A 115,343-nucleotide genomic window follows, 5' to 3' on the forward strand; every position below is an offset into this window, starting at 1 on the left:
TCGGTGAACACGGCCAGGCCGGTGTGCTTGGAGCCGGGGTCGATACCGACCTGCACGCCTGCCACGGTGGAATCGGCCACCGACCGGTCCTTGAGGCGGATGACGAACGGAGTGTGACGGGCCACGACCGCCCGCCCGGCCGCCAGCAGGCGGCGGGCACGGGCAGGGTGGCAGGGGTCAAGCGGGTGGCCGCGCCTGTCGAGGACGAACACGGCCGGGTGAACCTCACGGTTCGCTCCCTCAGGCGCCGAGGCGCCCTCGGGGTGACGCCGGTCCGGCGGTGCGGCCGAACCGATCTCCCCTCGCCCAGGTTCCATGCCGGTGCCCGGCGTCGCCGGGAGTCCGTGAGCCGTTTCGTGCCCACCCTCGGGCGTGTCTGCTCCCACGGATTCCAGAGCGGCAGGCTGAGGAAGCACCTGCCGGTGGGTCTGCTCACCTACATGAAACGTAGCCATCTGGATCACACCTCCAGTTCGTGATGGCCAGGGCTGGTCAACGCGGGGCTTGTAAAGCGCATCGCTGCACCTCAAGCCCTCTCCTTCAGGAGGGGGTCGTTGACCTGCTCAGACAGCCGGGTTCCGAATATGTCTGTGCAGCATCGCATTACTAGGCTACGGTCAGTAGTCGAACAAATTCGGTTCGTATTCAACGGTTCAGGTGAAACTGTCGGTGAAACCGAGGTGACTCCCATGCCGCAGGCCAAGGTGCTCGATCCCACCACGTCACCGGTCGCCTTCTTCGGCTTCGAACTCCGCCGATATCGCCAGGAGGCAGGTCTGTCCCAGGAAAAGCTGGCCAAGCTGATCGGATACTCGCTCGGCACGGTCTCCATGGTCGAGACCGGCCGCCGCCCGCCGACCGAGGACTTCGTCAGACGATGCGACGAGGCCCTCGGCGCCGGAGGGGCGCTCATCCGGATCAAGGAGATGATCGACAACGTCGCAGCCCAACTACCGGCCTGGTTCCGCCCCTGGGTGGAGATCGAGCAAGAAGCCGACACTCTCCGCACCTGGCAGCCGCTCGTCGTGCCAGGTCTACTCCAGACGGAAGATTACGCTCGCTCCATCCTCAATGGTTTCCCCCGCGCCTCAGCGGAGTGGGTGGAGAAAAACGTGGCCATGAGGGTAGACCGTCAGCGGATCCTGGAGAGGGATGATCCTCCTATGCTCTGGACGATCCTGGACGAAGGCATTCTGGGACGTCTTATCGGCAATAGGTCGATCATGGCCGCACAACTCGATCATCTTTTGGAGATGGCGCAGCGTCCTTGTGTCACTATCCAGGTTCTCCCCTTCAAGGCAGCGAGCACGACGGGCCTTCTAGGGGGATTCTTCATCGCGCAGTCCAAAGGACTGGTCAACACGATTTACATGGAATCAGCCGGACAAGGGCAGGTATCCGATCGGCCGGTCGACGTGGCGAACATCGTGACTGACTATGAGGCGATCAGAGCTGAAGCCCTCCCCCAGAGCATGTCACTGGAGCTAATCGGAAAGATGAGGGAGCAATGGATCAGGAACTGAACGAGGCCGTCTGGGTGAAGTCGCCGTTCTCCGGTCCCAATGGCGGTGAATGTGTGGAGGTCGCGAAGCTGTCCGGTGGCCGGGTCGGTGTCCGTGACAGTAAGGATCGGTCGGGTCCGGCGTTGGTGTTCACCCCGGCCGAGTGGGCGGCGTTCACCCGCTGGGTCCGCACCGACGACACCGTCTAGCTCCACGACGCTCCGCAACACGTCAGGCCCTCGCATCCAGATGCGGGGGCCTGCCTGTCATGTGTCTCTAGCCGGACCTGTGCGGATCAGGTGTCGAAGGCCCCGCCCGCCACGGCGCTGATCACGACGATCGCCGGCCCCAACCCGGCTCCCAGTGGCTCGCAAGGGCGGCTTCCTAGCGTCCGCCCCGTAGGAGTGATCATCGGGGACGAGCGGGGCGGGACGCGTGGACATGAGGTTGTTGCTGGGGCTCGACGGGCCGGATCTGTCCGCGTTGGCGCGGGCCGTCGTGGGCGTGTTCGGGCCGGGGCGGCCGCCCGACGCGAAGTTCTCCGTGGGCTTCGCGGACGAGGTGCCCGGTGCGGACTGGTTGGAGCGCTTCGCCGCCCGCCAGGAGAAAGGGGCGGAGAGCGCCGTCGGGTGGAACGGTGACGGCGAGCCCTTCGCCTTCAACATCGGTAACGCCATCGTGAAGGCGGGGCGTGACGGCGACTGGACCGCGGAGTCGCTGCTGGAGGTTCTGGAGGTGCTGCCCTTCGCCGTGGCCTCCATCGGAGGCGTCCATCAGTGGACCGGCAACGGCGGCTTCGCCGATCTCCACTACGGCCACGGGTGGGCGTGTGCGTTCCGGGGGAAAGGCCATGACCGCCTGCTGTCGGGGCGGTGGCTGGAGTACGGCCCGTGGCGGCTCCTCACCCGTGGGGACATCACGCTGGTGCAGTTCCACGACCTGGCCGCCGACTCCGAGACCGCGCGGCGGCAGGCCTGGCCGGGACACGAACTTCTCACGGCGGGGATCGGCTACCTGTCGCCGCCGCCCGGCGTGGCACGGCGCCACCTGCGGTCGAGGTTGCGCGGCCGGTACGACGTCGACACGCGGACCCTGCGGATCGTCGTGCGCGGTCGCGCCGTGCACGACGCCGAGATGCGCGACGCCCGCCTGGCCGTACTCGAAGGCTCCGGTGACCCGCCGATCGCCGGAGTCGCGTACGTGTTCATGGAGGAGGTGGTGGCCCGCGCGCACCTGCACAGGCTCTGGCTGCACGAGCTGGAGTGCTGGGCGATCGTCCACGGCCGTGAGGTCCGCCTTGACGAGGACTACCGGCCCGCGCGCACCCCGCCGCAATGGGCGCTGGCACTGGCCTGACGCCGTCCCGCGAGGTGTCGATCTTCCAGAAAGGTCGCCACGTAAGGGATGTGCCAAAAATGGGATGGATTGTGTATATTTTCCGTTGCTAGCTCTTGCTTGAAGGAGGATTTATCGTGGCGGCTCTTCCGCGGGTACTGTTCGACGAGGCTCACAGCGAGTCGTGGACCATCCGGCGGGACGTGGCCGAGACGATGAATCCCGGCCACCCCGACGACAGCGGCTACGTGCGCGCCGCCGAGCTGCTGCGTCGGCTGGGGCACACCGTGGACGCGCACACCGAGGGGCCGCTCACCCCGGCCCTGCTGAGCGCGCGGGACGTGCTGGTGATCGCGCACCCCGCGGACGGGCGCTGGGAGCGGACCACCGGGCTGGGCAGCCCGATCCTGCCGGTCGAGGAGCTGGACGCGATCGAGGAGTACGTCGCGGGCGGCGGCGGGCTGGTCGTGCTGGCCGAGTACGAGCAGGAGAAGTACGGCAGCAATCTCACCGAGCTGCTCGCGCGCTTCGGCGTCGGGGTCGAGCACACCCTCGTCCACGACCCGCGAAGCGCCCACAACGGCGTGGCCGCCTGGGTCATGGGCACCGCGCGAAAGGTCGACGTCGCGGGCCAGGACCTGCTGGCCGGGGTGCGGAGCGCCTGCTTCTACCGGGCCGGGGTGCTCACCGCCCCCGAGGACGCGGCGGTGCTGTTCGAGACCTCGCCCACCGCGACCCCCGCGGGCCGCCCGCTGGCGGTGGCCCTGCGGCACGGCGAGGGCCGCGTGGTGGTCGTCGCCGACTCCGACCTGTTCGGCGACGACTCGATCGGCGACCACGACCACGCCGCGCTCTGGGGCAACCTCGTCACCTGGGTCGCCCGCGTCCCCGACCCGGCCGCGACCAGGGAGTCCGAGGCCCGCGCCCTTTTCGAGGACCTGAAGCGGTCGATCGAGGAACTGCGGCCGATGCAGGCCAAGGACGGCTCGGTGGAGGGGGACCAGGCCAGGGCCGCCGAGCTGGTCGCCGAGATCGCCGGGCAGGTCGAGCGGCTCGCGCCGCGCTTCCCGCACGACGCCGACTACCTGGCAGCCGTGGTCGCCGACCTGCGCAAGTGGGCGGACCAGGGCCTGGGCGTGCCGGACTTCCTCGACTCGCTGGACGCCTTCCACCCCGACGCCCAGCGGGTGGACGGTCTGGAGCACCTCGTGCTCTTCCCGATGTACACCCAGAACGGCAGCACCTCCCGGCTCATCGAGGCCGTGTGGATCCGGACGATCTGGCCGGATTGGCTGGCCGAGCTGGAGCGGACCCGCTACGACAACCCGATGTTCGTGCCGATCGCCTTCGAGGACTTCACCTCCGGCTACGACACCAACTCCGCGGTGCTCTTCCCGGAGACCGTCGCGGTCAGGAAGACCCCGGCCCGCTTCACCTGGGGCGGCATCTTCGCCGACCGCGAGGCAGCCAGGTTCCGCGCGGTGAGCGGGGCGGCGGCGGACACGCTCAAGCTGGCGCTGCCGCCGGACGCGGCCAGGCTGATCGCCTCCCAGGAGCTGGCCCAGGACACCTTCGTGCTCTGGGACCTGATCCACGACCGCACGCACAGCCACGGCGACCTGCCGTTCGACCCGTTCATGATCAAGCAGCGGATGCCGTACTGGCTGTACTCCCTGGAGGAGCTGCGCTGTGACCTGACCGCGTTCGGCGAGGCGGTGAAGCTGGAGCAGGAGGGCGTGCCGCACGCCCGCTACGTCCAGCTCGCGGTGCTCTTCGACCGGCTGTTCCGCTTCCCGATCACCGGTGACCGGGTCCGCAACTACGACGGCCTGGGCGGGCAGCTGCTCTTCGCCTACCTACACCGCAACGACATCGTCAGGTGGACCGACAACCGGCTGAGCGTCGACTGGGACCGGCTCGCCGACGGCGTGGCCGATCTGCGAAGCGAGGTGGAGAAGCTCTACCGGGACGGCATCGACCGCTCCAAGCTGGCCCACTGGCTGGCCGCCCACCAGCTGGTCGCCGCCTACGTCGAGCCGCACCCCGCCTCGGTCTGGGCCCGGGGGGTGGAGGCCCTCCCCGTTGAGGGGTTCCCCAAGGCCGTGGTCGACGCGGTGCTGCCCGACGAGTTCCCGCTGAGCATGTTCTACGAGGCCCTGCGCCGTAAGCTCACCGATGTCATCGACTCCACGAAGGGCATCCGAGCATGATCATCCTTGTCACCGGCGCGGCCGGTCCCGCCGGTCAGGCCGTCGTCCGCAGGTTCACCGGCCAGGGGCACACGGTGATCGGCGTCGACAAGAGCGGTGCCGACGGAACCCTGGCGGTCGACCTGCTCGATTTCGACGCGGTCAAGGGGCTGGCACGGGAGGTGGCGGCCGAACACGGCCGCGTGGACGGGATCGTGCACCTGGTCGGCGGCTGGCGCGGGTCCAAGACCTTCGCCGAGACGTCGCTGGAGGACTGGGCGCTCCTGCACGACCTGCTGATCCGCACCCTGCAGCACGTCACACTCGCCTTCGAGCCGCTGCTCAAGGCCAGTGAGCGCGGCCGGTTCGCCATCGTCTCGGCCAAGACGGCCGCCCGCCCGGGCCAGGGCGACGCGGTGTACGGCACCGCCAAGGCCGCCGCCGAGGCGTGGACCCTGGCCTTCGCCGACGCGCTGAAGGACACCGCCTCCACCGCGAACATCCTGGTGGTCAAGGCGCTCGTGCACGACGGCATGCGCGCGGCCGCCCCGGAGCGGAGGTTCCCCGGCTTCACCGACGTCGACGACCTCGCCGAGGCGGTCGACAGGCTCTGGGAGACCGACGCCAACGGCACCCGGATCGACCTCACCGAGAGGTGACCCGTACCGCGGCCAGGAAGAAGTACGACGGCGCCCGGGCGCCGAGCAAGGGGAAACAGCACGTGACGGACGCCATCCGCAGGCACGACCCGCTGGTGAAGGGCTTCGCCAGCGACAACTACGCCGGGGTGCACCCGGAGATCCTCCAGGCGATCGCGCTCGCCAACGGGGGACACCAGACCGCGTACGGCGACGACGTCTACACCGAGGCGCTGCAGGAGATCTTCAAGAGGCACTTCGGTCCCACGGCCGAGGCCTGGCCGATGTTCAACGGCACCGGTGCCAACGTGGTCGCGCTCCGCTCGATGACCGCCCACTGGGAGGCGGTGGTCTGCGCGGAGTCGGCGCACATCCACACCGACGAGGGCGGCGCCCCCGAGCGGTCGGCGGGGCTCAAGCTGCTGCCGGTCGCCACCCCCGACGGCAAGCTCACGCCCGAGCTGATCGACAGGCAGGCGTGGGGCTTCGGCGACGAGCACCGGGCCCAGCCCAGGGTCGTGTCGATCACGCAGACCACCGAGCTGGGCACGCTCTACACGCCGGAGGAGATCAGGGCGATCTGCGACCACGCCCATGATCTCGGCATGGTCGTCCACCTGGACGGCGCCCGCGCCACCAACGCCGCCGCCGCGCTGGACGTGCCGCTGCGCGCGTTCACCACCGACGTGGGCGTGGACGTGCTCTCCTTCGGCGGTACCAAGGCCGGCCTGATGTTCGGCGAGGCGATCGTGGTGCTCAACCCCGACGCCGTCCGCGGCCTGCGCTACCTGCGCAAGAGCGCCATGCAGCTCGCCTCCAAGATGCGGTTCGTCTCGGCGCAGTTCGAGGCGCTGCTCGCGGGCGACCTGTGGCTGCGCAACGCCCGCAACGCCAACGCGATGGCCCGGCGGCTCGCCGAGGCGGTGCGGGACGTGCCCGGCGTGGAGATCCCGCGTCCGGTGCAGGCCAACGCGGTCTTCGCGATCCTGCCCGGGGACGTGACCGAGCGCCTGCAGAAGCGATTCCGGTTCTACACCTGGAACGAGGCCACCGGCGAGGTGCGCTGGATGACCGCGTTCGACACCACCGAGGCCGACGTGGACGCGTTCGCCGCCGCGGTGGCGCAGGAGGTGGGCACCGCCTGACCGCGGTGGTCGGGGATCCGAGGGAGCGCCTATACTCCCGGGTATGAGCAAGCACAGTCTGGGTCTGTGGCGGGCCGCTGAGAGGCGGATCCGCTAGCCAGTCCCGACTGCGCACAGAAACGGCCGCCGTTCACCGGCGGTCGTTCTCGTTCTCCCGTACGGCCGGTGCTCGGCGGTCCTCCCTTCCACAAGGAGTGACCATGACAAAGCGCGTCTTCACCGCCTTCAAACCGACCGGCCACCTCACGCTGGGCAACCTGCTGGGCGCGATCGTGCCCGCGGTACGGCTCCAGGACGAGGCCGACTGCGTCTACGCCGTCGCGGACCTGCACGCCCTGACGATCAAGCACGACCCGGAGCGGCTCCGCGCGAACACCCGCGAGGCGGCGACCCTGCTGCTCGCCTGCGGCCTTGATCGCTCTCTCCTCTACATCCAGTCCCAGGTGCCCGCGCACACCGAACTGGCCTACCTGCTGGAGAGCACCGCCCACTACGGCGAGATGCGGCGGATGATCCAGTTCAAGGAGAAGTCGGCCGCGCAGGAGGAGGTGCGGCTCTCACTGCTCACCTACCCCGCGCTGATGGCCGCCGACATCCTGCTGCACCGGGTGGACGTCGTGCCCGTGGGGGAGGACCAGCGCCAGCACGTGGAACTGACCAGGGACCTGGCCCTGCGGTTCAACCGGCTGTACGGCGAGGTCTTCACGGTGCCCGAGGCGGTGCACCCGCGGGTCGCCGCCAGGATCATGGACCTGAGCGATCCCACCTCGAAGATGGGCAAGTCGGATGGCTCGGCTGCGGGAACCGTCTATCTGCTCGACCGGCCCGACGACATCCGGCGCAAGGTCATGCGGGCGGTGACCGACTCCGGCACCGAGGTCCGCCACGACCCGGTGGGCAAGCCCGGCGTCTCCAACCTGCTCGCCCTGCTCGCCGCCTGCTCGGACCGGCCGGTCGAGTCGTTCTCCTACGGGTCGTACGGCGCGCTCAAGCGGGATGTGGCCGAGGCGGTGGTGGAGCGGCTGCGGCCCGTCCAGGAGCGCTACGCCGAGCTCTCGGCGGACCAGGCCGAGCTGTCGCGGCTCCTGTCGGACGGGGCGGCGCTGGCCACCCGGCGCACCGCCGGCCTGCTGGCCGAGGCCCGGCAGGCCATCGGCCTGCCATGAAGGCGGCCTGAAACCGGGTCTCACCTGCCGGGTTCGGCCGCGTCCCGGGGCCCGGCGGGCGGGGCTTCCCGCGCCCGGGGCGCGGTGGACCGGATCCGCCACACCGGCGGGCCGGACTCAGTTCTTCTGGCCCGTCTCGTGCTCGTACGCGGTCAACTGCTGTTCGAGGGCCTTCATCAGCTCGAAGACCTGGCTCGGAGGGATGCGGATCCGGCTGACGATCCGGGTCGGCACACTCACGAAGTGATGCCCCGAGGAGGGGTCGTTGGCCAGTTGGGGCGGCCTGGTGATCACCGCGAAGTCCAGGACGAACCCATCCTGGGTGTGCCACACGGAGGCGAAATTGGCGTACTGCCCCATTTCTACCTCGGCGGAGATGCTCACCTCCAGGCGGTTCTCCGGCTCGTCGTTCACCATTCTCTTTCCTCCGGCCAGGTTGACTCCATGTTGCCCTGGCCGGAGACCGGCCACACAGGGACGCGCCGACGCTATTAAAGGATGGAAGGCAGCCGCTGGGCGCCGCGCTGCCGCAACATGTCGGTCATCAATTCGATCTCGCCTGTCTGGCCGTCGACGATGTGCTGCGCCATGGTGGCCACCTCGTCGCGGTCGGACAGTTTCAGCAGCCCCCGGCCCATCTGCACGCCGCCCTCGTGATGGCGGATCATGAGCTGCAGGAAGAGGATCTCCTGGTCCTTGCCTGTGGCCTCCCGGAGCCTTTTGAGCTCGTCGTCGCCGGCCATACCGGGCATCGCGGCGGAGGCGCCCGGCGTTACAGAGTGGCCGCCGTGACCGGACATCCACGCCATGACCGGCCGCTCCGTCGACTGGTTCAACCCCCACTGCTGCAGCCAGCCCATGAAGATGCCGCGCTGGGCCGTCTGGGTGACGATGATGTCGTAGGCCAGCTGCCGGAGCGCCTCGTCCTCGCTCCCGTCCCTGGCGATGAAGGACATCTCGACGGCCTGGGCATGGTGGACCGACATGTCGCGGGCGAATCCCGCCTCTGGTGAGGCGTCGGTCGGGGATGCCGTCCTGCCCACGACGAACAGCAGCGTGACCGCCACGACCAGGCAGCCGAGCAGGACGCCGAGCGCCACGCCGCGCCTGGACTTCGCACTGTCTTTCACCGGAGTCTCCATTGCCTGCCCAGCGTACCCACTGCTGCGAATCGTCGCTCTATCACGTGTTATGAGCCCTTTATTCTCCACATACGCCGGTAGGGCATAGGGTGACCGGAGTTGTTTGCTGGCTGGAGGGTTGATGACCAAGGAAAAGGCGCAGGCGAGGCGGGAGCACCTTGCCCGGATGCGTGCGGAGCAGCAACGCAAGGAGCGTAGAACGGCCTTCCTGATGTGGGGTGCCGGAGGCCTCGTCATCGTTCTGCTCGTCGGGCTCGTCGCCTTCTACATGGTCAACGAGCGGGCCACGACCTCGCTGGACAGCGTTGTCAGCGCGAAGTACGTCGGCAGCCAGCACACCCAGACCAAGGTGACGTACAAGGAGAATCCGCCGCTCGGCGGCGAGCACCACCCGTCCTGGCAGAACTGCGGCATCTACGACCAGCCGATCAACAACGAGAACGCCGTCCACTCCATGGAGCACGGCGCCGTGTGGATCACCTACCGGCCCGACCTGCCCAAGGCCGAGCTGGACAGGCTCAAGGAGCTGGCGTCCAAGGACTACATGCTGCTGAGCCCGTACCCGGGGCTGCCCACCAAGGTCGTGGCCAGCTCCTGGAACAAGCAGCTCAAGCTGGACAGCGCGGAGGACCCGCGGCTGCCCAAGTTCATCACCAAGTACAAGAACGGCCCGGACACCCCCGAGCTCGGCGCGTCCTGCAGCGGAGCCGTGGGCACCACCACCGCCGAGGCGCCCATCCCGGAGACCGCGCCGTCCGCGGCGCCCGACCAGAGCGGCGCCCCGGCCACCGACGCCCCGGCCACGCACACTCCGGCACCCAGCGCCACCCCGGCGTCCTGACCGGGTCCTTGGTCCGGCTCGGTCCCCGCTAGGCCCGCAACGCCCACTCCAGGGGCACCGCCTCCAGCCCGTGAGCCTCGGCCACGGGCCGGTTGGTCAGGTGCCCCTCGTGTGTGTTCAGGCCCCGTGCCAGCGCGGGGTCGTCCCGGAGGGCTCCCCGCCAGCCCAGTTCGGCGATCGCGAGGGCGTAGGGGACCGTCACGTTGGTCAGGGCGTACGTCGAGGTGTGCGGGACCGCGCCCGGCATGTTGGCCACGCAGTAGAACACCGAGTCGTGCACCCGGTAGGTCGGATCGTCATGGGTGGTGGGCCGGGAGTCCTCGAAGCAGCCGCCCTGGTCGATGGAGATGTCCACCAGGACCGAACCGGGCCTCATCCGCGAGACCAGGTCGTTGTCGACCAGCTTGGGGGTTCTCGCGCCCGCGACCAGCACCGCGCCGATGACCAGATCCGCGTCCAGCACCGCCCGTTCGATCTCGTACGCGGTGGAGGCGACGGTCCTGCAGTGACCCCTGTAGATCATGTCCGCCTGGCGGAGCCGGTCGATGTCGCGGTCCAGCAGCAGCACCTCCGCCTGCATGCCCAGCGCGATGACCGCGGCGTTCATACCGGCGACCCCGGCACCGATCACGACCACGCCGGCCGCGTGCACCCCGGACACCCCGCCCATCAGCACGCCTCGCCCGCCGCCCTGGCGCATCAGGTGATAGGCGCCCACCTGCGGGGCGAGCCGTCCGGCCACCTCCGACATGGGGGCCAGCAGAGGCAGGGAGCCGTCCGCTTTCTGCACCGTCTCGTAGGCGATGCCGGTGATCCCCGATTCGAGCATGGCCCGGGTGCAGGCCGGCGACGCGGCCAGGTGCAGGTAGGTGAAGAGCACCTGGCCCTTGCGCATCCGGTGGTACTCCTCGGCGACGGGCTCCTTGACCTTCAGGACCAGGTCGCCCTCCGCCCACACGTCGTCCGCGGAGTCCAGGATGGTCGCGCCCGCGCGTCGGAAGTCGGCGTCGGGAATGGCGGACCCCACCCCGGCGTCCTTCTCGACGAAGACCTCGTGGCCGTGCCGGACGAGCTCATGGGCTCCGGCGGGAGTCAGGGCCACACGGTACTCGCGATTCTTGACCTCGCGGGGAACAGAGATCTTCACGGCTCCTCCAGGGTGGGCACGTGTCCTCTTCCTCACGTGCGTTCCCCGAAAGTGAGTAATCACGCGCAAGGTGGCAGGAAAGGGGCGGCGCCGGTGGCATACCGTCAGCGGTTCGCCGACGCCCGGCCGGTCGGTATCCGTCCTGACTTGCGGGGTTACCGGCTTCCGGTGCTGATCGATAGGCTCGCCGCGAACAGATGCGAGGAATACGGGGATATGACGATGGGGATGCACGCGGGGCCGGGTGGGCCGCCCGTACCGCAGGGACCTCCAGCAGGGGCTGACGAGCCCGCCGGCGCGTCATGGGGACCCTCGTCCTCCTACGACGCCTTCACGCCGCCCGAGCGTCCCGGCGCCTCAGCCGGACGCCACGCCCGCGGCCCCCGGGAACCGGGCACCGGGACTCCCGGTGAACCGAGGCCCGACGGCCCCGATCGGGGTGGTTCCGGCCCCGCCGGTTTTGGTCCCGCCGATCCAAGGTCCGGCGATCCCGGCTCCGAAGGCCCGGGGCCCGGTGGTCAGGACCCCGGTGACCCGAGGTTCGCCGGCCCAGGTCAGGGCGGGCAGGGTCAGGGCGGGCAGGGTCCGGATGCGCAGGGACAGGCTGGTCACGGGGCTGCCGGCCAGGGGCCAGGCGGCCAGGGGCCGGGTGTTCCGGGGCCGGGTGCTCCGGGAGTGGGCGTGCCCGCAGCGGGGGCCCCGGGAGCGGGCGTGCCGGCCCCCGGCGGCAGGCAGGGCGGGGGGTTGCCGCCGAGCGGGGCGCCGGGGGTGCCCCAGGCGAGCCGGGTCACGACCGCGATCCTGGTGTCCACCCTGGTCGTCGTCGTGCTGATCACCGGCGTGCTCGGCACCATCGCGGTGCTCATGACCCGCAACCCCGACATGCCGCTCGGCGCCAAGCCGCCCAGCAGGCTGGTGGTTCCCATCCACTTCGCCCCGGTGACCGAGGCGAAGGCCGGAGCCTGCACGCTTCCGGAGACCTACCCCGACGACCTCGGGCAGAACTGCTACTCGGTCGCCGCCGGGGTCACCGTGAACGCCGTGCGGAAGATCGAGGCGATCCAGGAGAAGAACGGCACCTACTCGGTCAGGATCGCTTTCGCGCCCACCTTCCGCGAGCAGATCACCGACCTGACCGAGGAGGTGGTCAAGGAGGACGACCCGGTCAGGCAGCAGATCGCGATCGTGGTGGGGGAGAAGGTGGTGGCGGCCCCCCGGGTCGCCCAGGCGATCACCGCCGACAGCCTGAGCATCGCCGGCTCCTTCACCAAGGAACAGGCGGACGCGATGGTCGTCCGGCTGCTCGGCTCAAGCGGCATCGGCACCGAGCCGACCACCGACCCCCAGCCGAACGACACCTCGGTCTTCACCCCGCCGGCCGATCCGTCCACGAACCCGCAGCCCGACCAGCCGGTGAACCCGTCGAACAACGGCGTCCCGGACACGACCGCGACGAACCCGCCGGGGACCGACGGAACAGGGACCAACGGAACAGGGACCAACGGAACAGGGACCGATGGGGCAGGGACCAACCCCGCCACCCGGAACACCTCTCCGGCCACGTCGGGCGACGGAGACCTCGACCCCAGGTACGCCACCTGCAAGGAGGCGAACGACAACGGATACGGCCCCTACCACAAGGGGATCCACCAGGAGTACGACTGGTACATCGACGGGAACAAGAACGGTATCGCCTGCGAGCTGAACGACAGGTCCTGAGCGCGACCCCGTGCGATCCGGACCGGCTCAGAAGAACAGCGTCCCGATGCCGTCGACGCCGAAGTAGATCGCGAAGATCAGGCTGACCACCCAGAGCAGCCACGGGATCCTCCCGGCCCGGCCGAGGGCCGCCTGGATGACGGTGTAGGAGATCACGCCCGCGCCCACCCCGTTGGTGATGCTGTAGGTGAACGGCATCAGCACGATCGTCAGGAACGCCGGGATCGCGATGGCCAGGTCCTCCCAGGGCACGTTCCTGACCTGGGTCATCATCAGCGCGCCCACCAGGACCAGCGCGGGCGCCGCCGCGGCGGCGGGGACGACGGTGGCGAGCGGTGTGAAGAGCAGGGTGAGCGAGAACAGGGCGCCGGTGACGACGGCCGCCAGGCCGGTCCTGGCTCCCTCCCCGACCCCGGCCGCCGACTCCACGAACACCGTGTTCGCCGAGGAGCTCGTGAGACCCCCGATCGCCGCGGACACGCCGTCCACGGTGAGGATCGCCCCCAGCCGGGGCACCCGGCCCTGCTCGTCCACCAGGCCCGCCTCGTCGCTCACCCCGATGATGGTGCCCATCGCGTCGAAGAACCCCGACAGTACGAGCGTGAACAGCACGATGGTGGCGGTCAGCGCACCGGCGCGGGCGAATCCGCCGAACAGGTCCACCTGGCCGACCAGTCCGAAGTCGGGTGCCCCGACCACCGCTTCCGGCATCCGGGGGATCACCACACCCCAGAGCTCCGGCGGGACCGTGGTGAAGGTGTTGACCACGACGGCGAGCACAGCGGTGATCACGATGCCGATCAGGATGGCGCCCTGGACCTTGCGCACGAAAAGGGCGATCACCACCAGCAGCCCCAGGCAGAACAGCGCCACCGGCCAGCCCGTCAGGCGCCCGGTGGTGCCGAGCTGGACCGGCGATCCCGTACCCCTGCCGACGAAACCCGCGTCCACCAGCCCGATCAGCGTGATGAACATCCCGATACCCACGCTGATCGCGTGTTTCAGTGCCAGCGGGATGGAGTTCATGATGAGCTGCCGCAACCCGGACACGGCCAGCAGCACGATCACCAGCCCCTCCAGCACGACCAGCCCCATCGCCTGGGCCCACGTCATGTGCGGTGCGGCCTGGTAGGCGACCACCGCGTTCAGCCCGAGTCCGGTCGCGACCCCGAGCGGCGCGTTGCCGATCACTCCCATGAGCAGCGTGCTCACCGCCGCCGCGAGGATCGTCGACGTGGTCAGCTGATGGGTCGACAGCTTGGCCCCCGTGACGTCCGTCGCCCCGCCCAGGATGATCGGGTTCAGCAGGATGACGTACGCCATCGCCATGAAGGTGGTTATCCCACCCCGGACCTCGCGGCCGACCGTCGTCCCCCTGGCCGAGAGCTCGAAGAAGCGATCCATGGTCTCCCCTCCGGAGGCGGAGGGGATGAGCGGTTCCTACCCGTTCAAAGCGATGTCATGGGGGCGAATGGGCACCCGGGGCAGCGGCAGGCCGGTCGCGGCCCGTACGGCGGCGGCCACCGCGGGGGTGGCCGAGAGGGTGGGGGGCTCGCCCGCGCCGCGCAGGCCGTAGGGGGCGTGCGGGTCCGGGTTCTCCATGATCGACACCCGCATCGGCGGCATGTCGAGGATGGTGGGGATCAGGTAGTCGGTGAACGAGGGGTTTCGCACCACCCCGTCCTGGACCTGGATCTCCTCCATGAGCGCCAGCCCCAGCCCCTGGGCGGAACCGCCGTGGATCTGGCCCTCCAGCGCCAGCGGGTTCATGATCCGGCCCACGTCCTGGACCGCGGCCAGCTCCACCACCTTGACCAGGCCGAGTTCCACGTCCACGTCCACGACCGCGCGGTGCACGCACAGCGCGAGCTGGGTGTGGGAGTCGCCCTGCCCGGTGAGGGGGTCCAGCGGGAAGGTGGGCCGGTGCCGGTACTCCCTGGTCTCCTCCACGGCCCCGGCCACCTCCAGGGCCCGTACCAGCGACGATCCGTCGGCCCGCAGCTTGTCCAGCCGCTCCCGCACGGCCTGGCAGGCCGCCCTGACCGCGCCGCCGGTGACGTAGGACTGGCGGGACGCCGACGAGGACCCGGCCGACCCGACGGAGGTGTCCGCCCGCGCGACCGTCACCGTGTCGATCTCCAGTTCGGTCCTGGCGATCTGCTCCTGGACCATCAGCAGACCCTGTCCCACCTCGGCCGCGGCCGTGTGCACCAGGACGTGCGGTTCCCCGCCGATCAGCTCCACCCGTACCCTGGCGGTCGAGTGGTCGTCGAAGCCCTCGGAGAAGCAGATGTTCTTGATACCCACGCCGTAGCCGACCCCGCGCCGCACGCCCTCGCCGTGGGTGGTCTGTGAGATGCCGCCCGGCATGTTCAGCAGGTCCGCCCCGCCCGCGTCGTCCGAGGCGTCCTCCGAGGCGGTGGGGGTGGCGGGCAGCGGCATCGCGGCGAGTTCGGCGAGCATCTCGGCCAGCGGCGCGGGTGAGTCGATCACCTGCCCGGTGGCCAGCCTCGACCCCTCGGAGACCGCGTTGCGGATCCTGACCTCGACGGGGGAGATCCCGCACGCCTCGGCCAGCCTGTCCATCTGCGACTCGTAGGCGTAGCAGGCCTGCACCGCGCCGAAACCGCGCATCGCCCCGCAGGGCGGGTTGTTGGTGTAGACGCCGTAGGCGTCGATCCACACGTTGTCCACCTCGTAGGGGCCGACCCCCAGCGAGGCCGCGTTGCCGACCACGGCCGGGGAGGTGGAGCAGTAGGCGCCGCCGTCCAGCAGGATCTCCGCTTTGACGTACAGCAGCCTGCCCTCGCGGGTGGCACCGTGCTCATAGCGCATCCGGGCCGGGTGCCGGTGGACGTGGCCGTAGAAGGACTCCTCGCGGTTGTAGACGATCTTCACGGGACGGCCCGTGCGTAGGGCCAGCATGCACGCGTGGACCTGCATGGACAGATCCTCACGGGCGCCGAACGCGCCGCCCACCCCGGCCAGCGAGAGCCGCACCTTCTCCTCGGGCAGTCCCAGGCACGGCGCGATCTGCCTCTGGTCGGCGTGCAGCCACTGGGTGGCGATGTACAGGTCCACCCCGCCGTCCTCGGCGGGCACGGCCAGCCCGGACTCCGGGCCGAGGAAGGCCTGGTCCTGCATGCCGACCTCGTACTCGCCGGTGACGACCACGGGGGCCTCGAACACCGAACCGACCCGGATCGGCTGGTGGCGCAGCACGTTGCCCCCGTCCTGGACGGCGGGGCAGGAGGCGTCGAAGGCGGCCCGGCGTGGGTCGGTGACGGCCTCGCGGACCTCGTACTCCACGACGACGGCCGCGGCCGCCCGCCTGGCGCGCTCGGGGTGGTCGGCGGCGACCAGCGCGACCGGCTCGCCCTGGTAGCGGACCTGGTCGACGGCGAGCACCGGCTGGTCCCTGTGCTCCAGTCCGTAGAACTTCTCGCCGGGCACGTCCTCGTGGGTGAGCACCGCGTACACGCCGGGCATGGCCAGCGCGGGGCCGACGTCGATCGAGCGGATCCACGCCGACGGGTGCGGACTGCGCAGGGTGACCCCCCAGATCATGTCCGCCAGATACAGGTCGGAGGAGTAGGCGAACTCGCCCGTGACCTTCAGCGTCCCGTCGGGACGCAGGACGCTCTCGCCGATGCCCAGGCTCTGCCGCGTTTCGATGCCGCTCACTCCGGTAGTACATCAGCCTGGCACGGGGCCGGACATGGCAGACACGGGGGAACGCGGGAGGCGGTCGTTAGCGACTCTTACGGTTGTGCCCGGCAGGTGCGCGTGATCGGCCCACCGGGCCGGCGGTCCTCAGAGGGCCATCATCCGGCCCGGGGAGGTGGACGGTTTCTCGCGGACGGCCCCGATGGCCGCCCGCTCCGCCGACGCCTTCCTCTCCACCTCGTCGTTCCCCGTCGCCCTGGCGGACGCGATGGAACGCCCCAGGTGGGTCACAGCCTGCTCGGTCTCGCCGAGGAGCAGCAGGGAGCGGGCCAGGCCGAGCAGCAGGTACGGTTCGGCGACGACCACCTGCGCGGCGCGCGCGCAGTCGAGGCCGGCCTCGAAGGAGGCCCTGGCCGCCGCGGCGTCCCCCAGGTCGAGGTGAACGCCGCCCAGTCTCTCGTGCACGGCCGTCTCCTGATACAGGTTGCCGTCCCTGCGGCACTTGAACAGGGCCTCGTCCAGCATGGCCAGTGCCTGCTCGAACCGGCGCAGGCCGTGGTACCCAGAACCGATCATGGTGAGCGCGTAGTGCTCACCTGACCTGTGCCCGATCGCGTCCGCGACCTCCCGCTGTTTCTCGGCGCAGCCGATGCACTTCTCGTAGCAGCCGAGTTCGAGATAGTTCATGGCGAGATTGCCCAGCGCCTTCTGCTCACCGTGCCGCTCGGAGAGCCGGCGGCACAGGATCAGGTGCTGCCGGAAGTGGTGCAGGGCCTCTTCGAGACGGCCGACCATGTTCAGCGCGAGGCCCACGAGGCTGTGCGCCCCCGCCTCCAGCCGGTGATCCTCCAGCCGCTGCCCGGCCGCGAGGGTCCGCCGGCTGATCGTGAGGAGGCGAGCGGGAAGGCCGGCGTGGTGGAGGTGCCAGAAGAGCGCGAAGACCAGGGCGACACCGAGACGCGAGGTCCGCTCCCGGGGAGCGGACATCGCCTGGAAGGCGGCGGACAGGAGATTGGCCTGTTCCCGGTTCAGCCACTCGTGGGCCTCCTGGTAGGAGCCGAGCGGAAGAGGGCCGGCACCGAGATCGACGTCCGCCGACTCCGCGCGAGGGTAGCGGGCCAGCTTCACGGCCAGCCGGGTGGTCCCGACATAGAAGCTCAGCGCCCGGTCCAGCATGGCGTCGCGATCCGTCTCCGTCTCCTCGCGGGCGACCTGCTCGCCTGCGAACAGCCGGATCAGGTCGTGCGGCCGGTACCTTCCCGGCTCGTCCTCCTCCAGCAGGTGCGCGTCGACCAGTCGTTCCATCGCGCGCTCCGCGGTGTCCGCGGGGACGTCCAGCAGGGCGCCGACGACAGGTGCCGTCACATCGGCCGTCTGCAGTACGCCGAGCGCGCGCAGCGCGCGGGCGGCCGTCCGGTCCAGGTGGTGGTCGCTGCCGGCGAGCATGTCGTGACTGACCGCGAGGCTGGACCGGACCGCGAGATCGCCCGCCGCCAGCTCTCGCAGCCGCCCCCGCTCGTCCTCCAGCCGGTTCACCAGGTCGACGACGCCCCAGCGCGGCCGGTTCGCCAGCCGGGCTCCCGCGATGCCGACGGCCAGTGGCAGGCCCCCGCAGAGGTCGATCAGGCGCGCCGTCGCCTGAACGTCCTCGGCGACCCGCTCCTCCCCGATCAGCCTCGCGAGCATCGTGGAGGACTCGGCGCGCCGCATCCTGGAGATCGGCATACGGACACAGTCGTCGAGCAGGGTGAAGCTCTCCCGGCTGGTCGTCAGGATCGTGTTGCCCATCGGCACCGACAGCAGCGGACGGATCTGTGCCAGGTCGGCGGCGTCGTCCAGCACGACGAGGATCTGGCGGCCGTCGAGTTCGCCACGCCACAGGGCGGCGGCCTCATCGAGGTCGGCGGGAATGTCGCGCGGGGACATGCCGAGATCACGCAGGAACCTGCTGATCACCTCGATCGGTTCCAGCCGCCTCATGCCGGGCGTCGCCCCGCGCAGGTTCACGTACAGCTGCCCGTCGGGGAAACGGTCGCGGACCAGGTGCGCGGCCCGGAGCGCCAGGGTCGACTTGCCGGATCCGGGTGTCCCGGTGATCGCGACGACATGCCGGGGCGGGCGGCCGTCCCAGGGAGAGAGCAGCGTTCTGAGCCGCACGAGTTCCTCCGCGCGTCCGACGAAGTCGGTGGGGTCGCGCGGCAACTGGTGGGCCACCTTCCCCCGGGCGGCGGCGCGGTGCCGCGAATGTGAGGGCTCCCGGAGCGGGGGAACCCGTTCCGGGAGCGCGGGGAGCGTCGCCGAGGGCAGATCGAGCAGGGGATCGGCACGCAGGATCAGCTCATGGCACCTGCGGAGACTCTCGTGCGGCTGGATGCCGAACTCCTCGGCCAGCAGGTGCCGGATCTCCTGGTAGACCTTCAGCGCCTCCACCTGCCGGCCGCAGCGGTAGAGCGCGACCATGTGCAGCTCGCGGAGCCTTTCGCGCAGCGGGTGCTCACAGGTCAGGGGGGCCAGCAGGGCCGCGGCCTCCTGGGGGCGCCGGAGCAGGAGCAGCAGGTCCGCGTGCAGCTCCAGCGAGGTCAGGCGTAGTTCGTTCAACCTGTGCCGCTCGAACTCGGCGAACGGGCCGGGAATCCCGCCCAGGCACGTGCCCCGCCACAGTTCCGAGGCCCTGTTCAGGGAGTGCAGGGCGGTCTCGTACGAGTCCTTCGCGTGCGACTTCCTGGCCAGGTCAAGGCAGCGCTCGAAGACCAGGGCGTCCACCTGCTCCGGCGCGAGCCGCAGCGAGTATCCGCCCGGCACGGAGACCAGCGGCCTCGAAGGTCTCCGCGGATCCCGGTCCGGGTCCAGTGCCCGTCTCAGCCTGGACACGTATGTGTAGACGCTCTGTTCCGCCGTCTTCGGCGGCCTCTCGCCCCATACTCCGTCGATCAGCCGGTCCCTGGTGACCGGCTGTCCCGCGTTGATCGCCAGGATGCAGAGGACGGCCTGCTGCCTGGGCTCTCCCAGATCGAGTTCGAGTGAACCCCTCCGGCCGGTCACCGGTCCCAGAACGTCGACACCGAGTCCCTCCGCGGCGCCGGTGGTGGTAATGGCTTCCGTCTCGTCCACCAGGCCTCCACACGCGGTTGGGCATGACACAGCGAAGTCGAGGAGAACGACCTTATCTGACAAGTTCGCGGCGCGGAGTTCCCGCTGATCGCCTAGACGATCCCTGCCTTGGCGATGCGGACCCCGGCCTGGAATCTGCTCTGCGCTCCGAACCGCTCCATCGCGGTGGCCATGTGGCGGCGTACGGTGCGGGAGGTCAGGCCGAGATGGCGGGCGATCACCTCGTCCGTCAGGCCCTCCGCGGACATCCTTAGAACGGTCCTTTCCTGGTCCGTCAGCGAGGAGAGCGGCTCCCGCTCGCGGAGGCGTGGCTCGGCCTGTGACCAGACGCGCTCGAACAGCTCTCCCAGCAACGTGACCAGCGCGGGGGCGCGCACCACCGCCATCCGGGAGGTGTGGCCGGTCATGGCGACGCGGCCGTCGACCATCAGGAATCTCTCGGAGATCAGCGGATCGACCCTCAGTTCCACCGACTCGGGGAAACCGGCCGCTCCGGACGGTGAGTCGACGACGACCCTCGTCCGCACGCCAGGTGGAATGACGGCCGAATTGAAGATGCGAGAAAACGCGACGCCGGTTCTGGGATTGGGCAGGAGAACGGCCACGCTGCGCCTCGCGGACGAGCAGAGGGCGTTGATATCGGGGCGTATCTGGTCTCTCCCCTCTGCCGAAGGAGGGGGCAGGAAAGAATGGGTCATGTGCCCCCCGCGAACTGCGCTTGACCGAACACCCGCGTGTTCCTCCCGGCAGGTGACGCCGCCCTCGGATCGGACTCCGATGGATTTCCGAGGTGATTCGCGATGCGGAAGGGGAGGCGTGTGACACGTGTGCCGGATCCGCCGTCGTACGCGCGCGAGGAAGGGGCGTCCATCGATCGTCCCTCCGTCCTGTCGTTCCGGTCCGCGATGACGAGAGAGGCGCCAGGAAAGGGATTCTCAGACCGGAGGTCCGGAGCAACAGAATCCCGGCCGGTGGTCCTCGCCGGATCTTTCTGGAATTCCCGCCCTCCGACTGTCGCAGGCGGTCCTAGAGATCATCTAGAGATGCCCGGGGGGCGGGCCGCACGGGTCCGAGCAGGAGGTCGGGATCCGGGGGGCGAGGCGAGGGCGGGCCGTCCGGTGACCTTCCTTCGGCCGGGCCGCGCTCGCGGCCTCACCCGGGGGTGCTTTTCCCCGCCTGAAGCAGACAGGCCGCTCCCTCTTCGGGGAAGCCGGCTGACCGGTTTAGGACATTGACTTGATAGCGGATTAGTTCAATGTATTTCTAGAGTAATGGCTGGTTCAAAAGCGGGGGGTCGAGAGACGCGGTCGGTGACACGGAGGCCGGTGACAAAGGGGCCGTGAGCCGACAAGTCCGCGGGCCGGTCGGCGGCATGGGCGGTCGGCTCGAATTCCGCGAGCCGACCGGCCCGCGGACCGGTCGGCGATGAAAGGCGGGCGGAAAGGCATGGCCGATGAGAGGGGGCGGGTGGGCGCCGTCGCCCCCCTCGGTTCGAGCCGTGACCTGCAATAAAATCTATACGTATGTAATGGGATCTATATGTAGGTGTTGCCTGCGGCCGGGATCCTCCGTGAAGGGTGACGCTCTTCCACGGAAGGGTTCTGGATCCCGGCTCCGCCGCTACCCGCGGGTCCCGTCTCGCGGAGCGCGCACGCCGGAGGCCTGCACGCTCACGCCGGTGCGGGCCGCACCGGCTCCGCCGGGGTGGAGTGGCTCGCCGGCTGGAAGCTCTCCACGAGGGCGGGAGGGGTTCTTTCCGTTCCCTGTCCTTACGGCGGGCTGAGCCGTCGCTCAGTCCGGGTAGCCCCAGCCCAGGTGGGACTGGGCGGCGCTCGTCTGCAAAGAATACTTACCGGTGTCCTTCAGGGGGGCAGACGAATCAGCACTCGCGGTCGTAGCATTGCCAGTGACGGCAAAAGCAGCCGTAAATAGCATGGCGAGGGCAGACAAGGCAAGACGTCGGCGCACGGGGAGACTCCTGTCGTAGGTTCTGCTGCTCAAATGATATCTTTCAAGGGGTAACGTGACTGGTCAAGACTTGGTGGGGCAGCGCATCAAAACCGTCCGCCGGCAACGTGGTTTTTCCCAGGCGCAGCTCGCCCATCCAGAACTGTCGGACAGTTACGTATCTCTCATCGAGAGTGGCAAGCGTACTCCGACCCCCGCGGTGCTGGAGCTGCTGGCCGAAAAACTCGACTGTTCCCTTACATATTTGATCAATGGTGTCACGGCCGAGCAGATGCAGGAGATCGAGCTCGCGCTCAGCTACGCGCAGCTGGCCATGGACAACGGCGAGGTCGTCGAGGCTCGCACCCGTTACGCCGAACTCCTCGCCGACAGCGGACTGGCGGGCCTGCCCCAGCTGCGGCAGGACGCCGAGTACGGCCTGGCCCTCTCGACCGAGGCCTGCGGCGATCTGGAGCAGGCGATCGTCCTGCTCAACGGGCTGCGCGAGGGTGACGAGGCGGCCCTGAGCCCCGAGCGTCACGTCGCGGTCGCGGTCGCGCTCTCGCGCTGTTACCGGGAGAGCGGGGACCTGGCCCGGGCGGTGCAGGTCCCCGAGGAGATCCTCACCGGCGCGGTCCGGCCGGCCTGGACGGACGGCCTGATGCGGTTGGGCGGCCAGCTGCTCGCGGCCTACATCGAGCGCGGCGACCTGCTCCGGGCGCGTCACTTCTCCGCCGAGATGATCGCCGCCGCCGAGCTCCTCGCCAGCCCGCAGGCGCTCACCCTGGCGCACTGGGGCGCCGCGATCGTCGCGGTCGAGAGCGGCCACGCCGACGAGGCGGTCACGCAGGCCGAGCGTGCCCTGGCCATCCAGTCCGAGTACGGTGACGCCCGAAGGCTGGCCCGGCTGCGCGGCGACTACGCCCAGGTCCTGCTGATCGTGCGGCCCATGGAGGCCGAGGCCTGGCGTGACGTGCTGTTGAAGGTGGAGAAGGAACTGGCGGAGAGCTCTGCCAGCTCGATAGACAAGATGCGCTGCGCGATGAACCTCGTCCGGGCGGAGCTGCTGCTCGCCCAGCCCGAACGGGCCGAGGAGCGCATGCGCTTCGTCTGCGATCTGCTCGACGGCATGCCGAAGGTCATGCAGGCGGAGGCCCGCCTGCTGCACGGTGAGACCCTGGCGGAGCTGGGCCTGCAGGAGCAGGCCTCGCAGGAACTGCTCGCCGGGACTGAGTGCCTGGAGCAGGCGCCGGAGACCCGCTTCACCGCCCATGCCTGGCTGACCGCGGCCCGGGTCCTGGAACGTATCGACGAGCCGGACCGGAGCGTCGACGCCTACCGGCGGGCGCTGGCCGGCGTCGGGCTGTAGGAGGGGCGGAGGACCCGCGCCGAAGCCGGATCGGACAGGGGGGTCGAGACCGCGTGGTCACGTGGGTAGCCTTGGGGTTGCCATGAAGACTTCCCCTGTCGCGGTCGCCCTCGCGCTTCTCGCCGCCCTCGTGCTCGGCACGGCCTTCGCCTCGCCGGCCTTCGCCCATGACCGGCTCAAGAGCAGTGACCCCGCCAAGGGCGCCAAGGTCGAGAGCCTGGAGGAGGTGAAGCTGACGTTCACCGCCTCGGTGCGCTTCCCGAACGTCGTCGTACGTTCCGGGGACGAGAACCACCAGGACGGCAAACCCGTCCTCGACGGCGCGGTGGTGACCCAGAAGGTCAAGGAGGATCTCCCTCCGGGTGACTACGTCATCGCGTATCGCGTCGTCTCCTCCGACGGCCACCCGATAGAGGGGGAGATCCCCTTCACCCTGCTCGGTTCCGCCTCCCCGTCGGAATCGGCGTCGCCGTCCGCCACCGCCGCCGAGTCCCCGGCGGTGGCCGAGAGCCCGGTCACCGCGGAGACCTCGGCAGAGAACGCGCCGGCCGCCGCGCTCAGCCCGGCAGCCGCGGTCGGCGACGAGGAGCCCGGCTCCTCGCAGGGCGTGCCCGGCTGGATGTGGATCGTCGTCGGCGGCGTGACCGGCATCGGCATCGGCATGTTCCTCAGCGTGCGCAACAAGAAGCGGCCATGAGCGGGCCCGCGCGCTCCGCGCAGGCGGCGCGGAGCGAGACGCCGGGGAACAGCCGGGCGGTGAGGCTCGCCCTGGCGGCCGCGGTGGCGGCCGCCGCCGCCCTGGTGATCGCGATGATCGCCGGAGGCGCCGCGACCCCGCGCATCATCCCCGGCCTGCCCGACCAGGGAACCTTCACCCGCTGGGGACTGCCGCTGGCGAAGCTGACGATGGACGCGGCGGGCGTGCTCACCGTCGGCGTGCTCCTGGCCGCCACGGTCCTGCTCCCCAACGACAAGGGTCTGCTGGGCAAACCCGCGCTCGGCTACGTCAAGGCCGCCTCCTGGGTCGCGCTCGTCTGGGCCGGGGCCGCCGCCGCCACGATGGTGTTCAGCCTCTCCGAGGCGCTCGGGCTGCCGGTGGCCGACGTGCTCGGCGGCAACGAGCTCACCAGCTTCGCCAGCCAGGTCTCCCAGGGCATCGCGCTGACCCTGGTCGTGCTCTTCTCGGTCGCGATCGCGCTCTTCGCCCGAGGGGCGATCACCGCCGGCGCGTCCGGCGGCCTGCTCGTCCTCGCCCTGGTCACCCTGCTCCCGCCCGCGCTGACCGGCCACTCCGCCTCCTCGCCCAACCATGACCTGGCCACCACCGGTGTCGCGCTGCACCTCGTCGTCCTCGCGCTCTGGGTGGGTGGCCTCGGCGTGCTCTGCGCGCACGCGCTGCGCCGGCAGCCGTACCTGGAGATCGCCGCCGCCCGCTTCTCGGCCCTGGCACTGTGGTGCTTCGTCGGGGTGGGACTGTCCGGCCTGTTCAGCGTCCTGGCCAGGCTCACCTCGGTCTCCGAGCTCTTCACCTCCGCCTACGGCCTGCTGCTGCTGGCCAAGACCGCCGCGTTCGCGCTGCTCGGCGTCGTCGGCTGGTGGCACCGCAAGCGGACCCTGCCGTCGCTCGCCGCGGGCGGCCCCGGCACCTTCGTCCGCTTCGCCACCGGTGAGATCGTCGTCATGTTCGCGGCCATCGGGCTGGCCGTCGCGCTCTCCCGCACCGCGCCGCCCCCGGCGGTGCTGCCCGTCGACAGGGCCTTCGAGGTGCTCGGCTACACCATGCCGCCGGAGATCTCGCTGGCCAACCTGGCCTCGCTGTGGTGGTTCGACCTGTTCTCCGGCACGGTCATCGCGCTGCTGGCCGGCCTCTACCTCGCCGGTGTCGTACGGCTCACCCGGCGTGGCGACTCCTGGTCCAAGGGGCGTACGGCCGCCTGGTTCACCGGTGTGCTGATCCTGCTGGTCGCCACCCAGAGCGGCGTCGCCCGCTACGCCAAGGTGCTGTTCAGCGTGCACATGGCCGAGCACATGACGCTGTCGATGATGGTGCCGATCTTCCTGGTGCTCGGCGCGCCCGTCACCCTGGCCCTGCGTGCTCTCAAGCCCGCCGCCCGCAGGGGCGACCGAGGGCCGCGCGAGTGGCTGACCACGATCCTGCACAGTAGGTACGTCCGCTTCGTCACCCATCCGGCGATCGCTACCACGATCTTCATCGTCTCCACCTACGCGTTGTACTTCACACCGCTGTTCGCCGCCGCGATGGAGGAGCACCTCGGCCACATCGTGATGACCGTGCACTTCCTGGTCAGCGGCTCCCTGTTCTTCTGGGTGATCATCGGTATCGACCCCGCTCCCTACCAGCTGCCGCACGTGGCCCGGCTCCTCCTGCTGTTCGTGACCATGCCGTTCCACGCCTTCTTCGGCATCGCGCTGATGAGCATGACCACCGTGCTGGCCTCCGACTGGTACGACCAGCTGGGCAGGACGTGGGGCGCCTCCGCCGTCGAGGACCAGCAGACCGGCGGAGCCATCGCCTGGGGGTTCGGCGAGATCCCGACGCTCGTCGTGCTCCTCGCACTGGCCTTCCAGTGGTGGCGCGCCGACGACCGCAGAGCCCGCCGGGCCGACCGCCGCGCCGACGCCGCCGCGGCCCGGACCGGCGGCAGCGGCGACGCCAAACTCGACGCCTACAATGAGTACCTGGCCAAACTCAATAAGCGCGACGGCGTGAAATAGCCGGACGGCCACGGCCTGCTATCTTCCAGCCCTCTCACCGGCACCTCCCGGTAGCCTGGTGTTTCAGGGGGCTCGTGCTCACCGCAGCGGGCGCAGCGCTTCGTCATCGCGCGCCACGCCCAGTCACATATTCGGTCGGGGGGCCGGTGGCTGCAACGTGCATCAGGAAGGTTGAGCAGTGTCCGAGGAACTGCGCGTACGTGAGGGCCGGAGTCGTAGCCTGGCCCAGGCCCTTGAGGGGCATCTCACCGAATGGTCCGAGCGCACCGGGACCACCGTCGAGATCTGGGCGCTGCCCGCCGGCGAGGTTCCGGCCGCGATCACCAAGGCCGTGATGGCCACGCTCGGGGAGGCGCTCACCAACGTCGAGCGGCACAGCGGCGCACGGGTCGTGGCCGTCGCCGTCACCCTCGGCCCCAGTGGCCTGCGCATGACGGTGAGCGACAACGGTGTCGGCTTCTTCGGGCGGGCCGAGGGCCGGGGCGTCACCGCCATGCACGCCCACTTCGACCAGGTCGGCGGCACGCTCAGCGTCAACGGCGTTCCCGGCGAGGGAACCACGGTCAGCGGAGTGGTGCCCCGCCAGGACTAGGCGGCACGAAAGGCGCGGCGCCGGGCGAGCTCCGCTAGGGCAGGGTCAGGATCTCGTGGCCGGTCTCGGTCACCAGAATGGTGTGCTCGAACTGGGCGGTCCGCTTGCGATCCTTGGTGACGGCGGTCCAGCCGTCGGGCCAGACGTCGTAGTCGATGGTGCCGAGCGTCAGCATGGGCTCGATCGTGAACGTCATGCCCGGCTCCAGCGTGACCGCCAGTGACGGGTCGTCGTAGTGCGGGACGATCAGGCCCGAGTGGAACGTGGTGCCGATGCCGTGGCCGGTGAAGTCACGGACCACGCCGTAACCGAACCGCTTGGCGTAGGCCTCGATCACGCGACCGGCCACGTTGAGCTGCCGGCCGGGAGCGATGGCCTTGATGGCCCGGTTGGTGGCCTCACGGGTGCGCTCGACCAGCAGCCGTGACTCCTCGTCGACGTCGCCGACCAGGAAGGTGGCGTCGGTGTCGCCGTGCACGCCCCCGATGAAGGCGGTGATGTCGACGTTGACGATGTCGCCGTCGCGCAGCACGGTGTCGTCGGGGATGCCGTGGCAGATCACCTCGTTGATCGAGGTGCACAGCGACTTGGGATATCCCCGGTAGCCGAGCGTGCTGGGATACGCCCCCCGCTCGCAGAGGAACTCGTGGCCGATCCGGTCGAGCTCGTCGGTGGTGACGCCGGGCGCCACGTGCCTACCGACCTCTTCGAGCGCCTGAGCCGCCAGCTTGCCCGCGATCCGCATCCGCTCGATGATCTCGGGGGTCTTGACGTCGGACTCCCCGGTCTTCGGGGACTTCTTCCCGACGTACTCCGGCCGCTGGATGTGAGAGGGAACCTTGCGGAGGGGAGAGATCCGCCCGGGCTGGAGCAGTGTCGTCATGGTTGCACAGTCTAGTTGCGCTTCCCACTGGGCAGGATTGCCGCATGACTGACCAATGGTGGTTCTGCCTGAAGCACATGGCCGTCGAACCCGACGAGGGTTGCCCGAACAAGGACCGGATGGGGCCGTACCCGACGCGCGAGGCCGCGGCCAACGCGCTGAAGACCGCGGCCGATCGGAACGAGGACTGGAAGAAGGAGGACCAGGCATGGGAGGACGACGACTGAGGACGGAGCGTGGCCGGTACGCCTAGTCGGTGACCTGCGGGCCGCTGACCCGATCCAGCAGCCTGGCCAGGCGGTCACGCAGGGTGGGGCGCCGTTCGACCTCGCCCGCGGCCATGCTCACCAGGTGCTGTGCCCCGTCGAAGGAGAACGGCGCCCGTTCGGGGACCGTCAACGCGTCGTGGGCCAGGCCGGTAAGGTCCGTGTCACCGCCGTCCAGGGCCAGGATCGTGGTGCCGGTCCTGCGGGCGTCGCTCACCCGCTCCAGCAGCGCCTCGGGGGCGCGCTCCTCGGCGACCACGAACAGGGTCTCGCCCCGCCCGGCCTGCCGGATCCGTTCCAGCCCGACCCGCAGGTGCGCGGGCGCGCCGGGGGCGGGTGCCCAGCGGACCAGCGTCGGGGAGAGCTGGGGCAGCCCGGAGAGCCTGGCCTCGTCGCTCAGGTGCGCGGTCAGGTGCCAGGGCTCCTCCTCGGGCGTGCCGACCACCAGCAGGCCGCCGACCGAGCGGGTCGCGCGCAGGGCGAGGCCCAGCTCGCGGGTCCGCTCGATCCAGCCCGTCGAAGCCAGGATCTCGCGCAGCAGTGTCACCGACCCAGCGTCCATGGGCACCATCGTGCACCAGCCCCCCCGCAATGATCCTGGGAATGCGCCCCTGAGAGGATTCGGGACAGACGTTATGGTCGATGAAGTCCGATCTTGAGGGTCGGGGATGATGAGGAGCGGTGAGTGAGCACTGATAGTCCGGACGTGGGCGGAATCTCGATCGGGATCCTGGGCGGGACCGGGGACCAGGGCAAGGGGTTGGCGCGGCGGTTCGCCCTCGCCGGGCACAGCGTGCTGATCGGCTCACGCAGCGCCGAGCGGGCGCAGGCGGCGGCGGCGAGCATCGGCGGATCGGTGCGCGGCGCCGACAACCCGACCGTGGCGGCCGAGGCCGACGTGGTGATCGTGGCCATTCCCTGGGACGGGCACCGCTCCACGCTGGAGTCCCTCCGCACCGAGCTGGCCGGAAAGATCGTCATTGACTGCGTCAACCCGCTCGGCTTCGACAAGCAGGGCGCGTACGCACTCGCGGTCGAGGAGGGCAGCGCCGCCCAGCAGGCAGCCGCGGTCCTGACCGAGAGCCGGGTCGTCGCCGCCTTCCACCATGTCTCCGCCGTCCTGCTGCTGGACCCCGAGGTCGACAAGATCGACCTGGACGTGCTCGTGCTGGGCGACGACCGCGAGGCCACCGACACCGTCCAGGCGCTGGCGGGCCGCATCCCCGGCATGCGCGGCGTGTACGGCGGCCGCCTGCGCAACGCCCACCAGGTTGAGGCGATGACCGCCAACTTCATCTCGATCAACCGCCGCTACAAGGCCCACGCCGGCCTGCGCGTCACCGACATCTAGGTCATCTGACGATTTCGGCTGCCCGGAGGTCTGTGCCGCCGGGGGGTGGGGAAGGCCGTCCGGCGCCGGTCCCGATCGGCGTTCTCGATGTTCACAGACGTCAGACCCGGCCTCCTCGGCGGTCCCGGCGGTGCCGGCCCTGTCGCGCGCCGGTGCTCGTCAGGTGGTCGCGCGCGGCCGCCTGGCGATCTCCTCGGCGAAGGAACGGCGCCGGGCATCCGGGACCGTCACGGTGCTCTTTCCGGTGCCCTGGGCCGGGGTGATCTGTGCTTTTGATGACGAACATCGCACCAGTCAGATCTGACAAACGGCCTGTTAACCGGACATTCTTATCTCATGACTGATTTTCGCCCGGAGACCCGCACCGTCCACCTTCCCCAGCCGCAGCTGAACGGCAGCCGCCCCATCGCGGTGCCGCTCTACCAGACCTCCGGCTTCGTCTTCGAGGACCCGGCCGTCTTCGCCGACGGGATGGGCCGTCCGGACGGGGCCTTCGTCTACGGGCGCCTGTCGAACCCGACGGTCCGCTCCCTGGAGGAGGCCGTCGCCGGTCTGGAGGGCGGTGTCGGGGCCGTGGCCACCGGTTCCGGAATGGGGGCCGTCAACTCGGTGCTGCTCGCGCTGCTGGAGCCCGGTGATCACCTGATCGCGCAGCAGGCGCTCTACGGCGGCACCGCCTCGATGATCAACGACCTGGAGCGGCGCTTCCGGATCTCGGTCTCCTACGTTCCCGGGGACGACCCGGCGGCGCTGCGCGCGGCCGTGCGGCCGGAGACGAAACTGGTCTACCTGGAGACCATCGCCAACCCGGTGACCCAGGTCGCCGACCTGCCGGGCATGTGCGCGGCGGCACGCGAGGCCGGAGTCGTCTCCGTGGTCGACAACACCTTCGCCTCACCGATCCTGTGCCGGCCGCTGGAGCACGGGGCCGACATCGTGGTGCACTCCACGACCAAGTACCTGAGCGGGCACACCGACGTGCTCGGCGGGATCGCCGTCTTCGCCGCGGAGGAGCTGTACCGCAGGGTGTGGGCCTTCAACGTCAAGCTGGGCGCCACCGCGGACCCGTTCGCCGCCTGGCTCACCCTGCGCGGCATCCAGACACTGCCGCTGCGGATGGAGCGCCACTGCTTCAACACCCGCGAGCTGGCCACCCGGCTGAACGACCACCCCGCGGTCTCCGTCGTGCACTGGCCGGGCCTGCCCTCGCATCCCTCGTACGGGCTGGCGGCCAAGCTCCTGCCCGACTTCGGGGGTGTCTTCTCGTTCGACCTGGTCGGTGGCCGGGCGGCGGGCGAGCGGTTCATGAGCTCGGTGCGGCTGGCCCTGCTGGCCCCCTCTCTCGGCGGTGTCGAGACGCTCATCCTGCACCCCGCGACCACCTCCCACCGCTCCCTGACGGCCGAGGAGCTCGCCCGGCACGGGATCGGTGAGGGCACCGTACGGGTGGCGGTCGGCATCGAGCACATCGAGGACCTGTGGGCCGACTTCGAGCAGGCGCTCGCCTGAAGGATCCACGGTGTCTCCTAGACTGCGGCGCGGGGCCGCCGGAAGGACGGGGCGGCCGCTTTCCGAGCCGCTTCGCGGAAAGGGGGCGCGCGTGAGCGTGTCGATCGGGGACGTGCGGCGGGCCGCCGAGCGCATCGCGGGGTACGTCCGGCGTACACCGGTGGTCGAGGTGTCGCCGGGGCTGTTCTTCAAGCTGGAGGGATTGCAGCACTCTGGGTCGTTCAAGGCGCGAGGAGGTTTCAACCGCGCCCTGTCCGGCGGGAAGATCCCCGAGGCCGGGCTGATCGCGGCGAGCGGGGGCAACCACGGCCTGGCGGTGGCGTACGTGGCGCGGAGTCTCGGCGTCCAGGCGGAGATCTTCGTGCCCACGGTGTCCAGCCCGGTGAAGGTGGCCGGGTTGCGCGCGCTGGGCGCGCGGGTGACCCAGGTCGGTGCCGTCTACGCCGACGCCTACGAGGCGTCCGTGAAGCGCGCGGCCGAGACCGGTGCCCTGGACGTGCACGCCTACGACCAGGCGGAGGTGGTCGCGGGGCAGGGCACGGTCGGCCTGGAGATCCTTGAGCAGACCGGGGGAGTCGACACGGTCCTCGTCGCGGTCGGCGGCGGCGGGCTCGTCGCCGGGATCACCGTCGCGCTCGACGGCCAGGCCCGGGTGGTCGCCGTCGAGCCCGAGCTCATCCCGACCCTGCACCGGGCGCTGGAGGCCGGCCGGCCGGTCGGGGTCGAGGTCGCGGGGGTGGGGGCCGACGCCCTGGGCGCGAGCCGGGCGGGCGAGATCGCCTGTGAGATCACGGGCACGGCGGGGATACGGAGCCTGCTGGTCTCCGAGGAGGCCATCGTCGAGGCGCGGCGCGAGATGTGGCGGGAGCACCGGATCGCCGCCGAGCACGCCGGCGCCACCGCGTACGCGGCCCTGCTGTCCGGTGCCTACACCCCGGCCGAAGGGGAGCGGGTGGCCGTGGTCGTGTGCGGTGCCAACACCGACCCCGCCACGCTCGTCTGAACGCCCCGGCGCCGCCAGGGTTTCCTGGGACGCCGGGGCTCGGAATCGTCAGCTGTAGCTGTGCTCGGGAGCGGGGAAGGCGCCGGTCGACACCTCGTCGGCGAAGCTGCGCACCGCCCGGTCCATCTCGTGGGCCAGGTCGAAGTACTTCTTGACGAACTTGGCCGGGCTCGCGGTCAGGCCCATCAGGTCCTGCCAGACGAGGACCTGCGCGTCGGTGCCGGGCCCGGCACCGATGCCGATCGTCGGGATCGACAGGGACGAGGTGACCCGCTCGGCCAGCTCGGCGGGAACACACTCCAGGACCACGGCGAACGCTCCGGCGTACTCCAGGTCCTTGGCGTCGGCCATCAGCTCGTCACCCGACTGGCCGCGGCCCTGCACCCGGTAGCCGCCGAGCGCGTTGACCGACTGGGGGGTCAGGCCCAGATGGGCCATCACCGGGATGCCCGCCGAGACCAGCGCCTCGACCTGGGGGAGCACCCGCCGCCCGCCCTCAAGCTTGATCGCGTGGGCGCCGGCCTCCTTCATGAACCGGGCGGCCGTCTCCAGGGCCTGCTGGGGAGAGGACTGGTAGGAGCCGAACGGCAGGTCGGCCACGACCATCGCGCGGGAGGAGCCGCGTACCACGGCCGCGGTCAGCGGCATGAGATCGTCCACCGACACCGGCAGCGTCGAGTCGTAGCCGTACACGACCATGGCGGCCGAGTCGCCGACGAGCAGCACGGGAATGCCGGCCTCGTCGAAGACCCTGGCGGTCATCGCGTCGTAGGCGGTGACCATCGGCCACCGCTCGCCGCGCTCCTTGGCGCCGGCGATGTCGCGCACGGTGATCCTTCGCCCGGCCTTGCCGCCGTACAGAGGGGTCGGCCGGCTGGGGAGAGAGGAAGAGGACATGGGACCTCCAGTGAAGTCTCGAGGCGCCCCTGATGGCGTCCCCGGACGGTTCCGATGATTGCACGCGTTCGGCAGGTTCAACAGACCCGGTCGGTTCGGTAATCCGACGGTGGGGGTCCGGGTGGCCTACCACACACCCGCGCGGTAAATCCGGTGGCGGACATGTCGGGGGCATACGGCACAATGCTGACGGAGGTAAGTAATCACAATGGCTGTAGAACCTTACCGCCGCCTGCTGGCACTGCCGGGCGTGCGGTCGTTGTTGCTGGTGGGGCTGCTCGCCCGCATTCCCTCGACCGCGGTCGCCATCACGCTGACGATGCATGTCGTCGACCCCGGCGGTCTCGGCCTCGGCTTCGGCGCGGCCGGTCTGGTGACCATGGCGAGCACCGTGGGCATGGCCGTCGGCTCACCTCTGGCGGGCAGGTTCGTCGACAGGCACGGCCTGCGCCCGGTGCTGGCGGTGACCACGCTCGCCCAGCTCGTCTTCTGGTCCACCGCGTGGGCGATGCCGTTCCCGGTGCTGCTCGTCGCCGCGGTGCCCGCGGGGCTTCTCGCCCTCCCGGTGTTCAGCGTGATCAGGCAGTGCCTCACGGCGCTGGTCCCGGTCGACCAGCGCAGGATGGGTTTCTCCCTCGACTCCATAATCGTGGAGCTCTCCTACATGGCCGGCCCCGCCCTGGCGATCGCGGGGGTGACCTCCCTCGGCAGCGTCCCCACCATGGTCCTCGTCGCGGCCGGTCTGGTCGGCTCGGGGACGGCGCTGATCGTGCTGAACCCGCCCATCCGCTCGGCCGAGGAACTCCGTGAGCCGGCGACGAAGGTCGCGCGCCGCCAGTGGCTCACCCCGGGCATGCTCGGACTGCTCGGCACCGTCGTCGCGGCGGCCTTCGTGCTGGCCGCCACCGAGCTGTCCCTGGTGGCGACCATGAAACAGGACGGCGACACCGCGTGGATCGGGCTGGCGATCGCCCTGTGGTGCGCCTACTCGCTGACCGGCGGCTTCGTGTACGGCATGCTGCCCCGTGGGCGCTCGCCGCTGGTCCTGATCGGAGCCATGGGGGTGCTCACCATTCCCGTCGGGCTGGTCGGCGGCGACTGGTACTGGCTGGTCCTGGCCCTGCTGCCGGCGGGCGTGCTGTGCGCTCCCGCGCTGTCCTCCTCGATCGACACCGTGAGCCGCCGGGTTCCCGCGAAGGCCCGCGGTGAGGCGATGGGGCTGCACGGCACGGCGCTACTGATCGGCAGCGCCTCCGCGGCGCCCATCGCGGGCGTGATCATCGACGGCCCCGGTCCGGGCTGGGCCTTCGCCGCCGCGGGGCTGGGCTGCGTGCTGATGGTCGGAGTCGCCCTGCCGTTCTGGCGGCACACCGAGAGCTCGGTGAAGGAGCCGCTCCCGGTCGCGGCCTGAACCCCTGCCCCGGCCGGCGTCGCCCTTGCCGGGGCCGCCCCCTGGCCAGGTCCGGCTCCCGCCCGGCCTGGCCAGGGGGCGTTGCCTGTTTGGCCACGGCAGTCTGCCTTGCCGGTTCGTCGCCAAATGTCAGCACATGTCCTGATAAATACGAAACGACACGGTTGCGTATCGAAAAAGACGGCGCTACGGTGGTGTTTCGAAACTCATACGTATCGAAAAACGGGGCCTTCGTGGAACAACAGCTTGGTCACCCGAGACGGTGGCAGATCCTGGGAGTGCTGGTCTTCAGCCTCCTGGCGGTCGTGCTCGACAACACCATCCTCAACGTCGCGCTGAAGACGATCGCCGATCCGAAGGTGGGTCTGGGAGCCAGCCAGAGCCAGCTGGAATGGGCGATCAACTCGTACACGCTCGTCTTCGCGGGCCTGCTGTTCACCTTCGGGGTGATCGGCGACCGTACCGGCCGCAGGCGCATGCTCATGGTGGGCATGGTCCTGTTCGGTCTGGCCTCGCTGGCCAGCGCCTACGCCCAGGACCCCATGCAGCTGATCGTCGCCCGGGCGTTCATGGGCATCGGCGGTGCCGCGATCATGCCGGCCACGCTGGCCATCATCTCCAACGTCTTCCCCCCGCAGGAGCGCGGCAAGGCGATCGGCGTCTGGGCCGGCGGCGTGGGGCTGGCCGTGGCGGTCGGGCCGATCACCGGCGGCCTGCTCATCGAGCACTTCTGGTGGGGGTCGGTCTTCCTGATCAACCTGCCGATCGTGCTGGTCAGCATGGTGCTGATCGGCCTGGTCGTACCCGAGTCGCGTGACCCGCGCCCGTCCAGGCTCGACCCGGTCGGCGTGATCCTCTCCGTCGTCGGTCTGGTCGCCCTCACCTACGGCATCATCCGGGGAGGCGAGCTGGCCACGGTCGCCAGCGCGGAGGTGCTCATCCCGACGATCCTCGGCATCGCCGTGCTCGGCGCCTTCGTCTGGTACGAGCGCCGCATCGACCACCCGGCCTTCGACGTCCGCTACTTCCGCGACCCGCGCTTCGCCACCGCGGTCGGCATGGTCGGCATCGTGTTCTTCGCGATGATGGGCGCGATGTTCTTCCTGGTCTTCTACCTGCAGATCGTGCTGGGCTTCAGCCCGCTGCAGGCGGGCGCCCTGATGATCCCCTTCGCCGCCGCTCAGCTGATCTTCGCCCCGCTCAGCCAGCAGATGGCCACGCGCTTCGGCGGCAGGCTGACCGCCACCGTCAGCATGGTCATCGTGGCCGGCGCGCTGGCCTCCTACTCACTGATGGACCAGCACACCCCGATCCTCCTGCTGGAGGTCGTGTTCTTCGTCCAGGGCGCGGCGATGGCCAACATCATGCCTCCGGCGACGACCGCGATCATGGAGGCGCTCCCCAGGGAGAAGGCGGGCGTCGGTTCGGCCATGAGCAACACCGTCCGCCAGGTGGCCGGCGCGCTCGGGGTCGCGCTGCTCGGCTCGCTGCTCTCGGCCACCTACCGAGACCAGATCGCCCCCGCGCTGACCGGTCTGCCCGATCAGCTCAGGCACGTCGCCGGGGAGTCGCTGACCGGAACGCTCGGCGTGGCCCAGGGGCTCGGCGGGCGGGGTGCGGCGCTGATCGAACCGGCGAAGCTGGCCTTCGTCGAGGGCATGCACATCACCGCCCTCGTCTCCGCGGCCATCGCGCTGGTGGGAGCCCTGGTGGTGCTCAGGTGGCTGCCCGGCACTCCTTCCGAGGCGCCCGTCCCGCGGGGTATCGATCGCGAGAAGGAACCGGCAGTAGTGTAGGGGTGCGATGACGACCACCGACGAGACCCAGATGGCCGATACCCGGACAGCCCAGGCTCAGACGACCCGTCCCGCGGGCCGTCCCCGCAGCGCCAGGGCGGAGAGGGCCATCATCGAGGCGACCCTGGACCTGGTCGGGGAGAGCAGCGGCCTCTCCGAACTGTCGATCGAGGGCATCGCCGCTCGCGCGGGGGTCGGCAAGACCACCATCTACCGGCGCTGGTCCAGCAAGGAGGACCTGCTCGTTGACGCGCTGGCGACCCTCAAGAGGCCGTTTCCCGCGCCGGGGGGCGTCTCGGTCCGTGAGGATCTGATCACCTACATGCGGGTCTTCCAGCAGGACGCGTGCGACACGCGCAACCGCTGCGTGATGAACATCGCGATGAACGAGGCCGAGCGGCACCCGCGCCTGGTGGAACGCATCCGTCAGGCGACCATCGAGCCGCGCAGGGCGGCGATCGCCGCCCTGCTGCGGCGCGGCATCGCCACCGGCGAGCTCCGGGCCGACCTCGACGTTCGCATCGCGATGGCGACAGTGGTCGGCGCCGTCATGTGGTATATCCGCACCGAGGGCCCGGAAGAGAACGGCGAACTCCCCGCCGACCTGGCCGAACGGATCGCCGACCAACTCCTGGCCGGCCTCGGCCCCGGCTGAGACTCACCGCGGCCCCGCCTCGCCCGGTGAGACACGGTGAGGCACGCAGAGAGACACACGGTGCCGGGCCGGACCTCCGCCCTCCCGCACGCGTTCTCCAGTCCCGCCGCGCCGGCGTCCGGCCGGTCGCGAAGGGGACACGGCCGCGGGCCGGGACCGCGGGAGGTCCCGGTCAGCCGGCGGTCTCGCGCCAGCGGTTGGTGATGGGGAGGCGGCGGTCGCGGCCGAAGTTCTTGGGAGTGATCTTGGGGCCCGGAGGATACTGGCGGCGCTTGTACTCGGCCAGGTCGACCAGGCGGATCACCCGGGCGACCAGCGCGGGATCATGTCCGGCGGCGATCAGCTCGGCCGAGCCCATGTCCCTCTCGACGTAGTCGCCCAGCAGCCGGTCCAGGACCCCGTACTCGGGAAGGGAGTCGGTGTCGCGCTGGTCGGGGCGGAGTTCCGCGCTGGGCTCCTTCTCGATCGAGTTCTCCGGGATCGGCGGCACCGCGAAGGGGTGCAGGAACTCGCCCGAGCGGCCCGCCTGGGCGTTGCGCCAGCGCGACAGCTCCCAGACCAGGGTCTTGAGCACGTCCTTGATGGGCGCGAAGCCACCCGCGGAGTCGCCGTAGAGGGTGGAGTAGCCGGTGGCCAGTTCGCTCTTGTTGCCGGTGGTGAGGACGAGGTGGCCGTGCTGGTTGGACAGGCTCATCAGGAGCATGCCGCGCACCCGGGCCTGGAGGTTCTCCGCGGCCAGGCCGGAGAGCTCGATCTCCTTCTCGAAGCCGCTGACGATGTCGGCGATCGGCACGGTGTGAGCGTTGATCCCCTGCCGGTCGACCAGTTCCTGGGCGTCGCTCAGCGAGTGGTCGGAGGAGTAGCGGGAGGGCATCAGCACCGCGTGCACCCGGTCGGGGCCGAGGGCGTCGGAGGCGATCGTGGCGGTCAGCGCCGAGTCGATGCCGCCGGACAGGCCCAGGATGACCGACTCGAAGCCGTTCTTGGCGACGTAGTCGCGGACCGCGAGGACCAGCGCCGAGTAGATCTCGGCGGTGTCGTCGAGCTGCTCGGCGAGCGTGGGGGGCTCCGGCTCGTACGGCTCCAGGGGGCGGGGCGACACCTCCAGCCGCTCCACCGTGATCACGCTGTTGTCCCCGGCGTCCACCTGGAACTCCCCGAGCCCCCCGTACCTGGCCTCGGGCAGCTCCAGGTCCGTGACCAGCAGTTCCTCGGAGAAGCGCGCCGCGCGCGCGATGAGCTCGCCGGAGGCGGAGACGACGAGCGAGTCGCCGTCGAAGACCAGCTCGTCCTGGCCGCCGACCTGGTTGACGTAGGCGAGGGCGCAACCGGCCTCGCGGGCACGCCTGGCCACCAGCGCCAGCCGTACGTCGTCCTTCTCCTTCTCGTACGGCGAGGCGTTCGGCACCACCAGCAGCCCGGCTCCGGCCTCGGCCGCCACGGCGACGGGGCCGCCCTCCTGCCAGAGGTCCTCGCAGACCGCGATCGCCACGTCGACGCCGTGCAGCCGGAAGATCGGCAGCCGGTCGCCGCGGACGAAGTAGCGGTACTCGTCGAAGACGCCGTAGTTGGGCAGGTGGTGCTTGGCGGTCTTGACGACCACCCGGCCCCGGTGGAGCAGTGCCGCCGCGTCGAGCGGGGCGCCCTTGGGCTGGCCGACCCGCGGGGCGAGATTCGCGCGGTCCACGTAGCCGGCGACGACCGGGATCTCGCCGAGTCCCGCCTCGTCCAGCCGTCGCGCGGCCTCCTCGATCGCGGAGATCGACGCCTCCACGAACGAGGTGCGCAACACCAGGTCCTCGGCGGGATAGCCGGTCAGGAACATCTCGGTGAAGACGACCAGGTGCGCGCCGCGGTCCGCGGCGCGCCGGGTCCACTCGACGAGCCTGTCGGTGTTGGCGGCCAGGTCACCGACGGCGGGATTGCTCTGGGCCAGGGCGATACGGAGTTGAGCCACACGCCCATCCTATTGGGACGTACCACGGGATCACCGTTCAGGTGATCTCTCCGGGCGCGCTTTGCCCATATCTCCTGCTATATCGGGATGAAAGGTGCGGTCCAGATCCGGGGACCGTCCGGGAAGCCGGTGAGGTGCGGCGAGAACGGCACGTTCCGGGTTCCGCCGGCCGGTTGCCCGTCGGCCGGCGTCCGATGTCGCCGTCCGGCGGGCAGCACGTGGGCCGTCAAGAGGCGTCAGTCGAGAACCCCGACCAGCCCGAGGTTCCTCGCCCCCGCCGGCTCGGTCACCCGCTGCAGCTCCTTGCCCGCGCGGGAGAGGATCACGATCGTGTTGGCGGTCGTGCCCCTGACACGGACCGCCAGGCGGCCGTCGCGCAGGTAACGCGCGCCGAGCAGCCGCCCCTTGACCGGGATGGCGACCTTCGCCCCGGTCCTGGTGTCGTAGATCGACGGGGAGAACGACAGCGGCCAGGAACCGTCACCGCCCGGGGCGTTCGCGCCGATGGCGTTGACCACCACCCTGCGGCCGTCGGGTGACAGGCTCTCCACGTGGTTGGCGAGCTTGATGCCGGGGCTGCGGCTGGAGACACGCCTTCCGGTGTCCAGGAGGTAGACGCCGTTGACGTCGCCCGCGTACCCGGCGAGAGTCCTGCCGTCGGCCGACCAGGTCAGGTGGCAGGGACCGAGGGTCTTGCCGGCGTTGACCGAGCCCTTGCCGTCGGCGCCGACCACGGCCACGGTGGTGGCCTCGGCCGTGCCCCGCACCGGGTAGGCGAGCCGCTTGCCGTCGGCGGTCCAGGCGGGGGTCAGGCAGGGACCGCCGTAGGCGGCGTTCTTGGCGATCACCTTGTCCCCGGTGGCCGACTTGACGTGCAGCCTGCTCTTGTCGTCGATCCAGGCGACTTTGCCGCCGCCGGGCGCGACCGCGAACTGGCCGGCGAAGGCCCCGCCTCCGGCGGTCAGGCGGCTCCAGCCTCCCCGGTGGGTCAGCGCCTCGACCCCGTTGCCGGTGTGGCGGAAGTAGACGGCGCCCGCCACGGGGGCCGTCCGGGGTGAGGCCACCGCGGGGGTGGCGGTGGCAGACACGGCGAGTGCGGCGCCGGCGGCCAGTGCCCAGTACTTCAAGGAGATCTCCTCGGGTCGATTCCTTAACGGAGTTAGAGTCCCGAGAGTGACAGAAGGTTTACCGGCGGTCGGCCGTGATCGGCAGCACGGCCTCCACGACCGTGCCGCCGCCGGGTGCCGCCTCGATCACGCAGGTCCCGCCCAGCTCGGCGGCGCGCTCGCGCATGGAGAGCAGTCCGACTCCCGAGCGGGGGCCGGCGGGCAGCCCGTGCCCGTCGTCCTGGACACGCACCACCAGTGACTCCCCGCGCCGCAGCGAGATGGTCGCGGAGCTGGCCCTCGCGTGCTTGCGGACGTTGGTGAGCCCCTCCTGCGCGATGCGGTAGGCGGCCACCTCGGCCGCCGCGGGCAGGTCCGACAGGTTGCCCTCGGTCTCCACGGCGACCCTCGGTGTGCCCTCCTGGGCGAGGGCCCGCACGGCCCCCGCCAGGCCCAGATCGTCGAGGGTGGGCGGCCGCAGGCCGTACACCAGTTCCCTGATCTCCTCGCTGACCGCGTCCATGCCGGCGCGCAGCTCCGCCAGGAGCCGGTCGGCGGAGTCGGGGGCGGTGCGCAGGCTGATCCTGGCCATGTTGATGACCATCGCCATGTCGGTCAGCGCGTGGCCGAGCCCGTCGTGCAGGTCCCTGCGCAGACGGCGGCGCTCCTCCTCGCGGGCGGTGAGGATACGCTCCCGGGAGTGCTGCAGGTCGGCGGTCATTCGCGCCGCGTGCACCACGTCGGCGACGTACGGCGTGGCCACCGCGATCAGGCGGTCGTTGTGCGCGGCGGCGAACCTGCGGGGGCCGGGGGAGCCCAGCAGCAGCAGCCCGACCGGCTCGCCGTGCCAGACCAGTGGTACACCGCGTGGCGCCGGGCCCAGCAGACCGACCTGTATCTGCCTGGCGCCGGGCCCGTACACCTCGACCGCGACCCCGGTGACGCTCAGCCCGTCCTTGACCGCCGCGGCGACGGCGGCGAGCGCGTTGGTCGGTTCGGTCTCGCGGACCTCCCTGGCCAGGCGCGCGGCGAACGCCCGCGGATCGCCGTGCGTGCCGTACATGAGCCGGTCCACCAGGCCTCTGAGCCTGCGCCGGAGCGGATGGAAGATCATTCCGGCGAGCAGGGCCGCGATCAGGCCGCCGATCCGGTCGTATCCCCACAGGGCCAGCCCGGCGACCGCGCCGACCGCGTAGATGACGCTGACCGCGGCGATCAACCCGGCGGCGACGAAGGCGCGGCTGACCACGGTGTCGATGCCGTAGAGCCGGTAGCGCAGCACCGAGAAGGTGATGGCCACCGGGATCAGCCCGGTCCAGAATGTGGCGGCCGGCCACCAGTCGGATCCGGCGAGCAGGCAGGCGACGTAGAAGGCGAACGCGAAGAGCGGCCAGGCGATCTGCCGGCGCAGTACGGAGCCGGCCCGCCGGAAGCGCAACACCAGGGAGACCAGCGCCAGTAACGCGAGAACCGATATCAGGAGGGCGAACGCCTGGCGCAGGGCCATGCTGTAGGGGGCCGTGGCCTCCAGCGCGAGCGGGTTGGGAATGATCCGCGGCCAGGGGTAGCTCGCCTGATCGGGTTTCGGGCGGGTGAGGTCGAGCAGCGTGGCGATCACCGCCACGACCGCGCTGATCGCCACCATCGGCCGCCAGCGCCGGGAGGGCAGCCTGCCGTCGGGGGAGTAGAGCGGGAGTGTGACCGCCAGCAGGATCCCGCCGACCTGGTGGCCGATGACCATGGGCCAGCGGAGGTAGCCGGCCATGTCCATGTCTCCCGCCGCGGCGAAGGCGAACATCACCGACTCGGAGAAGATGTCGATCGCGCACAGCAGGCCGCCCACGCACATCAGCCATGCCGTGGCCGGACGCGCGCGGTGGACCAGCAGGAAGGCGCCCACCACGGGGAACATCAGCCCCGCCATCAGCTGGGGCGTGCCGTTCGCCTCCGGGTGCCACTCGGGCGGCACGTCGAGGCGGAGCACGACCCCGCCGACGATGAGTCCCACGGAGAGGGCGGCCATCGCCACGGCGGCGAGCCGCCGTGGCGAGCGCAGCAGAGTGCCCGCGAGCGGCACGGCGGGCCCGGCGGGTACCGTGAGCGCGTCGACGGCCCGTCTGGGCACGTCGCCGACACCGTCGAGCACCCGGCCGTGCTCCCGTGCCCGCGGGTGCATCGCTATCTGCCCACGTCTCCGGGGTTGACCAGCCCGGACTCGTACGCGGTGACGACGAGCTGGGCCCGGTCGAACAGCCCGAGGTGGTCCAGCAGCTTGACCACCGACTGTGAGACCGACCGCTCGGAGACCGCGAGGGTCGCCGCGATCTGCCGGTTGGTCAGCCCTCTGGCGACCAGCTTCATCAGGTCGAGGTCCGCGTCGCCGAGACCGGCGAGGCCGGGCGGCGCGGACGGGTTGGTGCGCCCGGCGAAGGCCGCGATCAGGCGGGTGGTGACGGCGGGGTCGATCAGCGCGTCCCCGGCCTGCGCGGCTCGTATCGCGGTGATGAGCTGCTCGGGCGCCGACGTCTTGAGGACGAACCCGCTCACCCCCGCGCGCAGCGCCGCGTAGAGGTTGTCGTCCGTGCCGAAGGTGGTCATCATGACGACCTTCGGCGGTGCCTCGTCGGCCAGTATCCGCCGCGCGGCGGTCAGCCCGTCCAGCCTGGGCATCTGGATGTCCATCAGCACCAGGTCCGGAGCGGTCTCCCGGACCACGGCGATCGCCTGCTCGCCGTTCTCCGCCTCCCCGACGAGCTCGAAGCCGGGCTCGCTGTCCAGCACCACGCGCAGGCCGGTGCGGACCAGGGCCTGGTCGTCCACCACCACGATTCGCAGCCCGGGCAGCGCCCGCGCCCGCTCATCGGTGGCCGGCGGGCGTGGTGCCGCCGGTTCCGCCGGGCGCGCGGCGACCGGCTCCGCGGGCGGGTCGAGGTGAACGGCCTGGGCCAGCATGTCGGACTCCAGGCGCTGCAGGGCGGCGCCGAGGTCGAGGCCGAGCTCGTCGCGGAGCATCCCCCTGGCCCGTCGGAGCGCTCCCAGCGCGTCCCCCTGCCTGCCGTTGCGGTACAGGGCCAGCGCGAGCAGCCGCCAGGCCTCCTCTCGCAGCGGGTGCGCCGAGGCGTGCGCCTCCAGGTCGGCGACCAGGGCACCGGAGTGACCGAGGAGGAGTCCCGCGTCGGCGCGGCGTTCGACCGCGATCAGCCGCAGCTCCTCCAGCCGGCCCGCCTCGGTCACCGCCCACGGCAGGTCGGAGAACTCGGCCAGGGCCGGGCCACGCCAGAGTGCGAGGGCGGTCTCCAGCCGACTCCACACCTCGGCGGGCTCGCCACCGGCCTTGACCGCGTTCTCGAACATCCAGGAGTCCACCTGGTCCGCTGAGGCGCGCAGCGCGTAGCCCGGCGGGGCGGAGACCAGTACCTCGGCCTCCTCCCGCGGCGCGCGGCCGGGTTCCAGGGCACGCCGCAGCCGCGACACGTATCCCTGGATGGTCGACAGGGCCTGGGTCGGAGGTTCACCCGGCCACAGCTCGTCGATCAGCATGGTCACCGGGACGGCGCGGCCACCGGCTACGAGGAGCCGGGCCAGCACCGCCATCTGGCGCTGGCCGCCGAGATCGAGCAGTGCGCCGTTGTGGCGCGCCTGGAACGGTCCGAGAGCACGAAATGTCAGCATTGCAGGCGTAAGGGTAGAGCTACCTGGGCCAACGTCATAGGGCAATACTCACCATCGTTCGCAGGCTGTAAGAAATCATCGGTGGTCATATCTCCACATTCAAGTTCACCGGAAGAACGGCTTCGACCATGGTGCCCCCTTCGGGAGGTGTCGTGATCATGCATGTCCCGCCGAGTTCGGCGGCTCGCTCGCGCATCGAGGCCAGCCCGATCCCCAAGCGACGCTCCGCGGGGATGCCGACCCCGTCGTCGTGCACCCGGATGCTCAAGAAGTCCTCGCCGCGTTCCAGCGACAGCCGCACCGTCGTGGCGCCGGCGTGCTTGCGGGCGTTGGTCAGCGCCTCCTGCGCGATCCGGTAGGCGGCCACCTCGGTGGCGGCGGGCAGCCCCGACAGCTCGCCCCTGACCTCCACGGTGGCGCCGGAGCCCGCCATCTCCGCCACCGCGCCGGCCAGGCCCAGCTCGTCGAGGGTGGGCGGTCGCAGGCCGTACACCAGGTGCCTGATGTCGCTGGTGACGTTGTCCATGCCGGAGCGCAGCTCGCTGAGCATGCGCTCGGCCGTCTCGGGGGAGACGCGCAGGGAGTGCCTGGCCGCGTTGATGGACATCGCCATCCCGCTGAGCGACTGGCCGAGGCCGTCGTGCAGGTCGCGGCGGAGGCGGCGGCGTTCCTCCTCGCGGGTGGTGACGATCCGCTCCCGGGAACGCCGCAGCGCGCCGACCAGCCGGACCGCGTGGGCCGCGTCCGCCACGTACGGCGTGAGCGCGGCGATGACCCGCTCGTTGTGCGCGGCCGGCAGGCGCCTGGCACCCGGGGGGCCGATGAGCAGGCGGCCGACGGGCTCGCCGTGCCACACGAGCCGGATGTCGCGCGCCACCTCCTCCAGCGTCCCCGCCGTCGCCTCCTCGGGCCAGCCGCCGGAAAAGCGCACGCCCGTACCGGTGACGGCCAGACCGTCGCGCAGCACCTCCAGGGCGGCGGCCAGCCCGCCCGCCGGATCGGTGTGCTGCAGCCTGCGCCCGAGTTCGGCGGCCAGCGCCACCGGGTCGCCCTTGCTGCCGTAGAGCAGGCGGTCGGCGCCGCGCTGGAGCACCCGCCGTATCGGCTGGAAGAACGCCCCCGCGCAGAGCGCGGCGACCAGGCCGCCGATCCGGTCCACGTCGGACAGGAACAGGCTGGAGGCGGTGCCCACCGCCACGTACACCCCGCCGATCACGCCGACCAGGCCCGCGCCGACCAGGGCCCTGGTGACGAGCGTGTCGATCCCGTAGAGGCGGTACCGCAGCACCGAGAAGATGATCGCGAGCGGGACCAGCGGAATCGTGAACGACGCCAGCCACCACACCGGGTTGCCGAGCACCCAGGGGACGATGACCATGGCGATCGCGACCAGCGGCCACAGGATCTGCCTGCGCCCCTCCGGGCCCGATCTCCGGAACCGGGCGGCCAGCGAGACGAAGGCCAGGAGTATCACCGCGTTGGTGATCATGTACAGGAACAACGTGAAGGGGTGCGGCTCCGACCGCTCGGGCGAGGATATGAATTCCATCGCGAACGCCTCGACCGCCAGGACGGCGACCGAGCCCCAGACCAGCGGTCGCCAGCGCGGGGAGGGCAGTCTCCCGTCCGGGTAGAGCAGCGGCAGCAGCACGACCAGAAGCAGGATGGTCAGACTCCAGCTCACCCCGGCGACCGTCCAGAGCACCTTGGGTGCGGTCGTCCAGTCCCGTATCACCCCCAGCAGGGCGAGGTTCACCGTGAGGCTGTTCAGCGCGGAGAACAGTCCGCCCAGGCAGAGCAGCCAGCCGATGACCAGCCGGGGCCGCTGGAACGCCAGCAGCGCCCCAAGGATGGGGAACGCGGTGCCGGCCACGTCCTCCGGCGCGAACGGCAGCGGCGTGTAGGAGGGTGGCGGGAGCTGCGCCGTGACCCAGACGTTGACGCACACCATCGCGACGGACGCGCTGGTGATCAGCACCGCCGCTACCCGCCCCTGGACGGGCGTCACCCTTGGGATCGACAGGTTCAGCCCGCGCATGGTGGTTCAGGCCCTTCATCTGGTACTTGGAAGGACCTTAACCGGCTTGAAACGCAAACCAATCAATAAGAGATCAAAGCAGGGCGTATCTCGTACGAAGCCCCGGAGCCGGCGGGCGCTTTCACCCGGCCCGCTCCCACCCGGGCGGACTCGCCCGGGTGGGAGCGGGTGCCGGTCACGGCACGTCGTACCGGCTGGACTCCAGGAGCCATTCCAGCTGCGCTCTCGGCGCCGCGAGGAACGCGCACGCGACCTTGCTGACCTCCCTGGCCTGGCCGGTCGACAGCTCGAACCGGTCGAACAGCGCCGGCAGCCGGCGCGCGGAGATCCGCAGATCCTCGGCGCGGACGGCGATCCGGTCGTTCACCCAGGTGACGGCGGCGCCGTCGGAGAGCCCGAACGCGGTCGCGGCGACCGTCACGTAGTTGTGCACGTCGCCGTTGGCCCGCTCCTTGTGGTGCGAGGCGACGTCGTTGCACCACGCGGTGACGTCGTTACAGGCGTCCACCAGCGTCCGCCACGTCGTGCTCTCGCGCAGCCCCGCGGGTACCTCCACCCCCAGGCACGGCTCCACCAGGTCGAACAGGTAGGGGCCCGCGGTGCCCCGCCGCAGCCGCGGATACTCCGCGGGGGAGGGCACCCGGCCCGCGCACCGGTTCTCGGCCTCGGTGCGGCACGCCTCGCCCTGCGCCGCCAGCCCCGCCAGGAACCGGTGCCGCCACCGGGTGCTCATCCGCCCCGCGGTGATCTTCCAGAGGTCGGCGAAGGCGACCTCGACGGGCGAGGAGGCGTGGCCGGGAGCGCGCGCGACGAGGTCGAGCCTGGCGAAGGCGGTCTCCACGATCTCGGCCGCGCGCCCGGCGGGCTTCTCGTCCCACTCGTCGTCGAAATGGAACAGCCAGGTCAGCCATTTGGCGAACAGCAGCGCCGCCTCCACGCCGAACCCGGCGAAGGCCCGGCCCGCCATCCGCTCGAACCCGGCGCGCGGGGGAGCCTCCAGCCCGGTCTCGCGGGCCCAGCCGGCGAGTCCGGCGCCGATCAGGTCGACCGAGGGATGCATCCGGCACGGTGCGGACATCGCCGGTACGAGCTCGGCGAGGGGGAGCAGCGAAGCCGCGGCCACCCCGGAGAGGGGTGGCGGCTCCGGGCATCCCGCGGTCCCGGGGGGCGGGGCGGCGAAGGGACGCATGACAGGTGCGGGAGATGGGTGCAGGGAGTGCGACAAGGGCTGCGAGTGGGGTCGGGGAAAGGTCAGGGGATCGCCGAACGTTGGGGTGAGAGCCACTACAGCGGACCGAACAGCCAGTTGCCGGCCACGTCCGGATCGGCGCTCGTGTAGAACTGCCGGGTCGCCTCGACCAGTTCGCCCACGGACACCGCGCCGTCGCCGTCGCCGTCGAGCCGCTGGAAGGCGGCCGTCACATCCTCGCGGGAGGTGCCGAACGCGGCCATCATGACCCAGAACTCGTCCGGCCCGACGACGCCGTCGCCGTCGGGGTCGCACAGCCAGGCCACCGCCTCGGCCGCGGGCCCGAAGACCGCGTCGAACCGGTCGCCCTCGACGAACGCGGAGGTCATGCCGGCGCGGAACTCCTCCGCTGAGATCGCACGGTCGCCGTCGGCGTCGATCTCCGCGGCCAGTGTCCGCCAGATCCCCTCGAAGCCCTGCTCGAGCCTGCTGCCGGCCGGGGAGGTCGGCGACTCACCGAAGCCGACGAGGATCCGGGCTCCGAGGCCGAGAAGGTCCTCGCGCCCGATCGATCCGCTGCCGTCGACGTCCATGTGCTCGAAGGCACGGTCGAGCTTGCGGTTGAGGAGCCTGGTGCTCATCGTTTACTCCGTCGTCACTTGATGGACTCGAACTATTACCCTAAGTGACGATAGCGGGGCGTTTCCAGGAGCCACTCCAGATAAGCCCTCGGGATGGTCAAGAAAGCACATGCCACCCGCGTCACGTCCTGGGAGACGGCGAGGCCGAGATCGTGTCGTTCGGTGAGCGCCGGGATCGCGCGGGCCGCCGTCCACAACTCCTCCATCCGGGCGGCCACGCGGTCGATCACCCGCTCCTCCGCCCTCCGGTTGGAGCGTTCCAGGAACGCGCCTGGCACGCCGTCCTGTTCGGCCGCCGCCTCCGCGCACCAGGCGGTCACGTCGCCGCTCGCCTCGACGAGCGCCCGCCAGCGCGGGCTCCGCCGCACCGGGGCGGGCACCTCCACCCCGTAGCAGGGCTCCACCAGGTCCAGCGGCAGGCGGCCGAAGGCGTTCGCGGGCACGCCGGTGGCCAGTCCGGCGGTGAAGCGCTCGCGCCACGCGTCACTCATCCGGGGGGCGCAGGCTCCCCAGAGATCGGCGAAGGCCCGTGTCAGCGGTGCCGTGCCCGGCCCGCCGCCCCCGGCCACGGCGAGGACCGGGGTGAGCGCCGCGGGCTCCTCGCGCAGCCGCGCCCCCCAGGTCAGCCAGCGGGCGAGCAACGTGACCGCGCGGGTTTCGCAGCGGGCGAACGCCCGCCCGGCCAGCCAGGAGGCGGCGGGGTCCGGGGCCAGCCCGGCCACCCGGGCCCAGTCGGACGCCGCGGCCTCGACCAGGTGTATCGACGGGTGGACGGGGCAGGGCATCGTCAACGCCGCGAGGCGTTCGGTGAGCCTGACCGGTGGCGAGACCGCGTACGGTGGTTCGTGAACTTCGGTGCGCGTCATCGTTTCCCCCCGGATCGAACTTCCAGCGGCTCCGGTCGCACACTGTAAGAGGGGACGGGGCCTGTCACGCGGAGGCGCGACGCGCATCTCACTGTTCTTCCTCGTAACGTGTGCGAAACACTTAGCGGGCAAACTGATAGACCACCAGGCGTGTCGCAGCACGTCGGCAATGAAGGAGAAGCCTTGGACCGCCAGCAGGAGTTCGTTCTCCGCACCCTTGAGGAGCGCGACATCCGGTTCATCCGGCTGTGGTTCACCGATGTGCTCGGGTTCCTGAAGTCGGTGGCGATCGCCCCGGCCGAACTTGAGGGAGCCTTCGCCGAGGGCATCGGCTTCGACGGCTCGGCGATCGAGGGCTTCGCCCGGGTCTACGAGTCGGACATGCTCGCCAAGCCCGACCCGTCGACCTTCCAGATCCTTCCGTGGCGCAGCGAGACGCCGGGCGCGGCCCGGATGTTCTGCGACATCCTCATGCCGGACGGCTCGCCCTCGCACGCGGACCCGCGCTGGGTGCTCAAGCGCACCCTGTCGAAGGCCTCCGACATGGGCTTCAGTTTCTACACCCACCCGGAGATCGAGTTCTTCCTGCTGAAGAACCGGCCCGAGGGCGGTGAGCGGCCCGAGCCGATCGACGACGGCGGCTACTTCGACCACACCCCGCACAGCTCCGGCCACGACTTCCGGCGTAACGCGATCATGATGCTGGAGTCGATGGGCATCTCCGTCGAGTACAGCCACCACGAGGGCGGTCCCGGCCAGCAGGAGATCGACCTGCGCTACGCCGACGCGCTCACCACCGCCGACAACATCATGACCTTCCGCCTGGTCATGAAGGAGGTCGCGCTGGAGCAGGGCATCTGGGCGAGCTTCATGCCCAAGCCCTTCACCGAGCATCCCGGCTCCGGCATGCACACCCACATGTCGCTCTTCGAGGGCGACCGTAACGCCTTCTACGAGCCGGGCGCCGACTACCAGCTCTCCAAGATCGGCCGCTCCTTCATAGGGGGCCTGCTGGTGCACGCCGCCGAGATCACCGCGGTCTGCAACCAGTGGGTCAACTCCTACAAGCGGCTCTGGGGCGGCGCCGAGGCGATCGCCGGAGCCGGCGGCGAGGCCCCGAGCTACATCTCCTGGGGCCACAACAACCGCTCGGCCCTGGTCCGGGTGCCGATGTACAAGCCGCACAAGGGCGGCTCGACCCGCATCGAGTTCCGCTCGCTCGACTCCGCCTGCAACCCCTACCTGGCCTTCGCCGTGATCCTGGCGGCCGGTCTGAGGGGAATCGAGGAGGGGTACGAGATGCCCCCCGGCGCCGAGGACGACGTCTGGGCGCTGACCTCGGCCGAGCGCAGGGCACTGGGCATCCAGCCGCTGCCCCAGTCGCTGGACGAGGCCATCGCGGTCATGGAGCGCAGCGAACTCGTCGCCGAGACCCTCGGCGAGCACGTCTTCGACTACTTCCTGCGCAACAAGCGCGCCGAGTGGAACGAATACCGCCGCCAGGTCACCGAATTCGAGCTCGGCCGCTACCTGCCGGTCCTCTAGCCGCCTCCGTGTTTCCGGCGCGGCGGGCGTCAGGGCTCCCGTCGCGCCGACGACCACGCGGACCGTGCCGTACGGTCGCCGGGGGTGTGCCGACATGTCTCGGAGACGGGTAATCCGACGCCGCCCGCCGAACGTCATACCGGTGTTACCCGCTGCTAATCGAGGCGTCATCGACCCCGAGTTGGCTGTATGTACAAGCAGTCCGGTAAAATCGGCCAGTCCGAATACCGTTGTTTTAAGGATAAATCGCCCTAAAAGGCGACAGGAGGTGCGGCATGACGACGGCTGCCGAGCTGCAGACCGTGCTGACCGTTCCGGCGCGTTTCCGCGGCCCCGAGGGGTCCGCGAACGGCGGATGGATCGCGGGCACGGTCTCCGAGGCGTTGCACGGCGCCCGGCACGACTCGGCCGTCGAGGTCACGCTGCACGCGCCCACGCCACTGGACACCGAGCTGTCCCTGCGCCACCTCGCCAACACCACGACCCTCACCGACGGTGAGAGGCTCCTCGTCGAGGCCATCACGGTCACCGAGGAGTTCGACGTACCGGCCTTCGTGCCCTTCAACGAGGCGGCGCGGGCCGAGGGCGGCTTCGCCGGCCTCGTCGAACACGCCTTCCCCGGCTGCTTCGCGTGCGGCATGCGCGATCCCGGCGACGGCCTGCGGATCTTCCCCGGCCCGGTCTCCGGCACCGGCCTGATCGCCGCCGGCTGGCGGGTCCCGATGACCGTCACCGACGAGGACGGCGCCGTCCCCGACGCGATCGTCTGGGCGGCCCTCGACTGCCCCACCGGCTGGGCGCACTTCCAGCCGGGCGAGTTCGCCCTGCTCGGCCGGCTGACCGCGCGGCTGCACCGCCGGATCTATCCCGGCGGCACCTACTCCGTCGTCGCCCGCGCCAGTGGCCGCGAGGGACGCAAGCTCTTCGGGGAGAGCGCCATCTACGAGACCGACGGCACCCTGGTCGCCGCCGCCAAGGCCGTCTGGATCGCTCCCGCCTAGGTCCCGCCCTCCGAAACCCCTGCCCGCCGTGGCCCGCCGGGCGGTTCCCCGCCTCGGCGGGATCCGCCGGACGGGGCCTGGCGCGGGCGATCGCGGAGCACCCCGAGACAGGCGGCACGCCGTCTCGGGGAGGCCCGGCGAAGGTCTGTGATCCACCCACCGGGCCACACCCGTGGAGATTGTCATCGGGCTGACAAGCGCGAGGTGATAAATCGCCCTGAGGCGTCGAGCTTTCCGCGCGGCGGGCGATTAGCTTCGGCAGGCATGGCATCCTCCTCCGCCGTCGCGCCGCAGGACCTCGCCGACCGGCCCGTGCCGTGGTTCGAACGCCTCCTGATCGTCCTGTTCGTCGTCGCCCCCTTCCTCGCCGTCCTGGCCGCCGTGCCCTTCGCCTGGGGGTGGGGGCTCGGGTGGCGGGACGTGGTCATCGCCGCGGTGATGTACCTCGTCACCGGGTTCGGCGTCACCGTCGGCTACCACCGGCACTTCACCCACCGCTCGTTCCAGGCCCCCACCTGGCTCCGGGTGGTGCTGGCGATCGCCGGGGGCATGTCGTTGCAGGGCCCGGTGATCCGCTGGGTGGCCGACCACCGCCGGCACCACAAGTACGCCGACAGGGACGGCGACCCGCACTCGCCTTGGCGCTTCGGGCCCGGATTCGCCGGGCTGTCCAGGGGACTCCTCCACGCCCATGTCGGCTGGCTGTTCAGTCCCGAGCAGACCTCCAGGCGGCGTTTCTGCCCCGACCTCCTCGCCGACCGGCCGATCAGGTTCCTCTCGCACAACCTGGCCTACGTGCCGGTCGTGCTGCTCTCGGTGGGCCTGCCCGCGCTGGCCGGGGGACTGTGGGGCGGCTCCTGGCAGGCCGCGCTCACCGCGGGTTTCTGGGGCGGTCCGGTACGCGTCTTCGTCCTGCACCACGTGACCTGGTCGATCAACTCGATCTGCCACACGTTCGGCAGGGAGGAGTTCTCCGTCAGGGACCGCTCCCGCAACGTGTGGTGGCTCGCGGTGGTCTCGCTGGGAGAGGCGTGGCACAACCTGCACCATGCCGACCCCACCTGTGCCAGGCACGGTGTCCTGCGCGGCCAGGTCGACCCGAGCGCCCGGCTGATCTGGCTGCTGGAACGGGCGGGCTGGGCCACCGACGTCCGCTGGCCCGACGCCGGACGGCTGGCCGCCCGCCGGGTGACCAGGACCGCCTGACGCCGGTGCCCGTCCGCGCGTTCCCCGCGGTCAGCGGGTGAGGCGCTCGGCGATCAGCGAGGCGCAGCGGTCGTCGAAGAGGATCGTGTAGTGGTTGCAGTCCTCGACCACCTCGTCCTTCAGCGAGGGCAGCCGCGCGGTCCAGGCGGCGGCGAGCTCGTCGGGCAACATGCCGACCGGCTGGTTCAGCAGTCCCCGGGGGGCACGCAGCAGCGACAGGGGGGAGGTGATCGCCGACAGCGCGGCACCGATCGCCTCGTCCTCGGTGAGCATCCACCGGCCGTCCTCGCGGACCGGCTCCTGCCGTGCCCGCGAGCGCACCGCGCCCTCCGGTCCCGAGGCGTCGTAGCGGACGTACTCCTCCGCCTCCTCGGTCCACGCGTCGACGAAGGCCGGGTGGGCCTTGAAGAAGTCCACGTACGCTTCGACGCTCGGGAAGGTCTGCTCCAGCCGGGCGACGGCGGGCCCGAGTATGGCCTCGATGACCGCGTCGGGGTCCGCTCCGGGAGGCATCGGCAGCGGGAGGCCGCCGTCGACCAGCACGACCCTGGCGTAGTCGTGGCCCGCCGCGGCGAGCGCGGTGACGTAGGCGCCCATCGAGTGGCCGGTGAGCACGATGTCGGACTCCGCGCCCACGGACCGGGCGACGAGGTTCACGTCCTCGGCGTGCCTGGCCAGACCGTACGGGCCGGGGAGCCCGGCGCTGTGGCCCCGGCCGCGCAGGTCCATCGCGACCAGCGACCAGTCGGCGGGCAGCCTGCGGGCGACGCCGGTCCATGACATGAGCGAGGCGGTGATGCCGTGCACGGCCACGATCACGCGCGGCCCGGTTCCGAACCTGGCGACGCGCAGCGCGCCGCCGGGGACCTCGACATCACTCAGGACGGGATTCATCGGATACCTCCAGCGTGGAGACCCCCGCCTTCAGGCGGGGGAGGAAACGCGGCCCGGTGCCGCGTTTCCGGGTGGGTGGTGTAGCCGTAGCCGTCGGCTCGCTGGAGCAAGTGGACGTGGCGGTGGCCGATTCCCTGCACGGTGCCGTGCCGGGTGGTGATGTTGAAACTGCCGGTGGAGCGGACCGCGACCCGCCCGGTGTGAACTCCGGCCTTCTTGCCGGCCGGGACGGTCGCGCGGACCAGGTCGCCGGTGGCGAACCCCCTGACCTGCTTGGTCCGGGGTAGCCGCAGGCGGGGAAAGCCGTAGCGGTCGGGGCGGGTGCGGGCGTAGGCGCCGCGACCGGTCGCCTTGACCACCAGGACCGCCGATGGCCAGGCGGTGACGTCCCCCAGCGGGCCGACGTGCAGCGCGTCCAACGTGTGGGACTTGGCGGCACCGGTGCGAGAGCGGTTCCACTTCGTGCGGCCACCGGAGGCGGTGTGAACCGACAGGCCGGTCGCCTCCAAGGCCCGCCACAGCGCCCACCGGGTGGCGTTGACCGCCGCCGCGTCGCGCAGCGGAGCCTTCGCCTGCTTGAGGATCCTCGCCAGCAGGGCGGGCTTGTCCTTGAGGAACTCCTGCACGGGGGTGGCGTTCTTGGTCTGGTTGCAGCCGATGCAGGCCAGGGTGAGGTTGCTGATCCGATCCGAGCCGCCCCGGCTGAGGGGGTAGATGTGGTCGAGGTTGAGCGGTACGCCGCTCGCGCCGCAGTAGGCGCAGGTGCGCTCCCATTTGGCCAGCAGGTATTCGCGGACCTCGTACCCGGCCAGGGTGCCCTGCTGGTACTTCACCCCTTCGAGCGGCCGCCCGGCAGACAGGGCGTGGGTGTCGAAGGAGACCCTCTCCACGTGAACGGCTGTGACGGGCGCCCACCGGGTCAACCGCGCCACCCACGACATGGTGGTCTCGACGCGGTGTCGCAGGGACGGTGCGAGCCACCCTGGCGGTTTGGTGCGGTTGAGGAACCGGGGTGCGCGGTGGCGCAGGTTGCGTGACCGTCTCCCCCGCCGGTACGCGGCCCGCGAGGCGAGCTTGTCGCGGATCGCCGCGCCTCGGTGGTCGAGCTGGATCGCATACCGTCCGGCCCGGCTTCCGTCGTGGCCGGTGAACACGGCCAGGCCGGTGTGTTTGGAACCGGGATCGATACCGATCGCGACGCCGTTCACCACGCAGTCGGCGGCCGACCGGTCTTTGAGGCGGATGACGAACGGAGTGTGGCGCACCACCACCGCCCGCCCGGCCGCCAGCAGGCGGCGGGCACGGGCAGGGTGGCAGGGGTCAAGCGGGTGGCCGCGCCTGTCGAGGACGAACACGGCCGGATGAACCTCACGGTTCGCTCCCTCAGGCGCCGAGGCGCCCTCGGGGTGACGCCGGTCCGGCGGTGCGGCCGAACCGATCTCCCCTCGCCCAGGTTCCATGCCGGTGCCCGGCGTCGCCGGGAGTCCGTGAGCCGTTTCGTGCCCACCCCCGGGCGTGTCTGCTCCCACGGATTCCAGAGCGGCAGGCTGAGGAAGCACCCGCCGGTGGGTCTGCTCACCTACATGAAACGTAGCCATCTGGATCACACCTCCAGTTCGTGACGGCTAGGGCTGGTCAACGCGGGGCTTGTAAAGCGCATCGCTGCGCATCAAGCCCCCTCCTTCAGGAGGGGGTCGTTGACCGGCTCTCCTCAAGTACGGATACCTCTGCCTTCCGGCGAAGGGGAGAAGGCGGCCCGGTGCCGCGTGCCTCGGCAATGTATCCGGTGGCGGCCACGGCCAGGTCACCGGGAGGACGGCGGCGGGTGCCTCCGCTCAAGGATCCCGGTCTCCTGCGTCCACTCCCGCGCTGGGCTTATCCCCATTTCAGCCCATAATTGCCGTATGAGAATTACCGTCATCGAGCACGAGGCGGACGCGGGCCTCGGGTTCCTCGCCGATTGGCTGTCCGGAGCCGGGGTCGCCTGCGAGATCGTCCGGCCCTACCTGGGTGAGGCCGTGCCCGAGCGGGCCGCCGACGGGCTGATCGTCCTCGGCGGCGAGGCGGCGGCCTGGGAGGACGAGCAGTATCCCTGGCTGCCCGCCACCCGAGACCTGATCCGCGGCTGTGTCGAGGCGGGCGTGCCCACCCTGGGGATCTGCCTGGGCGCCCAGCTCATGACGCTCGCCTGCGGCGGCGCCGTCGAGCGCGGAGAGCACGGGCTGGAGGTCGGCGCGACCGAGGTCGTCCCGCTGCCGGCCGCCGGGGCGGACCCGCTGTTCACCGGTCTCGCCCCCTCCCCCGCCGTCCAGTACCACCGCGACGCGATCACGCGGCTCCCCGCGGGCGCGGTGCCGCTGGCCACCGGCGACCCCTACCCCAACCAGGCGTACCGGCTGGGGGAGAACGCCTGGGCGGTGCAGTTCCACCCCGAGGCCACCCCGGAGATCTTCGCCGGCTGGACGGCCGGCTCGGCCGACCGGCTGACCGACCTGGGTCACCCGGTCGAGGAGCTCAACGCGCAGGTGAAGGAGGCCGGAGAGGGGCTCGTCGCCGCCTGGAAGCCGCTCGCCGAGCGTTTCGCCACCGCCGTCCAAACCGCGTGACCGAGCGATTACGTTCCGAATCTGCTAACGACGGCGCACAGTTTCGGGATTAACCTGTGCGGCGACGCTCCGAATGCCCAAGGTGCGCGCCGAGGCCGACGCGACCGCGAGGGGCGTGCACCTTTGATCGCTCGGGGTAAGGATTGAGGAAGGGCACCCGTGCCTGTGATCGAGGACCATGGAGGGTCGGTGGAGACCGTGCCCCGGATGCAGACGACCGCCGGGCGTCTGGCCAGGCTCGGCTTCGCCGACGGGGCCAGGGCCGAGCGGCTGCTCGACGAATTGGGGCCGGAGGCCTTCGGAGACATCGACCTGCTGACCTCGCTGGTCGCCGCGGCCGATCCCGACCTGGCGCTCACCTCGCTGAACCGGCTGGCCGAGCAGGACCCCAGCGTTCTTGGAGCGCTCCGAGCGGATTCCGGGCTGCGAGACCGGTTGCTCGGCGTCTTCGGCGTCAGTGCCGCGCTCGGCGACCATGTCGTCAGGCACCCGGAGCACTGGCGACTGCTCGGCGGGGCGTCGGCGATGGGGCGCCCGGGCGAGGGGGAGCTCCGCGCGGAGCTGCTGCTCGCGGTCGGCGCCGAGCCCGACGACCCCGAGCCGAGGGCCGCGGACGCCTCCACCGACACCCTCTCGGCGCTGCGCGTCGCCTACCGGGGCCGCCTGCTCCACCTCGCCGCGCGCGACGTCACCGGGGCCGTCTCGCTGTCGGAGGTGACCGCCGAGCTGTCCGACCTGGCCGGGGCCGCGCTGGAGGCGGGGCTCGCCGTCGCCAGGTCGGAGCACCCGGAGGCGGGGGCGGTGCGGCTGGCCGTCATCGGCATGGGCAAGTGCGGGGCACGCGAGCTCAACTACATCAGCGACGTCGACGTCGTCTTCGTGGCCGAGCCGAGAGAGGGTGCCGACGACTCCCTCGACGAGCACGGGGCCATCAAGCTCGCCACCCGGCTGGCCCAGGGCGTGATGCGCGCCTGTTCGACCAGCACCCCGGAGGGGGCGCTGTGGGAGGTCGACGCGGCGCTGCGCCCCGAGGGCAAGGCCGGGCCGCTGGTCCGCACCCTCGCCAGCCACCTGGCCTACTACCGGCGCTGGGCCAAGACGTGGGAGTTCCAGGCACTGCTGAAGGCGCGACCGGTCGCGGGTGACACCGAACTCGGCGAGCAGTACGTCGCCGCGGTGAACGAGATGGTCTGGCAGGCCGCCACCCGGGACAGGTTCGTCGAGGACGTGCAGGCCATGCGCCGCCGGGTGGAGGACCACGTCCGCGGTGGCGAGGCGGAGCGCCAGCTCAAGCTCGGGCCGGGCGGGCTGCGCGACATCGAGTTCGCGGTGCAGCTGCTCCAGCTCGTCCACGGCCGTCTCGACCCGCTGCTGCGCCGCCGTGCCACGCTTCCCGCGCTCGCCGCCCTCTCCCGCGGCGGCTACGTGGGCAGGGACGACGCCAAGGCCCTCGCCGAGGCGTACACCTTCCTGCGCCAGGTCGAGCACCTCATCCAGCTGCACCGGCTCCGCCGCACACATGTGGTGCCCGAGGGAAACGCCGACCTGCGCCGCCTCGGCAGGAGCCTGGGCATGACCGCCGACCCGGTGGGAGAGTTCACCACCAGGTGGCGGCGGCACGCCATGGAGGCACGACGCCTGCACGAGAAGCTGTTCTACCGGCCGCTGCTGCAGGCGGTGGCCCGGCTGCCCGAGTCCGAGGACCGGCTCTCCACCGCCGCGGCCAAGGCCCGCCTGGAGGCGCTCGGCTACAAGGACCCGGCCGGGGCGCTGCGCCACATCAGCGCGCTGACCACGGGGGTCTCCCGTCGTGCCGCGATCCAGCGCACCCTCCTTCCGGTCATGCTCGGCTGGTTCGCCGACGCCCCCGACCCCGACGCCGGCCTGCTCGGCTTCCGCCAGGTCTCCGACAAGCTCGGCTCCACCCCGTGGTACCTGCGACTGCTGCGCGACGAGACCGCGGTGGCCTCGCAGCTGGCACGGATGCTCGGTACCAGCCGTTACGTGACGGGGCTGCTGATGAACGCACCGGAGTCGGTCGCGATGCTCGGCTCGGACACCGAGCTGGCCCCCAGGCCCGCCGAGGCGCTGCTGTCGGAGGCGCGGACCGTGGTCGCCCGTCATCCGGGGGACGCCGAGGGCGCAGTGGCCGCGGTCCGGGGGCTGCGCCGCAGGGAACTGCTCCGCACCGCCGTCGCCGACCTCTCCGGGCTCATCGACATCGAGGAGGTCGGCCGGACGCTGTCCGGGCTCAACGACGTGACGATCCAGGCCGCGCTCGACGCCGCGATCGACAAGGTCGAGATGGAACGCCGTACCCCGCTGGGCACCAGGTTCGCGGTGATCGCGATGGGCCGCCTGGGCGGGATCGAGTCCTCCTACGGCAGTGACGCCGACGTGATGTTCGTGCACTCGCCGCTGGAGGGGGTGGCCGAGCGCGAGGCCACCGAGACGGCGTTCGAGGTGGCCAACGAGTTGCGCCGGCTGCTGTCCCTGCCCGCCCCCGACCCGCCGCTGCTCATCGACCCCGGCCTGCGTCCCGAGGGTAAGGCCGGGCCACTGGTCCGCACCCTGGCCTCGTACGCCGCCTACTACGAGCGGTGGTCCTCGCCGTGGGAGTCGCAGGCGCTGCTGCGCGCCCGCTTCTCCGCCGGGGACGCCGAGCTCGGCGTCGGCCTGCTGCACCTGGCAGACCCGCTGCGCTATCCGCCGGAGGGCATCTCCGAGGCGGCGGTGGTGGAGATCCGCAGGCTCAAGGCCCGGATGGAGGCCGAACGCCTCCCGCGCGGCACCGATCCCGCCCTGCACACCAAGCTCGGCCCCGGCGGGCTGTCCGATGTGGAGTGGGTGGCCCAGCTCATCCAGCTCCGCCACGCCGGGCGCCTCCCGGCGTTGCGGACCACCCGCACCCTGGAGGCACTGAGCGCGGCGGTCGCCGAGGGGCTGCTCGCGGAGGCCGACGAGGCGGTGCTCGCCAAGGCATGGCGGTTCGCCTCGCGCATCCGCGACGCCATCGTCGCGGTCCGGGGCCGGGCCTCGGACACGGTCCCGGTGGACGCCCGCGAGCGCATGCTCATCGCCCGTGCCCTCGGCTACCCGCCCGACGGTACGGAGGACTTCGTGGACGACTACCGCCGCGCCACCCGCCGGGCCCGCCGGGTCGTGGAACGCGTCTTCTACGAGGGCTGACCGTTCTCGCGGCCGACAGGACCGGGGCCTGCTCCGGCCACGCGCGAGGAAGCGGCGACCCACCCGAAGCCCGCGCGGCGGGCGAGGGTCTCCGTTCCCCGGGGCGGAGTGAACGCCTGCCACCCGACCCGGACCGTCACGAAAACCGACCCGTTTTGGTGATCTCGTTGCGCCGCCGGATGAGGGCGTGTATCAACGGTCCGGGTGATCCTTTTGATATCGGTTTACATTGATCTGGCCATCGGCCTGATCCTGGCCTTCCTGCTCCTGTCGCTCCTGGTGAGCGGGATCAACGAGGCCATCGTCCGGTTGCTCGGGATCCGCAGCAAGTTCCTCTGGGCCTATCTCAGGGACACTCTGGACGGTTCAGAGGACGGCAGGTCGTGGATCCCGTCGAAGATAGCCGACGTCTTCGCGAAGCTGCCCTTCTCCGGTAACGATCCGCGCCCGGCGCACAGTCCCGATCCGGCGCCCGCCGTGGTCGAACCGATGCGGGTCGACTCCGCCACGGTCCTGGCCGCCGAGAACGCCGAGGAGAAGGTGTCGGAGGAGATCGCCGAGGGGATCGCTCCGGAGGGCACCGCGGGAAAGACCGCAGAGGAGACCGGACCCGATGAGGCGGGCGCCGGTGGGCCCGCGGCCGAGGACCGCGCGGAGCCGCCCACGCCACCGGTCGACATGACCGCGCGGCTGTACGAGCGGCTCCAGGAGATCGACCACCCCAAGGGCACCCGCACCAGCATCGCGAACATCCCGCCCGAGCGGTTCTCCGGTGCCGTGATGGAGTTGGTCGCCGCGGAGGAGGGTGGGATCGACGGCCTGCTCGCCAAGCTGGAGGCCATCCGCAGCCCGCTCGCGGGCCATCTCAAGGGCGTCTGGGAGGGTGCCCAGCGGGACGCGCAGAAGTTCCGGAAGGGCGTCGAGGACTGGTTCAACGGGGAGATGCAGCGCCTGTCCACCCTCTATGCCCGCTACGTCAGGTGGGTGGTGTTCGCGCTGGGTCTGGTGCTGACCCTGCTGTTCAGCATGGACGCGCTGGAGTACGGCAAGACCCTGCTGCGCGACAACGCCTACCGCGCCGGGGTGGCCGCCATCGCGGGCGGCGGTGGGGAGGGGTACGCCGAGTTGAAGGAGAAGTGCGCCGCCGCCGAGCTCGCCGAGCCGTACCGGTGCGTGACCGAGTCCCTTAGCTCCCCGGCGCTGGTCAAGATCTTCGACCACGCGATCGTGAGCGTCACGATCCCCCCCGACGGCTCCGACGATCCTTCCTTCCACTGGAACGGCGGAGCCTGGTGGGACCGGCTCGTCACCCCCGGCCACTGGCCGGGTTACCTGCTCACCATGGTGGCGCTGCTGTTCGGCGCCTCGTTCTGGTGGGACGTGCTGCGCCGCCTGACCGGCGTCCGGGGCAACCGTTCCTAGCCCCGGCGCGCCGCTGTTCGGTGCCCGGCGCGACCGCCCCTAGCGGAGCTCGGCCAGCAGCAGGTCGACCTGGGGGAGCGGGTCGGGTCCGAACGGGCGGACCACGACGGTGCGGGCACCCGCCTCCCACAGTGACCTGACCTGGTCGGCGGCCTCCTCGGCGGAACCCACCGCCATCACCACCTCGTCCGGGGCGATCTTCAGGAACTCGGCGGAACCCTCGGCCAGCGCGGTGACCGTCGCGGCGTCGCCGCCGACGTAGAGGTTGACGAAGACCACCAGCTCGTGATCGCCCCCGCCGGTCAGCGTGAGGGCCTCCTCGATCTTCCCGGCACCGACCCCCTCGGGCAGGATCGTGCCCTGCGCCACCCGTCCCGACAGCTCCAGCGAGCGGGGCCGCAGCACCCCGGCCAGCAGCGGCGGCACGACGGCGGGGGGATGCACCAGGCGCACCCCGTCGAGGCTCACGGCCCTGCCCTGGAGGGTGACCGTCTCACCGCGCAGCAGGTCCCGTACCGTGGTGATCGTCTCCTCCAGCAGCGCCAGCGGCGAGGGCGCGAGAGCGCCCACCTGGCGCATCCAGTCCTGGACGCCGTGCCCGATGCCCGCCGCGAGCCGGCCCGGGTGCAGCCGGGCCAGGTTGCCCAGCTCCATGGCCAGCAGGGCGGGGTTGCGCAGCGGCGCCGGGGTGATCCCGATGCCCACCCGCAGGCGCTCGGTGACGGCGAGCGCGGTGGCGGCCGACGAGATCGCCCCGGTCCAGCCGAGATCCTCCACCACCCAGACGTCGTCCACCTCGGCCGCGTCCAGATGGCGGCAGAAGGGGATGAGCGACTCGGGGGGAAGGTCGCGATCGAACATGACACCCAGACGCATGTCTCTCCTACGGTTGATGTCTTACCCGGTTCCTGCCGTGCGGTTCTCCTGGCGCCCCGTTCTCGGGGCGGCTCAGAGGGCCCCCGCGTAGCGGAAGTAGCCGGCGAGGTCGTCGAGGGCCGCGACGCGGTCGATCCGCACCTCGGTCCCGGTCCTCCGTGCATTGATCATCTTGCCCTGGCCGATGTAGACGCCGACATGATGGGTGCTGACCTTACGCTTGCCGATCTTGCCGTAGAAGACGAGGTCTCCCGGCCTGGCCATGGCGGCGGGGATCCTCTTGAGCCGCTTCACATGGTCGTCGGTGTTGCCGGGCCCCAGCACGTCGCGCCCGTAGGCGAGGTGGTAGACCCAGCGGGCGAGACCTGAGCAGTCCAGGCCGAGGGTCCGGGTGGCCGGGCAGGGCCGGATCGTCCCCGTGTAGCCCTGGCAGGTGCCCAGGGAGGGGCCCGGCCTCTCGCTGTGACCGCCGCCCCAGGAGTACGGGATCCCGCCGCCCCGCCAGCCGGGCTGGTGCCGTCCGGCCTCGATCGCGTACGCGATGGTGGTGATCCGGTTGAGGGCGGCCGGCAGGGTCGGCACCGAGGCGCTCAGTAGCAGGAGCATTCCCAGCAGCACGGCCGCCGCGGCCTGCCGCCGGTGCCCGAGAAGATCGCGAAGTCGGTGAGGGCCGGCCTCTGTCACGTCACCTCGCCTGATTTATCCGCATAAGTCACGACCAGTCTGCCCAAAAACCCGGCCCAGCGCGTCTTATGAAGACTTCGGGGAGACTCCGCCGGTCACCTTCACGGCCGACCCGCGACCGTACGAGTCCCGTCGGCTGCTCGCCGCCCGCAGGCTCCACGGGGCCACACGGCACCTACGTTGAGGGGTCGCTGCCCGCAGGACTATCCGTCGGTCAGGACACCGGGCCGCTGCCACCCGGGACGTCCCGCGGCCCTGGCCCGGCCCTCACCGGGCGTCCCCTCGCCTTGATGAGCTTTTGCGAGCGCGTGGAAAGCGCCCGGCATGCCGCGACCCGCGTGCCGGGCACGCGGGTCGCGGTGAAGCGGGCGACGTCGTTCGCCGCCTCCCTGGTGATCAGTTGCCGTCCCCGTCGTCGTCCGCACCGCCGTCGTCGTCCACCGCGGGCCCGGTCGTGTTGACCACGTCCGGGCCGTCGTCCCTGTCGTCGTCACCGTCGCCCCCGCAACCGCCGACCAGGCCGACGAGCGCCGCCGTCGCCGCGGCGGCCAGCGCCGCCTTCCGGGTGCTCTGAGCAAGCATGCGCAACCTCCAGGTAGTGATCTCCGACCGGGCCCGTTGCCGCCCGGCCCCACCCCCTCTGTCCCGTTCACCGGAGATCTAACGACAGGAGGGGGCCGTCCTTGATCGTGGGGACTGTGGAATACGCGGCCTTCCTTTTGCCCCGTCCGGGTCGACTAGCGCCTCCGCGCTCTGTCGGCCTCCGTGAGCGAGCCATGGGACACGTTCAGCCAATGGCGGAGTCGCCGGCCAGCAGGGACAACCCCAGGGGGGTCAACGCGTGGAGGACCGCGCTGCCCATCCGAGAGGTCGAGATCAGTCCGGCGTTACGCAGCACGGTGCTGTGCTCACTGGCGGACGCGCGGGAGATGGCGAGCCGGTCGGCCAGCTCGCTGGTCGTGGCCGGGCGTCGCAGCGTGGCCAGGACGGCCGCCCGGGTACGGCCGAGCAGGGGACCCAGCGCGTCCGTCGCGGTGGCCGGCCGATCTCCGGCATACATGGGGTACACCAGCACGGTGGAGTGGCGGGGCCGGTAGGCCAGCAGGGGGCCGGAGGCGAAGTACGACGGGATGAGCAGTAGCCCGCGCCCACACAGCTGAACATCGTATTCAACGTGGGTCTGAATATGCAGAACCGGTGGCTCCCAGCGAAAGCGATCGCCCAGCGTCGCGAGCAGAGCGTTGACCCCGCCGCGTAGCAGTGTCTCGGCGCGCAGACCCCGGTCCACGACGGCCGTGTCGCGTACCAGTGGCCACCAGGGGGCCAGTGAGGAGGAGAAGTAGCCATACAGGTCGTCGATGAGGGTCTGCCACGCAACCGCCTCGCCGCAGGCCAGCTCGCGCCTCCATGATCCGCTCACGGCCGACAGCGGCAGCCGGCCCAGATCGTCTGCGAGCTGCTCCGCGGGAGTCCGCCTGGCCAGCTCCACACCCATGGAAAAGTCACTGGCGTCCGGCTGGAAAAGGAAGTCCGGTATGAACCTGCCCTGGCGGGGGACCACGTCCAGCAGCACTCCAGCGCGTTTCGCCAGGCTGCCTTTCACCAATCGGCGCCATTGCTGGAGCTCGGGTCGTGAACAGCCCATGCCGGATGGCAGGCGGACGCTCAGGGCGGTCTCCAGCAGTGCGTTCGGGCTTGGCGCGAAGGTGATGTCAGCCAGGTCGGCGGCAGTGAAATGCAGGCGTGTCATGTCGGCTGATTCTTCTTGGAGCGGCCTTTCTGGAAAAGCCTTTCGGCCAGGGCCGAAACATGTGGTGGACCCGTTCGGGCCGTGACAGGCTTCTTCGCGGGTCGACCTCCTGGGCATTGGAGAATGCATTGAAGAACGCCATGGTGCAGATCTCGCCGTGCCGGTCATCGCGTCTCGACCATCGTGGCGCTGACAACGCCCTGGGATTTAGTCCAGGTGCCGAGGTGTCCCGGGGGCGGGAACTTCTCGGTGCCTGAGGAGGTACGAAGGGCCCGAGCGCTGGGGTGTTCCCGCCACCACCGACAGCGGTTACGCCTCCGTGTCGAAGTACGGAAATAAGGCAAGAGGGCTCAAAAAAAGTCACGCTGAGCCCGAAGTGTTCTGGTGCCGGCTGGGCGGCGCCATTCCCGTGAGGAGCAGAATGAAGAAGCTGGGAAAAGCGCTACAGATGGTCGCGGTCAGCGGGGTGCTGGCAGCCGGCGCACTGACCGGATCGGCGACGGCCGCACACGCGACTCCCTCCAACTGTCAGGGCATTTATACGTCGCACACCTACGAAGTGTTCTGCTATCAGGGAACGGGCGAGTTTCGAGCAGTGGTCAGGTGCTACAAGCTCGGTACCGAAAAGTACACGACCAGGTACGGAGAGTGGAAGAGGGCCGGCACCGCGAGGTCCGTGGCTACTTGCACGAGCACCGAAGATCCGGCGAGCGGTTATTGGCAGTTTCGATAAGGGCCGATGGCCGGCAGGTGGCAGCGGCCTGCTCGCCTGAAGTTCACACAGTCGCGACAGTGAGATGACAGTGGTCAACCGCTTGGCCGAGCCCATTCATGACAACCACGCGGAGCAGCCGGCGAGCTGACGATCGCGAAACCGCTGTCATCAACTCCCACCGGTGAAGAACGGCCCGGCACCGATTGTGGTGCCGGGCCGTTCTGTTCGGTCTCTGTTCGGTCGGGCGTCGCTCGGCGGCGACAACGTTTTCCCGGCTCGGCGCTCGTTCCTGGGAAACCGCGCCGTCACACGTCGTAGACCTGATCCACCATGATGACCGACCTGCGGCGATTTCCTAGAAGGCGTTCTGAGCTGGGCTCTTGGCGTTCACCGGTTCTCATCGTTTCGCGCTGCTTCTCGCGCCCATGTGCCCTGAGCGTGCCCGCCCCTCGTGAATCTGGGTGATCCCCGATGCTCCGCCTGCCCACCTGAGGAAACCTGTCGACCAGGAGCCTGAGCAGGGGTTACGGTTGCGACTGGCTCTCGACGTTTCCCGCTGCTCTTGGCCATCCCATGGAACAGTGACGGAACAGGGCAGGAGGTTCCCTCATGGCAATACCGAAGAAGGGTTCACGGCTGATCACCGTCGACGGCACTGGGTTCCGCTGGCGCATTCGCCGTAAGCCCACGTACTGCCAGGGGAACAGCTGGGGCCCAATGACGTTCGCGGTGGAACCGGCCGACGCGTCGGGTCGCGTACTCCTGGTGTCACTTCCCTGCTCCCGGCCGGACGCGTGGTCGGGAGAGCGAACGACCGCCATACGGCCGGCGCTCGTGACGGCGACCATACGCATGGCGCTTGATCGCGGTTGGGATCCGCAGCGGACGGGCAACGCTTACAACCTCGAACTCACCGATGGTGACCTGACCGACTTGATGAACGGCCCGCCTACGTACAGCGTCCCTTTCATGCGGAGATAACTTCCTCCAGAACCACGTCACCTCGCCTGACTTGTTGATATAAGCCATGACAAGTTTGCTCAATAACCCGGTCTGGCGCGTCTCATGAAGGCTCCGGGGAGACCCTTCGCCCGGTCACCTTCGCGAACGACCCGCGGGCCCGACCGCGTACCGCCCTGGACCGTACGAGGTCACCTGGCACCTACGCCGAGGAGTTCGACCTGTTGGCCGGGGCGCGCAGCCGTTGCGCATCACCTTCATGCACGCGACCGCGATGCCCCGGAGGCGTGGTCCGGGGCATCTTTCCCCGACCGGTCAGACGGCGCTCTCGCCGAGCCAGACCAGATCGGAGCCCAGTCGGCGCGCGGCCCGGTGGGCGTTCGTCCACCGGCCGAACCCGTACCCGTTCCTGGTGACGGTCGCCGCCGTCCCGTCCGGCAGCGCCAGCCCGTACGCCACCACCTCCGGCGAACTGCGCCCGTCCCTCTCGTCGTCCTCGTCGAACTCCTGGACCAGGGCGAACATGCGCGGGAGAGCATCGGGCGGCATGCGCACTCTCCGGGCAACGCTCGCCGAAACTCTGACGTGACCTGTGTAGAGACTCGGGGAGGCGCCGTCTACACCGAAGTGGCAGAGGGTGTGGAGAACTTCGCGCAAGCGTACGATTCCCTACGTAGCACCGCGCTCACCCCGGATGAGTCCGCGACCGTCATCCGCTCCGTGATCGGTCGTGCCAAACGCGCGAAAGGGAGGAGTACGTGATGATCAGCCCCGAGGAACTGGCAGGCGTCGCCTGGCACATCAGCACCCGGAGCCCGGTCGGCAGGGGCGACGCCGCCCCTGCCGAGTGCGTGGACGAGACGGTCGTTCAGTAACCGCGAACCTCGGCCGCTTGGCGGATCTTCGCTCCGCCGTACTGACCGCGCGGGACGCATCCGGGACACGGGCAGGGGAACCTGCCGTGGGCGTTGGGCATGTATCTCCAGCCGGTCACCTGGTTCACGCCGCGAACGCGGTGGACCTCCTTGGCGGTGATCGCCCGTGGGATGAAGACCTCGTAACCCCGGGGGTCCTCGCACCCGGCGATCAGGGCCGCGGCCTCGGCACTGGGAAGCCGTTCGTGTCCCCCGGAGAAGTAACCCACGAACACCGGCTCGTCATCGGGCACCCGAAAGTCGACGGCCACCATCACGGTGCGTCGGCCACCGCGTTTCAGCTCGCGGGCCCACTGGTGAGTGAGCTGGTAGGAGGGGAGAATCGGCAGGCAGAAAACTCCCGGCAGGCCGTCATGGTTCCGGCTCCGCGCGCGGATACCGGCCCGCCGCACCGAACGGACCTTCTTGGCCGCGGTGAGATGGACGAAAAGGGTCATGAGCCGTGCCGTCCGGGGTGTGACATCCGGCCTGCCAAAGGCACCTCTTTCAGGAAGATCAACAAGAGCGTGGTCAGCAGCGTAACCCGGCAGGTGAATATGCCAAACAGCTTTTTCATCGCGAAGTGGGCCGCGGCTGTCGCTTCGCTTGGCCGAAGGCCACGCACTACTGCGTCGAGATCGACGCGGTGAACCGTGACCGTGGAGGCCGACTCCATATCGAGTACCACGACACGTGGTGATATGAGTCGGACCGACCGCGTCGCCGAAGCCTGTGGGCACCCCGCCGCTCGCGGGTCCATGGCGAGTATGTTCCTGTGCCGACATGAGGGCACTGGGTTCAGGGTACGGATTTTCGGGCCGTCAAGGGAGAAGCGCATCCTGTCCTTATAGAGCTTTGTGATCTCCGCGGTTTGATCTGCTCGCCTAATGCTCATTGATGTCGACAACAGCGCCTCCGCTGGAGGGTTCGCCTAAGCCTGCCTAATCCCGGAATAATTAATGTGATCTATATCATAGTTTGAACTGATATGTCCTGCCAGCTGCGTTCATGCCGGAACGCTGTTGAGTATTCCTGTCCCCGCCAAGATTGCCCCTATCGCCATCTATGCCGCCACCGGCTATTCGGCTATACAAGGGATGATCTTCTTTACGTGGAACTTACGGCGACCAACGAGGCCTACATGTCTTTACGCCGGGGGGACCTATCGCGGCAGGATTGGTGACGCATGATGTTTTCGCGTGCGCGGGTTAGGGCAACTGGCGTGATGGGGCGCAGCGGTTTTGGTTTGGCCCCAAAAGGGGCGGGGTGCTGGTCGGCTCGAACAGCATTGGTGGTTTTGGTCGCGCTGATCCCGAGTCTCGTTCAGCTGACGATCCAGCCTGTGATGGCGGACCCCGTTCCGGCGCATTTGGACATCCCTTCGTCGCCGTCCTCCGGCTCCTCTAGTAGTGGCCCGGTTCAGCTCTCTGGAACTGCCCGAAACCTTCCTCACCTGGTCGAACCCGAAGCCACGCAGTCCAAGCTCGACACCGCCACCGGGAAGGCCGGCAAGCGGCCCAAGGTCGCGTTACCGCTGGACCAGCCCCATGAGTTGGCCGATCCGGATATTGCCGGCTTGAGAACACCACCACCGCTTCGTACGGAGACATCGGAATCCGGCTCGCAACAGGCCGCGCGTCCCGCCGAACGAACACCGGTTGTCACCCCGGCGCTCCGCCCGGCGAGAACGGGGAGCGACTCGCAGAGGTCGCGTTCCGTCAGCCTGACCGCCGCCGAACCCGTCGTGTCCCTGCCGGCAGCCGGCCCGGGCACCTCTGGCACGGGCATGATGATCCTGTCGTCACCGAAGCCGTGGTTCGAGGCCAGGGTGATCGACCCTGACGGGCGCAACGTGGGGCTGAGCATCGAAGTCGAGCACGACCCGTCCGTTCCCGCACAGGGCACCGGCCAAATCTGGACGTACATCGGAGGGACGGGCAGCGCATCGGGCTCGACCATCCGGTACACGATCGACTCAGGGAAGCTTCAGGACGGCTGGACGATTCGCTGGCGGGCGCGCGGTCTGACCTCCAGTTCGACCGGCGCATGGTCGGTATGGCAGACAGCCAAGCTGGATGTCAGCAAGCCCGCCGTGTCCCTGCTGGCATCAGGCCCGGGCACCGCCATCTCCGGAACGATGATCCTTTCGTCGCCCAGGCCGTGGTTCGAGGCCAAGGTTACCGACCCCGACGGGCGCAACGTGGGGCTGAGCATCGAGGTCGAGCACGACCCGTCCGTTCCCGCACAGGGCACCGGCCAAATCTGGGCCTACACCGGAGGAGCGGGCGACCCGAACGGTTCCACGGTGCGGTTCACCGCCTCGTACGGTGTTCTAAAGGATGGCTGGCTGATCCGCTGGCGGGCGCGCGGCATCACCCCCACCGAGAGCTCCCAAACCTTGTACGGCCCCTGGTCCGGCTGGCAGACAGCCAAGCTGGACATCAGCAAACCGGCCGTGTCGGACCTGGCGGCCGGGCCCGGCGCCTCGGGCGACGGTCAGTCGATGCTGTCGTCCTTGACCCCGTGGTTCGAGGCCAGGGTGATCGACCCTGACGGGCGTAATGTGGGCATGAGCGTCGAGGTCGAGCACGACCCGTCGGCCGCCGGCCAGGGCAATGGCCGCATCTGGTCTTTCACCGGTGGCTCCGCCGATCCCTCAGGATCGTACGTCTCTTACAACATGCCCTCCGGACGGCTGAAGGATGGCTGGCTGATCCGCTGGCGGGTCCGCGGCATCACCCCGACCGAGACCAGCGACACCCTTTACGGCCCGTGGTCGGGCTGGCAGGCCGCCCGGGTGGACATCAGCAAGCCTGCTGCGTCGAACCTGGCTTCCGGACCGGGTACGACGGTGTCGGGACTGACGGTGCTGAGCACGTTGACGCCCTGGCTGGAGGCGAAGATCTCCGATCCCGACGGGCGTAATGTGGGTATGAGCGTGGAGATCGAGCATGATCCGTCGGTCCCATCGCAGGGCAGCGGCAAGATCTGGAGCTCCACGGGCGGCGCGGGCAACGCGAACGGATCCGTGGTGAGCTTCACTGTGAGCTCGGGCGTGCTGAAAGATGGCTGGCTGATCCGCTGGCGGGCGCGCGGCATCACCCCCACCGAGAGCTCCCAAACCTTGTACGGTCCGTGGTCGGGCTGGCAGACCGCCAGGTTGGACATCACCAAACCCGCCGTATCCGCGCTGTCGGCCACGCCCGGCGTATCCGGGACAACCTTGTCCACGCTGACCTCGCTGACGCCGTCCTTCGGCGCGACCGTCAGCGACGCCGCAGGACGCAATGTCGGCCTGTCGGTCGAGGTCGAGCACGATCCCTCCGTCCTGTCGCAGGGCAGCGGCAGGATCTGGAGCTACACGGGCGGCGCGGGTAACCCGTCCGGCTCGGCCATCGGCTTCACCATCGACTCAGGGAAGCTTCAGGACGGCTGGCTGATCCGCTGGCGGGCGCGCGGCATCACCCCCACCGAGAGCTCCCAAACCTTGTACGGTCCGTGGTCGGGCTGGCAGACCGCCAGGTTGGACATCACCAAACCCGCCGTATCCGCGCTGTCGGCCACGCCCGGCGTATCCGGGACAACCTTGTCCACGCTGACCTCGCTGACGCCGTCCTTCGGCGCGACCGTCAGCGACGCCGCAGGACGCAATGTCGGCCTGTCGGTCGAGGTCGAGCACGATCCCTCCGTCCTGTCGCAGGGCAGCGGCAGGATCTGGAGCTACACGGGCGGCGCGGGTAACCCGTCCGGCTCGGCCATCGGCTTCACCATCGACTCAGGCAAGCTCCGTGACGGCTGGCTGATCCGCTGGCGGGCGCGCGGCATCACACCAACCGAGAGCTCCCAGACGCTGTACGGGCCCTGGTCGGTGTGGCAGACCGCCAGAATCCAGGTGAACAATCCCGCAGGCAGCGGGCTCGGCGCGGTCCCCGCCACCCAGGGGACGGGCCTGTGGACGTTCTCCTCGCTCACGCCCTGGCTCTACTCGAAGATCACGAGCCCGAACGGTGCCGCGGCGTACCTGGGTGCCGAGGTCGAACACGATCCGTCAACCCCTGATCAGGGCGCGGGTCTGATCTGGTCGGGCCAAGGCACGACCGCGTACGCGTCCGGGTCCAACGTGTGGGTGCAGGTGCCTTCGGGCAAGCTCACGGACGGCTGGCGAATCCGCTGGCGCGTGCGCGGCGTACCGACGTCCGGCATGGCCGGCGCCTGGTCGGACTGGCAATCAGCCGTGGTGGCGCTCACTCAGCCGAGCGTGGCCGGCGCCGGCATGACCCCCGGCACCTCCGGCGCCGCCGGCTGGACGATCTCCTCTCTCACCCCGTGGGTGTTCGGCAAGGTCACCTCGTCCGAGGGGCGCGCCTCCTATCTCGGCGTCGAGATCGAGCACGACCCGTCGGCCTCCGCCCAGGGAACCGGACTGATCTGGGCCGGGCAGAGCACCACCTCCTACGTGTCCGACGCCAATGCCTGGCTCCAGGTCCCTTCGGGCAAGCTCACGGACGGCTGGCAGATCCGCTGGCGCTCGCGGGGCGTGACCACCACCGGCGTCAAGGGTCCCTGGTCGGACTGGCAGGCGGCACGGGTGAACCTGAACGTCCCGTCCGTGGAAGGGCTCGGCATGGCCCCGGCCAGGCGCGGCACCGCGTCGTGGTCGGCCACCACCCTGACACCCTCCCTGTACGCCAAGGTCACCGACCCCGACAACCGCGCCTCCCAGCTCGCCGTCGAAATAGAGCACGACCCGGCCGTCCCCGAGCAGGGCACCGGCCAGATCTACGCCGGCAAGTCCACCACCTCCTATCCCTCCGGCAGTAACGCCTGGATGGCCGTCCCGACGGGCAAGCTGCAGGACGGCTGGCTCTTCCGGTGGCGTGTGCGCGCCGTCACCACGACTGGAGTGAACGGCCCCTGGTCGGGGTGGCAGTCGGGTGTCGTGACGGCGCTGCCGTTCATCAGCTTCGCACCCGAGCACAACAGCCAGGCCGGGAGCCTGGAGCCGACGCTGTCGGCGCACGCCCAGTCCGCGAACGAGAACCCCGTCACCTACTGGTTCCAGCTCTGCGCGGGCACGCCGTCGAACTGGACGTGGTGCGAGAGCACCCCCACCTGGGAGAAGTCGGGAACCTGGTCGCTGTCCAACTCCAGCGTCTCCGGCGCGCACAAGTTGGCCTGGGGGCAGACCTACTGGTGGCAGGCCAAGGCAACCAGCGGCACCATGACCGTGACCTCGTCGTGGCGGGCCTTCACTCCCACGCCCGAGCAGGGCACGATCAACTCCTCCCTCGGCGAGGGCACCAACGGACGGGCCTTCAACCACTCTTCCGGAAACTTCACCCACACCGAGACGGACGTGGCGGTGGCCGTGACCGGGCCACCGCTGTCGGTGATGCGCACGTACAACAGCCTCGATCCCCGCACCGGCGAGGCGTTCGGTGCGGGCTGGTCGACCCGTTGGGACATGCGGATCGAGCCCGAACCACAGACGTCCACCTTGCTGGTGACTTATCCGGGCGGCGAGCAGCTACGCTTCGCCGCCAAGGGCGACGGCACGTACGCCTCGCCGTCGGGCACATACGCCACCCTGGCGAGCTTGCCCGAGGGCGGCTGGCGGCTGATGGACAAGTCGGCCACCTCGTACTGGTTCGATGCGAGTGGCCGCCTCACCAAGGTCGCCGACCACCGTAACCGCACCCAGGAGCTGATCTACGGCGCGGACGGCAAGCTGGCCAAGGCCACGGGCACCGGCGGCAGGTCGCTGACATTCACCTGGACAGGCGACCACGTGACCGGCGTGTCCACCGACCCCGTCAACGGCGCGCCCCTGACCTGGACCTACACCTACGACGGCGACAAGCTGGTGAAGGTCTGCCCGCCCAACACCGGAACCGCCTGCTCGGTCTACTCCTACGGGGACGCCTCCCGCTACCGCAGCGCCGTCCTGGACTCGGGTCCCGAGGGCTACTGGCGGCTCAACGAGACGGCCACCGCCACCGGAACCAAGATCGTCAACTCTTCCCCGGTCCTCGGCTCGGAGGAGGCCAAGCTCACCGGCACCACGGCCGACGCCACCAGCGTCCCCGGCGCGCTCACCGGCTCGCCGGACACCGCGCTGCGCTTCAAGAGCACCGCGGGCTCCACGTACGTCGCGCTCCCGCAGGCGACGATCAGTGGCCAGGGTGGCCACCTCGCGGTGGAGGCGTGGTTCAGGACCACCGGCTCCGGCACGATCATCGGCTACCAGAACTCGGCGGCCAACACCCCCACGGCCTTCACCCCCGGCCTGTACATCGGCACGGACGGTAAGCTGCGCGGCCAGTTCTACACGGGTACCCCCGCACCGATCACCTCGTCCGGCCCGGTCAACGACGGGAACTGGCACCACGTGGTGCTCTCCGGCGCCCACGACTCCCAGACCCTCTACCTGGACGGTCAGGCCGTCGGCACACTGGCCGGAAAGATCACCCACGTCGGCCAGTGGGAGACGCGGATCGGAGCGGGCTTCGGCTCGTCGGCCTGGCCCGCCACCACGAGCTCCACCGCGGCTTTCCCGTTCGCCGGTGACATCGACGAGGTCGCCGTGTACGGCAAGCCGCTCGGCGCGCAGGTCGTCAGAACCCACTACGCGGCCCGCCAGCCGCAACCGCAACTGACCAAGGCCGTCGCGCCCTCAGGCCGGACGGAGGCGGAGAACGTCTACGCCGCCGACGGCGGACGCCTGACCCAGCACACGGACGTCAACGGCGGAGCGTGGAAGCTGTCGGCGCCGGTCCACGCGAAGGAGACCACCGTCTACACCTCGGCCACGACCACGGTGACCGACCCGCACGGCGGGACGCTGACGTACGTGGACGACGTCTCGCGCGGCGGCCGGCAGGTCTCCATGGCCGACCAGCTCGGCCAGACCAGCCGCTATACCTACGACGTCGGCGGGTACCCCGCCAAGATCTTCGACCCGAACGGCAACGTCACCGAAGTGGCGTTCAACGCCCGCGGCAACCTGGTGTCCAAGAAGACGTGCCGGACGGCGGACAACTGCTCCAGCGAGTACTTCAACCACTACCTCAACATCGACAACCCGTTCGACCCGCGCAACGACCTGAGGACCGGGCACCGGGACGCCCGCTCGGCGTCGGCGACCGATGAGACGTACATGACCTCGTGGTCGTACAACGCCTTCGGCGAGGAGACCAAGCACACCACGCCGCCCACATCGGACTTCCCGCAGGGCCGCTCGACGGCGAAGGTGTACACCGACGGCAGCGAGCCCGCCGTCGGCGGCGGCCTCACCCCGGCCGGTCTGGTGAAGTCCAGCAAGGACTTCAAGGGCAACGAGACCACGTACGCCTACACCGCCGCCGGCGACCTGGCGACGGAGACCAGTCCGACCGGCCTGGTCAGGAAGTACGAGCACGACGCGCTCGGCCGGCTGGTCACGCAGACCGAGATCTCGGAGGCGTTCCCCGACGGCGTCAAGACGACGATCACCTATGACGGGCTGGGCAAGGTCACCTCCCGCACGGGCACCGGTGTCAAGAACGACGTCACCGGGGTGACGCACACCTCGCAGTGGACCGGCACCTACGACGCGGACGGTCTGCCACTGACCGAGTCGGTGGCCGACCTGACCGGCGGCGACGCCACGCGCACCACCACCTACACCTACGACGACTACGGTCGGGTGGAGACCATCACAGGTCCGGAAGGCGGCGTGCAGCGGTTCGGGTACGACCACAAGGGCCAGAAGACCGGCTTCACCGACGAGCGCGGCACGACGTACCACTACGGCTACACCGCCCGCGGCGAGCCGGCCACGACCACGCTCAAGGGCTGGACCGGCAGCCCGGTCAACCCGCAGCCGGCCGCTGATGTGGTCATGAGCTCCATGGCCTACGACCCGGCGGGGCGGCTGGCCTCGCAGACCGACGCGATGGGGCGTACCACCGCCTACACCTACTTCACCGACAACCTCCCGGCCGAGAAGATCGCCAAGGGCGCCCGGCTGAACGGCTCGACCACGCCCAGGGACGTGGTGCTGGAGTCCAGGCTTTACGACGCCGCGGGCAACCCCACCCGGCAGATCACCGGCAACGGCACACTGCGGGTGGATGCCACCTACGACGCCGCCCGGCGCCTCGTCACCCAGACCGTGGATCCCGGCACGCTGAACCGCGTCACCACCGCCGCGTATGACGCCAACGACAACATGGTCAAGGTCAGCCAGAGTGTGGGGGGCACCGGCCGCACCGAGATCACCGAGTACGCCTACGACGCCGCGGACAAGCCGATCCGCCAGACCGTGCGCAACGACGGGCAGGACCTGGTCACGACCTTCACCATGGACGACCGCGGCCTGGTCACCGAGGTGACCGACCCGCGAGGCAACGCCTCGGGCGCCGACCCGGCAGCGTTCACCACCTCCGTGACCTACGACGCGGCCGGCCTGCCCACCCGGATCCAACTGCCGCCGGTCACGGTGGAACGCGCGGGCGCCCCGACGTCCACCCTGCGCCCGACCACCAAGCTGGGCTACAACACCTTCGGAGACAGGACGCGCCAGGTCGACGCCGAGGGTCGTACCACCACCTCCACGCTGGACCGGGCCGGGCGGATCGTCGAGCAGATCTTCCCCGCCTACACGCCGCCCGGCGGGCAGCCGATCACGCCCAAGGCGAGTGCCGGGTACGACGCCGCGGGCCAGCTGATCAGCTCCACGGACCGGAGTGGCCAGACCACCACCGCCGTCTACGACGCGCTCGGCCGCAAGGTGCGGGCCACCGCGCCCAGGGCGGGCGCCGCACCGGCCGCGGTCTGGACCTACGACTACGACCTGCTGGGCGAGGCTCTGGGGACCATAGACCCCACCGGGGCTCGCTCGGAGTCCACCTATGACGACCTCGGCCGTCAGATCACCCTGACCACTATCGAGCGGAAGCCGTCTCAGGCGGTCTACGTCACCAGGATGGAGTACGACGACGCCAACCGGGTGGTCAAGACCATCCGGCCGACCGGCGACGCGAGCACGCGCGCGTACGACGCCACCGGAGCGCTCACCGCGCAGACCGACGCGCTGGGCAACACCACCACCTTCGCCTACGACCTGGCCGGGCGGCCCGTCAAGACGACCAACCCGCTGGGCCTGTCCACCACGGCCACCTACGACCTGGCCAACAGGAAGACCGAGACACGAGAACTGGACGCCGACGGCGCGACGCTGCGTACCAGGACGTTCGGCTACGACCTGGCCGGCAACCTGATCAGCCAGACGTCGCCGGAGGGCCACACCGTCAACCAGGTGTTCGACGCCGCGAACCGGCTGATCGAAGTGCGGGAGCCGGTCTCGGCCACCGAGAGGATCACCAGCACCTTCGGCTACAGCGCCACCGGCGGTCAGACCCGCTCCACCGACGGACGAGGGAACGCCACCTACACCACCTATAACAGCCTCGGACTGATCGAGTCGGTCATCGAGCCCAGCACCGCCGCGCACCCGAACCCGGCCGACCGGACCTGGACGACCGGCTACGACGCCGCGGGCAACCCGGTGACCAGCCTCATCCCCGGCGGCGTTCGCGTCGACCGCGTCTTCGACGAGCTGAGCCGGCTGACCAAGGAGTCGGGCATCGGCGCCGAGGTGGCCACCGAGGACAAGACCTTCGGCTACGACCTGGCCGGCAGGGTCGTCAGCGCGAACGACCTGAGCTTCACGCTGAACGACCGCGGCCTGCTGCTGAAGACCACCGGCACGGGCGGCGACGTGAACGCTTATGCCTACGACGCCAACAGCCGGCTCACCCAGCGTGTCGACATCACCGGCACGACCGCGTTCACCTGGGATGACGCCGACCGGCTCACCCAGTCGGCGGACCCGGTCAGTGCCACCGTGATCGACTACGGCTATGACAAGGCCTCCCGCCTGACCTCCATGACCTACGGCGCGGCGGGCGCGCGCCGGGGCTACACCTATGACGCGCTCAACCGGCTGACCAAGGACCGGCTCACCACCTCATCGGGCGGCGCCATCGCCTCCATCGAGTACGGCTATGACCTTGACGACAACCTGACCTCCAAGACGACCTCGGGTACCGCGGGCGCGGGGCAGAACACCTACACCTACGACTGGTCCAACCGGCTGACCTCCTGGACCGCCCCCGACAACAAGAAGACCGACTATGCGTGGGACGCCGCGGGCAACCGGATCAAGGCCGGAGACAAGACGTTCGCCTACGACGAACGCAACCGCCTGACCTCGGGCGACGGCCACACCTACACCTACACCGCACGCGGCACGCTCAAGGAGGACGCCAAGGGCATCGTCCACATCACCAAGTTCGACGCCTTCGACCGCCTCATCAACGACGACACCGTCACCTACGACTACGACGCACTCGACCGGATCCAGACCCGCACCCAGGGCGGGCAGACAGCCCACCACGTCTACGACGGCCTGACCGACAACCTCGTGGCCGTCACCGACGCCGCCAACGTAAAGAAGGCGAGCTTCGGCCGCGACGCGCTGGGCCGCACACTCGGCATCAGTGACGGCGGCAGCAGCGCCCAGCTGGCCTTCTCCGACCTGCGGGGAGATCTGGTCGGCGCCTTCACCGCGGACGGGACGGCGCTGGTGGACTCGGTGGCCTACGACCCGTTCGGTGAGGTGATCACCCGTACCGGGGCCACGCACACGCTCGGCTACCAGGGTGGCTACACCGATCCCAGCAGCGGCAAGGTCAACATGGCGGCCCGCTGGTACCAGCCGAGCACGGGCAGCTTCGTCTCCCGTGACACCCTCACCCAGAACCCCGACCCCAGCGTGCAGCTCAACCGCTACGCCTATGCCAATGACAACCCGCTCACCAACATCGATCCCGACGGCCACAAGGCCAAGAAGGCCACAAAGGTAGCGGTGAAGGCGACGAAGACGACGATGAAGACGACGAAGTCGTCATCCGGCACTTCGGTAAACAGCGCCAAGTGTCCCAAGGGCGCCAAGAAGGGCAAGGGGGCGATCTGCAACGACGCAGCCGGCGAGTACAGGGACTGCAGGAAGGAAAAAAACAGCACGGGAATCTGCCAGGGTATGAAGAACGACTACGTCAGTTGTCGCGGTGAGAAGCGGGCCGGGAACTACAAGGGCAATCACGGCGTCTGCTCTGAGTTCGCGAACGATTACGTTACATGCCGCACGGGAAGCGACTACTACAGCGGGCAGAGTCATGGTGTCTGCAGCGGCGCGGGCAGGGAGGTTCGCCGCTGCCAATACGGAGAAATCGATAACGATAAGGCAGGGTACGGCCAGTCGACCGGATCCTGCAGAAACGTGCGATTCGACTATTACTCGTGCCGCGCGGACAAGAGAGGCGACGATCCGGGATGCAGCACCTTCTCCGAGGTCAGCTACAAATGCGCGCTGCACAAAAACGTCCAGTGCAACGACCTGGAGGGTAAGTTCCTCTCGTGCTACAAGGGAGGTAGAGGAGGCTCGGCGAACGAATGCGCCTTCGGCGTGAACATGCTGGTCCATTGCCGCGACAGCGCGAACAGGAAGGTCTTCGAGGACAAGAACACCTGTAACAACACCTGGAAGACCTTCTTCAAGGAATGCCAGGGATCGAACGGACTCGACGGCACGGTCTGCACCAAGGGCGAGAGTTGGCAGGACGTGTCATACGCGATCTGCGAGAAGCGCAAGCACGGCCACATGTGCGTGACCTACATCAGCCCGCAGGACGGACTGAAGATCGACAAGGGCGGCAGTCTGCCTCTCGTGTTCGTGACCGCCGGGCTCGACATCTGCGCGGCTGTTCTGGGCCCGACCAAGCCGGTGGTCGCCGGGGGCTGTGGCGTCGCGAAAGCGGTGATCGACATCATCAACGGCATCATCGATGAGATCGAACAGAGCGCGATCAGCACCGCGCTCGACGGAAGCACCGCACACGGTGAGGGTGGAGGCATTCAGATGATCACTTGGACCTATGACTGCCCGGTCAGCACCGCGACCCGCCAGTACGGCCCCAAGGACTGCGGCCCGCAGCACGAGCGCGTCATCCGAAAAGAATACGCACCATTGTGAGCCGGATGGTTTGGAGACCGAAGTGAATGACCTGCCAGAAGCCCGGCAAGCGGATCCGCGCGGCGGCGCCCGCTGGAGAACGTCCGCGATCATGCTTGCCGTGCTCCTGGCTGTCTCCCTGGTCGTCGCGGGACTCGCGTGGAAGCGTGAGTACGACAGGGCCTTGGCTCAGGAACGCGTCGCACTGGCTCATGGGCTCGCGCTGCACGCCGCGGACCTGCGCGACGCCGCCCCAGGCACGGCCCGGAACCTCGGTGTGGCCGCAGTCAAGATCCACTCTGACGGGCAGACCCGGGCGGGACTGATCGACACGCTGGTCGCGAGGCATGGCAGCGAGCTCACACCGAACGCCTCCAGGAAGGTGGCGCTGAGCGGCGACGGGCGGCTCGCTCTGACCGGTGACGGCGACGAGGTGAGCGTGTGGGACCTGACGACCTGGCTCGATCCCAAGGTCATCCTGAAATCCGATCGGGTCGCCACCTTGAAGGGCCACAAGGAGGGCGTGGACGCGGTGGCACTGTCCTTCGACGGGCGGACCGCGCTGACCGGCGACGAAGGCGCCACCTTCGTATGGGATCTCACCGATCCGGCCAAGCCGATCCGGGTGGCCGTGTTGGCGGGTGAGAGAAACACCGACAGCGTGCGGGCGCTGGCGTTGTCACACGACGGTCGTACGGCGGTGATCGCCAACGACGTCGGCGACATGGCCGTGTGGAATCTGACCGACAGGTCTCGTCCAGCGCGCCTGTCGGTGACGAGAGCGCACACCTCCTCCATCCGCGGCCTCGGGCTCAGCGCGGACGGCCGGACCGCCGTCACCGTGGACAACGATGATGCGGTGACGGTCTGGGATCTCGCCGACCCCTTGCATCCGGTCAAGTCGGCCGACCTGCCCCCGCCCGAGAGATCCGAGAGATCCATGGTGGCGACGGCGATGAGCGCGAACGGACGTGTCGTCCTCGTCGGGAACGGGCCTCGGGTCGAGGTCTGGAACCTCGATGACCGGTCGCGTCCGGCTCGCACGGCCGTGTTCGAGGTGCCCCTCGGTTACATGTACGACATGACCTTGACCTCCGATAAGAAGACCGCCCTGCTCGCCGGACCGAGCGATTCCGTGTTTCTCTGGGACCTCTCCGACCTGTCCAGGCCGACACGGCTGGCCGCGTTGAAGGGATACGCGAGGGAGATTGAATCCGTGGCTTTCAGTGCCGATGGCGGCATCGCCCTGGCGGCCGGCCCCAGCGGGGTCTCCCTGTGGGATCTCAGGAACCTGGCCGAGGTCGTCGCTGACCCGGAGGAGGCGGCTTGCCACGGTAACACCAACGAGCGGCTCAGCAAGGCGGACTGGGCTCGCTACGCGGGAGACGCGGACTGGTCGGACTACGGGGGAGAGGTCTCGGGCGGCCTTGCCGTTTGCTTCATCACTCCGGACCCCACATGACGCCCTTGACGGGAAGTGCGCGGTAGCGGAGGGCCATTCCGGGCCACGGGCGGCCGGGTTCACCACCTGCGCGCACTTCGTGCCGCCGAGGGAGGAGCACATGCGAAAGGCCGTCGAGCGTGCCCTCCTGTGAGGGGCGGTCGACGGCCTTTCGCGAGACGCCTTAGTTTCCTGACCGGCGTTTACCCAAGTCAGAAGCCAGCGGCTCAGACGTCGTAGTAGAGCTCGAACTCGTGCGGGTGGGGGCGCAGGCGGATCGGGTCGATCTCGTTCTCCCGCTTGTAGGAGATCCAGGTCTCGATCAGGTCCGGCGTGAACACGCCGCCCTCCAGCAGGTACTCGTGGTCGGCCTCCAAGGCCGCGAGCACGTCCGTCAGCGAACCGGGGACCTGCGGGATGTTACGGGCCTCCTCCGGGGGAAGCTCGTAGAGGTCCTTGTCGACCGGCTCGACCGGCTCGATCTTGTTGCGGATGCCGTCGATGCCGGCCATCAGCTGGGCGGCGAAGGCGAAGTACGGGTTGCACGACGGGTCCGGGACGCGGAACTCGATGCGCTTGGCCTTCGGGTTGGAGCCCGTGATCGGGATGCGGATGCACGCCGAGCGGTTGCGCTGGGAGTAGACCAGGTTGACCGGGGCCTCGTAGCCGGGCACCAGGCGGTGGTAGGAGTTCACCGTCGGGTTGGTGAAGGCCAGCAGCGACGGGGCGTGCTTGAGCAGGCCGCCGATGTAGTAGCGGGCGGTGTCGGACAAACCCGCGTAGCCGACCTCGTCGTAGAAGAGCGGCGCGCCGTCCTTCCAGAGCGACTGGTGGCAGTGCATGCCGGAGCCGTTGTCACCGAAGATCGGCTTGGGCATGAAGGTGACCGTGTGGCCGTGCTCCAGGGCCGTGCTCTTGACGATGTACTTGTACAGCATCAGGGTGTCGGCGGCCTTGAGCAGCGTGTTGAACCGGAAGTCGATCTCCGCCTGGCCGGCCGTGCCCACCTCGTGGTGCTGCATCTCGACGTCGATGCCCGCGTCGATGAGGCGGCGCACCATCTCCGAACGCAGGTCGGTGAAGTGGTCCATCGGCGGGACCGGGAAGTAGCCGCCCTTGAACCGCGGCTTGTAACCGAGGTTGCCGCCCTCCTGGGCCTTGCCGCTGTTCCAGGCACCCTCGATCGAGTCGATGTGGTAGTAGCTGGTGTGCGCGTTGGTCTCGAAGCGCACGTCGTCGAAGATGTAGAACTCGGCCTCGGGGCCGAAGTAGACGGTGTCGGCGATGCCGGTGCCCTTGAGGTACTCCTCCGCCTTGCGGGCGACGTTGCGCGGGTCACGGCTGTAGGCCTCGCCCGTCAGCGGGTCGTGCACGAAGAAGTTGATGTTGAGCGTCTTGTGCTGCCGGAACGGGTCGAGCACGGCCGTGGACGGGTCGGGCAGCAGCAGCATGTCCGACTCGTGGATGGCCTGGAAACCGCGGATCGACGAGCCGTCGAACATGAGACCGTCGGTGAAGACGCCGGCTCCGAAGTTCTCCGAAGGGAACGTGAAGTGGTGCGTCGTCCCCGGCAGGTCGGTGAACCTGACATCGACGAACTGCACTCCTTCGTCCTTGATGAACTTCAGGACGTCGTCGGCGGAGTTGAACACGCGAACCTCCCATGGGGCACGGGCTATCAGGCCGAAGGTATGCCTGCGCCGTTACCGCCCCGTGTCTCGTTTGTTTCACTCGTGTTAAGCGAAAGTCGCCTTCACGCTAGTTCTCGGACCCCGTCTGGACGGGTATACCGAGCCTTCCTTTGCCCGGTTTTGCCGGATTTTCACGTGTTCGACTTCAGCACCCTGCACTCGTCCGAGGGCTCGTCCTCAAGCGAGTAGGGGTCCACGGGAGGGCCGTCGGTTTTCACTTCGTCGGGGGGCGAGTCCGGATAGAACGGGTGTACGTAGGCGTCGTCGACGTCGCACCGGGCCGGGGCGGCCCCACCACCGTTCCAGTTCTTGACCCAGAAGCGCAGCCGGCCGTCCTGGCGCCACACGTCCAGTTCACCGATGTTGTGTACGACGAGCCTGGTCAGGGTGTCCGGTCGGCCCGGTCGCTGGATCGCGTACACGAACAGATAGTTGACCTTGACCTGGACGCCCCTGAGGCCGTTCTCCTTGAAGACGGACAGCCGGGTCTTGCCGTGGACCTTGAAGGTCTCGCTGGCGAGTTCGGCGCTCTTCGGGGCCAGGCTGGCCACCCAGGCCCGGCTCTCGTACGCGTTCTTCCTGCCGGGGTGCTTGAGTCCCTTGACGAACGGTGCGCGCTGCTCGGGGTCCAGCAGCCGGATCAGCTTGTTCGGTCTGCCGCCCAGCAGCACCTTCCGGTCCAGGTGCGAGGCCGCCAGAAGCTCTTTCGCGTGCCGGATGGCCGCGGCCACCTCCTTGCGGCTCAGCCCGCCGATCGCTCTGGGCTCCGGCATGACCAGCCCCTTTACGCCATTGGCGTACTTCTGGGCCGGTGAGCCGTCGAAGGGGGAGACCTGTGCCGGCTCCACCGGGGCCGGTTCGGCGCTCCGCCCGGCCGTCGGATCGGCGGACGGATCGATGCCGAAGTCCGCGAGGACAGCGGCGCGGACCTGCTCGGCGGTTTCGGGCCGGTAGACGACGAACCCTCCGGCCGCCGCCACCAGGACGGCCACCGCGACCGCGGTCCACCGCCGCCTGCGGCGACGCCGGAGGCGGGGCTGCCGTGCCCATTCCTGCTCGGCGATCTTCATCATCCGCTTGCGTTCGCGACTGCCGATCTGAGCGGTGAGCGCCTCGAAGCGCTGGTCGATGTCACCGTTGTCGGGCACGAGGTCTCCGGGGGGAATGTGCTTGCCGAGATGTCAGTGCAAATGATCCATTGCTCTGGCCCGATCCAGGTAGCCGAGGGATCGGGCGGATGCGGGAGCGGCACCGGGGGCGGCTACCGTTGGGGCATGAGCAGCAAGCAGCCGCGTTGGACCCAGACCTGGCTCGGTGGCGTCAGATCGGCCGGAGTCGACCTTGGTTATCCGGGGGAGCGGCTCGGGCTGCCCGCAGAGGGCAGCGGCTCGGTGGCCGGGTTCGGCCGCAGGCTCGGCGCCATCGTGGTCGACTGGCTGATCTGCACCTGGGCCATCACCCAGGGGCTCCTGCGGATCGACCCCGCCCATTCGGCCTGGGTCCCGATCCTGGTTCTGGCCGCCGAATACCTCCTGCTGGCGGGCACCATGGGGATGACCTTCGGGATGCGCCTGTTCGGCATCAGGATCGCCGCGCTCGACGGTGGCCGCCCCGGGTTCGTCTCCGTGCTGGTACGGACCGTCCTGCTGTGCCTGGCCCTGCCCGCCCTCATCTGGGACCGCGACCAGCGGGGCCTGCACGACCGCGCGGCGAACACCGTGGTAGTACGCCTCTGAGGCGCGTCCCCACGCCCGCAGCCGATTCCTTTTCCCTCCGGCGACCGTCACAACGGCGGGCGCCCGCGCCGGGCGGGCCGCGGTATGGGAGAGATGTCGTTGTGATCAAGGAAGAGGAGAGCGCGGTCCTGGCCGCCGCGCTGGCGGGTGACGAACCGGCGTTCGGCACGCTCGTCGAGAGGTACCGGCGGGAACTGCGGGTGCACTGCTACCGGATGCTCGGCTCCTTCGAGGAGTCGGAGGACCTGGTGCAGGAGACGTTCCTGCGCGCCTGGCGCAAGCGGGAGAGCTTCCAGGGGCGCTCGACCTTCAGGGCCTGGCTGTACCGGATCGCGACCAACGCCTGCCTGGACTTCCTGGACCGTCATCCGCGCCGCCCGCGCCCGCGTGAGGCGCCGGTGCTGGCCACTCCAGGCGTGTCCGCACCGTCGCCGACCGAGGTCTTCTGGCTGCGTCCCTACCCGGACCGGCTCCTGGAGCCGCCCGCGCCCGCCGGCGCCGAGCCGGACGCCGAGGTGGTCGCCAAGGAGACGATCGAGCTGGCCTTCCTGGCCGCCATCCAGCACCTGCCTGTCCGGCAGCGGGTGGTGCTGATCCTGCGCGACGTGCTCGGCTGGTCGGCACAGGAGGCCGCCGCGCTGCTGGAGGTGAGCGTCGCGACGGTGAAGAGCGCCCTGCAGCGGGCCCGGTCGACGATGCGGGAACACCTGCCCGGACAGCGCCTGGAGTGGGCGCCCTCCTCGGACCCGACCGAGGGGGAACGCGCGGCGCTGCGACGCTACATGGACGCCGTCGAGCAGGCGGATCCCGAGATCCTGGCCGGGGTGCTGCGCGCGGACGCCTGGCAGGCGATGCCACCGGCCCCGATCTGGATCCTGGGCGGGAAGGCGATCGTCGAGGCGTGGCGCCCGGCCATGATCGGCCCCGAGGCGTGGGGTGACTGGCGCGTCCTGCCGACCCGCGCCAACCGGCAACCCGCGGCGGCGGCCTACCTCAGGCGCCCCGGCGAGTCCGAGTACCAGGGCTCGTGGCTCGGCGTCCTGCGGGTCGAGGACGGGCTGGTGACCCAGATCACCACCTTCGGTGCCGAGATCTTCCCGGCGTTCGGCCTCCCCGCGGCGCTGTGACGGACAGCGGCGAGGACCCCGGACGGTTCGGACCGTCGTTCCGGGTACGGAGGGTCGTCGTCGAGCCCGGCGGCTCGCTGGATGGGGCCGGAGCCGGATGGCGGGACGCGATCGTCCTGCTTGAGCGCGGACGGATCGAGCTCGTCCGCTCCGACGGCGATCGCCTGGCCTTCCGCCGCGGCGACGTGCTGTGGCTGGACGGGCTGCCGGTGCGAGCCGTGCACAATCCGGGACGGGAACCCGCCGTCCTGCTCGCGATCTCACGCAGGTCCGGGTCCCACCGAGCCCGGGCTTCCGGAAACCGACCCCCACGGAGCGATTCCTTTCGCGGTCCCCGGCCGTCGTAACGGTCACACACCGCAGCACGGAAGGGATGATCATGAACGATATACAGAAGCGGGTCCAGGAGGCGGCCGACAGGCTCGTGGAGTCCGGGACCGAGCGGGGCCTGCAGGTCGCCGTGTACCGGCACGGCGAACCGGTGGTCGACGTCGTCGCGGGTGTCGCCGACCCGGCCACCGGGCGTCCCGTCACGCCGGACACGCCGTTCTACAGCGCCTCGACCGGCAAGGGCGTCACCTCGACCGTGCTGCACGTGCTCGTGGAGCGGGGCGTTCTCGGCTACGACACGCCGATCGTCGAGCTATGGCCTGAGTTCGGCGCCCATGGCAAGGAACGCGCGACGGTGCGGCATGCCCTGACCCACTCGACGGGCGTGCCCGGCGTGCCCGCCGGGACCACGCCCGAGGACCTGTGCGACTGGGACGGGATGTGCGCGGTGATCGCCGATGCCAAGCCCTGGTGGGAGCCGGGTACCAGGACCGGCTACCACCCCCAGTCGTTCGGTTACCTCATCGGGGAGATCGTCCGCCGGAGCACCGGCAGGCCGATCTCGCAGGTCCTGCGGGAGGAGGTCGCCGGACCGCTCGGGGTGGCCGGTGAGCTGTTCTTCGGCGTTCCGGAATCCGAACTGGGCAGGCTGGCCCGGCTGGAGGACGCGCCGAACGACTTCGAGATGTCCGCGGAGATGTTCGCCGACATACCGTTCTTCAGGGTGGTGGACGGCTACACGGCGGCGCCGATGGCGGCGATGCCGGATGCCGGTTTCGGCAACCGTGTCGACGTGCTGACCTCCGACATCCCGGCGGGCGGCACCATGTCCGCCCGTGCCGTGGCCCGCATGTACGCCGCACTGCTGGGCGAGGTGGACGGCGTCAGGCTCGTCTCACCGGAACGGCTGCGAGAGATCACCGAGGTGGCGGTCACCGGCGTGGACGAGGTCACCGGCACTCCGGTCACCAGATCCCTCGGGTACGCCGTCGGTGCCACCGAACTGCTCGACGCCCCTACCCTGTTCGGGATGGCGGGCAGCGGTGGCTCGGCCGCCTACGCCGACACGGCCGGCGGGATCGCGATCGCCATGACCAAGAACCTGGTCTCCGGCGGAGACTTCGGCACCTTCGACGAGATCGGCCGGATCGTCATGAACGCCGGCCGCTAGGCCCGCGCTCCCGGCCGGTCCCGGACGACCGCCCGCGACATCGGATCTCACCTGGCAACCGGCCTGTGACGATCTCCGGCGGGCGGGAAAGGCGGCCGGGACGCCGTCCGTGTCGCATGGCGGGCGGGTGCGCGTCTACCGGACGCAGGTGAAGATCGCGGTGCCGGGCAGGTGGTGGCCGCGCAGCGGGCTCCAGCCGCCCCACTCGCGGTCGTGGCCCGGCGGCCACTCAGGCTCGGTCAGCTGCCGCAGCACCAGTCCGGAGGCGGTGATGAGCCCGATCCAGTCGGCCATCGTGCGGTGGTGCTCGACATAGGACGGACGCCCGTCCTCGCCGATCTCCACGTACGCCGAGCGGTCGAAGTAGGAGCGGTCGGAGGTCAGCCCGGCGGGGCCGGGGTCGTCGGGGAAGGCCCAGCGGATGGGGTGGCTCACCGAGAAGACCAGGCGGCCCCCGGGGCGCAGCACCCGGTGGACCTCGGCGAGGACGGCTCCGGCGTCGGCCACGAACGGCAGCGCGCCGTAGGCCGAGCAGGCCAGGTCGAACGCCCCGTCGGCGAAGGGCAGGACCTCGGCGTCGGCCTGGACCACGGGGAGCGCGGCGCCCGCGTCCAGGTCGATCCGGCGCGAATGCTGAAGCTGGCGGAAGGACAGGTCGAAGGCGGCCACCCTGGCGCCCTGGCCGGCCAGCCAGCGCCCGCACTGCCCGGCACCGCAGCCGATCTCCAGCACGTTCTTGCCCGCGACATCGCCCAGCAGGCGGGCGTCGGCCTCGTCCAACCCCTCGGGACACCAGACGAACCCGGAGTCGCGCAGGAACTCCCCGTGCTCGGCCTGGTAGTCGTCGGCGGCACCGTCCCACCAGCCGCGGTTGGCCCGGGAGGTGGCCGCGGCGTCCACCTGATGGCGGCCCACCCCCGCGGAGCCCATCAGCGCATCTTCGGGCGGGGCATCTTCGCGCCGCGCGGCAGCGGGCCCTTGGGCATCGGCAGCGTCTGCGGCAGGGCCTTCAGCCGGTTGTTGATCTCGTACAGGGCGGGCTTCTTGAGGTTGCGGGGCAGCTTCATCAGGTGCCGCTGCAGCTTGGCCAGCGGGATCTGCCCCTCGCCGTCACCGGACTGGATGTCGTAGACGGGCACGTCCAGCGCGACTCGCTGGACGCGCTTCTTCTCGGCGACCAGTATCCTCTGCACCCGGCTGCCCGGCCCCTCCGAGACCAGGATGATGCCCGGGTAGCCGACCACGCGGTGCACGATGTCCTGGTCGCGGGTGACCGCGACGGCCGGGGTGACCTCCCAGTTGCCGCGCATGCCCTGCAGGATCGCGGCGGCGGCGCCGACCTGCCCGTGCAGCATGGAGTACTGCGCCTTCTGGGCGAGCTGGCCGAACACCACCAGCCCGACGGTCAGGGCCAGCAGGATCCCGATGAAGAGCAGGTACCAGAACCAGCCCGTGACCAGGCCGATCACCACGAACAGCGCGAGCGTGCCCAGCGCCGAGGCGTAGACGATCGGCATCCCCTTGGGGTTGGCCTCCTTGATGATCTTCGCGATCATGCGGAGTTGCTTGATGCGCCCCGGGCGCTCTGAGTCTTCGGGCTTCTTGGCCATGTCTGAAGGATACAAATCCATGGCTCAAGAAGTGAAAACGTGACCTGCCCGGGGCCGGCTCCGGCGCCGGGGCCGAAGGCCGCGGAGCACCGGAAAGGCCGGTGGCGCCAGCAGGAACGCCCCGACCGGCTTTTACCTGGATTATCCGGTCACGGTCCCGCTCAGGCGGCGGTCGGCGACGCTGCGGCCCACCTCGACCGTGTAGTCCCCCGGCACCGTCGACCAGCCCCGATCCGTCCACACCTGGAAGGCGCGTTCGGGCAGGTGGACCGTGGTGACCACCGTCTCACCGGGGGCCGCGTCGACGACGGAGAATCCGGCGAGGGCACGGGCGGGCCGTCCCGGGTCCCGGTCCTGGGGGGCGAGGTAGAACTGGACGATCTCGCGGCCGGGGCGTTCGCCGGTGTTGGTCACCGCGACGGTCACGGTCTTCCCGGTGACGGCGACGGAGTCGTAGGACCATGCGGTGTAGCCCAGGCCGTGGCCGAACCAGAACGCCGGTACACGGCCGGCGCGCTCCCAGGCGCGGTATCCGACGAAGACGCCCTCCTCGTAGGCGAGTTCGCCCCCGGTGGGCGTCACCTGCAGAACCGGCGCGTCGGGCTCGCGGACCGGCCAGGTGGTGGGCAACCGCCCCGAGGGCTCCGCGTCGCCGAACAGCACGTCGGCCAGCGCGTTGCCCGCCTCCTGCCCGGGAAACCAGGTCAGCAGCACCGCGGGGACCCGCTCCAGCCAGGGCATCTCCACCGGAGAACCGGCGTTGACCACGACGATCGTGCGAGGGTTCGCCTCGACGACCCTGGCGATCAGCTCGTCCTGGCGTCCGGGCAGGGCCAGGCCGGTGCGGTCGAAGCCCTCGCTCTCCACCTCGGGGGTGGTCGAGGCGACCACGATCGCCACGTCCGCCCCCGAGGCGGCCCGCACCGCTTCGGCGATCAGCGCGTCGTCGCCGGGGGAGGGGGCGGCGTGGCACAGGGCGAACGCCACGAACGCCATGCCGGTGAACTTCGCCCGGGGATGCCGTACGACCAGCTCGACGGGAACACCGGAGGTGAGCGTGACGGTGAACCGGCGCTCCGGAGGCGCCAGGAACGCGGCGGCCGGGTCACCGCCGGTCAGCGAGATGGTCTCGTCGAGGACCGTCTTCCCGTCGACCTCGACGGTGAACGCGCCGACGCCCACCACGGAGAACTCATGCGGGCCGCTCACGTCGGGCAGGCAGGCGGCGCGGATCTCGACGGCCGCCAGACGGCCGGTGTCGACGTCCGAGGGCAGCCGGCCGATCCAGCGGGCCTCGGCGCCTGCCAGCCGGTGCTCGGCCAGGACCCCGCCCTCCGCGTCCAGGAAGAGGGCCCGACAGGGGACGGCGAGCGGCGCCAGCCGTATCCGGGGGTCGGTGCCGAGCGCGTGGCGCACCTCTACGTCCCCGCGCGCACGGAGCCCCTCCAGCGGTGAGACGATCCGGTCGGGGAACACCTGGGCGCTGCCGCCCCCCATGATCCGGGCCTCCGCGGCCGCCGACCCGATCAGTGCCACGCTCCGCACGCCCGCGAGCGGCAGCAGGCCGCCCTCGTTGCGCAGCAGCGTGAACGACCGCGCGGCCACCTCACGGGCGAGGGCGGTCCCGTCGATCGCGGCACACCCGTCTGCGGTCGCGTCATCGGGGGTGAGCCGCAGGGCGCCGACCCGCAGGGCCAGGCGCAGGACGCGGCGGACCTGGTCGTCGACGACCTCCTCGGCGACGCGGCCCTCGCGGACCGCCGCCTCCAGCTTCGCGCCCCATGGGCCTGACGGGCCCGGCATGGCGACGTCGAGGCCGCCCTCGGCGGTCGCCTCGGTGGACCTGGCGGCCATCCAGTCGGAGACGACGAAGCCGTCGAAGCCCCACTCGCCCTTCAGCAGGTCGCGCTGGAGTGCCCGGTGCTCGGTCATCGTGGTCCCGTCGACCGAGTTGTAGGCGGCCATCACGCCCCAGGCGCCGGCCCGTACGACCCGCTCGAACGGGGCCAGGTAGACCTCCCGCAGAGCCTTCTCACCGACCTTGACGTTCACTGTGAACCGGTCGGTCTCCGAGTCATTGGCCACGAAGTGCTTGGGCGTGGTGGCCACGCCGCAGGATTGGACGCCCTCGACGTAGGCGGCGCCGATCTCGCCGGTCAGGTACGGATCCTCGGAGAAGCACTCGAAGTGCCTGCCCCCGAGCGGGCTGCGGTGCAGGTTGAGCGTCGGGGCGAGCAGCACGTGCACGCCCTTGCGCCGGGCCTCCGCCGCGAGCAGCCGCCCCGCCTCGCGGACCAGCTCCACGTCCCAGGTCGCGGCGAGCGCCGTGGGGCTGGGCAGCGCGATCGACGGATCGTCCGACGACCATTCCTCGCCCCGGACACCGATCGGGCCGTCGCTCATCACCAGCCGGGCGAGCCCGATCTGTGGCAGCGCGGGCAGGGACCACATGTCGGCTCCGGTCAGCAGACGCACCTTGGTGCCCAGGTCAAGCTTTCCGATCAGCTCTTCGATGTCCATGCCGACAGTCTCACCTTGGAACCGACCGCTTGGTAGGTCTGGCGGCAACCTCGTCGCACAACGTGGGAGACCCTGCCCCTGGAGCAGCCGGGCGATCGCCGACACCAGAGAGGGAGACGGACGAAGAACCCCGGGTGCCGACCGGAGCCCGCCCCGAGCCGGTCGCAACCGTTCCCGGGGAGGAACCCGAACGGAAACCGGAAGGGTCCCGCTCCTGGCCAGGAGCGGGACCCTTCCGGTTCGCCAGAGCGCGCGGGCCGGGCTCAGGCGTGCTGGCGGGCCTCGACCGCCTGCTTGTACAGGCGGCCCGCCCGGTAGGAGGAGCGAACCAGCGGCCCGGAAAGGACTCCGGCGAAACCGATGGCCTCCGCCTCCCTGCCCAGCTCCACGAACTCCTCCGGCTTCACCCAGCGGTCGACGGGGTGGTGGCGCGGGGTGGGCCGCAGGTACTGGGTCACGGTGAGCAGGTCGCACCCGGCCTCGTGCAGGTCGCGCATGGCCTGGACGACCTCCTCGCGCTCCTCACCCATGCCGAGGATCAGGTTGGACTTGGTCACCAGGCCGGCCTGGCGGGCCTTGGTGATCACTTCAAGGGAGCGCTCGTAGCGGAAGGCGGGCCGGATGCGCTTGAAGATCCGCGGCACGGTCTCGACGTTGTGCGCGAACACCTCGGGCCTGGCGGAGAAGACCTCCTCCAGCTGGGCCTGGTCACCGTTGAAGTCGGGCACCAGCAGCTCGACGCCGCAGCCGGGCAGCAGCGCGTGGATCTGCCGCGCGGTCTCCGCGTACAGCCACGCGCCGCCGTCGGGCAGGTCGTCGCGGGCGACACCGGTCACGGTCGCGTAGTTGAGGCCCATCTGCCGCACCGAGTCGGCCACGCGGCGCGGCTCGTCGGTGTCGTACGCCTTGGGCTTGCCGGTGTCGATCTGGCAGAAGTCACACCGCCGGGTGCACTGGTCGCCGCCGATGAGGAAGGTGGCCTCGCGGTCCTCCCAGCACTCGGAGATGTTGGGGCATCCGGCCTCCTGGCAGACCGTGTGCAGCCCCTCGCGCTTGACCAGCGCCCGCAGCTCGGTGTGGTTCGGGCCCGTCCTGAACCTGGTCTTGATCCATTCGGGCTTCTTCTCGATGGGGGTCTCGGCGTTGCGGACCTCCAGGCGGAGGAGCTTCCGCCCTTCGGGTGCGACGGTCATGCGAGCTCCTTCGTCGGTCGAGGGACCGAGGTGTTGCACGTCGAGGTGGGGTAAATGTGGTCACGCTCGCTCACCTGTCCAGCTTATGTCCCACCGCGAGCCGCGAGGCTCCGGGGGTCAGCGCCGGAACAGGTCTTCCTCGGGCAGCTCGAAGGCCCGCGCGCCGAGCGCCTCCGCCAGGTGCTTCTCGGCGTACGGCAGGACCTCGTCGACCACGATCCGCCGGCCGGTCTCGGCGGACAGCGAGGAGACCCCGGCGTCGCTGATGCCGCACGGGACGATCCGGTTGTACCAGCTCGGGTCGTTGGAGCAGTTGAGCGCGAACCCGTGCATCGTGACGCCGCCGGAGACCCGGATGCCGATGGCTCCGACCTTCCTGTCCGGCAGGCCGTGCGAGGGGTCTCCGGCCACCCAGACGCCGCCGCGCCCCTGGACTCGGCCCGCCTGCACCCCGAAGTCGGCGCAGACGGCCACCAGGGTCTCCTCCAGGAGTCGCACGTAGGCGTTCACGTCGAGCGGGCCGCCGAGCCTGATGATCGGGTAGCCGACCAGCTGGCCGGGGCCGTGCCAGGTGATCCGGCCGCCCCGGTCGACCTCGACGACGGGAGTGCCGTCGGAGGGCCTCTCGTGCGGCGCGGTTCGTTTTCCCGCCGTGTAGACCGGCGCGTGCTCAAGCATCAGGCAGGTGTCGGGAATCTCCTCGGCCACGCGGCGTGCGTGGATGCGCCGCTGAAGATCCCAGGCCTGCTCGTAGGGGAAGTCAACGCCAAGACGGACGATTGCCAGGTCACTCACGTCTCAAGAGTAGTTGACCCGTTCGTGGTCACGACGTGAGAAGCCGAGGCTCGATGCGGAACTCCTTGGCCCCACCCGCCCCGTCGTGCTCGACCTTGTAGGCGTAGGCGCCCGGGTGCACGCTGACGGCCTGGATGAACTCGGTGCCCACGTAGTGCAGCGCCACCCCCTCGTCCGCCGCGTAGCCCCCGGGCAGTTCGCCCGAGGCCACCGCCTCGTGCAGCAGCGCGCGGCGCTGCGGGTCGGAGTCGTAGTGGACGCCGCACGAGTGGGGCAGCAGACCCAGGCCCTCGGACCACACCCGCAGCGTCGGGCCGAAGGAGTCGGTGTTGCCGCCCACGTGCCAGCAGAGCGCCCCGGCGCTCTGGCCGCTCAGCACCACGCCGGCCCGCCACGCCTCCTCGAAGATCTCGTCCAGGCCGTGCAGCCGCCACAGGGCCGCCAGGTTGGCCACGCTGCCGCCGCTGACGTAGATGACGTCCTGGCCGAGCACCCACTCGCGCGGATCCTCGACGTTGGGCATCGGGAACACCGTCAGGTGGCTGACCTCGACGTCCCACTCGCGGAAGGCGCCGTACATCTTCAGCAGCCAGTCGGCGTCGTCGCCGGTGGCGGTGGCGAGCAGGCCCAGCTTCGGCCGGTCCTGGCCGGTCAGATCGAGGGCGTACCGCAGCAGCGCGCTCGCCTCGATGAACCCGTGGCGCTCGGACGGGCGGAACGAGCCGCCCCCGATGGCGAGGATGTGAGACTGCCCGGAACTGCGCATACGTGACCTCTTCGACGGCTTTGGCGGAAACAGGGACCCTAGAGTACGGCGGCCAGCGCCTCGTTGAGGCGCGTATGCCGGAACGTGTAACCAGACTCCAGGAGGCGCCGGGGCAGCACCCGCTGCCCGGTCAGCACCCCCTCCTCCGCGAACCCCCCGATGGCCGTGCGCAGCGCGAACCCGGGTACGGCGAGCGGCATGGTGGGCCGGTGCAGGGCCGCTCCGAGCGCCTTGGTGAACTCCGCGTTGGTGACCGGCTCGGGCGCCGTCAGATTCACCGGCCCCGAGATTTCAGGATTTTTCAGTATGTGTTGTACGGCGAGAACCCAGTCGTCGATGGAGATCCATGACCAGTACTGCTCTCCCGAGCCCAGAGGCGCTCCCAGCCCGAGTTTGAAGATCGGCAGGATCTTGGCCAGAATGCCGCCCGCGCGGCTCAGCACCAGGCCGGTACGGAGTCGGGCCACCCGGACGCCCGCCTCCTCGGCGGGTGCCGTCTCGGCCTCCCAGGGCGCCACCACCTCCCGGGCGAGGAATCCCTCGCCCGGCGGGGCCGTCTCGTCCACCTCGCGGTCCCCGGTGTCTCCGTAGTAGCCGATCGCGGACGCCGACAGCAGCGTCGGAGGCCTGTCCGGCAGCTCCGTCAGCGCTCTCACCAGCGTCCTGGTTCCCTCGACCCGGCTGCGGACCAGTTCGCGTTTGACGTCGTCGTTCCAGCGGCGGTCGCCGATTCCCGCTCCGGCGAGATGAACCACGGCCCGCGCGCCCTGCAGGGCCGCCGGGTCGATGAGCCCTTTGCCCGGGTTCCAGAACGTCTCGTCGGCGCCCTGCGGCGCCCGCCGTACCAACCTGACCACCCGGGTGTCGTCGGCCCGCAGGGCCTTGACCAGAGCCGATCCCAGCAGGCCCGAGGAGCCGGTCATGATGATCGTCATATCGCCCAATGTAATCGACCTCCTTCGAGGTCTTCGGAAACCGAAGGCCGATCGGATTCGCGCCGTTTCCGAGAGAGCCCCGATCCCGTACCGGCGGCGCCTTTGGCGTACCGAAAAGGCGAGGCGCGACACGCGGGAGAGAACGCACCGGGCCGGCCCGCGAAGTCGCGGGCCGGCCCGGTGCGTCTGGATCCTTCCACTGCGGTCAGGCGGCGCCTCGCCGAGTTCCCGACGCCTGGTGAGGCACCGCCTGACCGATCCTTGGCACGGCGAGATCCGCCTGGCGGAGCCTAGGCGTTGAGGCCCAGCTGGTTCTCGAAGCGGCCCTCCTCCAGGCGACGCTTGATCGTCGTCAGGAAGCGGGCGGCGTCGGCGCCGTCGACCAGGCGGTGGTCGTAGCTGAGCGCGAGGTAGACCATCGAGCGGACGGCGATGACCTCGCCCTCGGCGGTGTCCAGGACGACCGGTCGCTTGACGACCGCGCCGGTGCCCAGCATGCCGACCTGCGGCTGGTTGAGTATCGGCGTGTCGAACAGCGCGCCCCGGCTGCCGGTGTTGGTCAGCGTGAACGTGCCGCCGCCGAGCTCGTCCGGGCTCACCTTGTTGGTGCGGGTGCGCTCGGCCAGATCGGCGATCTTACGGGCCAGCCCGGCGATGTTGAGGTCGCCCGCGTCCTTGATCACCGGGACGATCAGGCCGCGCTCGGTGTCCGTCGCGAAGGCCAGGTGCTCGGCGTCGAAGTAGGTGACCTCGTTGGTCTCGCTGTTGATCGTGGCGTTCAGCTTCGGGTGCTGCTTGAGCGCCTCGATCGTGGCGAGGGCGAAGAACGGCATGAACGAGAGCTTGACGCCCTCACGCCGCTGGAACTCGGCCTTCGCGCGGTCGCGCAGCTGCGCGATCTTGGTGACGTCGACCTCGACCACGGTGGTGAGCTGGGCCGAGACCTGCAGCGACTCGACCATGCGCTTGGCGATGGTCTGGCGCAGCCGCGACATCTTCTCGGTGCGCCCGCGCAGCGTGGTGTCCACCGCGACCGGCTCGGGGGCCTGCGCGGGCGCGGCCGCCGGAGCCTGGGCGGCGGCCTGCGGGGCCTGGGCCGGGGCCTGGGCCGCCGCGGCCCGCTCGCGCTGGTCGCGGGCCGCTTCCAGCACGTCCTGCTTGCGGATGCGACCGCCGACACCGGTACCGCTCAGCGAGTCGAGGTCGACGCCGTGCTCGCCGGCGAGCTTGCGCACCAGCGGGGTGACGTACGGGCTCTCACCGGAGGGCTGAGCGGCGGGCTCGGCGGCCGGTGCCGTCGCGATCGGGGACGGCGGCGCGGCCGGGGAGCTCTGGACGGCCTGGGGGACCGGGGCCTGCACCGGTGCCGGTGCCGGTGCCGGGGCGGGGGCGGGGGCGGGGGCCTGCGGGGCGGGCTGCGGGATCGAGGAGACCGGCTGTGCCTGCTGCTGGGGGGCCGGCTCGGGCTCGGGCTCCGGTTCGGGGGCCGCCTCCTGTGCCGGGGCGGCGCCCTCGGTGCCGTTCTCGTCGATGACGGCGAGCTCGGCGCCGACCTCGACCGTCTCGTCCTCGGCCACCACGATCTTCGTGAGGATGCCCGCGGCCGGAGACGGGATCTCGGTGTCGACCTTGTCGGTGGAGACTTCGAGAAGCGGCTCGTCGGCCTCGACGCGCTCGCCCTCCTTCTTCAGCCAACGGGTGACGGTGCCCTCCGTGACGCTCTCACCGAGCTGGGGCATCTGTACGGACTTCGGCATTGGTGTCTTCTCTCGCGTTCCGAGTGAGGGCTTACGTTAGTTGTGGACGTGGAGCGGCTTGCCGGCCAGCGCCAGCATCGCCTCGCCGACGGCCTCGGACTGGGTCGGGTGGGCGTGGATGAGCTGGGCGACCTCGGAGGGCAGGGCCTCCCAGTTGTAGATCAGCTGCCCCTCGGTCACGAGCTCGCCGATGCGACGGCCGACCATGTGCACGCCGAGCACCGGGCCGTCCTTCGCAGAGATGATCTTGACGGCGCCCTGCGTCTGCAGGATCTGGCTCTTGGGGTTGCCCGCGAGGTCGTAGGTGAACTCGACGACCTCGTGGCCGCGCTCCCTGGCTTGGGCGGAGGTGATGCCCACCGAGGCCACCTCGGGATCGGAGTAGGTGATCCGCGGCACGCCGTCGTAGTCGATCGGCACGGGGTTCAGCCCCGCGATGTGCTCGGCCACCAGGATGCCCTCGGCGAAGCCCGCGTGGGCGAGCTGCAGGGTCGGGATGAGGTCGCCGACCGCGTACACGCCGGGCACGCTGGTCTGGCAGAACTCGTTCACGGCGACGGTGCCGCGCTCGATGGCGATGCCCGCCTCCTCGAAGCCCATGCCCGCGGAGACCGCGCCGCGGCCGACCGCGACGAGCAGCAGCTCGGCGTCCAGGGTCTTGCCGTTGGCCAGGCTGACGACCACGCCGGTGTCGGTGGTCTTGACGCCCTCGAAGAAGACGCCCAGCTCCTGCTTGATGCCGCGGCGGCGGAAGGAGCGCTCGAGCAGCTTGGAGCTCGACTCCTCCTCCAGCGGCAGCAGGTGCGGCAGGCCCTCGACGATCGTCACCTCGGCGCCGAAGGAGCGCCAGACGCTGGCGAACTCCACGCCGATGACGCCGCCGCCCAGGACGACCACGGAAGTGGGCACCCGGTCGAGCTTGAGCGCGTGCTCGCTGGTGATGACACGCTCGCCGTCGATCTCCAGGCCGGGAAGGGACCTGGGCGCGGAGCCGGTCGCCAGCACGATGTTGCGGCCCTCGTAGATCTCGGAGCCCACCGCCACCCGGTTCGGGCCCGCGAGACGGCCCTCACCCTCGATGATCGTGATGCCCTTGCTCTTGAGAAGGCCCTGCACGCCCTTCCAGGCGCGATTGACGATCTTGTCCTTGAACGCGTGGACCGCGGGCACGTCGATGCCCTCGAAACGGGCCTTGACGCCGTAGGTCGCGCTTTCCCGCGTCTCGTCGGCGACCTCCGCGGAATGCAGAAGCGCCTTGGTGGGAATGCACCCCCGGTGCAGACAGGTGCCGCCGATCTTGTCTCTCTCGATCAGCGCGACCGTCTTGCCCAGCTCGGCCGCCCGCAGAGCGCAGGCATACCCGCCGCTACCGCCACCCAGGACGACGATGTCGTAGGGGCCGCTGCCATCAGCCACAGGAAAGCTCCTTGTCGGATTGGAATACCGTGTTCACGGTCGCGCCCCTTCCGTGCCCTGGCCGGCCGCGCGGATCCTCGATCGCATCCACGTCGCCGCCTGACTCGGCTCGGCGCCCAGTCGGTGCCCGCCCTTGGCCCGGCACCGACAACCGCATCTTTTCATCTGTCTGTGTTGCTTGTGACCCGCACGCGCGGCTACGCCGACGCCTGGGCGGACCCGGTCGCGTAGCGCTCGGCCAGGCCGACGAGCGTCCGGGTGACCGCCCCGGTACCGCCCTTCGGCGTGTAGCCGTGCGGCTCCCCCTTGTTGAAGGCGGGACCGGCCATGTCAATGTGTGCCCAACGGACACCGTCCGGCACGAATTCCCGCAGGAAGATCGCCGCGGTGAGCATCCCGCCGAAACGCTCGGGGTGCAGGTTGGCGATGTCGGCCACGGGCGAGTCGAGCCCCTTGCGAAGCTCGTCGGGCAGGGGCATGGGCCACGCGGCCTCGCCCTGCGCGCCCGCCGTCGCGACGATCTCGGCCCGGAGGTCGTCGTCGTTGGCCATGACGCCCGCCGTCCGCCAGCCCAGCGCGACGATCTGCGCGCCGGTGAGCGTGGCGACGTCGACGATCACGTCGGGCTCGTCCTGACCGGCGCGGGCGATGCCGTCGATCAGGACCAGGCGGCCCTCGGCGTCGGTGTCGAGCACCTCGACCGTCTTGCCCGCGAAGCTGGTGAACACGTCGGAGGGACGCTGCGCGGTGCCGCTCGGCATGTTCTCGGCCAGGCAGAGGTAGCCGACCGCGTTGACCTTCAGGCCCAGCCTCGCGATCGCGAGCATCGCGCCGAGGACGGCGCCCGCGCCGCCCATGTCCGACTTCATCCAGTCCATCGCGGCCGACGGCTTGAGCGACAGGCCGCCCGAGTCGAAGGTGATGCCCTTGCCGACGTAGGCGAGCTTCTTCTCGGCCTCGGGGTGGCTGTAGGCGAGGCGTACCAGGCGGGGCGGGTTCGCCGATCCCTGGCCGACGGCGACGATGCCGCCGTAGCCGCCCTCCTTGAGCGCCTTCTCGTCCAGGACCTCGACCGACAGGCCGGCCTCGCCGCCCACCTGGTCGGCGATCTCGGCGAAGCGCGCGGGCCACAGGTCCGAAGGCGGGGTGTTGACCAGGTCACGGACGAACGAGACCGACTCGGCCAGCGTGCCGGCGCGCCCGATCGCGGCCTCGGCGCCCTCGGCGTCGGTCAGCACGGCCAGCTCGGCCACCGGGGCGCTCGGCTCGTCGGCGGTCCGGTACCTGGTGAAGGAGTACGCGCCGAGCAGGCCGCCCAGGGCGACGGCGCCGGCGTGCTCGGCGCTCGCGGTGGGCAGGGCCAGCGCCACCCGGCCGGTGCCGGCCAGGGCGCGGACCGCGGTGCCCGCGGCACGGCGCAGGGCCTCGGCGTCGTAGCCGTTCTCGGGGGCGTCGCCCAGGCCGACGACGACCAGCAGGGGCGCGGTCAGCGCGCCGAAAGTGGGGATCTTGGAGATCTCGCCCGGCTTCCCCTTGGCGCCCACACTACCGAGCGCGGCGGCGAGCCTGCCGCCGAGAGCCTGATCGAGGCCGTCAGCCCCGGGAGCGGGGCGCAGGCCGTCCGGTCCGGTATGGACGCCGACGACCAGTGCGTCGGTATCGAACGAGACAGCGTTGTCAGTTGGGGTCAGCCGCACAGTGGTCACACAAGCCGATGCTAGTAGGGCTTGCGCAGTACTCATAAACGAGGGTTCGTCCTACGAATCGCACCGTCCGATGGTGCTACCGGGAGTGGCATCATCGAGAGGGATGGTGCTAATGTCACTAGCACTATGTTGCTCACCTTGGATATGGGCGATCCCCGGCCACTGCACGAGCAGGTCGCCGAGGCGATCAGACGTGCCGTCGCCGAGGGGTCCTACGCCCAGGGAGACCGGCTCCCACCGGCGCGCGACCTGGCCGCCGCGCTGGGCATCAACGCCAACACGGTGTTGCGTGCCCTGCGGGACCTGCGTGACGAGGGGGTGCTGGAGTTCCGTCGCGGCCGCGGCGTGAGCGTGCTCAGCCGCCCCAACCCGCGCAGCGTCATCGAGGAGAAGCTGCGCTCCCTGCTCGCCGAGGCGGTCCAGTACGGCTACCGCCATGACGACGTCATCGAACTCATCAGAGAACTGTCTTGATTTCCTCCCCAGGGCTGAAGCCCGGGGTCCCCACGCTGAAAAAGTCAGATGATCGGGTCGGAGACCCGGTCCTTCGAAGGGAAGACCGAGATGGGCCAGCGAGCCCGATTCCTGTCCGTGGCGGCCGGCTGGTCCGTGCTGGTGGCCGCCGTCCTGGTCGCCGCGCCGCTGACGCTGCGAGACCGGCTGCCCGATCCGATCGCCACGCACTGGGGCGGCTCGTCCGGCGCTCCCGACGGCTCGATGCCGTTCACCGCCTCGGTGCTGTTCCAGGTCGGCCTGTGGGTGCTGATCTCGGGCGTCCTCTGTGCGATCGTGCTCGTCAACGCCGGGAAGCTCAGGAACAGGGCGAACCGCATGGCGCTCGGTGCCGTGCTGGGCGGTGGCGGCCCGTTCTTCCTGGGGTTGCAGGCGACCACGTTGTCGGCCAACCTCGACGTCCCCGACTGGAGGCAGGCAGATCACCTGGGGTGGAGCGCGCTGCTCGTGGTCGCGGCGCTGCTGCTGGGCGGCTGGCTCGGCGCCCTGATGGCCCGTCCGGGTCCCAACGATTCCCCGGAGCCGAAAGCGACTTCTCCACGCCGGGTCCCGCTCGGTCCCGGCCAGCGCGCGGTATGGGTTTCCTGTTTGCGCAACGGCCTGCTCGTCGCGCTCGGCTGCTCCTTCCTGGCCGCGGGGATGGGGCTCGCGGTGCTCGCCCTGCTCGGTGGCGACGGCATGCTCTGGATCCCCGCGACGATCATGGGTCTGGTGGGTCTGGTAGGCGTGATCTTCAGTTCGGTACGGGTGCAGGTCACCGAGGAGGGCGTCGTCCTCTTCTATGGACCGCTCCACCTGCCCCGCAAGCGCATCCCGATCACCAGAGTGGAGCGGGCCTGGTCGGAGGAGCTGTTCCCGTCCAATGTCGGAGGCTGGGGTGTCCGCGGCCTGCCGGGTGGCACGACGGTCATGCTCCGCGGCGGGGAGTGCCTTGTGATCGGCTACGTCTCCGGTGGTCGCTTCGCCGTCTCGATCGACGACGCCGAGAACGGCGCCGCCTTGCTGAACACCCTCGTGGCCAGGACGTCCACCGCTTCCGGCGTCCGCTGACCTCCACCTTCGCGGACCTTCCCCCCCCCCGAAACCGAGCATTGGAAGGTGATCTCATGCCCCGCCGATCCACTGATCTGTGGCTGTTTCTGCTCGTCGCGTTCGGCCTGTCCTGGCTGTTCGCCCTGCCCCTCTGGCTGACGGGTGCGCGGATCGGCGCGCCCGCGTTCATAGCGGTCGGAGTGGCGATGATGTTCACTCCGACGCTGGGCGTCCTCGCCGTCCGGCTTTGGGGCAGACGGCTCGGAGAACCCGCCACCGGTTGGCGTGAGTGGGCCGGGCGGACCGGCCTGTGGATGGGGGAGCGTCGCGGGCGCACGCTCGCGCTCGTCGCGCTGGCCTGGTTCGGCACCCCCCTGCTGGTGATCGTCGCGATCGCGCTCAGTGCCGCCCTCGGCCTGCTCTCCGTCGACCTGTGGGGGCTCAGCCTGTTCCGCGAGAGCCTGGCGGCGGCCTCCCCGGGCCGATCGCTTCCGGTGGAGCCAGGAGTCTTGGCGGTCGTGCAGATCGCGGTGGTCTTTCTGATCGCTCCGCTGATCAACTCGATCGCGGCATTCGGAGAGGAGTGGGGGTGGCGGGGCTGGCTGCTGCCCCGCCTGATGACGCTCGGCACCTGGCGGGCGCTCCTGGTCTCCGGGGTGATCTGGGGAGTCTGGCATTTCCCGCTCACCCTGCGCGGATACAACTACCCCGAGCTGGGTGCGTGGGCGGCACCGATGTTCATCGTCTTCTGCGTGGTCTTCGGAGCGCTGCTCGGCTGGTTCCGTCTCTACTCCGGGAGTGTCTGGCCAGCGGTCGTCGGGCACGGCTCCCTGAACGCCTCCGCCGGCCTGACCCTGCTGGTCGGTAACGCGGCGGACCCGCCCAATCTGGCCATCGCGGGGATCACCGGGCTGGTCGGCTCGGCGCTGCTGGCCGCGGTCTTCGCGCTGGTGATCAAACGCTGGCCGATCGAGCCACAGCCCCAGGCCATCGGCTGAGAGTCGAGGAGAGGAATGCTCCTGCCGCCCTCGCCGATGGGCCTCCTCTGTCCGGTCCGTCCGATTCGCCGAATCCGGCTGCTCTGCTCGGGTCCGTCGGGTCAGGCAGGTCCGCAGGGTCTGGCACGGCCGGAGGAGGCTGGAAGGTCAGCTCACGAGTACCGTGCTCACCAGCAGGGCCGTGACGGTGGTGATCTCGACCAGGGCTCCCAACACGTCCCCGGTGATGCCGCCGAGCCGGCGCACCGCTCGGCGCCGCACCACCCAGGCCGCCAGCAACCCGAGGAGTACGGCCGCCGGCAGTCCCCAGGAGGCGGAGAGACTCCCCAGCCCGGGATCAAGGTCGCTGAGGCCGCCCGGTGCGGCTCCCCGGGAGCCGGAGAGCGAGTCGATTCCCGAGGCGAGCCCGTGGTTGTCCTGATGAGTGCCGAGGAACGCAGAAGAGGACGACCGGACGTCGAGGGCGCCGGTGTCAGGCAGGAAGAGCAGCGCGGCCGACCCCGCGAGCACCAGCACGGTCATGCCCACCGCGACGCTCCGTCGCACGGTGCCCGCGACCATCGCACCGAGCCCGCCGGGGCGGGCCGGGGGGATACCCGCTCGGCAGGCCCAGGTGAGGGCCAGCCGCCCGGCCGCGCAGGCGGTGACCAGGACGATCGGCCCCGACCCCGTGTAGGCGAGTTCCGACAGGGCCGCCACCTGGAGTAGCAGGGTGCAGACCAGGGTCACCACCCCGAACGGGCCGATGTCGGACCGTTTCATGATCTCCAGCGCCCGTTCGGCGGGCTTCCCGCTGCCCAGCCCGTCGGCGAGATCGGCAAGCCCGTCCAGGTGCAGCCCCCGGGTGAGCAGTGCGAGGACCGCCACGGCGAGCACCGACGCCGGAAGCGGCGTCATCCCCAGCCGGAGCGCCATCGCCAGCACCAGTCCCGCGACGGCCCCGAGCACCGCCCCCACCAGCGGGGCCATCGCCATCGCGACACCCCCCGCCCGGCGGTCGACCACCCCGGGCCGGACCGGGAACACGCTCAGTGTGCCGACCGCGAGACGCACCCCGTCGGCGAACGTCGACGACCTGTCGGGAGGCGGGGGCGCGGGCATGACCGCAGATCATAGCCCTCCCGGGCGCCCGGGACGCGGGGATGGTGGGGCCGGCGACGTTCTTTGATCCGGGTACTCGGCGTCTCTTGGCGAACGGAGGCTCGGAGGGACCGGCGCTGTCCCCGGGGTCTCGGTGTCACCTCGTCGAGGAGAGGCTCAGTAGGGAAGGGGGAGGAGACGGCCGGCGACGACGAGGGTGACGTCCTCGGATTCCGCGGCGAGGCGCTGGTTCAGGCGGCCTAGGACATCACGGAACATCCGGCCGCTGGCGGTGGCGGGCACCACGCCGAGGCCGACCTCGTCGGAGACCGCCACGACCCGGGCCCGGGTCTGCCGCCAGGCCGCCACCAGGTCGTCGCACCGGGGCGCGACCGCGTCCAGGCCGTCCCCGCCCGACCAGGCGTCGCACTCGTCGAAGACGGAGGCGACCCAGGTGCCGAGCCCGTCGATCAGCAGCGGGGTCCCGGCGGACCGCAGCAATCCGGCCAGGTCCGCGGTCTCGGTGGTCTCCCAGTGGGCGGGTCTGCGGTCACGATGCGCCCGGACCCGGCGCAGCCACTCGGGATCGCCGTCGCCGGACGGCCCGGTCGCGACATAGCGGACCTCGGGTTCGGCCGCCAGCCGTAGTTCGGCCTCCGCGGACTTGCCCGACCGGGTCCCGCCCAGCAGCAGGGTCCTTCGGGGCGGGGGAGCCGGAAGTGGCGGGGGCTCGCCGATGTCGAGGACCGTGCCATCCGGTACGGCGCGCACCCCCCACAGGTCTGCCCGCCTGGCCAGCTCCGCCTCCGTCGGTACCCGGTGGTCGAGGTCGACGGCCAGCACGTGTGTTCGCTCGCCGACCAGGCCCCGCCGGCGCAGGTCCCCCAGCCGTGCCGGCCGGTCGAGCACGTCCAGCAGCACCAGGTCCAGAGCCGCTCCCGGGCCTGCGGGCTCTCGCTCCTCGTAGGGGGGAGGGGCGGGCGGGCCGGCGGGGGCGTAAAGGACGCGACGGTCGCCGGGGGTGGTGACGGTGAGGCCGTCCGGACCGGGCGAGGCGCGGTAGCCGGGTGGGAGCGGGCCGGCGGACGGCAGCCGCACGGAGCCGCCGAGCAGCACGGACGTGGGGCGGCGGCCGGGGGCGATCCGGGCGCAGGAGACGCACCCGCAGCCCGGGGCCGGCCAGCCCGCCGCAGCCGCGGTACCGGAGATCAGGACCTTCACACCCGGCCTCCCATCGGGTTCAAGGAGTTGCGAGCCGCCACCTTCCGGCGGAAGCGGATGACCTCCGCAGCGTACGGGGGGTCGGGAACAGCCGGGCGACGGGGCACGAGACCATGATCCTGCCTCCACGCTCGGGGGCACCCTGGAGAGGTAGGGTTCGCTGAGCCGCCGAACGGCACTGGCAGGATCCGTGAGAAGGAGCTATGGCATGACGTGGCGCTGGCGTTATGAAAACGCGAATGGCGGCGAGGTAGTCGAGGGGGTCGCGCCGTCCGACACGTTCCCGAGCCAGGCCGATGCCGAGTCGTGGCTCGGTGAGAACTGGCGTGAGCTGCTGGAGGCGGGGGTCGAGAAGGTCACCCTGCTCGAGGACGAGAAGATCGAGTACGAGGGAATGTCCCTGCGCCCGGAGTGAGGGAAGGACCCGCTGATCGGGCGGGCCGCTCGGCAGAGGGGCGGATGCGAACCGGCGATCACCGAGGAACGGCGAGTGGTGCACCGGCCCTTCGCCCCTCGGTGAGAAGGGGCGAAGGGATCTCGACCGGGACAGGTTCTAGGGACGCCGTTTGGGGCTGACGGTCTTGGCGGGGTCGCGCTCGACGACCGGGCCGAGGACATCGTCGATCTTCTTGAGCACCTCGGCGTCCAGCCTCACCCCGGAGGCCCTGACGTTGTCGCGGACCTGCTCGGGCCTGCTGGCGCCGACGATGGCCGAGGACACGTTCGGGTTCTGCAGCACCCAGGCCACCGCGAGCTGGGCCATGCTCAGCCCGAGATCGGCGGCGATCGGCCCCAGTCGCTGGACGCGGGTGAGCACGTCGTCGTCGAGCATCCGGGAGATGAAGTTGCCCCCGGTGGGGTCGGTGGCTCGGGAACCGGCCGGGGGCGGCTGCCCCGGCAGGTACTTGCCGGTGAGCACGCCCTGGGCGATGGGGGAGAAGACGATCTGGCCGACGCCCTCCTTCTCGCTCAGCGGTACCACCTCTGCCTCGATGACCCGCCACAGCATGGAGTACTGGGGCTGGTTGGAGACCAGGCGGTCGAAGCCCATCTCATCAGCGATCTTCAGGGCCCGGCCGATCTGCTCGGCGGTCCACTCGCTGACGCCGACGTAGAGGACCTTGCCCTGGCGTACGAGGTCGTCGAAGGTCTTGAGGGTCTCCTCAAGCGGCGTCTCGTAGTCGAAACGGTGTGCCTGGTAAAGGTCGACGTAGTCGGTCTGCAGACGGCGCAGCGAGCCGTGCAGGGACTCGGTGATGTGCTTGCGTGACAGGCCGCGGTCGTTGGGCCCCTGACCGGTCGGCCAGTAGACCTTGGTGAAGATCTCCAGAGACTCGCGGCGGACTCCCGCGAGGGCGCGGCCGAGAACCTCCTCCGCCTTGGTGCCCGCGTACACGTCGGCGGTGTCGAAGGTGGTGATCCCCTCATCGAGCGCCGCCCGCACACACTGCTTGGCGGCGTCCTCCTCTACCTGGGAACCGTGGGTGATCCAGTTGCCGTAACTGATCTCACTGACCATGAGACCGCTCCGGCCAAGGTGGCGGAATTCCATGCTCTGACATTAGTAGGTGACCGATTCGGGATACTCTGCCGGGCGTGTTGCGGTTGATCACTTCGCGGAGGGTACGGCTGGCGCTCGCCGCCGGGCTGCTGGCGGCGGTCGTCGTGCTGGTCGTCCGCCTGTGGCGGAGACCGGAGGGCGGTCCGGGGGGCGACTCCCCGAAGAAGGCGTCGATCGGCTCACCGGCGGAGAAGACGGCCTCCGGGGCCGGGCACGCGCGGCGCCGGCCTCCCGCGCCGCTCCTCGGCGTCCCCACCGAGGAGGATCTCAGGCGGTACGCCACCGGTCCCCCTTCCGCCTTCCGGTCCGCCTTTGAGCGGACGTTCGCGCCCAGGCAGCCGCGCGAGCCGCTGGACGGGGCGGTCAAGGGCCGCCTGGTCCGCTGGGGCGCCGTCGGGATCGGGCTCTGCCTGCTCGCCTTCGGCACGCAGGTCCTGGAGAAGGCGGTCTTCTCGGAGGGGACGCGGGCCGCCGAGGGAACCGCCCTCTGGAGCCCGCCGGGTGTGAAGGACGGGTGCGAGCCGAGGGCGGGGCAGGTGCTGGAGCCGGGGATGCGTCACCCGGCGGAAGAGGGGCCGATGATCCGGCCCACCGGCCCGTGCCCGGTCGATGTCGTGGCCGTCACGGACTCCGACGTGGCCGACCCCACCTCGCCGCCGGACGAGCCCTCCGCGGCGGTTCCCGACGCGGACTGCCGGCCGCAGGCGAGGGTCCCGCGGGTGCGGGTGATCGACCCCCGGATGACCAGGGCGGTGAACCGCCAGTGGCGCCGCATCGAGCGGTGGCTCGCGGCCAACGCCCCGGAGAGCCTTCGCACGCTGGGCAGGCCCGCCAGGGCCCGCACGATCGCCGTCGCCGAGGCACAGATGGGCCTGCGCTTCCCCGACGACCTGCGTGCCTCCCTGCTACGGCACGACGGGGCCCGTGTCGTGGGCGACATCTGGCCGTTCGGCTTCATCGGTAACCGGAACCAGGGGGTTCGCGAGATCCGTGACACCTGGCGGCGGTTCTGCGGGATGGACGGGGAGGACATCGGCGCAGAGGCAGGCGTCGACGCGCGGGCGGAACGGTGGGACGGGCGGATGATCCCGTTCGGCGCCAACGGAGGCGGCGACCACCTGGTGATCGACTCCGTGGCGCGCGACGTCGGGCGGACCGACCACGAGGGCCGGATGAGCTTCACGCCCGGCGGCATCCGGATCCGCTCGTACTACGGCCTGCTGAAGGCGACGGCCGACGCCCTGGAGACCGGCGGGTCGGTGGGCTACTGGAAACCCAAGGTGACCGGCGGAGAGTTGGCCTGGGACGTCGTGCGGTCGTGATCGCCGTCCCTCCCGCCCGAGAGCGGGTGCGGGGACTGCCGGGAAAGCCCTTCGGATCCGCTCCGCGGCCGTTGCGCGGGACAAGAAGAACCCCGCCCCTTTCGAAGGAGGGGCGGGGTCCGAAAGCCGGTGGGCCGAGGTGCTCCCGGGGGCCGCGAACTACTTCTTCGGCGGGACCGGCCTGCCGCCGGGCAGGACGGTGGGCGGGGGGAAGCGCAGCTTGCGGATCTGCAGCGCGCGCATGGCGGCGTAGAAGCCGACACCCTTGAGGTTCTCGCCGGGGAACTTCTCGGCGGCGAGCTTCTTCACCTTCCAGGACACCCAGATCGAGGTGAGCAGCACGCCGACCATCATGATCGGCCAGCCGATCGTGATCACCGCGACGTAGACGTAGCCGCGGACGTCGGTCGGAAAGGGGATCCAGGTGAGCAGCAGGATCAGCAGGGAGAACGGCAGGAAGTACTGGCTGACGACGCGGCGGGAGTCGACCCAGTCGCGCGCGAACTTCCTGACGGGCCCCCTGTCGCGGGCCGGGTAGTAGCGTTCGTCGCCGCGCAGCATCCCCTCGCGCGCCTTGGCCCGGTCGTTCGCCTGGCGCTCGCGGAGCTGCTTGTAGGCCTCTTTGCGGTTGTTGGGGGCGTTCACCGGCTGTCGGCGACGGCCTTCGGCGTCCCGTCGCTTGGGTGTGGGACGCCCCTTGCCCGCAGGCTTAGGATCGTTAGCGGAGGCGGGGGAGTCGTCCGCGGTGGTCTGGGTACGTCGGAACACAACGTCAGCCTACCGGGAGTGCAACTTAGTGACGCCCCCGCGCGTTATGCGTAGGGTGAACCCTATGGTGGCTCCGGTGCTTTTCGGGGGGCTGGAATCACTTGGGGTGACCCGAAGCGCACTTGAAGAAGGGGACGGCCGACGCGCATGAGCGTGATGAAGAGACTTTCGCTGATCTTCAGGTCCAAGGCGAACAACGCGTTGGACAAGATGGAGGATCCTCGCGAAACCCTGGACTACTCATATCAGCGCCAGCTGGAGTTGTTGCAGAAGGTACGCCGGGGCGTGGCGGATGTCGCCACCTCGCGCAAGCGTGTGGAGCTTCAGATCAACCAGATCGAGGCGCAGGCGCGCAAGCTTGAGGAGCAGGGCCGTAAGGCGCTCGGGGTCGGTCGCGAGGACCTGGCCCGCGAGGCGCTGACCCGCCGCGGCAGCCTGCAGACCCAGATCGCGGACCTCCGTGTGCAGCACGACAACCTGCAGGCCGAGGAGGAGAAGCTCACCACGGCCTCCCACCGGCTGCAGGCCAAGGTCGACTCCTTCCGTACCAGGAAGGAGACGATCAAGGCGACCTACACCGCGGCCGAGGCGCAGACGCGGATCAACGAGGCCTTCTCCGGCATCTCCGAGGAGATGGGCGACGTCGGTCTGGCGATCCAGCGCGCAGAGGACAAGACGGCCTCCATGCAGGCCCGCGCGGGTGCCATCGACGAGCTGCTGGCCAGCGGCGCGCTCGACGACTTCAGCGGGCAGCGTGGCGACGACATCCAGGCCGAGCTCGACCGCATGGGCGGCGGCCACGACGTGGAGCTGGAGATCGCCCGGATGAAGGCCGAGCTCGGTCAGGGCACCGGGCCCCAGGGGGCGATCACGTCCGGCCCCGCCCAGCAGCAGCCCCAGCCGCAGCAGCAGCCCCAGCAACACCCTCAGTCCAACCAGACGCAGCAGCTGCGCCAGCCCGGGGAGGGCCTGTGATCGTCCGCATCATGGGGGAGGGGCAGATCGACATCGCCCCCGCCGATCTCGACGTGCTCAACACCCTGGACGCCGAGCTGGAGGCCGCGATCGAGGCGGGTGAGGAGGAGGTCTTCCGCACCCGGTTGCACGCCCTGCTCGACAAGGTCCGCCATGTCGGCAAGGCGCTGCCCGACGACAGCCTGGAGTCCTCGGAGCTGATTTTGCCCCCGGCTGACGCTTCCATGGAGGAAGTTCGGGAGATGCTCGGCAACGAGGGCCTGATTCCCGGATAGCCTGGGCATATGGTACAAACCCGGTTCGCCCCGGACCGGGGCCTGACCAGGCGCATGGTGATCACCATGTTCCTGCTCGGATTGCTCTATGTCGTCTTCGTGGCCGTACTGATCGCGTTGGGCGTCCGTGCGGTCGCGGTACTGCTGATCGCCGGCGTCATGCTCTTCGTGCAGTACTTCATGTCCGACCGCATCGCGCTGTTCGCGATGCACGGACGTGTCGTGTCCCCGCAGGAGGCGCCGGAACTGCACGGCATGATCGACCGGTTGTGCGCTCTGGCCGACATGCCCAAGCCGCGGGTGGCGATCGCCGATTCGGATGTTCCGAACGCGTTCGCCACCGGCCGCAACCAGAAGAACTCCGTGGTCTGCGTGACCACGGGGTTGCTGCGCCGGCTCGACGCCGGCGAGCTGGAGGGCGTGCTGGCCCACGAGATGTCCCACGTGGCGCACCGGGACGTCGCGGTCATGACGATCGCGTCCTTCCTCGGCATAGTCGCCGGGCTGATGACCAGGGTCGCGCTCTACAGCGGCCTGGGACGCGGGCGCGACGACCGGGGCGGGCTGCCGATCGGCCTGATCATCATGCTCGTCTCGATCCTGGTGTACGCGGTCAGTTTCCTGCTCACCCGGGCCCTGTCGCGCTACCGGGAACTGGCCGCCGACCGTGCGGGAGCGCTGCTCACCCAGCGCCCGTCGGCCCTGTCCAGCGCCCTTGTCAAGATCAGCGGCGAGATGGCGCGCATCCCGACCAGGGATCTGCGCGAGGCCGAGCCGTTCAACGCCTTCTTCTTCGCGCCGGCCCTCTCCGGCAAGGCGAGCCTGAGCGCGCTGCTGGCGACCCACCCGCCGCTGGAGCAGCGCCTTGACCAGCTCGGCAGGATCTCCGCCCAGTTCGGGCAGGGCGGGTGACGCGGCGGGAGCGCCGTTCCGTGGAAGTGGAAGCCGTGAAGGGGAAGGGACCGGATGCGCTGGTGGGATGCTCTGCTGGGCCGAGGTAAACCGGCCAAGGCCGACCTGGACGCGCTGTTCGCGCTGCCCTCGGCCGCGGTGACCCTGCAGGCGGCCACCGACCTGGCGCCGACCGGGCTTGGGGCGGTCTGCTTCCGCTCGGCCGAGGGCGGGGCGTTCGCCGCCCTTGAGCGCGACATCACCCAGTTGCTGGACGCCGGAGGCGGCCCGCCGGTGGAGGTGTCGAAGGACGCCTACGGCTACACATGGCTGCTGGTCCGCCGCACGCCCGAACTGCTCGGCGATCTGGTCACCGACCTGCACGCGGTCAACTCCTCCCTCGAGGCGGCGGGTTTCGGCCCCTCGCTGCTCTGCTCGCTGGTCTCCTTCGCGGCCCCCGACGGTCGCGGGCTCGCCATGGTCTACCTCTACAAGCAGGGCACCTTCTACCCGTTCGCCCCGCTGCCCGGGCAGACGGGGCGCCGGGACAACGCGCTGGAGCTGCAGGTACGCGGTGCGATCGGCGGTGAACTGGAGATCGAGCCGGATCTCGGCCGCTGGTTCCCCCTCTGGGGCGCGCCCGGCCTCTGATCCGTCCGTCCGGCCCGGTCCGGGCCGGCCCTCCGCAAGATCGTCTCTGGCTCTCGCGCAAGGGGTCCCGCCCGTTCCGAGGATCCTGAAAGGCCGTCTGGAACGCGCTACCGAGGTCCGTCCGACTTGCGGTTTGATGTACGTCCTGTGACCCTTTGCCCCCACAATGGGTCCGGAAGTTCATCACGGAAGAAGGGTGTGACCATGGCGGACCTCGCGTCCTTGCGGCCCGGGGATCCCGAGCACGTGCGGGAGTACCGGCTCACCGCCCGGCTCGGTGAGGGTGGCCAGGGAACGGTCTACCTGGGAATCTCCCCGACCGGTGCCCGTGTCGCGGTCAAGCTGCTCCGCGCCGACCTCGCGCAGGACGAGGAGGCGATGGAGCGTTTCGTCCGTGAGGTCAGCACGACCCAGCGGGTCGCTCCCTTCTGTACCGCCGCGGTGATCGACACCGGGGTCGACCAGCATCGCCCGTACATCGTCAGCGAGTACATCGACGGCCCGACGCTCGACGCGGTCGTGGCCACCGAGGGTCCCCGGCACGGCGCCTCCCTGCACCGCCTGGCGATCGGCACGGTCACCGCGCTCGTCGCGATCCACCAGGCGGGAATCGTCCATCGCGACTTCAAGCCCTCCAACGTGCTGCTGGCCCCCGACGGCCCCCGAGTGATCGACTTCGGTATCGCCAAGGCGCTCGACCGCACCTCCACGCTGACCGCGATGGCGATCGGCACCCCCTCCTACATGACCCCCGAGCAGCTGGCGGGGGAGAACGCGGGCTCACCCGCCGACATGTTCGCCTGGGGCTGCACGATGGTCTTCGCGGCCACCGGGCAGCCGCCGTTCGGTACGGACAGCCTGCCTGCGATCTTCAACCGGATCATGAACATGGAGCCCGACCTGGGGGCGATCGCCGATCCGGCGCTGCGCGACCTGGTCGGGCAGTGCCTGTCCAAGGACGCCACCCAGCGGCCCACGGCGGGCGAGGCGCTGCTGCGGCTGCTCGGCCACGCGGGCGGGCCGGCGGCCGGCGCCGTGCTGCCCACCGCACCCCGCGGCATCCTCGCCGAGGGCTCGGCGGCCGCGGCGCAGCAGACCGGGCCCGGCCCCGGCGGCTACCCCGCCGGGAGCGAACCCGCCCCCACCGCCACCACTTACGGGCGGCGGCACCCGGGAGGCGACGACCGCACGCGGCAGGGCTATCCGCATCACCCGGAACAGCAGCCGTATCCCCAGCAGGGCGGTCCCGGCGGGGGATACCCCGGGCAGGGCCCGCAGGGCGGCCCGGTGGGCTACCTCCAACACTCCGAACCGCGTGGTCACACCCAGCCGTCCATGCCCCACGGTTACACGCAGCCGTCCGAGGCCCACGGCTACGCCCAGTATCCGCAGCAGGGGCCGGGATACCCGCAGCAGGGATACCAGGGGCCCCAGGGGCCCACGGGACCACAGCCCTACGGCGGTCCCGTGCCCCATGCCTCCCACGACGGTGCCCCGTACCAGAACCCCGGATCACCCGGATATCCGGGACACCCCGCGCCCGCCAGGAGCGGGCGCGGAGTGTGGCTCGCGGTCGCGGGCGGCCTGCTGGCCACCGCCCTCGTGGCCGGAGGCGTCGTGCTGGCGGTGCGCGGCGGCAGCACCGAGACGCCCGACCCCCAGGCGGGCACCACCCAGAACGGCGACCCGCAGACCGGCGGTACGGAGCAGGCGAGCCCCCCCGCCTCCGCGACCCCGACCCCCGAAGCGCCGACGGTGCCGCAGGCGACCAACAAGATCAAGCTGCCCGGCAGTTCGATCACGCTCCATGAGAGCCCCCAGGACCCGATCAAGCTGAGTTCCTACAGTCTCGACTGGGAGAAGACCCTCTACGTCAGAAAGTACGGCACCGACCGGTTCGCCAAGAACGACAAGTACTTCCACTACACGCTCAACGCCGCGGGCACCCAGGCGCTGGGGACCGACCGGATCTACGACGCGCAGAACTACTCGATCGTGTCGGTCATCGACCAGCGCACCGGCGCGGCGAGCAAGATCAGGATCACCAAGGCGCCGGTCTACCCGACGCTGCCGCAGTGGTCGCCGGACGGCAAACGCGGACTGGTGACGCTGTACGAGGCCGTGGACGACACCAGCAAGGAGTACGGCTTCGCGATCATCGACACCGTCACGAAGAAGGCCAGGATCGTCCGGGTGAAGGAGAAGGACGCGGGCACGTGGAGCTACTTCTGGCGGGGTGACGGCCGTGCCGTCGGCACCTGGGCGCTCACCGGCAAGACCCAGCGCATCCGCTTCTACGACCTGCAGGGCACCGTGCTGCAGACCCTGCTGGACGTGGGAACCCCGATCACCGTCGAGGGCGACGACATCTCCCCGTCGGGATCGTCACTGCTCACGTACTGCAAGGAGAGCGAGAAGGAGATCTGCGTCTGGTCCACCGCCTCCGACGCCCCGGCGAAGGTGCGGATCCCGTTCGAGACCGAGCGGCTCATCGGCTGGTACGACGACAAGCACATCGCGGGCTGGCGGCGCAAGGGTTCCGGCTACGAGGCCGTGGTGTTCGACTTCAAGGGACGGTCGCAGCGGGTGCTGGCCACCACCACCGACGCCAAGGAGTACGAGAAGCAGTTCATGCGCTTCACCCGGGAGGGCTGACATGAGGGAATGGACCCATGCCGAGCATGTCTCGGCGGCCGCCACGGAGATCGCCCGGATGGCCGATGTCCTGAGGGGGCGGGAGATGTCCGTTCCCGTGCTGACCTGTCCCGGCTGGGATCTGGCCAGGCTCGTCACCCACACCGGTGGCGTACACCGGTGGGCGGCCACCATGGTCGCCGACCTGGCCGAGCGGCGCTACGACCGCCGCGGGATGGACATGGGCCTGCCCGCCGACGCGAGCGGTTATCCCGCCTGGCTCGGTGCGGGGGCCGTCTTGCTGTCCGAGGCGCTGCTGTCGCAGGATCCACAGGCGCCGATGTGGACCTGGGGCGGGGAGCGGCGGGTGCGCTTCTGGTCCAGGCGGATGCTCCACGAGACCCTGGTGCACCGGATGGACGCCGAGCTCGCGGTGGGCATCCCGACTCTGGTCCCCGAGGACGTGGCGGCCGACGGGGTCGAGGAGTTTCTCGACATCCTGCCGTACGCCCTGTGGAACCCGGGTGTGGCCGAGCTGAGGGGCGGGGGCGAGACGATCTCCCTGCAGGCCGACACCGGAGCCGGGTGGGTGATCACCCTTGACCCCGACCGCTTCCACCACCGGCGGTCCCTGCAGCCGGGGAGCGTGACCGTGCGCACCGCCACCTCGGCGGACCTGCTCCAGGTCGTGTGGGGGCGGCGCAGCGTCGACGACTACGCCGTCGAGGGCGACGCGGGGCTGCTGGGCTGGTGGCGGGAGCTCGCCCGGATCTGACCGGCGGAAGGTAAACACCCGCCCCGGGATTCGGCCAAGACACGGCAGATCTCCAGGAAGGTCCGCCGCCGAGGCCGCCGCCCCGTGGTGCCATGCCCCTATGATCAAGATGTCTCAGGCGGTGACCTCGGCCGCGCTCGTCTCCGTGGGCCTGTTCGGTGGCACGGCGCTCGCGGACTCCACGCCCTCCACGGCGACGGTGAGGGAGGACCGGCCGCAGATAACGATCGTGGGCGAGGGGCGGCTGTCGGTCACCCCGGACGTCATGAAGCTGGACGCCGGTGTCGAGGTGGTCCGTTCCACCGCGGGAGAGGCGTTCACCGCCGCCCGTGCCGCCGCCGCCGCGCTGACGAAGGCGTTGCTGGCGGCCGGCATCGCGGCCAAGGACCTGCGGACCAACGAGCTGTCCCTGGGCCCCCAGTACAAGGACTACCCAACGATCTCCGGCTACCGGGCCGCGCAGGGGGTCGAGGCGGTGGTGCGGGACCTGGACACCGCGGACGACGTGATCGACGCGGCGGTCGCGGCCGGCGAGGCGGTCCGGCTGGACAGCGTCTCCTTCGAGGTCGCCGACAACCGTGCGCCGCTCAGGCTGGCCCGCGAGGCCGCGTTCAGGGACGCCAGGACCCGCGCCACGCAGTACGCCAGGCTCGCGGGGCGCAGGCTCGGCCGCGCGCTGGAGATCAGCGAGGAGAACGTCACCCCGCCGCGGCCGTTCTTCGCCGCCGGCGCGATCGCGGACAAGGCGTCGATCAGCCCGGGCCGCCAGGACGTGTCGGTCAGCGTCAGGGTGGTCTACGAGCTGGATTAGGCCCCGCTCACGCGGTGCTCCCCCGATCCCGGGTACGCGACAGGTTCCCGGCACACGACGGGCCCCGGCGGGTCACCACCCGCCGGGGCCCGTCCACCTCGTGCTCAGGGCAGCGCCAGCATCCTGTCCAGGGCGACCCCGGCCCAGTGGGCGGTGTCGTCGTCCACGGTGATCTGGTTGACGACCTGGCCGGCGGCGAGCGACTCCAGCGCCCACACCAGGTGCGGCAGGTCGATCCGGTTCATCGTCGAGCAGTAGCAGACGGTCCGGTCCAGGAACGTCACGTCCTTGTCGGGGAACATGGCGCCGAGCCGCTTGACCAGGTTCAGCTCGGTGCCCACCGCCCAGGAGGACCCGGCGGGAGCCGCCTCGATCTTCTTGATGATGTACTCGGTCGAGCCGACATGATCGGCCTTGGTGACGACCTCGTGCCTGCACTCGGGGTGGACCAGCACGTTGACGCCGGGGATGCGGGCGCGGACGTCGTCCACGCACTCGGCGGTGAAGCGGCCGTGTACCGAGCAGTGCCCCTTCCACAGGATCATCTTGGCGCCCGCGAGCTGCTCGGCGGTCAGGCCGCCGTTCGGCCGGTGCGGGTTGTAGACGACGCAGTCGTCCAGTGACAGGCCCATCTCCAGCACCGCGGTGTTGCGGCCCAGGTGCTGGTCGGGAAGGAAGAGCACCTTCTCCCCGCGGGAGAAGGCCCACTCCAGGGCGCGCCTGGCGTTGGAGGAGGTGCAGACGGTGCCGCCGTTGCGCCCGCAGAAGGCCTTGATGTCGGCGCTGGAGTTCATGTAGGTGACGGGGACGGTGCCGCCGGCGATCCCGGCGTCCTGGAGCGCCTCCCAGCACTCCTCGACCTGGTCGAAGGTGGCCATGTCGGCCATCGAGCACCCGGCGGCGAGGTCGGGCAGCACCACCTTCTGGGAGTCGGAGGTGAGGATGTCGGCGGACTCGGCCATGAAGTGCACGCCGCAGAAGACGATGTACTCGGCGTCGGGCCGGGCCGCGGCCTCCTTGGCGAGCTTGAACGAGTCGCCGGTCACGTCGGCGAACTGGATGACCTCGTCACGCTGGTAGTGGTGGCCCAGTACGAAGACCCTGTCGCCGAGCGCCGCCTTCGCCTTCCTGGCGCGTTCCACCAGCGCCGGGTCGGACGCGGCCGGCAGCTCGCCGGGACAGTCGACACCGCGCTCGCTGTGCGGGTCCACGCCCCTGCCCAGGACGAAGAGCGGAAGCCCGGTCTCGGTGGTCGTCATGGCCACACCCCCTTATCGTCGAAGTGACGACTAATGATGACACACGCTGTTGAGGCTTTATTCCGTGGGAGGGAGTTTTGTCCGAAGAGGGGAAGTGTGAGTCGTCCCAGGAATGTGTAAGCGGGGACGGGTGTTGGTAGCGTCTAAGAAGGACGTCAGAAACAGACAGCCGTTCCCGGGGAGCGGCTGACGCAGACGCGGGAGTCACCACATGTCGGTTGAGAGCAGCGAGACCACGGCGCAGGGCCTGATCCTCAGTTCCGCGGCCGCCGCGAAGGTCAAGAGCCTGCTGGAGCAGCAGGGCGAGGAGGGCCTCCAGCTGCGCGTGGCCGTGCAGCCCGGTGGCTGTTCCGGTCTGCGCTACCAGCTCTTCTTCGACGACCGTTCGATGGACGGTGACGTCGTCTCCGACTTCGACGGCGTGAGCGTGGTCACCGACCGGATGAGCGCGCCCTACCTCGTGGGTGCCACCGTCGACTTCGTCGACACGATCGAGAAGCAGGGCTTCACGATCGACAACCCCAACGCCACGGGGTCGTGCGCCTGCGGAGACTCGTTCAACTAGGCAATCGCCCGACCGGACGAGACCGGACGAGACAACGAAGGCCCCGCGCGGTGACATCCGTCACCGCGCGGGGCCTTCGTGCGCCCACAAGGTCGCGTATTCTTGCGTGGCCCGATCGCCCACGTTCCCAGAGATGCTGACAACGAGGAGAAGAACCCCGTGCGCATCGCCGTCACCGGCTCAATCGCGACAGATCACCTGATGACCTTCCCGGGCCGCTTCGGCGACCAGCTCATCGCCGATCAGCTCCACCGGATTTCCCTGTCGTTCCTCGTGGACGACCTGCAGATCCGCCGTGGCGGCTGCGCGGCCAACATCGCCTTCGGCATGGGCTGCCTGGGTCTTCGGCCCGTCCTGGTCGGCGCGGTCGGCGCGGACTTCGCCGACTACCGCTCCTGGCTGGAGCGCCACGGCGTCGACTGCGACTCCGTCCACGTCTCGGAGCTGCATCACACCGCCCGCTTCCTGTGCACGACCGACGACGACCACAACCAGATCGCGTCGTTCTACACCGGT

94 protein-coding genes (1 of these 94 running past the window's edge) are annotated in these 115,343 nt (G+C 70.2%); 48 read left to right on the forward strand and 46 right to left on the reverse strand.

Features of this window, described 5'->3' with window-relative positions; genetic code table 11:
* Positions 1 to 212 (reverse strand): RRXRR domain-containing protein (locus AB0K21_RS31225; RefSeq protein WP_364155273.1); only part of this gene is annotated, 212 nt, incomplete at its 3' end.
* 477 nt (positions 213 to 689) lie between these two features.
* On the opposite strand from AB0K21_RS31225, the gene AB0K21_RS31230 reads away from it, so the two are divergent.
* The 7 genes from AB0K21_RS31230 to trpS all read left to right on the forward strand — a co-directional run bounded on the left by AB0K21_RS31230 (position 690) and on the right by trpS (position 7,975).
* Positions 690 to 1,523: a helix-turn-helix transcriptional regulator gene (locus AB0K21_RS31230; RefSeq protein ID WP_364155275.1), complete on the forward strand. Its 834-nt coding sequence runs from the start codon at positions 690 to 692 to the stop codon at positions 1,521 to 1,523.
* The gene (locus tag AB0K21_RS31235; RefSeq protein WP_364155277.1) at positions 1,508 to 1,711 is read left to right on the forward strand and encodes a DUF397 domain-containing protein; all 204 of its coding nucleotides are present in this window, start codon (positions 1,508 to 1,510) and stop codon (positions 1,709 to 1,711) included. The genes AB0K21_RS31230 and AB0K21_RS31235 overlap by 16 nt, the downstream gene beginning before the upstream one ends.
* Before the next feature lie 232 nt (positions 1,712 to 1,943).
* The gene (locus AB0K21_RS31240) at positions 1,944 to 2,858 is read left to right on the forward strand and encodes a hypothetical protein (RefSeq protein ID WP_364155279.1); all 915 of its coding nucleotides are present in this window, start codon (positions 1,944 to 1,946) and stop codon (positions 2,856 to 2,858) included.
* 116 nt (positions 2,859 to 2,974) lie between these two features.
* Complete coding sequence (locus tag AB0K21_RS31245; protein WP_364155281.1) at positions 2,975 to 5,047, forward strand: DUF6421 family protein; 2,073 nt, start codon at positions 2,975 to 2,977, stop codon at positions 5,045 to 5,047.
* The gene (locus AB0K21_RS31250; RefSeq protein ID WP_364155283.1) at positions 5,044 to 5,685 is read left to right on the forward strand and encodes an SDR family NAD(P)-dependent oxidoreductase; all 642 of its coding nucleotides are present in this window, start codon (positions 5,044 to 5,046) and stop codon (positions 5,683 to 5,685) included. The genes AB0K21_RS31245 and AB0K21_RS31250 overlap by 4 nt, the downstream gene beginning before the upstream one ends.
* Positions 5,686 to 5,747: 62 nt before the next feature.
* Entirely contained in the window at positions 5,748 to 6,809 is a 1,062-nt protein-coding gene (locus tag AB0K21_RS31255) for a low specificity L-threonine aldolase (RefSeq protein WP_343964136.1), read from the forward strand.
* Between the two features lie 200 nt (positions 6,810 to 7,009).
* Positions 7,010 to 7,975, forward strand: coding sequence for a tryptophan--tRNA ligase (gene trpS, locus AB0K21_RS31260; protein ID WP_343963987.1), 966 nt, complete (start codon positions 7,010 to 7,012; stop codon positions 7,973 to 7,975).
* A 117-nt stretch (positions 7,976 to 8,092) separates the two neighbouring features.
* Here trpS and AB0K21_RS31265 read toward each other — a convergent pair whose 3' ends face one another.
* Together AB0K21_RS31265 and AB0K21_RS31270 are read right to left on the reverse strand one after the other, a co-directional pair.
* Positions 8,093 to 8,392: a DUF3467 domain-containing protein gene (locus AB0K21_RS31265; protein WP_030921269.1), complete on the reverse strand. Its 300-nt coding sequence runs from the start codon at positions 8,390 to 8,392 to the stop codon at positions 8,093 to 8,095.
* Between the two features lie 74 nt (positions 8,393 to 8,466).
* A complete protein-coding gene (locus AB0K21_RS31270; protein WP_343963985.1) occupies positions 8,467 to 9,105 on the reverse strand; it encodes a DUF305 domain-containing protein in 639 nt (212 codons plus the stop codon).
* A gap of 133 nt (positions 9,106 to 9,238) precedes the next feature.
* Here AB0K21_RS31270 and AB0K21_RS31275 point away from each other — a divergent pair, with 133 nt between their 5' ends.
* Positions 9,239 to 9,958, forward strand: a complete 720-nt coding sequence (locus AB0K21_RS31275) for a DUF3105 domain-containing protein (protein WP_343963983.1) — start codon at positions 9,239 to 9,241, stop codon at positions 9,956 to 9,958.
* 28 nt (positions 9,959 to 9,986) lie between these two features.
* Here AB0K21_RS31275 and ald read toward each other — a convergent pair whose 3' ends face one another.
* Together ald and AB0K21_RS31285 are read right to left on the reverse strand one after the other, a co-directional pair.
* Entirely contained in the window at positions 9,987 to 11,105 is a 1,119-nt protein-coding gene (gene ald, locus AB0K21_RS31280) for an alanine dehydrogenase (RefSeq protein ID WP_364155286.1), read from the reverse strand.
* A gap of 357 nt (positions 11,106 to 11,462) precedes the next feature.
* A complete protein-coding gene (locus tag AB0K21_RS31285) occupies positions 11,463 to 11,717 on the reverse strand; it encodes a hypothetical protein (RefSeq protein WP_364155288.1) in 255 nt (84 codons plus the stop codon).
* 69 nt (positions 11,718 to 11,786) lie between these two features.
* Here AB0K21_RS31285 and AB0K21_RS31290 point away from each other — a divergent pair, with 69 nt between their 5' ends.
* The gene (locus tag AB0K21_RS31290; protein WP_364155290.1) at positions 11,787 to 12,824 is read left to right on the forward strand and encodes an excalibur calcium-binding domain-containing protein; all 1,038 of its coding nucleotides are present in this window, start codon (positions 11,787 to 11,789) and stop codon (positions 12,822 to 12,824) included.
* 27 nt (positions 12,825 to 12,851) lie between these two features.
* On the opposite strand, the gene AB0K21_RS31295 is transcribed toward AB0K21_RS31290, so the two are convergent.
* From AB0K21_RS31295 to AB0K21_RS31310, 4 genes are all read right to left on the reverse strand, one after another.
* Complete coding sequence (locus tag AB0K21_RS31295; protein WP_364155292.1) at positions 12,852 to 14,228, reverse strand: NCS2 family permease; 1,377 nt, start codon at positions 14,226 to 14,228, stop codon at positions 12,852 to 12,854.
* Between the two features lie 36 nt (positions 14,229 to 14,264).
* A complete protein-coding gene (locus tag AB0K21_RS31300; RefSeq protein WP_364155294.1) occupies positions 14,265 to 16,508 on the reverse strand; it encodes a molybdopterin cofactor-binding domain-containing protein in 2,244 nt (747 codons plus the stop codon).
* A 129-nt stretch (positions 16,509 to 16,637) separates the two neighbouring features.
* Complete coding sequence (locus tag AB0K21_RS31305; protein ID WP_364155296.1) at positions 16,638 to 19,601, reverse strand: BTAD domain-containing putative transcriptional regulator; 2,964 nt, start codon at positions 19,599 to 19,601, stop codon at positions 16,638 to 16,640.
* A gap of 92 nt (positions 19,602 to 19,693) precedes the next feature.
* Complete coding sequence (locus tag AB0K21_RS31310) at positions 19,694 to 20,128, reverse strand: helix-turn-helix transcriptional regulator (protein ID WP_343963969.1); 435 nt, start codon at positions 20,126 to 20,128, stop codon at positions 19,694 to 19,696.
* Positions 20,129 to 21,624: 1,496 nt separating this feature from the next.
* On the opposite strand from AB0K21_RS31310, the gene AB0K21_RS31315 reads away from it, so the two are divergent.
* The 4 genes from AB0K21_RS31315 (at position 21,625) to AB0K21_RS31330 (ending at position 26,245) form a co-directional block, all read left to right on the forward strand.
* Positions 21,625 to 22,917, forward strand: a complete 1,293-nt coding sequence (locus AB0K21_RS31315; protein WP_343963967.1) for a helix-turn-helix transcriptional regulator — start codon at positions 21,625 to 21,627, stop codon at positions 22,915 to 22,917.
* An 82-nt stretch (positions 22,918 to 22,999) separates the two neighbouring features.
* A complete protein-coding gene (locus AB0K21_RS31320; protein WP_343963965.1) occupies positions 23,000 to 23,614 on the forward strand; it encodes a copper resistance CopC family protein in 615 nt (204 codons plus the stop codon).
* The gene (locus tag AB0K21_RS31325) at positions 23,611 to 25,653 is read left to right on the forward strand and encodes a cytochrome c oxidase assembly protein (protein ID WP_364155299.1); all 2,043 of its coding nucleotides are present in this window, start codon (positions 23,611 to 23,613) and stop codon (positions 25,651 to 25,653) included. Before AB0K21_RS31320 ends, AB0K21_RS31325 begins: the two co-directional genes overlap by 4 nt.
* A 178-nt stretch (positions 25,654 to 25,831) precedes the next feature.
* Complete coding sequence (locus AB0K21_RS31330) at positions 25,832 to 26,245, forward strand: hypothetical protein (RefSeq protein WP_343963961.1); 414 nt, start codon at positions 25,832 to 25,834, stop codon at positions 26,243 to 26,245.
* A 34-nt stretch (positions 26,246 to 26,279) separates the two neighbouring features.
* Here AB0K21_RS31330 and map read toward each other — a convergent pair whose 3' ends face one another.
* A complete protein-coding gene (gene map, locus AB0K21_RS31335) occupies positions 26,280 to 27,128 on the reverse strand; it encodes a type I methionyl aminopeptidase (protein WP_343963959.1) in 849 nt (282 codons plus the stop codon).
* A 44-nt stretch (positions 27,129 to 27,172) separates the two neighbouring features.
* Here map and AB0K21_RS31340 point away from each other — a divergent pair, with 44 nt between their 5' ends.
* Positions 27,173 to 27,355 (forward strand): hypothetical protein, encoded by a 183-nt coding sequence (locus AB0K21_RS31340; RefSeq protein ID WP_030921218.1) that lies wholly within the window; start codon positions 27,173 to 27,175, stop codon positions 27,353 to 27,355.
* A 22-nt stretch (positions 27,356 to 27,377) separates the two neighbouring features.
* Here AB0K21_RS31340 and AB0K21_RS31345 read toward each other — a convergent pair whose 3' ends face one another.
* Positions 27,378 to 27,956, reverse strand: a complete 579-nt coding sequence (locus tag AB0K21_RS31345; RefSeq protein ID WP_343963956.1) for a hypothetical protein — start codon at positions 27,954 to 27,956, stop codon at positions 27,378 to 27,380.
* A gap of 123 nt (positions 27,957 to 28,079) precedes the next feature.
* On the opposite strand from AB0K21_RS31345, the gene npdG reads away from it, so the two are divergent.
* The 4 genes from npdG to AB0K21_RS31365 all read left to right on the forward strand — a co-directional run bounded on the left by npdG (position 28,080) and on the right by AB0K21_RS31365 (position 31,257).
* Positions 28,080 to 28,745, forward strand: a complete 666-nt coding sequence (npdG, locus tag AB0K21_RS31350; RefSeq protein ID WP_343963954.1) for an NADPH-dependent F420 reductase — start codon at positions 28,080 to 28,082, stop codon at positions 28,743 to 28,745.
* 130 nt (positions 28,746 to 28,875) lie between these two features.
* Positions 28,876 to 29,049: a hypothetical protein gene (locus AB0K21_RS31355; protein ID WP_364155302.1), complete on the forward strand. Its 174-nt coding sequence runs from the start codon at positions 28,876 to 28,878 to the stop codon at positions 29,047 to 29,049.
* A gap of 32 nt (positions 29,050 to 29,081) precedes the next feature.
* Positions 29,082 to 30,254: an aminotransferase class I/II-fold pyridoxal phosphate-dependent enzyme gene (locus AB0K21_RS31360; RefSeq protein WP_343963950.1), complete on the forward strand. Its 1,173-nt coding sequence runs from the start codon at positions 29,082 to 29,084 to the stop codon at positions 30,252 to 30,254.
* A 91-nt stretch (positions 30,255 to 30,345) separates the two neighbouring features.
* A complete protein-coding gene (locus AB0K21_RS31365; protein ID WP_364155305.1) occupies positions 30,346 to 31,257 on the forward strand; it encodes a threonine/serine dehydratase in 912 nt (303 codons plus the stop codon).
* Between the two features lie 48 nt (positions 31,258 to 31,305).
* On the opposite strand, the gene panB is transcribed toward AB0K21_RS31365, so the two are convergent.
* Positions 31,306 to 32,154, reverse strand: coding sequence for a 3-methyl-2-oxobutanoate hydroxymethyltransferase (gene panB / locus AB0K21_RS31370; protein ID WP_343963946.1), 849 nt, complete (start codon positions 32,152 to 32,154; stop codon positions 31,306 to 31,308).
* 208 nt (positions 32,155 to 32,362) lie between these two features.
* On the opposite strand from panB, the gene AB0K21_RS31375 reads away from it, so the two are divergent.
* The 3 genes from AB0K21_RS31375 to AB0K21_RS31385 all read left to right on the forward strand — a co-directional run bounded on the left by AB0K21_RS31375 (position 32,363) and on the right by AB0K21_RS31385 (position 36,016).
* Positions 32,363 to 33,565, forward strand: a complete 1,203-nt coding sequence (locus AB0K21_RS31375; protein WP_343963944.1) for an MFS transporter — start codon at positions 32,363 to 32,365, stop codon at positions 33,563 to 33,565.
* Positions 33,566 to 33,798: 233 nt separating this feature from the next.
* A complete protein-coding gene (locus tag AB0K21_RS31380) occupies positions 33,799 to 35,361 on the forward strand; it encodes an MFS transporter (protein ID WP_343963943.1) in 1,563 nt (520 codons plus the stop codon).
* A gap of 7 nt (positions 35,362 to 35,368) precedes the next feature.
* Positions 35,369 to 36,016, forward strand: coding sequence for a TetR/AcrR family transcriptional regulator (locus AB0K21_RS31385; RefSeq protein WP_364155308.1), 648 nt, complete (start codon positions 35,369 to 35,371; stop codon positions 36,014 to 36,016).
* A gap of 172 nt (positions 36,017 to 36,188) precedes the next feature.
* Here the strand turns inward: AB0K21_RS31385 and AB0K21_RS31390 are convergent, their stop codons facing one another.
* The 8 genes from AB0K21_RS31390 to AB0K21_RS31425 form a co-directional block, all read right to left on the reverse strand.
* A complete protein-coding gene (locus AB0K21_RS31390; RefSeq protein ID WP_343963940.1) occupies positions 36,189 to 37,973 on the reverse strand; it encodes an NAD+ synthase in 1,785 nt (594 codons plus the stop codon).
* A 236-nt stretch (positions 37,974 to 38,209) separates the two neighbouring features.
* The gene (locus tag AB0K21_RS31395) at positions 38,210 to 39,100 is read right to left on the reverse strand and encodes a hypothetical protein (protein ID WP_343963938.1); all 891 of its coding nucleotides are present in this window, start codon (positions 39,098 to 39,100) and stop codon (positions 38,210 to 38,212) included.
* Positions 39,101 to 39,158: 58 nt separating this feature from the next.
* Positions 39,159 to 41,255, reverse strand: a complete 2,097-nt coding sequence (locus AB0K21_RS31400) for a sensor histidine kinase (protein WP_364155311.1) — start codon at positions 41,253 to 41,255, stop codon at positions 39,159 to 39,161.
* Between the two features lie 2 nt (positions 41,256 to 41,257).
* Positions 41,258 to 42,751 carry a BTAD domain-containing putative transcriptional regulator gene (locus AB0K21_RS31405; RefSeq protein ID WP_364155313.1) on the reverse strand — a complete coding sequence of 498 codons (1,494 nt, stop codon included), beginning with the start codon at positions 42,749 to 42,751 and terminating at the stop codon, positions 41,258 to 41,260.
* A gap of 85 nt (positions 42,752 to 42,836) precedes the next feature.
* On the reverse strand, positions 42,837 to 44,789 hold the full coding sequence (locus AB0K21_RS31410) for a histidine kinase (RefSeq protein ID WP_364155315.1): 1,953 nt from the start codon (positions 44,787 to 44,789) through the stop codon (positions 42,837 to 42,839).
* Between the two features lie 175 nt (positions 44,790 to 44,964).
* Entirely contained in the window at positions 44,965 to 45,978 is a 1,014-nt protein-coding gene (locus AB0K21_RS31415) for a terpene synthase family protein (RefSeq protein ID WP_343963930.1), read from the reverse strand.
* A 95-nt stretch (positions 45,979 to 46,073) separates the two neighbouring features.
* Entirely contained in the window at positions 46,074 to 46,619 is a 546-nt protein-coding gene (locus tag AB0K21_RS31420; protein WP_343963928.1) for an EF-hand domain-containing protein, read from the reverse strand.
* A 35-nt stretch (positions 46,620 to 46,654) separates the two neighbouring features.
* On the reverse strand, positions 46,655 to 47,485 hold the full coding sequence (locus tag AB0K21_RS31425) for a terpene synthase family protein (RefSeq protein WP_364155318.1): 831 nt from the start codon (positions 47,483 to 47,485) through the stop codon (positions 46,655 to 46,657).
* A 183-nt stretch (positions 47,486 to 47,668) separates the two neighbouring features.
* Between AB0K21_RS31425 and AB0K21_RS31430 the strand changes: the two genes are divergently transcribed.
* The 3 genes from AB0K21_RS31430 (at position 47,669) to AB0K21_RS31440 (ending at position 51,237) form a co-directional block, all read left to right on the forward strand.
* Positions 47,669 to 49,030, forward strand: coding sequence for a glutamine synthetase family protein (locus AB0K21_RS31430; protein ID WP_343963924.1), 1,362 nt, complete (start codon positions 47,669 to 47,671; stop codon positions 49,028 to 49,030).
* Positions 49,031 to 49,305: 275 nt separating this feature from the next.
* Positions 49,306 to 50,031 (forward strand): hypothetical protein, encoded by a 726-nt coding sequence (locus AB0K21_RS31435; RefSeq protein ID WP_343963922.1) that lies wholly within the window; start codon positions 49,306 to 49,308, stop codon positions 50,029 to 50,031.
* 264 nt (positions 50,032 to 50,295) lie between these two features.
* The gene (locus AB0K21_RS31440; RefSeq protein ID WP_343963920.1) at positions 50,296 to 51,237 is read left to right on the forward strand and encodes a fatty acid desaturase; all 942 of its coding nucleotides are present in this window, start codon (positions 50,296 to 50,298) and stop codon (positions 51,235 to 51,237) included.
* Between the two features lie 30 nt (positions 51,238 to 51,267).
* On the opposite strand, the gene AB0K21_RS31445 is transcribed toward AB0K21_RS31440, so the two are convergent.
* Both AB0K21_RS31445 and iscB read right to left on the reverse strand, forming a co-directional pair.
* Positions 51,268 to 52,131 carry an alpha/beta hydrolase gene (locus tag AB0K21_RS31445; RefSeq protein WP_364155321.1) on the reverse strand — a complete coding sequence of 288 codons (864 nt, stop codon included), beginning with the start codon at positions 52,129 to 52,131 and terminating at the stop codon, positions 51,268 to 51,270.
* Positions 52,128 to 53,486 (reverse strand): RNA-guided endonuclease IscB, encoded by a 1,359-nt coding sequence (gene iscB, locus AB0K21_RS31450; RefSeq protein ID WP_364155323.1) that lies wholly within the window; start codon positions 53,484 to 53,486, stop codon positions 52,128 to 52,130. Before iscB ends, AB0K21_RS31445 begins: the two co-directional genes overlap by 4 nt.
* A 549-nt stretch (positions 53,487 to 54,035) precedes the next feature.
* Here iscB and AB0K21_RS31455 point away from each other — a divergent pair.
* The 3 genes from AB0K21_RS31455 to AB0K21_RS31465 all read left to right on the forward strand — a co-directional run bounded on the left by AB0K21_RS31455 (position 54,036) and on the right by AB0K21_RS31465 (position 59,348).
* Positions 54,036 to 54,737, forward strand: coding sequence for a type 1 glutamine amidotransferase (locus tag AB0K21_RS31455; RefSeq protein WP_364155325.1), 702 nt, complete (start codon positions 54,036 to 54,038; stop codon positions 54,735 to 54,737).
* 207 nt (positions 54,738 to 54,944) lie between these two features.
* The gene (locus AB0K21_RS31460) at positions 54,945 to 57,926 is read left to right on the forward strand and encodes a bifunctional [glutamine synthetase] adenylyltransferase/[glutamine synthetase]-adenylyl-L-tyrosine phosphorylase (RefSeq protein WP_343964134.1); all 2,982 of its coding nucleotides are present in this window, start codon (positions 54,945 to 54,947) and stop codon (positions 57,924 to 57,926) included.
* Positions 57,927 to 58,130: 204 nt separating this feature from the next.
* On the forward strand, positions 58,131 to 59,348 hold the full coding sequence (locus tag AB0K21_RS31465; RefSeq protein ID WP_364155327.1) for a hypothetical protein: 1,218 nt from the start codon (positions 58,131 to 58,133) through the stop codon (positions 59,346 to 59,348).
* A 39-nt stretch (positions 59,349 to 59,387) separates the two neighbouring features.
* Here AB0K21_RS31465 and AB0K21_RS31470 read toward each other — a convergent pair whose 3' ends face one another.
* From AB0K21_RS31470 to AB0K21_RS31490, 5 genes are all read right to left on the reverse strand, one after another.
* Entirely contained in the window at positions 59,388 to 60,224 is an 837-nt protein-coding gene (locus tag AB0K21_RS31470) for an LLM class flavin-dependent oxidoreductase (protein WP_343963910.1), read from the reverse strand.
* A gap of 72 nt (positions 60,225 to 60,296) precedes the next feature.
* Complete coding sequence (locus AB0K21_RS31475; RefSeq protein WP_343963908.1) at positions 60,297 to 60,908, reverse strand: NlpC/P60 family protein; 612 nt, start codon at positions 60,906 to 60,908, stop codon at positions 60,297 to 60,299.
* Positions 60,909 to 61,304: 396 nt separating this feature from the next.
* Positions 61,305 to 61,490: a hypothetical protein gene (locus tag AB0K21_RS31480; RefSeq protein WP_343963906.1), complete on the reverse strand. Its 186-nt coding sequence runs from the start codon at positions 61,488 to 61,490 to the stop codon at positions 61,305 to 61,307.
* 205 nt (positions 61,491 to 61,695) lie between these two features.
* Entirely contained in the window at positions 61,696 to 62,658 is a 963-nt protein-coding gene (locus tag AB0K21_RS31485) for a winged helix-turn-helix domain-containing protein (RefSeq protein WP_364155330.1), read from the reverse strand.
* A gap of 1,990 nt (positions 62,659 to 64,648) precedes the next feature.
* Positions 64,649 to 64,882 carry a hypothetical protein gene (locus AB0K21_RS31490; protein WP_364155332.1) on the reverse strand — a complete coding sequence of 78 codons (234 nt, stop codon included), beginning with the start codon at positions 64,880 to 64,882 and terminating at the stop codon, positions 64,649 to 64,651.
* Positions 64,883 to 64,918: 36 nt separating this feature from the next.
* On the opposite strand from AB0K21_RS31490, the gene AB0K21_RS31495 reads away from it, so the two are divergent.
* Positions 64,919 to 65,095: a Scr1 family TA system antitoxin-like transcriptional regulator gene (locus tag AB0K21_RS31495; protein WP_364155334.1), complete on the forward strand. Its 177-nt coding sequence runs from the start codon at positions 64,919 to 64,921 to the stop codon at positions 65,093 to 65,095.
* A 106-nt stretch (positions 65,096 to 65,201) separates the two neighbouring features.
* Here the strand turns inward: AB0K21_RS31495 and AB0K21_RS31500 are convergent, their stop codons facing one another.
* Together AB0K21_RS31500 and AB0K21_RS31505 are read right to left on the reverse strand one after the other, a co-directional pair.
* Positions 65,202 to 65,705 (reverse strand): hypothetical protein, encoded by a 504-nt coding sequence (locus tag AB0K21_RS31500; RefSeq protein WP_343963900.1) that lies wholly within the window; start codon positions 65,703 to 65,705, stop codon positions 65,202 to 65,204.
* A complete protein-coding gene (locus tag AB0K21_RS31505; RefSeq protein ID WP_364155336.1) occupies positions 65,702 to 65,935 on the reverse strand; it encodes a hypothetical protein in 234 nt (77 codons plus the stop codon). The genes AB0K21_RS31500 and AB0K21_RS31505 overlap by 4 nt, the downstream gene beginning before the upstream one ends.
* 1,098 nt (positions 65,936 to 67,033) lie before the next feature.
* Here AB0K21_RS31505 and AB0K21_RS31510 point away from each other — a divergent pair.
* Positions 67,034 to 77,323, forward strand: a complete 10,290-nt coding sequence (locus AB0K21_RS31510) for an RHS repeat-associated core domain-containing protein (RefSeq protein WP_364155338.1) — start codon at positions 67,034 to 67,036, stop codon at positions 77,321 to 77,323.
* 91 nt (positions 77,324 to 77,414) lie between these two features.
* Entirely contained in the window at positions 77,415 to 78,764 is a 1,350-nt protein-coding gene (locus tag AB0K21_RS31515) for a hypothetical protein (RefSeq protein WP_364155340.1), read from the forward strand.
* Positions 78,765 to 78,970: 206 nt separating this feature from the next.
* On the opposite strand, the gene glnA is transcribed toward AB0K21_RS31515, so the two are convergent.
* Together glnA and AB0K21_RS31525 are read right to left on the reverse strand one after the other, a co-directional pair.
* Entirely contained in the window at positions 78,971 to 80,395 is a 1,425-nt protein-coding gene (gene glnA, locus AB0K21_RS31520) for a type I glutamate--ammonia ligase (RefSeq protein WP_343963892.1), read from the reverse strand.
* Between the two features lie 170 nt (positions 80,396 to 80,565).
* Positions 80,566 to 81,582: a hypothetical protein gene (locus AB0K21_RS31525; protein ID WP_364155343.1), complete on the reverse strand. Its 1,017-nt coding sequence runs from the start codon at positions 81,580 to 81,582 to the stop codon at positions 80,566 to 80,568.
* Positions 81,583 to 81,708: 126 nt separating this feature from the next.
* Between AB0K21_RS31525 and AB0K21_RS31530 the strand changes: the two genes are divergently transcribed.
* The 4 genes from AB0K21_RS31530 (at position 81,709) to AB0K21_RS31545 (ending at position 84,798) form a co-directional block, all read left to right on the forward strand.
* Positions 81,709 to 82,170, forward strand: a complete 462-nt coding sequence (locus AB0K21_RS31530; RefSeq protein ID WP_343963888.1) for an RDD family protein — start codon at positions 81,709 to 81,711, stop codon at positions 82,168 to 82,170.
* A gap of 101 nt (positions 82,171 to 82,271) precedes the next feature.
* Entirely contained in the window at positions 82,272 to 83,297 is a 1,026-nt protein-coding gene (locus AB0K21_RS31535) for an RNA polymerase subunit sigma-70 (protein ID WP_364155345.1), read from the forward strand.
* Positions 83,294 to 83,644, forward strand: a complete 351-nt coding sequence (locus tag AB0K21_RS31540; protein ID WP_343963884.1) for a hypothetical protein — start codon at positions 83,294 to 83,296, stop codon at positions 83,642 to 83,644. Before AB0K21_RS31535 ends, AB0K21_RS31540 begins: the two co-directional genes overlap by 4 nt.
* A 32-nt stretch (positions 83,645 to 83,676) precedes the next feature.
* A complete protein-coding gene (locus tag AB0K21_RS31545; RefSeq protein WP_343963882.1) occupies positions 83,677 to 84,798 on the forward strand; it encodes a serine hydrolase domain-containing protein in 1,122 nt (373 codons plus the stop codon).
* 135 nt (positions 84,799 to 84,933) lie between these two features.
* Here AB0K21_RS31545 and AB0K21_RS31550 read toward each other — a convergent pair whose 3' ends face one another.
* From AB0K21_RS31550 to AB0K21_RS31595, 10 genes are all read right to left on the reverse strand, one after another.
* The gene (locus AB0K21_RS31550) at positions 84,934 to 85,728 is read right to left on the reverse strand and encodes a class I SAM-dependent methyltransferase (protein WP_343963880.1); all 795 of its coding nucleotides are present in this window, start codon (positions 85,726 to 85,728) and stop codon (positions 84,934 to 84,936) included.
* Positions 85,728 to 86,408 carry a DUF4191 domain-containing protein gene (locus tag AB0K21_RS31555; RefSeq protein ID WP_343963878.1) on the reverse strand — a complete coding sequence of 227 codons (681 nt, stop codon included), beginning with the start codon at positions 86,406 to 86,408 and terminating at the stop codon, positions 85,728 to 85,730. The genes AB0K21_RS31550 and AB0K21_RS31555 overlap by 1 nt, the downstream gene beginning before the upstream one ends.
* Before the next feature lie 141 nt (positions 86,409 to 86,549).
* Positions 86,550 to 88,928 carry a glycoside hydrolase family 3 C-terminal domain-containing protein gene (locus AB0K21_RS31560; RefSeq protein WP_343963876.1) on the reverse strand — a complete coding sequence of 793 codons (2,379 nt, stop codon included), beginning with the start codon at positions 88,926 to 88,928 and terminating at the stop codon, positions 86,550 to 86,552.
* Between the two features lie 263 nt (positions 88,929 to 89,191).
* A complete protein-coding gene (gene lipA, locus AB0K21_RS31565; protein ID WP_343963874.1) occupies positions 89,192 to 90,121 on the reverse strand; it encodes a lipoyl synthase in 930 nt (309 codons plus the stop codon).
* 117 nt (positions 90,122 to 90,238) lie between these two features.
* Positions 90,239 to 90,916 (reverse strand): lipoyl(octanoyl) transferase LipB, encoded by a 678-nt coding sequence (lipB, locus tag AB0K21_RS31570; protein WP_343963872.1) that lies wholly within the window; start codon positions 90,914 to 90,916, stop codon positions 90,239 to 90,241.
* Between the two features lie 28 nt (positions 90,917 to 90,944).
* Positions 90,945 to 91,682 carry a peptidase E gene (locus AB0K21_RS31575; protein ID WP_343963870.1) on the reverse strand — a complete coding sequence of 246 codons (738 nt, stop codon included), beginning with the start codon at positions 91,680 to 91,682 and terminating at the stop codon, positions 90,945 to 90,947.
* Between the two features lie 38 nt (positions 91,683 to 91,720).
* Positions 91,721 to 92,617: a TIGR01777 family oxidoreductase gene (locus AB0K21_RS31580; protein ID WP_343963868.1), complete on the reverse strand. Its 897-nt coding sequence runs from the start codon at positions 92,615 to 92,617 to the stop codon at positions 91,721 to 91,723.
* Between the two features lie 290 nt (positions 92,618 to 92,907).
* On the reverse strand, positions 92,908 to 94,374 hold the full coding sequence (gene sucB, locus AB0K21_RS31585; protein WP_364155349.1) for a 2-oxoglutarate dehydrogenase, E2 component, dihydrolipoamide succinyltransferase: 1,467 nt from the start codon (positions 94,372 to 94,374) through the stop codon (positions 92,908 to 92,910).
* Between the two features lie 36 nt (positions 94,375 to 94,410).
* Positions 94,411 to 95,790, reverse strand: a complete 1,380-nt coding sequence (gene lpdA, locus AB0K21_RS31590; protein ID WP_364155351.1) for a dihydrolipoyl dehydrogenase — start codon at positions 95,788 to 95,790, stop codon at positions 94,411 to 94,413.
* 197 nt (positions 95,791 to 95,987) lie between these two features.
* The gene (locus tag AB0K21_RS31595) at positions 95,988 to 97,532 is read right to left on the reverse strand and encodes a leucyl aminopeptidase (protein WP_364155353.1); all 1,545 of its coding nucleotides are present in this window, start codon (positions 97,530 to 97,532) and stop codon (positions 95,988 to 95,990) included.
* 90 nt (positions 97,533 to 97,622) lie between these two features.
* Here AB0K21_RS31595 and AB0K21_RS31600 point away from each other — a divergent pair, with 90 nt between their 5' ends.
* From AB0K21_RS31600 to AB0K21_RS31610, 3 genes are all read left to right on the forward strand, one after another.
* The gene (locus AB0K21_RS31600; protein ID WP_343982896.1) at positions 97,623 to 97,970 is read left to right on the forward strand and encodes a GntR family transcriptional regulator; all 348 of its coding nucleotides are present in this window, start codon (positions 97,623 to 97,625) and stop codon (positions 97,968 to 97,970) included.
* Between the two features lie 90 nt (positions 97,971 to 98,060).
* The gene (locus AB0K21_RS31605) at positions 98,061 to 99,059 is read left to right on the forward strand and encodes a DUF1648 domain-containing protein (RefSeq protein ID WP_364155356.1); all 999 of its coding nucleotides are present in this window, start codon (positions 98,061 to 98,063) and stop codon (positions 99,057 to 99,059) included.
* Positions 99,060 to 99,115: 56 nt separating this feature from the next.
* Positions 99,116 to 100,039: a CPBP family intramembrane glutamic endopeptidase gene (locus tag AB0K21_RS31610; RefSeq protein WP_364155358.1), complete on the forward strand. Its 924-nt coding sequence runs from the start codon at positions 99,116 to 99,118 to the stop codon at positions 100,037 to 100,039.
* Positions 100,040 to 100,186: 147 nt separating this feature from the next.
* On the opposite strand, the gene AB0K21_RS31615 is transcribed toward AB0K21_RS31610, so the two are convergent.
* Both AB0K21_RS31615 and AB0K21_RS31620 read right to left on the reverse strand, forming a co-directional pair.
* Positions 100,187 to 101,140, reverse strand: coding sequence for an adenosylcobinamide-GDP ribazoletransferase (locus tag AB0K21_RS31615; protein ID WP_343982905.1), 954 nt, complete (start codon positions 101,138 to 101,140; stop codon positions 100,187 to 100,189).
* Between the two features lie 156 nt (positions 101,141 to 101,296).
* Complete coding sequence (locus AB0K21_RS31620; protein WP_343982907.1) at positions 101,297 to 102,340, reverse strand: bifunctional adenosylcobinamide kinase/adenosylcobinamide-phosphate guanylyltransferase; 1,044 nt, start codon at positions 102,338 to 102,340, stop codon at positions 101,297 to 101,299.
* 208 nt (positions 102,341 to 102,548) lie between these two features.
* Between AB0K21_RS31620 and AB0K21_RS31625 the strand changes: the two genes are divergently transcribed.
* The gene (locus tag AB0K21_RS31625) at positions 102,549 to 102,755 is read left to right on the forward strand and encodes a hypothetical protein (RefSeq protein WP_030910294.1); all 207 of its coding nucleotides are present in this window, start codon (positions 102,549 to 102,551) and stop codon (positions 102,753 to 102,755) included.
* Between the two features lie 138 nt (positions 102,756 to 102,893).
* Here AB0K21_RS31625 and AB0K21_RS31630 read toward each other — a convergent pair whose 3' ends face one another.
* A complete protein-coding gene (locus tag AB0K21_RS31630) occupies positions 102,894 to 103,892 on the reverse strand; it encodes an aldo/keto reductase family protein (protein ID WP_343982911.1) in 999 nt (332 codons plus the stop codon).
* A gap of 44 nt (positions 103,893 to 103,936) precedes the next feature.
* On the opposite strand from AB0K21_RS31630, the gene AB0K21_RS31635 reads away from it, so the two are divergent.
* Positions 103,937 to 105,223 (forward strand): SMI1/KNR4 family protein, encoded by a 1,287-nt coding sequence (locus AB0K21_RS31635; RefSeq protein ID WP_343982914.1) that lies wholly within the window; start codon positions 103,937 to 103,939, stop codon positions 105,221 to 105,223.
* A gap of 159 nt (positions 105,224 to 105,382) precedes the next feature.
* Here AB0K21_RS31635 and AB0K21_RS31640 read toward each other — a convergent pair whose 3' ends face one another.
* A complete protein-coding gene (locus tag AB0K21_RS31640; RefSeq protein WP_343982916.1) occupies positions 105,383 to 105,991 on the reverse strand; it encodes a DUF3043 domain-containing protein in 609 nt (202 codons plus the stop codon).
* 147 nt (positions 105,992 to 106,138) lie between these two features.
* Here AB0K21_RS31640 and AB0K21_RS31645 point away from each other — a divergent pair, with 147 nt between their 5' ends.
* From AB0K21_RS31645 to AB0K21_RS31675, 7 genes are all read left to right on the forward strand, one after another.
* Complete coding sequence (locus AB0K21_RS31645; RefSeq protein ID WP_343982919.1) at positions 106,139 to 106,966, forward strand: PspA/IM30 family protein; 828 nt, start codon at positions 106,139 to 106,141, stop codon at positions 106,964 to 106,966.
* Positions 106,963 to 107,241 (forward strand): hypothetical protein, encoded by a 279-nt coding sequence (locus AB0K21_RS31650; protein WP_343982922.1) that lies wholly within the window; start codon positions 106,963 to 106,965, stop codon positions 107,239 to 107,241. Before AB0K21_RS31645 ends, AB0K21_RS31650 begins: the two co-directional genes overlap by 4 nt.
* A gap of 9 nt (positions 107,242 to 107,250) precedes the next feature.
* Entirely contained in the window at positions 107,251 to 108,153 is a 903-nt protein-coding gene (gene htpX, locus AB0K21_RS31655) for a zinc metalloprotease HtpX (RefSeq protein ID WP_364155362.1), read from the forward strand.
* A gap of 54 nt (positions 108,154 to 108,207) precedes the next feature.
* Positions 108,208 to 108,783 carry a hypothetical protein gene (locus tag AB0K21_RS31660; protein ID WP_343982928.1) on the forward strand — a complete coding sequence of 192 codons (576 nt, stop codon included), beginning with the start codon at positions 108,208 to 108,210 and terminating at the stop codon, positions 108,781 to 108,783.
* Positions 108,784 to 108,987: 204 nt separating this feature from the next.
* Positions 108,988 to 111,438 carry a protein kinase gene (locus tag AB0K21_RS31665; protein WP_364155364.1) on the forward strand — a complete coding sequence of 817 codons (2,451 nt, stop codon included), beginning with the start codon at positions 108,988 to 108,990 and terminating at the stop codon, positions 111,436 to 111,438.
* A 1-nt stretch (position 111,439) separates the two neighbouring features.
* Positions 111,440 to 112,192, forward strand: coding sequence for a maleylpyruvate isomerase family mycothiol-dependent enzyme (locus AB0K21_RS31670; RefSeq protein WP_364155366.1), 753 nt, complete (start codon positions 111,440 to 111,442; stop codon positions 112,190 to 112,192).
* A 100-nt stretch (positions 112,193 to 112,292) separates the two neighbouring features.
* Positions 112,293 to 113,003, forward strand: coding sequence for an SIMPL domain-containing protein (locus AB0K21_RS31675; protein WP_343970192.1), 711 nt, complete (start codon positions 112,293 to 112,295; stop codon positions 113,001 to 113,003).
* A gap of 104 nt (positions 113,004 to 113,107) precedes the next feature.
* On the opposite strand, the gene nadA is transcribed toward AB0K21_RS31675, so the two are convergent.
* On the reverse strand, positions 113,108 to 114,262 hold the full coding sequence (gene nadA, locus AB0K21_RS31680) for a quinolinate synthase NadA (protein ID WP_343970189.1): 1,155 nt from the start codon (positions 114,260 to 114,262) through the stop codon (positions 113,108 to 113,110).
* 211 nt (positions 114,263 to 114,473) lie between these two features.
* On the opposite strand from nadA, the gene AB0K21_RS31685 reads away from it, so the two are divergent.
* Both AB0K21_RS31685 and AB0K21_RS31690 read left to right on the forward strand, forming a co-directional pair.
* Positions 114,474 to 114,827, forward strand: a complete 354-nt coding sequence (locus tag AB0K21_RS31685; protein ID WP_030910261.1) for an iron-sulfur cluster assembly accessory protein — start codon at positions 114,474 to 114,476, stop codon at positions 114,825 to 114,827.
* Between the two features lie 159 nt (positions 114,828 to 114,986).
* Positions 114,987 to 115,343, forward strand: partial view of a carbohydrate kinase family protein gene (locus AB0K21_RS31690; protein WP_343970180.1) — the 5' end (the start) only. The gene runs 630 nt beyond the window's last position; the window shows 357 of its 987 coding nt (coding positions 1-357); it begins with the start codon at positions 114,987 to 114,989; its stop codon lies beyond the right edge, outside the window.

The sequence above is a fragment of the Streptosporangium sp. NPDC049248 genome, from assembly GCF_040678965.1.
Lineage (GTDB): Bacteria > Actinomycetota > Actinomycetes > Streptosporangiales > Streptosporangiaceae > Streptosporangium > Streptosporangium fukuiense.

Excerpts from the sequence above, each read along its gene's own strand:
- AB0K21_RS31555 (WP_343963878.1), bottom strand. The coding sequence starts at position 86,408 with ATGGCCAAGAAGCCCGAAGACTCAGAGCGCCCGGGGCGCATCAAGCAA.
- AB0K21_RS31360 (WP_343963950.1), top strand. The coding sequence starts at position 29,082 with ATGACTGATTTTCGCCCGGAGACCCGCACCGTCCACCTTCCCCAGCCG.
- AB0K21_RS31480 (WP_343963906.1), bottom strand. The coding sequence starts at position 61,490 with ATGCTTGCTCAGAGCACCCGGAAGGCGGCGCTGGCCGCCGCGGCGACG.
- AB0K21_RS31445 (WP_364155321.1), bottom strand. The coding sequence starts at position 52,131 with ATGAATCCCGTCCTGAGTGATGTCGAGGTCCCCGGCGGCGCGCTGCGC.
- AB0K21_RS31490 (WP_364155332.1), bottom strand. The coding sequence starts at position 64,882 with ATGCCGCCCGATGCTCTCCCGCGCATGTTCGCCCTGGTCCAGGAGTTC.
- AB0K21_RS31510 (WP_364155338.1), top strand. The coding sequence starts at position 67,034 with ATGATGATCCTGTCGTCACCGAAGCCGTGGTTCGAGGCCAGGGTGATC.
- AB0K21_RS31645 (WP_343982919.1), top strand. The coding sequence starts at position 106,139 with ATGAGCGTGATGAAGAGACTTTCGCTGATCTTCAGGTCCAAGGCGAAC.
- AB0K21_RS31545 (WP_343963882.1), top strand. The coding sequence starts at position 83,677 with ATGAACGATATACAGAAGCGGGTCCAGGAGGCGGCCGACAGGCTCGTG.
- AB0K21_RS31625 (WP_030910294.1), top strand. The coding sequence starts at position 102,549 with ATGACGTGGCGCTGGCGTTATGAAAACGCGAATGGCGGCGAGGTAGTC.
- AB0K21_RS31670 (WP_364155366.1), top strand. The coding sequence starts at position 111,440 with ATGAGGGAATGGACCCATGCCGAGCATGTCTCGGCGGCCGCCACGGAG.
- AB0K21_RS31410 (WP_364155315.1), bottom strand. The coding sequence starts at position 44,789 with ATGCGCGGGCTGAACCTGTCGATCCCAAGGGTGACGCCCGTCCAGGGG.
- AB0K21_RS31435 (WP_343963922.1), top strand. The coding sequence starts at position 49,306 with ATGACGACGGCTGCCGAGCTGCAGACCGTGCTGACCGTTCCGGCGCGT.
- lipA (WP_343963874.1), bottom strand. The coding sequence starts at position 90,121 with ATGACCGTCGCACCCGAAGGGCGGAAGCTCCTCCGCCTGGAGGTCCGC.
- AB0K21_RS31665 (WP_364155364.1), top strand. The coding sequence starts at position 108,988 with ATGGCGGACCTCGCGTCCTTGCGGCCCGGGGATCCCGAGCACGTGCGG.
- AB0K21_RS31295 (WP_364155292.1), bottom strand. The coding sequence starts at position 14,228 with ATGGATCGCTTCTTCGAGCTCTCGGCCAGGGGGACGACGGTCGGCCGC.
- AB0K21_RS31415 (WP_343963930.1), bottom strand. The coding sequence starts at position 45,978 with ATGCGTCCCTTCGCCGCCCCGCCCCCCGGGACCGCGGGATGCCCGGAG.
- AB0K21_RS31485 (WP_364155330.1), bottom strand. The coding sequence starts at position 62,658 with ATGACACGCCTGCATTTCACTGCCGCCGACCTGGCTGACATCACCTTC.
- AB0K21_RS31460 (WP_343964134.1), top strand. The coding sequence starts at position 54,945 with ATGCAGACGACCGCCGGGCGTCTGGCCAGGCTCGGCTTCGCCGACGGG.
- AB0K21_RS31630 (WP_343982911.1), bottom strand. The coding sequence starts at position 103,892 with ATGGAATTCCGCCACCTTGGCCGGAGCGGTCTCATGGTCAGTGAGATC.
- AB0K21_RS31265 (WP_030921269.1), bottom strand. The coding sequence starts at position 8,392 with ATGGTGAACGACGAGCCGGAGAACCGCCTGGAGGTGAGCATCTCCGCC.
- AB0K21_RS31575 (WP_343963870.1), bottom strand. The coding sequence starts at position 91,682 with ATGCGCAGTTCCGGGCAGTCTCACATCCTCGCCATCGGGGGCGGCTCG.
- AB0K21_RS31420 (WP_343963928.1), bottom strand. The coding sequence starts at position 46,619 with ATGAGCACCAGGCTCCTCAACCGCAAGCTCGACCGTGCCTTCGAGCAC.
- AB0K21_RS31595 (WP_364155353.1), bottom strand. The coding sequence starts at position 97,532 with ATGAGTACTGCGCAAGCCCTACTAGCATCGGCTTGTGTGACCACTGTG.
- sucB (WP_364155349.1), bottom strand. The coding sequence starts at position 94,374 with ATGCCGAAGTCCGTACAGATGCCCCAGCTCGGTGAGAGCGTCACGGAG.
- AB0K21_RS31235 (WP_364155277.1), top strand. The coding sequence starts at position 1,508 with ATGGATCAGGAACTGAACGAGGCCGTCTGGGTGAAGTCGCCGTTCTCC.
- AB0K21_RS31470 (WP_343963910.1), bottom strand. The coding sequence starts at position 60,224 with ATGCGTCTGGGTGTCATGTTCGATCGCGACCTTCCCCCCGAGTCGCTC.
- AB0K21_RS31550 (WP_343963880.1), bottom strand. The coding sequence starts at position 85,728 with ATGGGCTCCGCGGGGGTGGGCCGCCATCAGGTGGACGCCGCGGCCACC.
- panB (WP_343963946.1), bottom strand. The coding sequence starts at position 32,154 with ATGTCCTCTTCCTCTCTCCCCAGCCGGCCGACCCCTCTGTACGGCGGC.
- AB0K21_RS31400 (WP_364155311.1), bottom strand. The coding sequence starts at position 41,255 with ATGCACCCGCGGGCACGGGAGCACGGCCGGGTGCTCGACGGTGTCGGC.
- AB0K21_RS31405 (WP_364155313.1), bottom strand. The coding sequence starts at position 42,751 with ATGCTGACATTTCGTGCTCTCGGACCGTTCCAGGCGCGCCACAACGGC.
- AB0K21_RS31530 (WP_343963888.1), top strand. The coding sequence starts at position 81,709 with ATGAGCAGCAAGCAGCCGCGTTGGACCCAGACCTGGCTCGGTGGCGTC.
- trpS (WP_343963987.1), top strand. The coding sequence starts at position 7,010 with ATGACAAAGCGCGTCTTCACCGCCTTCAAACCGACCGGCCACCTCACG.
- AB0K21_RS31580 (WP_343963868.1), bottom strand. The coding sequence starts at position 92,617 with ATGACGATCATCATGACCGGCTCCTCGGGCCTGCTGGGATCGGCTCTG.
- AB0K21_RS31600 (WP_343982896.1), top strand. The coding sequence starts at position 97,623 with ATGTTGCTCACCTTGGATATGGGCGATCCCCGGCCACTGCACGAGCAG.
- AB0K21_RS31605 (WP_364155356.1), top strand. The coding sequence starts at position 98,061 with ATGGGCCAGCGAGCCCGATTCCTGTCCGTGGCGGCCGGCTGGTCCGTG.
- AB0K21_RS31340 (WP_030921218.1), top strand. The coding sequence starts at position 27,173 with ATGACTGACCAATGGTGGTTCTGCCTGAAGCACATGGCCGTCGAACCC.
- AB0K21_RS31675 (WP_343970192.1), top strand. The coding sequence starts at position 112,293 with ATGATCAAGATGTCTCAGGCGGTGACCTCGGCCGCGCTCGTCTCCGTG.
- AB0K21_RS31455 (WP_364155325.1), top strand. The coding sequence starts at position 54,036 with ATGAGAATTACCGTCATCGAGCACGAGGCGGACGCGGGCCTCGGGTTC.
- AB0K21_RS31275 (WP_343963983.1), top strand. The coding sequence starts at position 9,239 with ATGACCAAGGAAAAGGCGCAGGCGAGGCGGGAGCACCTTGCCCGGATG.
- AB0K21_RS31345 (WP_343963956.1), bottom strand. The coding sequence starts at position 27,956 with ATGGACGCTGGGTCGGTGACACTGCTGCGCGAGATCCTGGCTTCGACG.
- htpX (WP_364155362.1), top strand. The coding sequence starts at position 107,251 with ATGGTACAAACCCGGTTCGCCCCGGACCGGGGCCTGACCAGGCGCATG.
- AB0K21_RS31325 (WP_364155299.1), top strand. The coding sequence starts at position 23,611 with ATGAGCGGGCCCGCGCGCTCCGCGCAGGCGGCGCGGAGCGAGACGCCG.
- AB0K21_RS31500 (WP_343963900.1), bottom strand. The coding sequence starts at position 65,705 with ATGACCCTTTTCGTCCATCTCACCGCGGCCAAGAAGGTCCGTTCGGTG.
- AB0K21_RS31230 (WP_364155275.1), top strand. The coding sequence starts at position 690 with ATGCCGCAGGCCAAGGTGCTCGATCCCACCACGTCACCGGTCGCCTTC.
- AB0K21_RS31375 (WP_343963944.1), top strand. The coding sequence starts at position 32,363 with ATGGCTGTAGAACCTTACCGCCGCCTGCTGGCACTGCCGGGCGTGCGG.
- AB0K21_RS31425 (WP_364155318.1), bottom strand. The coding sequence starts at position 47,485 with ATGACGCGCACCGAAGTTCACGAACCACCGTACGCGGTCTCGCCACCG.
- AB0K21_RS31560 (WP_343963876.1), bottom strand. The coding sequence starts at position 88,928 with ATGGACATCGAAGAGCTGATCGGAAAGCTTGACCTGGGCACCAAGGTG.
- AB0K21_RS31250 (WP_364155283.1), top strand. The coding sequence starts at position 5,044 with ATGATCATCCTTGTCACCGGCGCGGCCGGTCCCGCCGGTCAGGCCGTC.
- AB0K21_RS31240 (WP_364155279.1), top strand. The coding sequence starts at position 1,944 with ATGAGGTTGTTGCTGGGGCTCGACGGGCCGGATCTGTCCGCGTTGGCG.
- AB0K21_RS31385 (WP_364155308.1), top strand. The coding sequence starts at position 35,369 with ATGACGACCACCGACGAGACCCAGATGGCCGATACCCGGACAGCCCAG.
- map (WP_343963959.1), bottom strand. The coding sequence starts at position 27,128 with ATGACGACACTGCTCCAGCCCGGGCGGATCTCTCCCCTCCGCAAGGTT.
- AB0K21_RS31660 (WP_343982928.1), top strand. The coding sequence starts at position 108,208 with ATGCGCTGGTGGGATGCTCTGCTGGGCCGAGGTAAACCGGCCAAGGCC.
- AB0K21_RS31440 (WP_343963920.1), top strand. The coding sequence starts at position 50,296 with ATGGCATCCTCCTCCGCCGTCGCGCCGCAGGACCTCGCCGACCGGCCC.
- nadA (WP_343970189.1), bottom strand. The coding sequence starts at position 114,262 with ATGACGACCACCGAGACCGGGCTTCCGCTCTTCGTCCTGGGCAGGGGC.
- AB0K21_RS31610 (WP_364155358.1), top strand. The coding sequence starts at position 99,116 with ATGCCCCGCCGATCCACTGATCTGTGGCTGTTTCTGCTCGTCGCGTTC.
- AB0K21_RS31515 (WP_364155340.1), top strand. The coding sequence starts at position 77,415 with ATGCTTGCCGTGCTCCTGGCTGTCTCCCTGGTCGTCGCGGGACTCGCG.
- AB0K21_RS31320 (WP_343963965.1), top strand. The coding sequence starts at position 23,000 with ATGAAGACTTCCCCTGTCGCGGTCGCCCTCGCGCTTCTCGCCGCCCTC.
- AB0K21_RS31685 (WP_030910261.1), top strand. The coding sequence starts at position 114,474 with ATGTCGGTTGAGAGCAGCGAGACCACGGCGCAGGGCCTGATCCTCAGT.
- AB0K21_RS31615 (WP_343982905.1), bottom strand. The coding sequence starts at position 101,140 with ATGCCCGCGCCCCCGCCTCCCGACAGGTCGTCGACGTTCGCCGACGGG.